This window comes from Quadrisphaera sp. GCM10027208, from assembly GCF_042658805.1.
Taxonomy (GTDB): Bacteria; Actinomycetota; Actinomycetes; order Actinomycetales; family SCSIO-59966; genus SCSIO-59966.
Genome location: NZ_JBHSRC010000001.1, coordinates 462316 through 574032 on the forward strand (window position 1 = coordinate 462316; position 111717 = coordinate 574032).

A 111717-nucleotide genomic window follows, 5' to 3' on the forward strand; every position below is an offset into this window, starting at 1 on the left:
CGATGCGCCGAGCGCCAGTGCGGCGGCAAGGGTCCGTCCGTCGCGTGCTCCACCCGAGAGCAGGACGGGCACCGATACCGCCGCGGTGACGTTCGGCAGGAGGACGAAGGTGTGCACGGGTGACTGGTGCGTGTGACCGCCCATCTCGTACCCCGAGGCGATGATGACGTCGGCGCCGGCCTCTTCGGCCTTGATCGCTTGACGGGTACTACCGACCTTGTGCTGGTGGATCAGGCCGGCGTCCTTGATCCGTGCAGCGAACGACCCGGGGAAACCGGCACTGGTGGTGAGTACCTTGAGCTGCTGCCCGACCTTGTCGTCCGCCTCGCGTGCCTCGATGACGGCGTTGATGTACGCCTCCGTGATCGGAAGCACCTTGCCGGTGTCGTCGGCGCCGACCGGCACGTTGACAGCGAACGGCTTGTCAGTACGGGCGGCGCACTCGGCGATGTGACGGCGCATGATGGCCGCACCTTCGCTCGGCTCCTGCGACATGCCCGGCATGCTGACGGTGCCCATCCCCCCGGCGTTGCTCACGGCCGCTGCCAGGGCCACGGTCTTGAACGGGCCCATGCCCTCCTGGATGATCGGGTGCTCGATGCCGACCAGTTCGGTGTAACGGGTAGCGAGAAACGACATGAACGGCTCCTAGATTTTCGGTCAGAAGGTCTAGCGGTCGGCGGTGAGGATCAAGGCCGAGCCGTCGTTGAGAGCGCCGGAAGTGACCACGGCGACCTCGTGGCGGGGCGCCTGGCGCTCGCCGCACCGACCCTGCACCTGCAGCACGGCTTCGGTGACCGTGTTCATCCCGTGCAGGTACCCTTCGGCAAGCAGGCCACCATGGGTGTTCATGGGGAGTGACCCGTCGACGGCGGTGGCACCGGACCGGATGAACTTGCCAGCCTCACCCCGCTCCACGAGGCCGAGCCCCTCAATGGTCATCAGCACCGTGCTGGTGAAGCAGTCGTAGATCTCCGCGACGTCGACGTCGCCTGGTCCGATGCCGGCGCGCCCGAACAGGTCCTCACGTAGGAGGTAGCCGTAGTTGTAGGTGAAGTCCTCGGTCAACAGCTGGTCGCCGATGTCGAGGCCTGGGCGAGGTCCTGCGGCGTAGGCACCCGATGCGATACGGACCGGGGGTTGCGCGAGGTCGCGAGCGCGGTCAAGCGTGGTTACCAGTAGTGCGCAGGCTCCGTCGACCTCGGTGGTGCAGTCGGCGGCACGGAAGGGTTCCGCGATCCAGGGGCTGTCAAGGTAGCTCTGCATGTCGAGGGGTTTGCGGAGGATCGCACGCTCATTCAGCTCGGCGTAGGCGCGCTGCGCGATGGCCACCGCCGCTAGATCCGCCTCGGTCGCACCTACCTCGTGCATGTAGCGACGCGCCCACATGGCGATGTACATCAGATAGGCGTTGTAACCGATGGGGTAGCGGAACTGCGCGGCTCCACCAGCAAAGCGGCCGCTGCCGACGCGAACGCCAGAGCGTCCGTTGAGGGCGCGGAAAACCAGGACGGCCTCGGCCTGACCGGTCGCCACGGCGGTGGCCGCCTGGTACGTGATGATGCTCGGCGACTGGCCTCCCTGCTGAAAGTCCAGCACGTAGCGGAGACCGGGCAGCGCCAGCGCCGTCGCGACCGCCTCACAGCTCACCGAGTCGTTGAGCACCGAGAAGCTGGCGACCCCGTCCACCTCGTCCTTGGACATGCCGGCGTCAGCCACTGCGTTGCGGGCGGCCTCGGCAGCCAAGGAGAGAACGGTACGGCCGGACTTGCGGGACAGCTCCGTGTACCCGACTCCGGCGATGGCGACCTCGCGCATGTGCGCCTTCCTCTCATCGTTCTCGAACACTTAGTTGAAGTTCGACTTGCGGGAAGGCTACGTCCCTCCGGTCGCGTTGTCTACTACCCGCTATCGACCGTCAGCCGCGTCAGGCACTCGCCACGGCAGCGACCCCAGCGGTACCGGCGCGGCGCCCGGGCGGACGATCACGTTGGTGCCTCCGGCGCCGTCGGAGACCAGTCGCGCACGAGTCGGTTCCCGGACTGCTCCCGTGCGTGCCGCCGTAAGGACCGCAGCCGTGTCGGTCTGCTGGCACAGAGTCAGGTGATACCGGGTCGGCGGCAGCAGGCGCGGCGTCCACTCTTCACTGTGCAGCACGTCAGCGGGCCGAACCCAGACCGAGTCGACCGCCTCGCCGCTGTCGTGCTCCGATACCTGACCCGCCGGTGCGACTGCGTAGTAGAAGAAGGTGTCAAACCGGCGAGGGGCGCCTTCGGGCGTGATCCACCGGTCGTGGTAGGCGAGCGACGCCGCGTCTAGACGCAACGCTCGCTGCTCGAACGCCGCGGCGAGTGAGGCCCCACGCGCAAGCTCGCTACGCACCTCACGGGCGTGCTCGACACTTGCCGGGGCGCCACTCCGGTCAACGGCGAGCAGAATCAGCGCCTCCTCGCAGGTCTCGCGCACCGCGGCGACGGTGACCTCGTCGACGGCACTCGCGACATGCTCGCCGGTCACGAGCGCAGGGATGTGCTGATCGCTGGGATCGATGCTGCCGCCGGGAAAGACATACCGGTCCGGGGCGAACGCCGCCTTGGAGGTCCGGCGCAGCAGCAGCACCTCGACTCCGTCACGGCCGTCACGGACGACGACCACGCTCGCTGCCCGTCGAGGGGGGACCACCATCGTGTCCTCGATCACCGAACGCTCCCATCCCATCAGACGGATATCGACTTGCTGGTCGAATGATTGTAGACTTCCCGCCACCTCTCGCGCGAGGCACCACCACGCGCGTCGATACCGCGAGCCGAAGGAGCAGCGCTGTGAACGAGGTCGTGATCGTCGACGGTGTGCGTAGTCCGATGGGACGGCGGGGAGGAGGGCTGGCCGGGGTGCACCCGGTTGACCTGTTGGCGCATGTGCTGAGCGAGCTCATCGACCGCACCGGGATCGACGCAGCCACCGTCGACGACGTGATCGGCGGCTGCGTGGGACAGGTAGGCGAGCAGTCCTTCAACGTCACCCGCAACGCGTGGTTGGCTGCCGGACTCCCGATCTCGGTACCAGCGGTCACGGTCGACCGGCAGTGCGGCTCAAGCCAGCAGGCACTGCACTTCGCCGCACAAGGGATCGCCTCCGGCAGCTACGACGTCGCCATCGCGTGCGGCGTGGAGTCGATGAGCCGGATTCCTATCGGCTCCGCTGCGACCTTCCAGGGGTCGCCGTACAGCGAACAGCTGCTCGCGGCCCATCCGCTGGTCTCGCAGGGCGAGTCGGCCGAGCGCATCGCGGAGAAGTGGGGGTTCTCCCGATCCGACCTGGACGCGGTGGCAGTGCGTTCTCACCGCCGGGCGATCGCAGCACGGGAGGCGGGCGTGTTCGCCCGAGAAATCGTCCCGGTCAAGGTGGGCGAGACCCTGGTGGAGCACGACGAGGGGATCCGAGAGCCCGACCCAGAGCGGATCGCCTCTCTCAAGCCGGTCTTCCGGGAGGATGGCGTGATCACCGCCGCGAACTCCTCGCAGATCACCGACGGCGCTGCCGCGCTGCTGCTGATGCGTGAGGACCGGGCACAGGAGCTCGGGCTGACACCACGGGCGCGGTTGGTGTCGATGGCGCTGGCCGGTGACGACCCGGTGATGATGCTCACCGCACCGGCCCCCGCCACTCGCAAGGCCCTCGGCCGAGCCGGGCTGGATGTGGACGACCTCGACGCGGTGGAGATCAACGAGGCGTTTGCGAGCGTCGTGCTGGCTTGGCGAGACGAGCTGAACATCTCCGAGGAGTGGTACGACGCGCACGTCAACCTGCACGGCGGCGCCATCGCCATGGGGCACCCCCTCGGTGGATCCGGTGCCCGACTGATGATCAGCCTGATGTCGGTTCTCGAGGAACATGGCGGGCGCTACGGACTCCAGACCATGTGCGAAGGTGGCGGCCAGGCGAACGCCACGATCATCGAACGCTGGGGCGCCAGTCGATGAGCGCCACCTTCGTCGTGGGGACGGGCATCTCCCCCTTCGACCGCGCCCCCAGTACCCGGTCCGCCGACCAGGTCGCGCACGCCGTCCGTGCGGCGCTCGACGATGCCGCCGTCAGTCTGGACCAGATCGACGCCGTCTACGTCGGCAACGCCGCCGGCGGCCTGCTGACGGGGCAGGAGATGATTCGGGGCCAGGTGCTGCTACGCGGACTGGACCTCGGCGGAACCCCTATCGTCAACTGCGAGAACGCCTGCGCCAGCGGCTCAACTGCGCTGTACCTGGCCGACACCGCACTGCGCGCCGGACGAGCCGGCACCGTGCTCGTCGTCGGTGCGGAGAAGATGGCCAGCGAGGACAAGCAGCGCCCGATGACTGCCTTGGCTACGGCCGTGGACCAGGAACGGCTGGAGGAGGAGACCCCCGAGATCCGGGGCGACGGCTCACTGTTCATGGACATCTACGCGCAGCTGGCGCGGGACTACCTGACGGACCACGACGCCCGCCCAGAGGACTTCGCCGCACTGGTGGTGAAGAACCGGCGCCACGCCTCGCACAACCCCGTGGCCCAGTTCACGGCTCCCCTGACCGTCGAGGAGGTCCTCAACGCCCGGCTGATCAACGACCCCCTCACCCTCCCGATGTGCTCACCCATCGGCAACGGCGCCGCCGCGGTCGTCCTCACCACCGAGCCCTCGCCTGCAGCCACCCCCGTGAGGCTGCTGGCCTCCAGCCTGGTCTCTGGCCGAGGACGGCACGCCGAACCGGCTGTCACGCACGCGGCGCGATTGGCGTTCAGCCAGGCCGATGTCTCACCCGACGACGTGGACCTGGCCGAGGTGCACGATGCCACGGCGCCCGCAGAGCTGATCGCGCTGGAGGAGCTGGGCCTGCTCGCACCGGGCGAGGGCGTCTTCGCCGTGCGCAAGGGGCGGTTGAGCGTCGGTGGCGACCTGCCGACGAACCCCAGCGGCGGACTGGTGTGCAAGGGCCACCCGGTGGGCGCCACTGGCGTGGCGCAGGTGGTCGAGGTCGCCGACCAGCTCCGCGGCCGCGCCGGGGGGCGTCAGGTCGAGGGCGCCCGGATCGGGGTCACCGAGAACGCCGGTGGTTGGCTGGGCGGCGATGTCGCGGCGGCCGCGGTACACATCCTGGGCCGATGAGCATGAGCGACAATGATCGGCCTGGCGCCCCGGGGATCGCCTTCGAGCGATCGTTACGCACGACCCGGTACCTCGACCCGTCCCAGAACTGGGCGCCTGCCCAGATCACCAGCGAGATCCGGCGTGACCCGCTGCTGGGAACCACCGGCCGGCTCGCACACTTCGTCGGATTCGCACCTCAGCCGGAGGACTTCGCGGCACTCGCCGCCACCACGCGTGAGATCTGTCCATTCTGTCCGGACCGACTGGAGGTCGTGACCCCGCAGCTGCCTCCCGACGTCTTCGGCGCCGGCCGCCTGCGTCGGGGGCAGGCGACCCTGGTGCCGAACCTCTCTCCCTACGACGCGTTCAGCGCCGTCACGGTGATCTGCGCAGAGCACTTCGTGCCGATCGGTGACTGGTCCCCCGAGCTTCTCGTCGACGCCATCAGTCTGGCGCGGGACTATGCGGCGGCCATTCGCGCAGCCGGGCATGCGCTGCCCTACACGCTGCTGAGCTGGAACTACATGCCGCCCGCGGCGTCGACGCAGATCCATCCGCATCTGCAGGTGATCGTCACCGACGAGCCGGGGACCAACGTCACGGCGAGGATCGGGGCGCAGCGGGAGTACCTCAAGCGTTGGGGCCGTCCCTTCTTCGACGACCTGGTGGAGACCGAGCGCGCCGTGGGCGAACGATGGGTCCACGACAGCGAGCACGTGACGGTTCTCACCGACTTCGTCTCGCTCTCAGCACTGTCGGACGTGCGCATCGTCTTCTCCGACCACCAGGTGCTGGACACCCTCGACGACGCAGCGCTGGGGGACTTCTGCGCCGTCATGTCCCGGCTGCTGCGTGCACTGGGGGAGACCGGTGTCTCCAGCTTCAACATGTCCTTCTTTCCCGCCACGGCCGATGCCGCTGACGGCGGCCGGCTGCACGCCGTCCTCACGCCCCGGCTGTCGTTCTCCCCTGCGCTGCACGCCACCGACATCGGCGCGCTGAACCTCCAGCTCGGCGAGCCCTACATGGCACGTAGCCCGGAAGAACTCGCCACCTCGCTACGACCCGCGTTCCGCCCGCCGTCCGCGGGTGCCGCCTCAGGAGGATCGTGATGGACTTCGCCGAGTCCGAGCTGCACCGCGACATCCGTGCTTCGGTGCACGCGATCGCCGAGAAGTACGGCCACGCCTACTACCAACGCGCGGCCGCGGAGGGCTCCCACAGCGAGGAGCTGTGGAAGGAGGTTGCAGACGCCGGTTTCGTCGGGGTGAGCCTGCCCGAGGAGTACGGCGGCGGAGGGCTCGGGATCAGCGAGCTGGCGGTCGTCGGTGAGGAGCTGGCCGCCCACGGCTGTCCGCTGTTGCTCCTCGTCGTTTCGCCCGCGATATGCGGCACGGTGATCTCTGCCTACGGCACCCCGGAGCAGAAGCAACGATGGCTACCCGACCTGTGCTCGGGATCGGCCAAGATGGCCTTCGCGATCACCGAGCCCGAGGCCGGGAGCAACAGTCACCAGCTCGCGACCCAGGCTCGTCGTGATGGGGAGGAGTGGGTGCTCAACGGCACCAAGCACTACATCTCCGGGGTGGACGAGAGCCGCGAGATCCTGGTCGTGGCCCGAACCGGGCGGTCTGACTCCGGTCGCGGGCGCCTGAGCCTCTTCGTGGTGCCCACCGACGCCACGGGGCTGAGCTGGCATCCGATCTCGATGCAGGTCAACGCCCCGGAGAATCAGTTCACGGTCAGCTTCGAGAACGTGCGGGTACCCGCCGACCGCCTGCTGGGCGAGGAGGGCGAGGGGCTGCGGCTCATCTTCGCCGGCCTCAACCCGGAGCGGATCATGACGGCCGCCCACGCCTGCGGGCTGGGCCGCTACGCGCTGGGCAAGGCGGCGCGCTACGCGCAGGAGCGCGTCGTGTGGGGCGTACCCATCGGTGCCCACCAGGGGCTGGCCCACCCGCTCGCGGAGGCCTGGATCCACCGGGACCTGGCGTGGCTGATGACCCAGAAGGCTGCGTGGCTGGTGGATGCGGGGACGAGTCCTCGTGAGGCGGGGGTCGCCGCCAACAGCGCGAAGCTCGCTGCCGCGGACGCCGCGGTGGAGGCTCTGGACCGGGCGATCCAGGTACACGGCGGCCACGGCCTGTCCACGGAGTTCGGCCTGGCGGACCTCTGGGGGTTCGTGCGCCTGCACAAGACGGCCCCCGTGAGTCGCGAGATGGTGCTCAACCACGTGGCGCAGCAGGTGCTGCAGCTGCCCAGGTCGTACTGATGTGGCAGGCGGCGCGACCGGTACTGACCGGTGTCAAGGTGCTCGACCTCAGCCTGCAGCTGCCCGGCCCGTACGCCACTCGGCTGCTCTGCGACCTCGGAGCCGAGGTTCACCGGATCGAGCCGCCCGGCGGAGACCCCGCCCGCGCCTTTCCCTCCCTCTACGGCGAGGTCAACGCCGGCAAGCGGGTGGAACAGGTAGATCTGAAGTCCGACGCCGGACGAGCCCGCGTGCTAGGGCTGGCGCGCGAGTGTGACGTGCTCGTGGAGGGCTTCCGACCCGGTGTGCTCGAACGCCTGGGGGTGGGCTACGAGGCGGTGGCCAGGATCAATCCAGGGGTGGTCTACTGCTCGATCTCGGGATACGGGCACGACGGCGAGCGAGCCGACAAACCTGGCCACGACCTCACCTATCACGCCGACGCCGGGACCTTGGCGCAGGGCGTACCGTCCTTCGCGGCCGTTCCACCGCTCCCCTATGCGGATCTCGCCTCCGGCCTGATGGCGGCCATGACGATCAGTGCCACGTTGGTCGGTCGCGCCACGACCGGCAAGGGCGCTCATCTTGACGTGAGCATGGCTGACGTGATGGCGTCCTGGACCTTCCCCGTCGCTCTACCGCACGAGGCCGGAGAAGTTGACTTGTTCAATCACACACCGCACTACGGAGTCTTCGACACCGCCAACGGCCAGCGGATCGCGCTTGGCATCGTCCACGAGCAGCACTTCTGGGAACGGTTCTGCGACGAGTTCGACCTCACCGACGAACGCGACTCCACCTTCGCCGCACGCCAAAAGGACTACGACCGTCTGCGGCACCGCTTGGAGAGCCTCTTCGCAAGGCTTCCAGCCGAGGACATCCTGGCTCGCACGGCCCGTGCCGACGTACCGGCAGCCATGGTGCTTCGTCCGGTGGACGTGCTCGACAGTGCGCCCTTCCGGGAACGCGGAGCCATCCGGAGCAGCGAGTCGCGCCCAAGGTACGCTTATCCGGTGAGATTCGCGACAGATTTGACAAATCCATCCCACGAAGGACCGGCCTCCGCGCCTGGGGTGGAATCGTGAGCGGCCCGGCCGGCAACGACGAGCATCAGCCGCTAAGTCGGGTGGGCCGCAAACGAAACCAGCGCATCGACGCCATCTTGCGCGTCGCCGCCAAGGTAGTCGCCGAGCACGGTTACCACCACACCTCGCTGGAGATGGTCGCCGAACAGGTGGATCTGACCAAGGCGTCGCTCTACCACTACTTCGACAGTAAGGACGCTCTGCTCAGTGCCTGCTTCGAGGCGGTTGCACAGCGGACCATCGATCGCCTGTCGGCGGTCGCCGACGCGGCGCCTACGCCCCTCGACGCATTGCGGGACCTGGTGGCAGAGCAGTTGAAGATCCTCGTGCTCGACGACCCCGACATGGCACGACTGTTCCTGCAGCACCAAGATTGGCCGCCATCGATGCGCGAGGAGCAGCGGCACTGGCGCAAGTTGCACGACGACGTCTTCGTCTCTGTTGTCGAGGCCGGCGTGGCCTCGGGGCAGCTGTGGCCCCGCGACCCACGGGTGGCCTTGCACTGCATGCACGGAGCTATCAACTACGTGCCGATCTGGTTCCGGTCGCGGTCAAAGCGCGAGGACGTGCGGCTGCTGAATCTGATCACCGAAAGCATCCTGGACATCTTTCGACCATCCCCTGAGAGGCACTGATCCATGACGCTCGATGAGTTGTTCGGCCTCGCGGGTCGCACGGCCCTGATCACCGGAGCCAGCCGTGGGATCGGTGAAGCGCTGGCTCAGGCTCTCGACGCCGCCGGTGCACGAGTCGTCCTCGCGGGCCGCGACCGTCAACGGCTCGAGCAGGCCGCCGCGTCCCTCCAGAACAACCCCCTCGTGCTCACGGCCGACCTGCAGACTCCTGAGGGCCCCACGACCCTGGCCCGCGAGGCCCGTGCCGCCGCAGGCACCATCGACGTGCTCGTCAACAACGCCGGTGGATCCTGGAACGAAGCCCTCGGCGACGTGGACGACGAGACCTGGGCGCGCACCATCCAGACCAACCTCACCGCTGCCTTCATCCTCACCCGGGAGCTCGTGCCGCCCATGGTGGACCGTGGCTGGGGTCGCGTGATCAACGTGGCGAGCGTCATGGGCCTGGTCGGCGACACCCACTCCAGTGCCTACGCCGCCAGCAAGGGCGGAATGATCGCCATGACTCGCTCGCTCGCGGCCGAGCTCGGCCGTGGCGGGGTCACCGTCAACGCTCTGTGCCCGGGTTGGGTGGAGACTGACCTGGTCAGCGGCCTACGCTCCGACCAGCGGTTCGAGCAGCGCGTCGTCCGGCGCACGCCCGTCCGTCGCTGGGGGACGCCGGCCGACATGGCTGCCGCGGCGGTCTTCCTGTCCGGCCCTGGAGCGGCGTTCATGACTGGACAGACCCTCGTCGTCGATGGGGGCCTGTCGGCCACCTGGTGATGCTGACGGCCATCCATGACGGCGCAACGTCCTCATGCCTTCGGTCCTCCAGCAACGTAGAGGACTTGACCGGAGACGAAGCCGGCACGGTCGCTGACAAAGAACGACACGGCGTTCGCCACGTCCTCCGGTACGCCGACCCGGCCGACCGGGATCTCCTCGGCTGCGGCGGTCTTGAACTCCTCGAACGAGAGGCCGATCCTGGCTGCTGTCGCGGCAGTCATGTCGGTCTCGATGAATCCCGGCGCAATGGCGTTGGCGGTGACGCCGAACTTGCCCAGCTCGAGGGCTAAGGTCTTCGTGAACCCCTGCAGGCCCGCTTTGGCGGCGGAGTAGTTGACCTGCCCGCGATTGCCGAGCGCGGACGTGCTTGAGAGGTTGACGATGCGCCCCCAGCCGGCCTTTGTCATGAATCCTTGGGTGGCGCGAGCCATGAGGAACGAGCCTCGCAGATGCACATCCATCACGGCGTCCCACTCCTCGACCGTCATGCGGAAGAGCAGGTTGTCCCGGATGATGCCAGCGTTGTTCACCAGTACCGTCGGCTCACCGAGTTCTGAGACGATCCGCTCGATGGCGTCGTGCACGGCGTCTTCGTCACGGACGTCGACGCGGACCGCCAGGGCCCGGCCACCTGCCGCCTGGATCTCCTCGACCACGGAGTAGCACGCCGACTCCTCGAGGTCGGCTACGGCGACGGCGAGGCCATCGGCTGCGAGACGCCGGGCGATGCTGGCACCGATACCTCGCGCTGCGCCGGTCACAACTGCTGTCCGGCTCGTGGTGGTGGCTGTGGTCATGCGACACCTTCCGCAGGGTTGTGGTTAAAGGACGGGACGATGCTCGAGCCAGGAGCAGGGCGTCCCACAACGGCATAGTCCATCGTCACGGCCTCGTGAGTGTTCGGTGGGCCAGTTCCAGGTAGGACTGCACCGCGTCCCGCGGCGAGTACTGAGCCTGCCCGAGCTCACCCGCAGCGCGCACGCGGTGATCGATACCCGCGGAGACCACGGCGATCTTGTAGTAGGCCAAAGCCATGTGAAAGTCCCAGTGGGCGAGCGCGACGCCACCCGCGGCCTCGTACTGAGCCGCAAGTGTTGGCACGTCCGGCAGACGGGGGCTCGACCAGGCACCGGGGGCGCCGAGGATGAGATCGAGCGCTGGGTCGCGGTAAGCGCACATCATCGCCACGTCGGCGATCGGGTCTCCGAGGGTGGACAACTCCCAGTCGACGACTGCCGCGATCCGAGTCTGTGACCCAGGCGAGCCGGTGCCGAGGTCCACGATGGTGTTGTCGATGCGGAAGTCGCCGTGCACGATGCTGCTGGTCTTCTGCTCCGGCATCGCAGCGGCGAGCCGCCGGCTCACCTCACGGGCCAAGGGGTCGAGCGCGTCGGCTCCGACGATGTCCCACTGCCCGGACCAGCGCTTGAGCTGACGCTGCGCGTAGGCGTCTGGCCGACCGAATTCCGACAGACCGATGGCGTGGTAGTCCACTTTGTGCAGGGCCGCCAGTGTCTGCACCAGGCGGTCGGCGAGCGTGGAGACGACCTCGTCGTCCAGCTCATCAAGCTCAGCCCGGGTCTGGATGGATCGTCCCGGGACGAACTCGACCAGGGTGAACGGTGCACCGATGAGGGACTCGTCCGTGCACAGCGCCACAGCCCGGGCCACGGGGACGTCGGTCCGCAGCAGACTCGATGTCACGCGAAACTCCCTCGCTACATCGTGAGCCGACGGCGTCCGTCCGGCACGAGGGGGAGTGCGCAGCACCCACCGACGGGTCCCGTCGGTGAGAAGGAACGTGAGGTTGGAGCGACCGCCGGTAATCAGGCGGGCACTGATCGGACCGGCCACGGCTTCGCCGGCCCCTTCGAGAACCTTCGCGACGGCCGCCAGCTCGGCACGGCTCAGGAGCGCCGGAGCCGTACTCACGAGATCTCTCGTCCTGGAGGAGCGGCAACTGGGCCGCCGTCGGCGGACCCTCCATCCGCCTCGCCTGAACCGACCGGCAGATCGACCAGCTCCGCGAGCCGAGACCGGTGCTCCCCGGGCTGGCCAAATGCGAGCTGATCAGTCTTGGCCCGCTTGAGGTAAAGATGCACGGGATGCTCCCAGGTCATGCCGATGCCGCCGTGCAGCTGCAGCGCCTCCTCCGCAGCCGTGACGGCGACACTGCCGCAGTATGAGGCGGCGACGGCGGTCGCGACCTCGGCGTCACTGTCGCCGACGGCCAACGTGGCCGCGGCGTACCGGGCCGCCGCGGTGCCCGACTCCACGCTGACGTACAGATCGGCGAGACGGTGCTTCAGCGCCTGGAAGCTGCCGACCGGCCGTCCGAACTGGCGGCGCTCGCGCAGGTACTCGACGGTGGTCGCCAGACACCACGACGCGATACCGACTTGTTCGGAGGCCAGCATCGCGGCACCGGTCCGGAGCGCGGCGCGCAGGCTGCCTTCGCCATCACCTCGCACACGTGTACCCGGCGCCGCCTCGAGGACGACATCTGCCAACTGACGCGACATGTCCAGGGAGACAACGGGATTGATCCTCGCACCGGCAACAGGTACCGCGTAGATCGCCAAGCCGTCGGACTCGTCGACTGGAACGAGCAGGACGTCGGCCTCCAGCGCTCCGGCGACGTTCGGCACGGCGCCGGTCACAGTGCCCCCGGTGGCTGAGAGGTGGGGCAGCGCGCCGTGGGGAGCAGTGGTGAACGGAACCGCGAGCGCAGCCGTCGTCCCGCCGGTGGCGAGGTCGGCCACCACGGAGTGGCCAGACCCGATGACGGCCACAGTCGCGACGACGGCGCTGGTGAGAAACGGGACCGGCGCAACCACTCGGCCCAGCTCCTCACAGACAGTGGCGACCTCCCGGGCCGACGCACCGAGGCCTCCCTCGGCCTCGGGTACCAGCAGTCCCGCGAGTCCGAGGTCCTGAGCGATCGTCTTCCAGAGCGGTTCCACGACCGTCCGGTCACCGTCGTACATGGCGATCACGGCAGACGGAGTCACACGATCCCGGAGCGCGTCGCGGACCGTGCGGCGCAGGTCGTTCTCGACGTCGGTGTACAGCAGGTCCAGCTCACTCACTTCGCCAGCTCCTTGAACGGGATCTCACGGTCGACTCGAGGCTCCGGCGGGAGGCCGAGCACACGTTCGGCCACGATGTTGCGCAAGATCTCCGACGTGCCGCCCTCGATCGAGTTCCCTTTCGCCCGTAGGTAGCGGTACCCAGGGCCGCGTCCGAGGAAATCGACCTCGACCGGCCGCCGCAAGGTCCAGTCGTCGTAGCGCAGCCCCTCAGCACCGAGCACTTCCAGCTCCAACCCACTGAGCTGCTGGGCGAGCCGCGCGAAGGTCAGCTTCATCGCCGATCCCTCCGGTCCAGGCTGACCTGCCACGAGCTTCTGGCGCAGTCGCTGACCCGTCAGGCGAGCCGCCTCGGACTCCACCCACAGCTGCATCAAGCGGTCGTGCAGATCGGGCCGTCGCCGAGCCGGGTTCGAGCGCCACGCTGCCGCCGCCACTCCGACCATGCCGCTCTCCCGCGGCACCGGACCGCCGCCGATGGCGATCCTCTCGTTGTTCAGCGTGGCGTTGGCGACCTTCCACCCCTCGCCGACGGCGCCGATGCGGTTGGAGTCCGGGATACGGACACCGGTGAGGAACACCTCGTTGAACTCAGCTTCCCCGGTGATCTGACGAAGGGGACGCACCTCGATCCCGGGGTCGGTCATGTCACAGATGAAGTAGGTCAAGCCCGCATGCTTAGGCAGACTGGGGTCGGTGCGTGCCAGGAGGATGGCGAGGTGAGCGTTCTGCGCGGACGAGGTCCAGACCTTTTGCCCGTCGACCACCCAGTCCTCCCCGTCGCGCACGGCTCTCGTGGCCACGGCAGCCAGGTCAGACCCTGCGTTCGGTTCGCTGAACAGCTGGCACCAGATCTGCTCGCCTGTCCACAGCGGGCGCAGGTAGGTGTCGAGCTGCTCCTCAGTGCCGTAGGCGAGAAGCGTGGGCGCCGCCATGCCCAGCCCGATCACGTTGACCCGCGGATGATTGTCGGGCGCACCGGCCTCTTCGAACATGGCGTCCACCATGGGCTGCAGCTCCCGCGGCAGCCCAAGTCCACCGCGGCCCACCGGGAAGTGGACCCACGCGAGCCCCGCGTCGAAGCGAGCTCGCAGGAACTCGATGCGGTCGGTGGTCATGGGGTCGTGGTTGGCCAAGAAGGTGGCGACCTGCTCGGCCAGCCTGGCCACGGCGTCGTCGGTGCTGGGGCTCATCGTGCCTCCGGGTCATCGTGGGTCCATTGCGGCAGCTGGTAGCAGTGGGCACCCGCGTCAGCGCCCTGGTTGAGACGCCGCTGCGCGACCAGGAGCCGCAGGTGCGCATCGGTCTCGAGCACCGCCAGCATGGCGTTGAAGGGGTCTAGGTCGGCAAGCGCGAGGCCACGGCGGGTCCAGGGGATCTCAGTGGCGACGTCTGCGGCGGTGCGACAACCCCCCGCGACGAGCTCCTCGCACCGATGCAGGCGTTCCTCGTGGTGGGCCAACAGCTCATCGACGCGTTGATGCACGCTGGTGGTCACCTGCCCGTGCGCAGGAAGAAGCATCATGTCGGGCAGCGCACGCACCTTGGCCAAGGAGGCGAGGAAGTCACTCAACGGTAGCGGGGAGGGCACTGGCTCGAAACCGATTGACGGAGTGATCGTCGGCAGCACGTGGTCGCCCGCGAACAGCACGCCAGAGGCAACGTCGGCGAAGACGTAGTGGCCGCGGGTGTGCCCCGGCGTGGCGAGGGCAGCCAGCGTGCGGGCGCCGAGACTGATCTCAACGTCTCCCTCCAGCCAGTCGTCAGGCTCTTGCCAGAGCTTGGGGTCGACGCTGTGTCCAGCGGACTCGGTGCGCCATGCTTCAGCCAGGTCTCGCGCGCCGGCCTGGACCAGACGGCGGTACTGGGACTCGACCACGCTCCGCCCCGCGCCGAAGTACTCGATGGCGTCGCGGTCACCGATGCCCAAAGTCACCCGGGCGCCGAACTCCTGGCGCACAGTGACTGCCTGCGTGTAGTGGTCTCGGTGCGCGTGGGTCACTAGAAACCTGGTGACGTCACCGACCTCGTGCCCCAGGCTGCGCAGCGCGGCGTCGAACGCGCTCCGTGACTCCTCAAGCGCCCACCCACCGTCGATGCACACCAGAGCGGCGGGAGTGCGGATGAGATAGACGTTGACGGCGCGCAGGGCGTCGTTGGGCAGCGGCAGCGGGATCCGGAACACTCCCTCAGCGACCGGCTCTGCCGTCGGCTCGGTCCAAGCCGCGCGAGCGCTCACCAACGCGCTTCTTCCGGCGAGGGGACATGCCATGCCAGTGGCCGCCTCATGCCTGCCAGATCTCCCGTGCGTCGACGAGCAGCGGGGACTGGGGGTCGAGCTCCGAGACGATCTCGACGTCGGCGCGCAGCTTGATCTCCTCCCGCAGGACGCGCACCAGCTCCGCCTCCTGCTGCGCACCAAGCGGCTCGGCGATCTGCAACGTCAACGTGTCCTGCCCCGCCGTCCGCCCGATCACGAGTCGTCCTGCATCGAGACCGCAGCGGGACAGGGCGGCCCGTACCTGGTGCTCGTAGACGAACATGCCTCTGACCTTCACCCCCGGCCCTACCCGTCCGAGCACACCGGCGATACGAGGTGAGGTGCGCCCGCACGCGCAAGGCTCGCGGCTGACGATCCGGGTGAGGTCCCCGGTCGCCAACCGCAGGAATGGGTAGGTGGGCGAGAAGGTGGTCACCGTCACCTGGCCCAGCTCGCCGTCCGTCACCGGATCGCCAGTAGTCGGATCGAGGATCTCAACCACCTTGTCCTCGGTCAGATGCATGCCGCTGCGGGCGACACACTCTCCGGCCAAGTACCCAAGATCGGCAGTACCGTACAACTGGGAGACATGCCCCCCGCGCGACTCCAGCACCGCTCGCTCGTCCTCGGTGAGCTTCTCTGCGGCCACGCAGGCGGTTCTGAAGTGCCAGTCGGCTCGCTCCACCAGAGTGGCTAAGAACGACGGAGTTCCCATGTAACCGGTGACCGGTACGTCCTTGAGCAGCCTCGCTTGCTGTTCGGTATTGCCTGTGCCCGCTGGGATGACGACGCAGCCCAGTGACAACGCTCCGGACTCGAAGGCGTGCCCGGCCGGGGTGAGGTGGTAGGCGAAGGTGTTGAGGACGATGTCGCCGCGCGTCAGCCCGCCGGCCCGTAGGCCTCGGGCGAAGCCCCCGATGTCCGTGGTGCCCAGCTGCGCGTCGTAGATCGGACCTGGCGACATGAAGATCCGGGAACTGGCCGTCAGGTCACCGATGAAGAAGCCCCCGAAGGGCGGCTCCTTCGCCTGCAAGGTCACTAGGTCGCTCTTGGCGATCGGTGTCAGACGGCTCAGGGCGTCCACGGTGCCAAGCTCCGACGGCGTCAGGCCAGCCTGCTCCAGCCGGTTTCGCCACGCGGGCGCTGCGTCCCACAACCGGGTGAGCAGTGCACCGATCCTCTGTCGCTGGTCCTCGCGGCGCTGCTCCGGGGTGCGGGTCTCGTCGGGGTCATCGTGGAGGGACGAAGGGGTCATCCGAGCCACCTCTTTCGGCGCCGGTAGGTCTTGACGTCTCGGTAGCTCTTGCGCTCGCCCACACCACTAAGGCCCAGGTAGAACTCCGCGACGTCCTGGTTCTCGCGCAGCTTGTCGGCTGGGCCCTCGAGGACGATGCGCCCGCCTTCGAGCACGTAGCCGTGGTCAGCGATCTTCAAGGCGGCCTCCGCGTTCTGCTCCACCAGCACGATGGTCACGCCTTCCTCGCCGTTCAGCCGTGCGACGATCTGGAAGATCTCCTCCACGAGGACGGGCGCTAGGCCCAGGCTCGGCTCGTCGAGCAGCATCACCCGCGGATGCGCCATCAGGGCCCGCCCGATGGCAAGCATCTGCTGCTCGCCCCCCGACAGGAAGCCGGCCCGCTGGTTGCGACGGTCAGCGAGTCGGGGGAAGTAGCCGTAGACCATGTTCAGGTCGGTGCGACTCTTGTGCATAGAGCCGACGGTGTATCCGCCGGTGAGAAGGTTCTCCTCGACGGTGAGGTGCTCGAAGACACGGCGTCCTTCGAGCACCTGCACAATGCCCTTCCGAACGATGTAGTCGGGCGTACGCCCGTCCAGGGAGTCCTCTTGCCAGGTGATCCGGCCTCGAACCACCTCGCCCCGTTCGTGAGCGAGGAGGCCTGAGACTGCTCGTAGCGTCGTCGTCTTGCCGGCACCGTTGTTCCCGAGCAGAGCAACGATCTGACCCTCTGGGACGCTGAAGGACACTCCCTTCAGCACCAGGGCGACACGGTTGTAGACGACTTCGACGCCATCCAGCTTCAGCATTCTCAGGCCTCCTCGAAGCGCGATCCGTCAGCTAACGTCCGGCTCGTCGGAGACGGGGGGTCCGGTGACGCAGTCGGCTGTCCGTTCCCAGCCGCCGTCGCGGATCTCGTAGATGTTCACCGCACGATTGCCGGAGTGATCCGTCTCGGTGATCGTGATCGGGCACGTCACGCCGTACCCCTCGAATCCTTCGATCGACTCCAACGCCTGCTTCATCACCTCACCGGTCACCTCGCCGTCGTCACCGACGATCCCCAGAGCCTGACGGATCGCTTCCTCGATCACCGTGGCGATGTAGAGGCCGTTGCCGTACAAGGAGTTGCTCTCGAGGACGGGATTGGGCTCGGTGCCACTCTCCTCCCAGTAGTCCCTCAGCATCGTCACGGCCTCGGGTTCGTCGCTCGGCAGCTTGGACATCGATGTACCAAACTTCCCCTCCATGCACTCGGCCCCGGCGCCTTCGATCTCGTTCTGGGTGATGGCCCAGTGCCAGGCGCCGACCGGCAGGTCAGGTGCCTGCTCGCAGAGTCCCTTGAGCAACAGCACCGCCTGCCCGAAGATGGCAGCGTGCAGCAGCACGTCGGCGTCCAGAGCGACGGCGTCACGCACCTGCGCATCGACATTCGCTGCGGCGGCCGGAATGACCACTTCGCCGGCGAACTCAGCACCGAGCTGCTCGGCTGCGTTCTGCACGCCAGTGCAGTACTCCCGGCCCGGCGGCGGCTCCCACGCGACGCAGCCGATGCTGATGTCGCTGCCCAGCTCCTCGACCTGCTGCTGCACCATGGCCGTTGCCTGGTGCGCGTACAACGGACCAGCGGGGAAGGCATAGGGGAACTGCTCACCGTCCACTGTCTGGAGGTTCCCCTGGCCCGGGAAGATGATCGGGATCTTGGACTGCTCTGACACCGGCGTCAAGGCATCGCTGGTCGCGGTGCCCTCCACCGCGACCAGGACGGCGCCGGACTGCTGGAACTGGGCGAAAGCCTCCAGGGCCGGCGGCACCTCGTACCTGGTCTCGATCTCCTCGACCCGCACCGTCCTCCCGTTGATGCCACCGTTGGCGTTCACCATCTCGAACCAGTCGTTGACGGCCTCACCCACGCCCTCGCCAACATTGGCAATGGCCCCCACCCGGGCACCGGCAACACCGATCACGATGTCCTCGCCGGACCCTTCCCCTTCGCTCCCGCCGCCCGAGTCCGCACCGCAGGCGCTGACTAACAGGACCAAGCCGAGGACCCCCGAGACGCTCCTCGCAAGTCTGCGCTTCATAACCTCTCCAATCATCGGTTCATCGGTAGTCCGAGACTTCTGTGAGCCCGCCACGCCGTCAGTAGGAGAAGGGCCACATCCGGAAGTAGTCCTTGATGTTCCGGAACAGGCCGTAGAGCCCTCGCGGCTCCAGAATAAGAAAGAGCAGGATGGCAACTCCGAAAAGCAGCGTGAGCAGATGCACCTCAATGCTTGGCGAAAGGTCAATGCCAACGGCGGGCAGCATGTCGCGCAGCCAGATCGGCAGCAAAGTGATGAAAGCGGCCCCAAGGATGGACCCAGGGATCGAGCCGAGACCACCCACGAGGATCATCGCCAGGTACTGCACTGACAGCGCAAACGTAAACACCTCCGTGGAGATGAGACCGGCGTTGTAGCCGTACAGCACCCCAGACAACCCGGCGATCGCCGAGGAGATGAAGAACGCCAGCAACTTGTACCGCAGCGGCGAGACCGCCGATCCGGCGGCAGCGATGTCCTGGTCTCGAACCGCTATCATCGCGCGACCGGTTCGCGAGCGCACAAGGTTCTCCACGAACATGACGACGAGCGCGAGGGCAGTGAGCACCAGCAGGTACTTGCCCACGGGCGTCAGCGTGTCAAAGGGGCCGATCTGGATGGGGTCGAAGATGACAATGCCCTGATGCCCGCCGGTGATGAAGGTCCAGCTCGTCAGAATCCACTGCACGATGTACTGGGCGGCCAGCGTCGCGATCGCCAGGTAGAGGCCCTTCACTCGAAGTGAGGCGACGCCGAAGATGAGCGAGAAGACGCCTGCCGCCACCATGGCAACGGGGATGGCGACCCAGAACGGCGCCTCAGCCCGCGAGATCAGCAGCCCGCTGGTGTAGGCCCCTACAGCCGCGAACGCCGCGTGTCCGAGCGAGATCTGGCCTGCGTAGCCGACGAGCAGGTTCAGGCCGGTCGCCCCTATCGCTGCTATACCGACCAGCGTCAGCACCGTCAGCCAGTACTGCGACGCGATAAGTGGAACCGCGACGAATGCCGCTGCGATGACAGACAGGATCCACACCTTGCGATAGGAGGTGTCGTAGATCGCAATCTCTTCTGAGTACGTCTCGTGGAACCGCCCGGTCTCCATGGCGATGAGTGCCATCTGTCAAACCCTCTCGATCTGGGGCCGGCCGAACAGGCCGTGGGGACGGACGAACAGCACGAGAAGCAGAAGTATCAGCGGTGCTACGGTGCTGAACCCGGCCCCGAGGTAGACGTTGAGGTAACCCGCGGACAGGCTCTCCACCACGCCCACCACGATCCCCCCCACGACTGCGCCGACGATGGACTCCAGGCCGCCGAGGATGACCACAGGGAAGATGAGTGCGCCAAGGACGACGAGTCGACTCTCCACCCCGAGCAGGGACCCCCACACGAACCCGCCAAGTGCGGCGACCCCGCCGGCCATCGCCCACGAGACAGCATTGACCAGGCGAATGTTGATGCCGAGTGACTGAGCGGCCACGCGATCGTCGGAGATCGCCTGCATGGCAAGTCCGAGGCGGCTTCGGGAGAAGAAGAGGCCAAATGCTCCCAGAAGCAGCAGCACCATGACCGCCGACCAGAAGGTGGTCGTGGGGATGGATATACCCAGCCACTCGTACCGCGCCTGATCGATGAGGGGCGGGATCGAGCGAAGACCATCACCCCAGATCATCGGCACCAGTCCGCGGATGACGGAGCCGAGAGCGATGGTGGCCATGACCAGAGCGAGCATCGACTCGTTCTCCAGTGGTCGCAGGGCCAGCCGCTCGATGAGCATGCCGACGACGACCATGGCCAGGACCGCGACGGGTATCCCGATCCAGAAGGGCATCCCCAGGTCAGTGAGGAGCCATGCGACCATGAAGGCTCCTAGCAGCACCACCTCGCCTTGCGAGAAATTGATGACACCACTGCCCTTGACGACCACGACGAACCCGATCGCCAGCAGCGCGTAGAGCATCCCGACGAAGACGCCGTTGACCGCCAGCTGCATGAACTCGCTCATCCGGCCGGAACCTCCTTGGGCTGCACTGCGCCGATGGGAACGTCGACCAGGTGCAGCTTCGTGTGGATCTGCACTTTTCGGCCGTCTCGGTAGGTCACCTCGGCATCGACCTCGACCTCGTTGCGATCGGAGTAGAGACCGTCAATGATGAAGGCGTAGTTCTGCTCGACCTGAGCACGGCGCACCTTGCGGGTCCGAGTCATCTCCGCGTCGTCAGCATCGAGCTCCTTGTGCAGGATGGCGAGCCGCGGTACGCGCATGAACGGCGGCATCTCGGAGTTGACTCGCTCCGTCTCCGCCCGGATCAGGTCGATCACTTCCGGCCGTTGGGAGAGGTCTGTGTACGTCGTGTACGGGATCCTTCGAGCCTCGGCCCACTTACCGACGACTTCGCCATCGATATTGATCAGTAGCACCGGGTGGTCGCGCCCATCGCCGAAACAGACTGCTTCTCGCACGTATGGGGAGAACTTCACCTTGTTCTCAATGAAGGTGGGACTGAAGCGCTCTCCCGACGTCAACGTCGCAACGTTCTTGGACCGGTCGACCACCACCAGGTGGCCGTCGTCGTCGAGATACCCTTCATCCCCCGAGCGCAGCAGGTCCCCGACGAAGGCCGCGTCGGTGGCCGCCTCGTTCTTGTAGTAGCCCGCGAACACGCTCGCCGAACGGTGCGCGATCTCGCGATCCTCGGTGATCACGATCTCGACACCGGGGACCGGACGGCCCATGGTCTCGGGCTTCATCTTGTCCCAGTGCGTCGTGGTGATGCCGACCTCGGTCTGGCCATACACCTGCTTCAACGGGATACCGAGGGCATGGAAGTACTTCATGACGTCGACTCCCAGGGCGGCTCCCCCCGAGTAGACCCTCTCGGCCCGGAGGAGACCCAGATGGTCTCGCAACGGCCGGAACACCAGAAACTCCGCGATTGCGACCTGGACGCGCGTCCATAACCCCGCTCTCTGCCCACGGTAGAAACGCTCGGCACGCCGCTGCCCGACGTTGATGCCCCAGTGGTAGATGCGCCGCTTCAGCCGAGTCGCCTCGCTGATCCGGACCTCGATCCAGGAGAGGTAGTCCTCCCACATCCGTGGCGATCCGAGAAGCTGGTGCGGGCCGATCTCACGGATGTCGTTCCGCAAGGTCTCGGGCCCTTCGGCGAAATTGAGCCGGTAACCCTCGAGGATATGGCCTGCAGTGGAGAAGTAGCGCTCCCCCGCCCAGGCCAGCGGCAGGAACACGAGGCGCTCGTAGTCGGGCTTCATCGGCTCGGCGAGGAAGAAGTTCTTGACGCCTGCGATGACGTTGAGGTGGGTCATCATCGCGCCCTTGGGCTGCCCGGTCGTCCCCGAGGTGTACATGAGAATCGCGACGTCGGAGTTCTTGCCCCTCGACACGATCTCGCGGTACTCCTGCGGATGCTGCTCCGCCCGGCGAGCACCCATCGCCAGGACCTCGTCGAAGAAGGTCGCCATCTCGGGGTCGTACAGCGACATGCCGCGCGGGTCACAGTAGATGATGCGCCGGAGCCCGGGCAGGTCATGCTGCACCGCGAACAGCTTGTCAGCCTGCTCCTGGTCGCGGACCACGACGACCGGGCACTCGGCATGGCGAACGATGAAGGCGACCTCGTCGGGAGACGACTCCGGGTAGAGGATCACGCCGGCACCCTGCAGGGACTGCACGGCCATGTCCGCGATCAGATGCTGCGGCCAGTTGTCCCCGATGATTGCCACGTTCTCACCCGGGCGGAGACCCAGCTCCAACAAGCCGAGCGCAAGGCGCTCGACACGCTCGCCGTACTCCCGCCACGTCATCGGCTTCCAGATCCCGCGGTCCTTCACGCGCAACGCGACCGTGTCAGGAGTGTCGCCAACACGTTGCAGCAGCAGCTGCGGCATGGTCTCGGTGGGGTAGGTTATCGACTCGGTCATCGGGCGCTGGCCTCGCCGGTCAGGCTTTCGGTAGACGCACCGATGTAGGCGCTGATCACTGCTGGGTCCGTCCGCACCTGGTCTGGTGGGCCGTGAGCGATGAACTGTCCGAAGTCGAGGACCGAGACCCGATCGGAGATGTCCATGACGACACCCATGTCGTGCTCGATGAGGATGACACTGGTCGGTCGCTCCTGGCGGAGCTCGAGGATGTAGCGCGCCATGTCTTCCTTTTCTTCGACGTTCATGCCAGCCATCGGCTCGTCGAGGATCAGCAACCTCGGTTCCTGCGCCAGCGCTCGGCCGAGATCGACACGCTTCTGCAGCCCGTACGGAAGGAGGCCAACCGGTGTGTTGCGAATGTGCGGCATATCGAGAAAGTCGATAAGGTCCTCCACCACCGCACGCTGCTGCAGCTCCTCGCGTCGCGTGCGGCCGTAGAAGATGCCGTTGGACAGCGCGCCAGCCTTGAGATACCGATGCCGTCCCAGCATCAAGTTCTCAATGACGCTCAAGCCCTGGAACAGCTCGATGTGCTGGAAAGTACGCGCGACGCCCAGCTCGGCGACGCGGTGAGCGGGTCGCCCCATGATCTCCTGACCGAAGAGCCTGATCCGTCCCTGCTGGGGGTGGTAGAACCCGGTGACGCAGTTCACCAGGGAGCTCTTGCCGGCACCGTTGGGCCCGATGAGCGCAGTGATCTCGCCAGCGCCTGCGGTCATCGACACGCTCTTGAGCACGGTCAATCCACCGAAGCGCAGACTCACGTCGGCCACCTCGAGTGCGGTGTCGTGACCCGGGTCCACCATCAACTCCTCGGATGATTTTCGACTCTACCGTCTGACGCAGAAGTATGCGGGGGCCACGTCAGGTTGCGCAAGGGTTTCGGGCACGTTGCGCCTCTGCCAGCGGCGCAGAAGGCGCCAGTGGCGGCAGGGGGCCTGCCCAGGTGCGCATGCCGAGTACGGCGTCCAGCCCGTCGTGAGTCGGGAGGAGCACCGCGCCATGCCACCGCCACCGGGCGGGTGGAGCTGGGACGTCTCGACGTTGCACCAGTTCGAGAGCCTGGCTCCCACCCGGGCAAGACCGTGGCGGCACCGGGTTCCCAACGCGCGCGGTCAGGGTATTGCGAAGCGAAACGGGGATCTCGGGTCACTTACGACCAAAAGGGGCACGCGGTCACGTCCGCAACGTCACCACGGAAGAGTGCGTCGTGCCAGCAGACCTCGGCGCGGGTGAGTCCGCCCATGACCAATGCCGTCTGCCGGTGCGTGACGGCGTGGCACCGCGGGAGCTCGCCGCGCAGATGGCACTGTCGGTGGTGCGGTCCACGATGAGGACGACGACCCGGGACCTGCCGGGCAGTGGACGGGGAGGACGACATGTCGAGCACGACTGACCTGACGTGGGAGTGGGCGGCGCTGGAGACCCGAGACTGCGTGACCTGCGGCCGAACGATGCCGTTCGAGCTCGTCGACTGCGTCGACGGTCACGGCGAGGACTGCCCGGACCGGGTTTGCGTCGGCTGCGGGACCGTCCTGGTCGTCGGACCGGCCCCGCTCGGCCAGCGCCGCAGCGCCTGACCGAACGGGGCCAGTCCCGGCCGTCCTGACCGGCGGGCGGGCCGGCCGGCCAGGTGGTCCTCACGCGACGGTGGGCACCACCTCGTGCGCGTCCACAGCGTCCTTGGCTGGATGGGGCTTGCCGGACTTGCCGGCGCTGCGCTTGCCGTTGATCTCCGAGGTGTCCGTCGCGAGCGACATCGTCGCCGCGGCGATCGCCTTGGACATGATCTCCAGTGCGGTCCCGTCGACGTTGTCGAGGTCGTCCTCGGCGGTGTGGTAGTTGGGGTCGTAGGCCAGTCCGGCGGTGCCGCCGAACATCGCGACCTCCTCGTCGGTCTTCACCCCGTCCGCCCCGGTGAACAGCCCGGACGCCGGGACGCCGTGGACGATGAACGGCTGGTAGTCCGACCGTCCGCTGAACTCGGTGTCCACCCACGGCTGACCGATGGAGTCGAAGTAGTCGGTGAAGACCTGCTCGGTCGCCGCCGAGCCCTCCGGGACGTCGACCGGCGCCTCGTACGTCGACTGATCGGCGTCATAGACCCCGATGACGTAGTTGGGCGAGCCGACCATGTCGAAGTTGAGGTACGTGGCGATCTCGTCCAGCCCGGCCGGGTCGTTGGCCGCAAGGTCCTCGACGTAGTGCCAGGAGCCGACGAGGCCGACCTCCTCGGCGCCCCACCAGGCGAAGCGCACCGTGTTGTTGAGCTTCTTGACCTCCGCGAGCTGGACGGCGACCTCGAGAATCGCGGCTGAGCCAGTGCCGTTGTCGTTGATGCCGGGACCCTCCATCGCCCCGTCGAGGTGGGCACCGAGCATGACGACGTTGTCGTCACGACCGGCCTCGGTCTCCGCGAGCACGTTGAACGTCTGCCGCTCCTCGACGAGCACCTCGATCTCCAGCGTCGCCTGCAGTCCTGGGTCCTCCCCGAGCGCCGCGAGCATCGCCTGTCCGTCCACCCCGGAAATGCCGGTTGTCGGGACGTACCCGTCGTCCGGGGAGCCGAGCGTTCCGTTGAGCGGTTCCGGGGCGTTGTTGTAGACGATCACCGCTTCGGCGCCCGCTGCGGCCGCCGCGAGCGACTTCGCCGCGAAGGTGCACGCCCCGCGGCTCACCAGGGCGATCGTGCCGGTCGCGTCCACCTCGCCCCACTCCTCGGCGCTGCACCCGGTCGCGGTCGCCGGCGTGGACAGGCCCGCAGTCAGTGGTCCGTCGGTGTTCGGTGAGTAGGACATGATCCGGCTCTCGTACGTCACGCCGTCGACGACCAGGGAGCTGGCGAGCACCTCCTCGTAGGTGAACGGGAAGTACTGCCGCTCGGTCTCGTAACCGGCGTCCTGCAGGACCTGCTCGACGTACTCGGCCGACGCCTCGTACCCCGACGTCCCGGCTGCTCGGTTGCCGCCGTTGGCGTCGGCGATCTCCTGGAGCGCCTCCAGGTGCTCCCACACAGCGTCGACCTCAACGGCCTGGGCGAGCTTGCGGGGGTTGTTCGCGTTGCCTGCGGCAGCCGCTCCAGCGGGCGCGAGCCCAGCGAGCACAAGTCCACCAGCGGCGGCCGGCGCCGCCCAGGTGTGTCGTCGTGTGCGCAACAGAGCCTCCTCGTCGTTGCCACTCCACCGCGTGGTCGTGGTCTGGGTCACACGGACCATAGGCAAAATGTCCGAATCGCGAAAGAGGTGTGGTTCTGAGGACCGCCGCCGCGAGCGCCCCCCACCTAGACTGGGAGGGGTGATCTTCAAGGCGGTGGGCCACGGGCGGCCCTACCCGGAGCACGGGTTCAGCACGCCCCGCGACTGGGCGGCGGTCCCGCCGCGTCAGGTGCGCCTGGACGAGCTCGTGACGACGAAGAGCGCGCTGGACCTGGACCACCTGCTCGCCGAGGACTCGACGTTCTACGGGGACCTGTTCGCTCACGTCGTCCAGTGGCGCGGGGTGCTGTACCTCGAGGACGGACTGCACCGGGCGGTCCGCGCCGCCCTGCAGCAGCGGCCGGTCCTGCACGCCAGGGTGCTGGTCCTCGATGACTGACCCTGGCTGGGGACCCGACGGTTCGTGGACCGAGGAGGACGAGCGCCGCTACCAGGTGCGCCGCGCTGCCGAGCGCCGAGCGGCACGGGTCCGGCGAGCGCAGACGTCGTTCTTCGCGGCCCTGGTCCTCGTCGTCCTCGGGGCCGGCGTCACCGCCGCCGGTGTCTACCAGGGCTGGTGGGCCTGGCCCCCGTGGGACGGGCAGGACGATCCCGGCACGCCGGTGGCCACCGCGACGTCCGCGGCTGCCTGCCCGACCCCCGAGGTGACCGCTGCACCGGTCGCTGACGTCGTCCTCGTCGTCCTCAACGGCACCCGGCGGCCCGGACTGGCTGCCGCGACGGCGGAGGCCCTCACCGCCCGGGGGTTCACCGTCGGGTCGATCGGCAACGACACCACCCAGGTCGAGCAGGTCGCGCTCGTCCGGCACGGCCCCGAAGGGCTGCTGCACGCCCGGACCGTCGCCGCCCAGATCGACGGGGCCGAGCTCGTGGACGACGGACGGGAGGGGACGGCGGTCGAGCTGTCCCTGGGTGCCGGGTTCACCGGCCTTCGCCCGCCGGAGGAGGCCGCCAACCTGACCCGGCCCACCCCGGTCGAGTCCCGCGCCGGGTGCGTTGTCCCGACGCTGGAGGCCGGCCAGACGAGCTGATCCCACCGGGGGACAGGGTGGCGGGATTGCATGATCACCGAGGGGGTGGCGGGTGACGTGCTGGAGCGCGGTGTGCGTCCAGGTTCTCGGGCAGAGTTTCCGGGCGGATTTCTTGATCCGATCAAGACTACGTGCAAGACTCGGTGACGTGCCGACACGTCCGGACTACGAGCAGATGCTGCGGGCAGCAGCACTGCGCGTCACTCAGCCACGGCTGGCCGTGCTGGCCGCGGTGCACGGACTGCCGCACGCCGACACCGAGTCGGTCATCGGTGCCGTGCGCCGCGAGCTGCCCTCGGTGTCCCACCAGGCCGTCTACGACGTCCTGCGCGCGCTGACCGGCGCAGGACTGGTGCGGCGCATCCAGCCCGCCGGCTCGGTGGCCCGCTACGAGGCCAGGGTGGACGACAACCACCACCACGTCGTCTGCCGGTCGTGCGGCGCCATCGCCGACGTCGACTGCGCCGTCGGCCACGCCCCGTGCCTCACGGCGTCCGACGACCACGGTTTCACGATCGACGAGGCCGAGGTCACGTACTGGGGCACCTGCCCCGCCTGCTCGACGAGTCTTCGACCAGCCCACAGCCAGGTGAGAGAGGTTGCACCATGACTGACACCCAGCAGAACCCGCCCACGCCCACCGAGGGCAGCCCGCAGGGCGTGGACCGCAAGGCCGAGGGAGGGTGCCCGGTCCTCCACGACAGTGCGACGTCGCACGGCAGCGAGAGCGAGAACCCGGTCATCGACTCACCCACCCCCAAGGCGCACCGGCCCCGGACGATCAGGGACTGGTGGCCCAACCAGCTCGACCTCACGGTGCTGCACCAGCACCACCCCGCAGGAAACCCGCTCGGTGCGGACTTCAGCTACCGTGACGAGTTCGCCAAGCTCGACGTCGAGGCGCTGAAGCGCGACGTCATGGAGGTGCTCACCACCCCGCAGGACTGGTGGCCGGCGGACTTCGGCCACTACGGCGGTCTGATGATCCGCATGAGCTGGCACTCGGCCGGCACCTACCGGGTCCACGACGGCCGCGGCGGTGCCGGCGACGGCAGCCAGCGGTTCGCGCCGATCAACAGCTGGCCGGACAACGCCAACCTGGACAAGGCGCGCCGCCTGCTCTGGCCGGTGAAGCAGAAGTACGGCCGGAAGATCTCCTGGGCCGACCTGATCGTCTTTGCCGGCAACGTCGCCCTCGAGTCCATGGGCTTCAAGACCTTTGGCTTCGCCTTCGGGCGCGAGGACATCTGGCAGCCGGAGGAGGTCTTCTGGGGACCGGAGGACACCTGGCTCGGCGACGAACGCTTCAGCGAGGAGCGAGAGCTCGCCGACCCGCTCGCCGCCGTCCAGATGGGCCTCATCTACGTGAACCCGGAGGGCCCGAACGGCAACCCCGACCCGGTGGCGGCCGCCCACGACATCCGTGTGACGTTCCAGCGGATGGCCATGAACGACGAGGAGACCGTCGCCCTCATCGCCGGCGGCCACACGTTCGGCAAGACCCACGGGGCCGGCCCGGCCGAGGGGCACGTGGGCCCGGAGCCGGAGGCGGCGCCACTGGAGGCGCAGGGCCTCGGCTGGCTCAGCACCTACGGCTCCGGCAAGGGTCCTGACACGATCACCTCCGGCCTCGAGGTGACCTGGACCGACCAGCCGACCCGGTGGAACAACCGCTTCTTCGAGATCCTCTTCGGCTACGAGTGGGAGCTGACCAAGAGCCCCGCGGGCGCCTACCAGTGGGTCGCCAAGGACGCCCCGCAGATCGTCCCGGACGCCTACGACCCGCAGAAGAAGCACCGGCCCACCATGCTCACCACGGACCTCGCGCTGCGGTTCGACCCGACCTACGAGAAGATCTCGCGGCGGTACATGGCGAACCCCGACGAGTTCGCGCTGGCGTTCGCCAAGGCCTGGTACAAGCTGCTGCACCGCGACATGGGGCCGGTCGGCCCGCACATGCTCGGGCCGTGGGTCCCCGAACCGCAGCTGTGGCAGGACCCGGTGCCGGCCGTCGACCACGAGCTGATCGACGAGCAGGACGTCGCGTCCCTCAAGGCGAGGCTGCTCGACTCCGGCCTGACGGTCTCCGACCTGGTGTCCACCGCGTGGGCGGCGGCGTCCAGCTTCCGCAAGACCGACCGGCGAGGGGGCGCCAACGGCGCCCGGATCCGGCTGGAGCCACAGCGCAGCTGGGCTGCCAACGAACCGGAGAAGCTGGAGGTGGCCCTGCAGGCGATCGAGCGCGTCCAGCGGGACTTCAACGCCGCTCAGACCGGCGGCAAGAAGGTCTCGATGGCCGACCTCATCGTCCTGGGTGGCTGCGCCGCGGTGGAGAAGGCGGCCCGGGACGCCGGCGTGGAGGTGACCGTACCGTTCCGGCCCGGCCGCACCGACGCGTCGCAGGAGCAGACCGACGTCGAGCAGTTCCAGTACCTCGAGCCGCGTGCGGACGGCTTCCGCAACTACCTGCGGCCCGGTGAGAAGCTCCAGCCGGAGACGCTGCTGGTCGACAAGGCCTACATGCTCGACCTCTCCGCCCCGGAGATGACGGTGCTGGTCGGTGGCATGCGGGCGCTCGGTGCCAACGTCGGCGGCGCCAAGCACGGCGTGCTCACCGACCGCACCGGCGTGCTGACCAACGACTTCTTCGTCAACCTGCTGTCCCCGGGCACGCAGTGGAAGGCGTCGAGCGCCGAGGAGGGCGTCTACGAGATCCGTGACGCCGCTACCGGCGAGCTGCGGTGGACCGCCACGGCCGTCGACCTCGTGTTCGGGTCGAACTCGATCCTGCGCGCCCTGTCGGAGGTCTACGCCGCCGACGACGCGCGGGAGAAGTTCGTCCACGACTTCGTCTCGGCGTGGGCGAAGGTGATGGAGCTGGACCGGTTCGACCTGCACTGAGCCTTCAAGCTGCACTGCGCCGCTGACACGACCAGACCGCTGACATGACCGAGGGACCGGCAGCTGCTGCCGGTCCCTCGGTCATGTCGTGTTGCCTTGGTGTCACCACTCCGGCAAGGATGAAGACCACGTCCCGACCAAGAGCCCTGTACCCCATCACGAGCGCTTGACGAACGGGCGTCAGGCGACCCGGAGCCCCAGGATCTGCGCCGCCCAGCAGTAGTCCGGGTCCCGTGCTTCAAAGGTGGCGGTCCTGGCTGTGATCCGTGTGGAGACCGCCTCAGAGACCGTGGTGCTCGGCGGGAACTTGGCCAGGTCGACCCACAGCGCATAGGCAGTCAGGTCGGTGCCGTGCCGTGATACGTAGCGAATCCCGGCCGGGACGGATCCGTCGGCCAGGGTCTGCCAGGTGAGCCACCGAGCCAGGGCGCAGGTCAGAGTCCGGTCCGAGCCGGTGAGGTCTGAGAGGTCCAACCGTGAGGGGTTCTGCCTGAGGGGCTGATCTGCCTGTCCTCCCGCCACCCCGTTGAGACGGTTCCTGGTGGCATATGCCCGATGCCGACAGCCGCCCACTGCTCCGCCACCGACTGGACACGTTCTGTCGAGTCGAACAGGTCGCCCAGGTCCTCGGTGAGCGCAGGGTCGGGCCTGGCATAGGCGAGCGTCTCCAGAAAGGCGCCCCGCCGCGTGTGCGCACCGTAGACGGTCGCCCGGGCGGGAACGTCGAACCGGCCCCAGGTGGTGTCGGGGACGCCCTCCGGCACGCGCGGATTCAGGGGACCATGGCGCCGGGCGTGCACCCTCCAGAGCATCGCGGGAACCGCGGCGACCGCAAGATTCAAGATCGGCCCTGTTACGCGGTCCAGGTGCCCGTAAGGAAGGCGGTCGCCGCCTGGGCGACCTCTCGCACCAAGCCGTCGCGCAGGGCCATGACCGGCGAGCGCTCATCCAGCAACGGGTTCGTCCCCACGAACCAGTTGCGAGCAGTGTGCTCGCTCTCGGCGTCGGCGAGTGCGGTCCAAACCCGGTGAGCGACTCGCAACCGGTCCTGCGCGTCGTCCCGCGGGACTGGGCCGTCCGGCTTTGCCCAGCGGTACGGCGCCTTGGGGTCACGAGACCCGGCGAGCGCGGCCACCACCGTCGCACCCAGATGGTTGTTCATTCTCCGAACGACTTCGTGGATGTCGAGCCGAGTCGTGTCGGCGTGCGCGCCGAGCATGACGTCAACGCTCATACCGCCCTCCGTCCTGCCTCCCCTTGGACACGCCAATCTACACCCAGAACTACACCGGCAACAACACTACTGTGATCGAGAGGCCCTTCGTTCCTAGACGCCGGACGAGCCCCGGCAGATCGCCGGGAACCGCTCGTCAACGCCCGCAGATGCCAGTGGAGCCGCCGAGCTCTCTCACGGAGAGCGGAAGCGGCTCCAGGTGACCATTGTCGGCACGGCGACGGTTTCGTCGGCCGCCCGTGGCGGTGGCGGTGGGATTTGAACCCACGGAGGAGTTGCCCCCTCACACGCTTTCGAGGCGTGCTCCTTAGGCCGCTCGGACACGCCACCGCCGCACAGGCTACAAGGCGCCCGCCGAGCGCCCCAAACCACCGCGACCGCCGCCGCCCCCGGCGTCCCGGTGGCCGGCGAAGTACTCCTGCAGCACCTGGGCGCACTCCTCCTCGAGGACCCCGCCGACGACCTCGGGACGGTGGTTGAGCCGGCGGTCCCGGACGACGTCCCACAACGACCCGGCCGCCCCCGCCTTGGGGTCCCAGGCGCCGAACAGGACCCGGTCGACCCGGGCCAGCACGGCGGCGCCGGCGCACATCGTGCACGGCTCCAGGGTGACCACGAGCGTGCAGCCCTCGAGGCGCCAGCGCCCCAGCCGTCGTGCGGCGTCCCGCAGGGCGAGCACCTCGGCGTGGGCCGTCGGGTCGACGTCGCGCTCCCGGGCGTTGTGCCCCCGGCCCACGACGTCCCCCTCCGAGGACACGACGAGCGCGCCCACCGGGACGTCGCCCGTGGCGAGCGCCGAGCGGCCCTCGGCGAGCGCACGGCGCACGAGCCGCTCGTCGTCCGCGGGGGACCGCGTCACCGCAGGGCGTCGAGCAGCTCGCCGAACCCGCAGAGCTCTCCGACCTCGGCGAGCGCGGCGGCGGGGTCGTCCCCGTCCTCGGTGACCAGCCGGCGCAGCACACCGCCACCACAGCCCAGGTCCGCGAGCAGGTCGGGCTCGCCGGCCCACGGGTCCACGTCGGAGGCCACCGGGCCGCCGGGGTCGGCATCCTGGACCAGCTCGGCGACGTCCGGCTCGTGGTCGTCGTCCAGGTCGTGCTCCTCCTCCTGCCGATCGGCCTGGTCCTCGTCCGGACCGTCCTCGTCGGGGTCCTGCCGTGTCGCCGTCGGCAGGGCCGCCCGCTCGTCCTCCTCCAGTGCCGGGGCGAAGAGCTCGGCGTAGGGGCTGCGGGCCGCGGCTGCGAGGTCCGACACGAACACCCGAGGATCGCCGTCCGGGTCGACCCGCACGATCGCGAACCACTCGTCCTCGTGCTCGATCACCGCGAGCACCGGCCCGTCCCGGTACGACGCCGCACGGAGCAGGTCCGCGAGGTCGTCCATCCCCCCGGCGTCCTCGATGTCCACGTCCCGGGCACGCCATCCGCGCCCGTCCCCGGCGATCACTGCGGTGAAGTACGACACGCGGACATCGTGCCCTGCCGCCGATAGGTTTCGCAGCATGCGCCTGCACGTAGCCGACCACCCGCTCGTCGACCACAAGCTCACCGCCCTGCGGGACGAGCGAACCGACTCCCCGACCTTCCGGCGGCTCGCCGACGAGCTGGTCACCCTGCTGGCGTACGAGGCCACCCGTGACGTGCGGACCGAGCCGACGAGCATCACCACCCCGGTGTGCCCGACGGTCGGGGTCCGGCTGTCGTCCCCCAAGCCGCTCGTCGTGCCGATCCTGCGTGCCGGGTTGGGGATGCTCGACGGGATGGTCCGGCTGCTGCCCACCGCGGAGGTCGGGTTCCTCGGGATGATCCGCGACGAGGAGACCCTCCAGGCGACGACCTACGCGACCCGGCTGCCCGACGACCTGTCCGGCCGGCAGTGCTACGTGCTCGACCCGATGCTGGCCACCGGCGGCACCCTGGCGGCCGCCGTCCAGTTCCTGTTCGACCGGGGCGCGGACGACGTCACGGCGATCTGCCTGCTGGCGGCCCCGGAGGGGATCGCCAGGATGCGGGAGACGTTCGGGGCGGATGCGCCGGTCACGGTCGTGACCGGCGCTCTCGACGAGCGGCTCGACGAGCGCGGCTACATCGTCCCCGGCCTCGGGGACGCCGGCGACCGCCTGTACGGGGTGGTCTGACCGCCGGTGGGCGCCAGGCGCTGACGGGTCCTGTGCGGTTGAGTGACGGGGCGGCTGAGTGGCGGGCCGGCTGAGTGGCGGCCTGGGCCACGTCGGCCGATGCTGTCAGGGTCCCGATCCCCGACGACTGGAGCACCACCGTGAAGAACAAGCTCGTCTTCGGCCTCGGCGCGGCGGCCGGCTACCTCCTCGGCACCCGCGCCGGGCGTCAGCAGTACGAGAGGCTCCGCGAGCAGGCCCAGGACCTGTGGTCCAGCCCGAAGGTGCAGGAGCAGGTCGAGCACGCCAAGCAGGTCGCCAAGGAGCAGGTCCCGGTGGTCAGGGACAAGGCCACGGAGGCGGCCCGGACGGCGAGCGAGAAGGTCCGCTCCTCGGGATCCGGGGGCGGCCCGGAGAGCAGCGGCAGCTAGCGGTCCACCGACCGCTCAGCGCGTCGCCGGCCGCGCCCGGCGGGCCGCGGCGCGCGCACGGGCCTCGGCGGCGTCCATCTCACGCGCCCGCTCGGGCGTCGGAGCCGTCCCGCCCAGGTGCTGCGGCAGCCACCAGGCGTCCAGCCCCGGGTCGGCGACCGTGTCCGGGTGGGTGCGCTGGACGTCGTCCAGCAGAGCCTGCATCCGCTGGCGCAGCAGGACGGTCACCTCCTCGAGCGTCCCCTCGACGGGGACCGGCTCGCCGACGGCGATCGCCACCGACCGGCCGCGGGAGAAGTCCCGCGGGTGGTCCTTGGTCATCATCCGCTGCCCGCCCCAGACCGCGACCGGCAGCAGCGGGACGCCCGCGTCCTGGGCCAGCCGGACGGCGCCCGACTTGATCTCCTTGACCGTGAACGACCGGCTGATCGTCGCCTCCGGGAAGATGCCCACCACCTCCCCCGCGCGCAGCGAGCGCAGCGCGGCGGCGAACGACGCGGCTCCCGCCGTCCGGTCGACCGGGATGTGGTGCATACCGCGCATGAGCGGACCGGACACCGGGTGGCGGAACACCGAGTCCTTGGCCATGAACCGGACCAGCCGGTGCCGGGAGTCCCAGCCGGCCAGGCCGGCGAAGATGAAGTCCAGGTAGCTGACGTGGTTGCTGGCCAGCACCGCGCCACCGACGGCGGGCACGCGGTCGGTGCCGGTCAGGGTGACCCGGATGTCGAGCAGACGGAAGGCGCCGAGCGCGGCGCGGATGACCGGGGGGTAGACGAGCTCCACCGACGGGAGCGTAACCTACGTGGCCGTAACGTGCCGGCCGGCTGCGTCAGGCGGCCTCGACGGGAGCCTGCTCGCGCAGCCGGCGCAGGGCCTTGGCCAGCAGCCGGGACACCTGCATCTGGGTGACGCCGATGTCCTCGGCGATCTGGCTCTGGGTCCAGCCGCTGAAGAACCGCAGCGCGAGGATGCGGCGGTCCCGCGGCGGCAGACTGGCGAGCATGGGCGTGACCACCAGCGTGTCGAGGACCCGGTCCAGCTCGGCGTCCTCGGCGCCGAGGGTCTCCCCGAGCGGCGTCCCGTCGGGTCCGTCCGCCGGGGCGTCCAGCGACGTCGCCGAGTAGCCCTGCGCCGCGGCGAGCGTCTCCACGACGTCATCCTGCGGGACGTCGAGCTGGGCGGCCAGCTCGGCGACGGTCGGCGCCCGCCCGAGGTCCTGGCTGAGGTCGTGAGCAGCCGCCTCGAGGGCCAGCCGCAGCTCCTGCAGCCGTCGCGGCGGGCGGACCTGCCACCCACGGTCGCGGAAGTGTCGGCGCAGCTCGCCGGTGATCGTCGGCACCGCGTAGGCGACGAAGCCGCGCCCCCGCCCGGGACAGTAGCCGTGGGCCGCCTTGACCAGCGCCAGGCAGGCGACCTGGACGAGGTCGTCGAGCGGCTCACCGCGGTCCCGGTAGCGGGCCGCGAGGCTGCGGGCAAGGGGCATGTTGAGGAGCACGACCTCGTCGAGCAGGCGGCCGCGCTCGGTGGGCGAGGCCGCCTGGGCACGACGGAGCAGCGCCTCGGCGACGCCGTCCCGCCCCGCCGGGGCCACGGCGTCAGCGACCGCAGAGGCGGGCTCGGCGGCACCGGCCGGCTCGGCGGTCGTCAGGTCGGCGGTCATCCGGCAGGTCTCCTCGGTGCACCCGGTGGGCTCTCCGGCAGGGGCGTGGTGGCGACTGCTGCTGGACCACCGCTTCGCCAGTCGACCACCGGCCGACGCCCTCCGCAACCGGTCAGGCCCCGGCGCCGGCAGCCCTCGGACGCCGTCCGACCTTGTGGGTCCCGTCGCAGAAGGGGGCGATGGTGGAGCGCCCGCAGCGGCACAGGGCCATCACCCGGCGTCGCTGCGGGACCGGTTCGCCGTACTCGTCGAGCAGCTCCACCGCGCCGCGGACGATGAGCGGACCGTCGGGGTAGGCGGTGATGGTCGTCTGCTTCGTGTCACCCATGCAGGCCCAGTACCCACGGCGGCGGCTGGCGAACCCGAGCGCACTACAGTCCTCGCCGTGGTGCAGCAGCAGGACGGTCGGCTCGGCCGTGCAGTGGCCGAGCTCGCGGACACTTTGGTTGCGGACTTCGACGTCGTGGAGATCGCGACCCGGGTCGCCCAGCACTGCCTCGAGGTCGTCGACGCGGACAGCGCCGGCGTCCTTCTGCTCGACGCCCACGACCGGCTGCGCCTGCTGGCGGCGACGTCCGAGGAGACCGAGACCGTCGAGACCTTCCAGGTCCGTCAGGGTGACGGTCCGTGCATCGCGGCGGTCCAGGACGAGGCCACGGTGACGGCCGACGGCCCGCAGGAGCTGCTCCGACGCTGGCCCGGGTTCGCCCGGGTGGCCACTGCTCAGGGGATCGAGTCGGTGCTCGCCGTCCCGCTGCGTCTGCGGGGCAGGGTGATCGGGTCGCTCAACGTCTTCCGTCACCGGGTGGGCCCGTTCGAGCCGGACGCCGTTCGCCGGGCGGTCGTGCTCGCCGACATGGCGTCGCTGGCCATCGCCCAGGCCGAGACCGTCCGCAGCCACAGCGAGACGGTGCGCCAGCTGCAGACCGCGCTGGACTCCCGGGTCGTCATCGAGCAGGCCAAGGGGGTGGTCGGCGCCAGCACCGGCGTCGGTGTCGACGCAGCGTTCGCGCTGCTGCGCGGGCACGCCCGGGCCACGGGGCGTCGCCTCGTCGACGTCGCCCGCGACGTCGTCGAGCGGCGGATCACGGTCGGTGAGCTCGGCGACCCCCGCGGACGCCAGACGCCGGTCGGCGGGGTGTGACCGCTCGGGAGGCGAGCGGCCCCGCGGCGGGCGACGATACGGGCATGCGGATCCCCTCTGCCCGCGGACCGTTCACGGCCCCGCTGGTCGACATCCTCGGTGAGCGCCCTCACGAGGCCGCCGCGCTGTCCGAGGCGGCCGACGCCGCCGTCGGCCGCGCCACGGCGAGGGACGGCGTGCTCTCCGACGACGACGTCCAGCTCGGGCTGACGCTGCTGTACGAGCTGTCCTACCGCGGGCTGGCCGGGGTCGACGACGCGTGGGAGTGGTCGCCGTCGCTGATCGCCGCTCGCGGGGTCCTGGAGAGCGCCGTCGAGCGGGAGCTGCTGCAGCGGTTCGGGCAGGTCCGTGACCGGACCGTCGAGCCCGGGGACGTGCCCGCCGAGCTGTTCGCGATGACCTCCTCCGGCGGCGGACCGTCGGTGGCCGGATTCGTCGCCCGCGAGGCGACCGTCGGGCAGGTTCGCGAGATGTGCGTGCTCCGCTCGGCGTACCAGCTCAAGGAGGCCGACCCGCACACCTGGTCCATCCCCCGGCTGCACGGAGCCGCCAAGTCCGCCCTCGTGGAGATCCAGTTCGACGAGTACGGCGAGGGCCGGCCCGGGAGGATGCACTCCGAGCTGTTCGCCGCGACGATGCGGGCCGTCGGGCTGGACGACGCCTACGGGGCGTACGTCGACCTCGTCCCGGCCCGCACGCTCGCGACGGTCAACGCCATGCACCTGTTCGGGCTGCACCGTCGTTGGCGCGGCGCCAACCTCGGTCACCTGGCCGCGTACGAGATGACGTCGTCACTGCCGTGCAAGCGCTACGCGGCCGGGATGGAGCGGCTCGGGCTCCCGCCGAAGGCGGCGGAGTTCTTCACCGAGCACGTCGAGGCGGACGCCGTGCACGAGCAGCTGGCCGCGCACGACCTGTGCGGCTCGCTCGTCGCGGCGGAGCCGGCACTCGCCCGCGACGTCCTATTCGGGGCCGCGGTCTGCCTCGGGCTCGACGAGCTCGCCGGGGCCGCGACCCTGGCCGCGTGGCAGGCCGGTCGCAGCGCGCTGCGCCGTCCTGTGCGCATCGCCGCCACCGCCGCCACCGCCGGCACCACCACCACCGCCGCCTGACCTCGGCCAACGAGTCAAGGTCTTCGTGATCATGCAATCCCGCCACCCTGGTCTCTCCGTGATCATGCAATCCCGCCACCCCGCTCCTGCTGCCCGCCCGCAAAGTGCTGGATTGTGGGCGCGACACGCCGCAGAACTTGTGCCCGAGCCAGCATTCTGTGGGGGCAGCAGGGTGGCGGGATCGCATGATCACCAACGGGGGCGGGCGGCCGGCAGGGGCAGCAGGGTGGCGGGATTGCATGATCACCAACGGGGGCGGGCGGCCGGCAGGGGCAGCAGGGTGGCGGGATTGCATGATCACGAACAGGGGAGGGTCGGCCGATCTGGAAGGGGGTTGGGTTGGAGAGTGGAGGAGAACGCATGAGAGTCCCGCCGTCCGGTGAGCAGATCGAGCTGCGCCACGGTGACCAGCAGGTCACGGTCGTCGAGGTCGGCGGTGGCGTCCGTGCCTACGAGCGTGACGGACGCCGGGTGCTCGACCCGTACGACGTCCACGCGATGGCGGACGGCGCTCACGGGGCGACGCTGGTGCCCTGGCCCAACCGCCTCGGCGACGGCGTCTACACCTTCGACGGCGAGGAGCACCACCTCGCACTGACCGAGCCGGACAAGCGCAACGCGATCCACGGCCTGCTGCGCTGGGTCCCCTTCCGGGTGCGGGAGCGCGCCGACGCCTCGGTGGTCCTGGCCGCCCGCGTCGTCCCCCAGCAGGGGTACCCGTTCTCCCTGGACGTGACCGTCCGCTACGAGCTGGACGACGAGGGGCTGGCCGTGACGACCACGGCGGTGAACACCGGGGACCGGCCCGCCCCCTACGGGACCGGGCACCACCCGTACCTGTCCCCCGGCGACGGGCTCGTCGACGACTGCGACGTGCAGGTCACCGCCACCACCCGGGTGGACACCGACGCCGGTCGGCAGCTGCCGACCGGCGTCGTCCCGGTCGAGGGCACCCCGTACGACTTCCGCAGCCCGCGGCGGCTCGGCGGTCTGGCCGTCGACTACGCCTTCGGTGACCTCGTCCGGGACGACGCGGGGCGGGCGTGGGTGCGGCTGACCGGCCCGGACGGGCGGACGGCGTCGCTGTGGGTGGACGGGTCGTACCGCTACCTGGAGGTGTTCACCGGGGACACCCTCGCCCCTGGCCGGGCCCGGCACGGGCTGGGCGCCGAGCCGATGACGTGTCCGCCCGACGCGTTCCGCAGCGGCCAGGACGTCGTCCGGCTGGAGCCGGGCGCCGCCGCCACGGCCCGCTGGGGCGTCCGACTGGACTGAGCCTGGACTGCCCAGGGTCAGACCGGCCGCAGCATCTCCGCGGTGATCGACTCCTCCGGGATGCCGAAGCCGTCGACGAGCAGCCGCGCGTGCGGCCGAAGCTCGCGGCACAGGTCGTTGACCGCCCGGGTGACCGCCTTGGCGCGCGCCGGCGTGAGCCGGCCGTGAGCGGTGAACCAGTCGAGGTCCTCCTCGACGTTGCTCAGCACGTACAGGTCGCAGACCCGGTCGAGCAGGGCTGCGGTTCGGGGGTCGTCGCAGGCGTCCACGGCGGCGACGAAGGCCTCCAGGACGACCCGCTCGACGTGCGCCCGTGCTGCGCGCAGCACGTGGTCCTGCGCGGCGGTGAACACCTCGAACGCGCTGACCCCGTCCTGTCCAGCGGCCCGCAGTCGCCGGGCCAGGGAGTCCAGGACGTGCTTCTCCCGGTCCTCGAACAGCTGCACGTGCCACGCCCGGTCGCGCAGGTCGGCGTCGGGGCCCCGGCGCGCCCCGGCGAGCCGCTGCAGCAGCGCGCGAGCGGCGGTCCGCTCGATCACCGTGCCGACGAACTGGTCCGCGACGAACCGGGCGGTGCCCAGGACGTCGAGGTCGCCGAAGTGGTCCCGGTAGCTCGTCAGCAGGCCCTTCGCGACGAGCTGCAGCAGAACGGTGTTGTCGCCCTCGAACGTCGTGAAGACGTCCGTGTCGGCCTTGAGAGCGGGCAGCTGGTTCACTGACAGGTACCCGGCTCCGCCGCAGGCCTCGCGGCAGGTCTGGATCGTCCGGGTGGCGTGCCAGGTGGCGGCCGCCTTGAGTCCTGCGGCCCGGGACTCCAGCTCTCGCTGACGCGCGTCGTCCGGGTGCTCGGCGGACTGGACCTCGTGGAGGGTCGCGACGAGCTCGGACTGGGCGAAGTGCAGGGCGTAGGACCGCGCGAGGGCTGGTAGCAGCCGGCGCTGATGGGTCAGGTAGTCGAGCAGCGGCACCTCACCGCCGGTGTCCGGGTCGGCGAACTGGCGGCGCTGCTCGGCGTAGCGGACGGCGATGGTCAGGGCGACCTGGGTGGCGGCGAGCGCACTGCCGGAGACGCTGACCCGGCCGCGGACCAGCGTGCCGAGCATGGTGAAGAACCGGCGTGACTCACTCTCGATGGGGCTGGAGTAGCTGCCGTCCTCAGCGACGGAGGCGAAGCGGTCCAGCAGTGCCTCGCGCGGCACCCGGACCTGGTCGAAGACGATCCGGCCGTTGTCGACACCGTTGAGTCCGGCCTTGTGGCCGCAGTCCGTGATGGTGATGCCCGGCAGCGGCCGGCCCGCGTCGTCGCGCAGCGGGACGAGGAGGGCGTGCACCCCGTACCCACGTCCCTGGGTCACCAGCTGGGCGAACACCACCGCCATCCGCCCGTCCCGGGCGGCGTTGCCGATGTAGTCCTTGCGGGCGGACGGGTCCGGGGTGTGGACGACGAACTCGCGACGGTCCGGGTCGTACGTGGCCGTCGTGCGCAGGTTCTGCACGTCCGACCCGTGACCGGTCTCGGTCATCGCAAAGCAGCCGAGCAGGTCGAGATCCATGATCGCGGGGAGGTACCGCTCATGGTGGGTCTTCGTGCCGAGTGCCTGGACGGCCCCACCGAACAGTCCCCACTGCACACCCGCCTTGACGGACAAGGACAGGTCCCCGTAGCCCAGCATCTCGAAGGAAGTGACGCTACCCCCGATGTCGTCGAGCCCGCCGTAGTCCCTGGAGAACCCGCGACGGTGCAGGCCGCTGTCCCTCAGCGCGTGCAGCTCCCGCAGCACCTGGTCGCGGTGCTCCTGCGTGCCGAGTCCCACGGCCGACGGCCGGGTGGTGCTCCGCATCAGGTCACGGGCCTCGGCGCGCACATCGGCCCACCGTCCGTCCAGCACCCGCCGCAGCGACTCGGGGGAGGGCGGCTCGACGAACGACGGGGCAGCGTTGGTGTCCGTCTGCAGTGAGGTCATGACGGCCATTCTGACGGTGATCCGGCGCGGTGGCACGGGGACCGTGCCTCGGCCTGGAGCACCCCACGTCGGCTCAGCGCGGCAGGAGCACACCAGGGTTCAGCAGACCGGCCGGGTCGAGGGCGCCCTTGACCGCCCGCATCACGGCGATCTCGGCGTCGGAGCGGGTGAGCGACAGCCACTCGACCTTGGCCCGGCCGACCCCGTGCTCGGCGCTGATCGACCCGCCCTCGGCGGCCACCGCGCGCAGGACGGCCTCCTCGACCGCGTGCTCGGCGACCGGGTCACCGGCGACGCCGAGGACGTTGACGTGCAGGTTGCCCTCGCCGAGGTGCCCGAAGACCACGGTGCGCGCGCCGGGAGCGGCAGCGGTGACGACGTCCGGCAGAACCGCGACGACGTCCGCGAGCCGGCCGACCGGGACGGCGACGTCGAGCTTGACCGGCACCCCTTCGGCGCTGACGGCCTCGGTGTGCGCCTCACGGTAGCGCCACAGCCGCTCACGGCCGGGCCCGTCGCTGGCCAGGACGACGTCCCGGACGCCGTCCAGTCCGCTGACCTCCTCGAGCGCGACGAGCAGCTCGCCGGTGGGGTCGGTGCGCCCCGCGACCTCGACGAGCAGGTAGGCGGGGTGCTCGCCCGGGAGCGGGGCCGGCAGGCCGGTGTGCCGGCGGACGACGTCGAGCCCGGTGGCGAGGAACAGCTCGGCGCCCTCGATCGCCGGCAGCTGCTCGCGCAGGACGGCGAGCGCCGCGAGCGCCGTGGCGGTGCCGTCGAGGGCGAGCAGGGCGGCGGTGCGGGCCGCGAGCACCGGGACGAGCCGCACCCGGACGGCGGTGATGACGGCGAGCGTCCCCTCGCTGCCGGCGAGTAACGAGACGAGGTCGTAGCCGGTGTTGTCCTTGGGCAGCCCGGTGAGCCGGGTCAGCACGGTGCCGTCGGCGAGCACCGCCTGCAGACCGACGACCTGGGCGCGCATGCTCCCGTGCCGGATCACCTTCTCCCCGCCGGCGTTGGTGGCGACCAGGCCACCGACGGTGGCCGAGTCGCGGGCGGCGAGGTCGACCCCGAGGTCGAGGCCGTGCGGGCGGACGTGCCGCTGCAGGGCGGCCAGCGTCACCCCGGCCCCCACGGTGACCTGGGCGGCGACCGGGTCGACGTCGCCGAGGGCACGCAGCCGGGTGGTGCTGAGCAGCGCCTCACCGCCGGCCGGGACGCCGCCTCCGACGAGCCCGGTGTTACCGCCCTGGACGACGACCGGCACGCCGGCGGCGCTGCAGGCGCGCAGGACCTCGGCGACCTCCTCGGTGGTGCCGGGCCGCACGACGCAGCGGGCGTGGCCGGAGAACCGGCGGGTCCAGTCGGTCTCGTAGGAGACGGTGACGTCCCGGTCGGTCAGCACGTTGGGTCGGCCGACGACGGCGCGCAGCCGGTTCTCGAGATCCGCTGGGTCGCAGCGACCCCCGGGACCAGAGGTCACCGTCGGCCCGGTCAGGACAGGACCCGCAGCCGGACGGTCTCCTCGAGCGCGGCGAGCTCGGCGACGACGTCCGGGGCGTAGGCGAGGTCGACGTCGGTGAGCACGTACCCGAGGTCACCTCGGGTGGCGAGCAGCTGGCCCTCGACGTTGACGCCGTGGTCGGCCAGCACCCCGTTGACCCGGGCCAGGACGCCGGGGATGTTGTGGTGCAGGTGCGCGAGCCGGTGGTTCTCCGGCCGGTGCGGCAGGTCCAGGGTCGGCAGGTTGACGCTGAGCGTCGTCGTCCCCGTGGCGCAGTAGTCCCGCAGCTTGGACGCGACGAACATGCCGATGTGCTCCTGGGCCTCCTCGGTGGACCCACCGATGTGCGGGGTGAGGATGACGTTGGGCAGGCCCCGCAGGATGGAGTCGAACGGCTCGCCCTGGGCCTTCGGCTCCGTGGGGAAGACGTCGACGGCGACGCCGGAGAGGTGACCGCTCAGGACGTGCTCGCGCAGCGCCTCGTGGTCGACGACGAACCCGCGGGAGAGGTTGATGAGGATGGAGCCCGGCCGCATCCGGCGCAGCTGCGCGTCGCCGAACATCCCCGCGTTCCCAGGACGGCCGTCGACGTGCAGGGTCACGACGTCCGCCTCGGCGAGCAGCTCGTCGAGCGTCGCGCACCGCCGTGCGTTGCCCAGGGCCAGCTTGTCGGCCGTGTCGTAGAACAGCACCCGCATCCCGAGCGCCTCGGCGACGACGGACAGCTGGCTGCCGATGTTGCCGTACCCGACGATCCCCAGGGTCCGGCCACGGACCTCGTGGGCGCCGTTGGCCGACTTGTCCCAGATCCCGTCGTGCAGGGCCCGGTCCTTCTGGGTGAGCCGACGGGTCAACGCGATGATCTCGGCGATCGCCATCTCGACGACGCTGCGGGTGTTGCTGAACGGGGCGTTGAACACCGCGGTGCCGTTCGCGGCCGCAGCGCGCAGGTCGATCTGGTTGGTCCCGATGCAGAAGGCGCCGAGCGCCACGAGCTGGGGCGCCTTCTCGATGACCGTCGCAGGGACCTGGGTCTTGGACCGGATGCCCAGGAGCTCGACGCCGTCCAGGGCGGCGGCGAGCTCGACCTCGTCGAGGGCACGGGGGACGGTGCGCACCTGCCAGCCCGCGGTCGCGAGCACCTGCTCGGCGACAGGGTGGACGTTCTCCAGCAGCAGGGCCGTGGGCATAGGCGCGAGTCTAGGCCCGCTACGACCGGGCCTCGGGCGTCGGGGCCTCGGGCGTCGGGGCGCGTCGCAGACCCGGCGGTACGTTGACCGGATGACGCCGCGGCGGGCACGCACACCGGCCGGTAGCGCGTTGTCGGCGCGGCGCACGGTCGCGGGCTGGGTGCTGGCGCTCGGTGGGCCGGCGCTGCTCGGCGCGGCGCTGGCCACGACCCGTTCGGCCCACAGCACCGCGACCGAGCTCATGCTGTTCCTCACCCTGTCGGTGACCGTCGCCATCGTCGGTGGGCTCCTGCCCGCACTCACCTCGGCGGTCGTCGGCAGCGCCGTCCTCAACTACTGGTTCACCGAACCCCGGTACACGTGGAAGGTGGCCGAGCCCGAGCAGGCCCTGGCGCTCGTGGTGTTCGTCCTGGTCTCCGCCGCCGTGGCGACGGTCGTCGACGTCTCGGAGCGGCACCGGCAGCGCGCCCAGAGCAGTCGCGCCGAGTCCGAGGCGCTCAGTCTCCTGGCAGCCGCCGTCCTGCGCGGGGAGGACTCGGTGGAGGCCCTCGTCGGGCGCCTCCGGGAGACCTTCGGCGTCGTCGGGGCGGCCCTGGAGGAACGGGACGCCGACGGGTCGTGGCACCGGCTGGCTGCCTCCGGGGACCTGTCGGGGCCCGACCGTGAACGCCTCGCGATCGGTCACCGGCTCAGGCTGGTGCTGAGCCCGCCGCCACTGTCGGAGGACGACCGGCGCGTGCTGACCGCCTTCGGGTCCCAGGCGGCCGTCGTCCTGGAGCGGGGGCGGCTGCGGCGTCGGGCGGAGGAGGCCCACCGGCTGGAACAGGGTCTCGCCGTCCGGACGGCGCTGCTGGCCGCGGTGTCTCACGACCTGCGCACTCCGCTGGCCTCCATCCGGGCCGCCGCGTCCGGGTTGCGGCTGCCGGTCGAGTGGTCACCAGCGGACCGCGACGAGCTGTTGAGCACGGTGATCGACGGAGCCGAGCGCCTCCAGCGGCTCATCGACAACCTCCTGGACCTGTCGCGGCTCCAGGTCGGTGTCATCCAGCCTCTCCTGGTGCCGGTGCCGCTGGAGGAGGTGATCGGGCCAGCGGTCGCGGGCAGCCCGCACGACCGGGTCCGGATCGACGTCCCGGACGAGCTGCCCCCCGTGCGGACGGATCCCGGTCTGCTCGAACGCGTCATCGCGAACCTCGTGGAGAACGCCGTCCGGCACAACCCCGACGGCGCCGGCCCGGTTGTCCTCACCGCACGAGCCGGGGCCGGCGACGTCGTCGTCCGCGTCGTCGACCACGGACCGGGCATCCCGGAGGCGGACCGGCGCCGGGTGTTCGAGCCCTTCCAACGGCTCGACGACTCCAGCAGTCACGGCGGTCCCGGTCTCGGGCTGGCCGTGGCCCAGGGACTCGCCGACGCGGTGGATGCGGTGCTGGCCGTGGAGTCCACGCCCGAAGGGGGCTTGACCATGTCCCTACGGGTTCCGGTGGCCTGATGCACGCCCTGCTCGTCGAGGACGACCCGGGACTGGGCCGGGCCCTGACCCTGACCCTGCGCTCGCAGGGCTGGAGCGTGACCTCGACGACGACGGGCCGGGCCGCGCTGGCAGCGGCTGCCGCCGAAGGCCCCGACGTCATCGTCCTGGACCTGGGCCTGCCGGACGTCGACGGCGTCGACCTGCTCCGGACGCTGCGGCGCCGGTCCCGCACCCCGGTCGTCGTCCTGTCGGCCCGCGACCAGTCGGCGGAGAAGGTGCGGGCGCTGGATGCGGGAGCCGACGACTACGTGACCAAGCCGTTCGGCGTCGACGAGCTGCTGGCCCGCCTGCGGGCCGCTGTCCGCCGCGGCGCGGCCGACGACGCTCTGGCGGTCGTCGACGCCGGGGACCTGCGGATCGACCTGCGCGCGGCGCGGGTGCTCAAGGACGGGGCCGCGGTGCGGCTGACGCCGACCGAGTGGCACCTGCTGGAGGTGCTCGTCCGCAGGCGGGGACGGCTCGTGCCGCACCGGGTCCTGCTGCAGGAGGTGTGGGGGCCCGGGTACGGGACCGAGTCGCACTACCTGCGCGTCTACCTCGCCCAGCTGCGCCGCAAGCTCGAACGGGATCCTTCGCGGCCCCGGCACCTGCTCACCGAGCCTGGACTGGGCTACCGCTTCGAGCCGTGACACCGGCCCGTCAGGGACGCGTCAAGATTCGTCGTCCGGGCCCGGTGGGGTGCCGTCGGCGGCTGCCGGGAGGCCCACAGTGGGGCCGTGGCGGTCACCCGTGCGAGCGGCCCGGTCGGTGCCGGTCGGCGGCTGCCGCAGATGCCTGTGACGCTGCACCCCGCGCAGGTCATCGTCGCCGGGTTCGCCGCGGCGGTGCTGCTGGGCACCGCGCTGCTCTCCCTGCCCGTCGCCCGGGCCGGCCGGGGGAGCGCCACGCTGGTCGAGGCGCTGTTCACGGCCACCTCTGCGGTGAGCGTCACCGGGCTCGTCGTCGTCGACACGGGCTCATACTGGTCGCCGTTCGGCCACGCCGTCATCCTCGGCCTGATCCAGCTCGGCGGCTTCGGCATCATGACGTCCGCGTCGTTGGCGGGCCTGCTGATCTCGCGGCGCCTGGGGCTGCGGCAGCGGCTCACCGCGGCCACCGAGATGCACAGCCTGGGTCTGGGCGACGTCCGCCGAGTGGTGGTCGGCGTCGCCCGGGTGTCCGCGGTCGTCGAGGGTGCCGCCACGCTGCTGCTGGCCCTGCGGTTCGTCACCGCCTACGACGAGCCGCCGCTGCGGGCTGCCTGGCTGGGCCTGTTCCACGCCGTCTCGGCCTTCAACAACGCCGGGTTCGCACTGTGGGACGACAGCCTGGTCCGTTTCGTCCATGACCCTGTGGTCCTCGGTTCCGTCCTCGTCGCCGTCGTCCTCGGCGGACTCGGCTTCCCCGTGCTGCTCGAGCTGCGCCGCGAGCTGCGCCGTCCCGACCGGTGGAGCCTGCACACCCGGATCACCGTGCTGGGGACCGCGCTGCTCCTCGCCGCGGGGACGGCGCTGGTCCTGGCGTCGGAGTGGACCAATCCGCGCACCCTGGGACCGCTGGACACCCCCGGGAAGCTGCTCGCCGGAGTGTTCTCCGGTGCGATGCCACGGACGGCCGGCTTCAACAGCCTCGACGTCGCCGCGATGACGGAGGCGACGTGGTTCGGGTCGACCGTGCTCATGTTCATCGGCGGCGGCAGCGCCAGCACCGCCGGCGGCATCAAGGTGTCGACGGCGGTCGTGCTGGCCCTGATCGTCGCGGCGGAGGTGCGGGGCCGCCCCGACGTGCGCGCCTTCCACCGCAGGATCCCGACCAGCACGCAGCGCCAGGCGGTGGCCGTGACCGTGGTGGCCGGGGCCGCCGTGCTCCTCGCCACGCTGTACTTCACCGCCACCGCCGGGTCCACGCTGAGCCGGTCCCTGTTCGAGGTCGTCTCCGCCTTCGGGACGGTGGGACTGTCGACCGGCATCACCGACGCCCTGCCGACCGGCGACCAGGTCGTCCTCGTCCTGTTGATGTTCACCGGTCGCGTCGGCCCGGTGACCCTGGCGACGGCGCTCGCCCTGCGACGGCGCGAGGTGCTCTACCGCTACCCGCAGGAACGCGTCGTGATCGGCTGAGGACCGCTGGCCGCGCCGCCGTTGGTGCCGGTCTCAGGCCGGGGTGATGAGCCCGTAGTGGCCGTCGTAACGGCGGTAGACCACGTGCCCGCGCCGGCTGCTGGTGTCCCGGTAGAAGACGAACCGCTCCCCACCGTCGTCGAGGCGGCGGCGGGCGGCGGCCTCGTCGAGATCCGCAGGTCCCGGCCGCAGGACGACACCCGCCGGCAGGTCGGCGTCCACCGGCAGCCCGATGGCGCCGTAGCCGCCGCCCTCCCGCCGGTACACCACCGCGTCCTGCCCGCTCGCCGCGTCGACGAAGAGGTAGAAGTCGTGGTCGAGCACGTCCATGTCGGCGAGGGCCTCCTCGACGCTCCGCGGGGCGACGGCGAACGTCTTGCGGCGCACCACCTCTCGCTCCTCGACGGGCCGCTCGACGGTCCCGGGGCGGCTCCCCGGCTCTGGTGCCGGCGGGCCGGTCCACCGGGACCGATCCTGCCAGCGGTCGGTCAGCCGTACCAGCCGTCGCTCGATCCGCTCGACGACGGCGTCCACCGCCTCACGCGGCCGCTCGCCCTGCCCGACCGCCCGTACCGAGGTGTGCCCGACGTCCATCGACGCCTCGACGCGGAACGGCTCCGGGATCGACGGGTCGGGCAGGTGCGTCACGACGGCACGGACCCGTCGAACGGGTCGGCCCGCGAGGCGGGTCGTGTGGGCGACCTTCTCGGCGGCGTACTCCTCGACGCCGAGCGGCATGTCGCCGCGCAGCAGCACGTCGACGTCCTCGGGCCGGGTCTCGTGCGCGACGGGCTGGACCGACATGAGTCCTCCTGTTCGGGTCAGGGCGGTCAGGGCAGGTGCTGCCGACGGACGGCCGGGCGCGAAGCGTCCCTACGGGACGATCACCGCTCGGCCCTCGACCTTGCCCTCGGCCAGGTCGTGGTAGGCCTGGACGGCGTCGTCGAGGGAGTACGTCGTCACCTTCGGGGTGAGCAGGCCGCGGGCGGCGAGGTCGAGGACGTCGGCGAGCTCGGGGCTGCTGCCCCAGTACGTCGTCTGGACGCTGGCCTCGTAGGGAACCGAGAAGAAGCCGACCGGCAGGGTGCCGCCGCCGATCCCGACGATGGTGAGGTCACCGAGCACGGTGACCGTCTGCGCGCCCAGGGCCAGGGTGGAGTCGTTGCCGACGCAGTCGATGACGACGTCCGCGCCACGACCCCCGGTGAGCTCGCGGATCCGGTCGGCCGCGGCGGCGTCGGCGGTGACCAGGTGGTCTGCTCCCATCGACCGGGCGACCTCGAGCGCCTCGTCCCGGACGTCGACCGCGATGACGCGGGCGCCGGTGGTCTGCTTGGCGATCTGGACGGCGAGGTGCCCCAGGCCGCCGGTGCCGATGACGACGCAGGTGGCTCGCGGGCCGAGCTTGCCCCACGACCGGGCGACAGCGTGGAACGGCGTCAGACCGGCGTCGGTGAGCGGCGCGGCGTACGCGGGCTCCAGGCCCTCGGGCAGCGGCAGCAGGTGCCGCTCGGCGGCCGGGACGAGCATGTAGTCGGCCATCCCGCCGTCCGCACCCAGACCGCCGCCACCGCCGGGGGCGGGTGCCTCGGCGGGGTTCTCGCAGTACGTCTCCACGCCGGCGAGGCAGCGCCGGCAGCGGCCGCAGCCCCACGGTCCGTAGACGGCGACGGCCTGGCCGATCTCGAAGCCCGCGACACCCTCGCCGAGGGCGTGCACCCAGCCGGCGTTCTCGTGCCCCAGGGTGAACGGGGGCTGCCACGGCACCGCCCCGGCGTCGAAGTCGTGCATGAGGTGCAGGTCCGAGTGGCAGGCGCCGGCGCCGCCGACCCGGATCACGGCCTCCCCGGGGCCGGGTGTCGGGTCCGGGACCTCGACGAGCTTGGGCTCGGACTTCCAGCTCTCCAGGCGCAAGGCCCTCATCGTGTCCTCCTCAGGATCGGTGACTGCTGAGGAGAAGCCAACGCCTCCCGTGCGCCGACGGGCAGGGCCGAAGGTCCGCTCGGCGGCTACACCGCACCGAGCAGCACGGTGGGGGACTCGATGCAGTCGGCGACGTAGCGCAGGAAGCCGCCGGCCACGCCGCCGTCGCAGACCCGGTGGTCGAACGTCAGGCTCACCTGGGTCACCGCGCGGACCTCGAGCCGGCCGTCGACGGCCCAGGGCTTGTCGACGATCCGTCCGAGGCCGACGAGCGCGGCCTCGGGGTGGTTGAGGATCGGCGTGGACCCGTCGACGCCGAACACGCCGTAGTTGTTGAGCGTGAACGTGCCGCCGGCGAGCCGCTCCGCAGGCAGCGTGCCGGCCCGGGCCTGCGCGGTCGTCTCGGCGAGCGCGTCGGCCAGCTCGACGGTCGTCAGGGCGTGCGCGTCGCGGACGACGGGCACGAGCAGGCCGCGGTCGGTCTGCGCGGCGAAGCCGAGGTGCACCGCGCGGGAGCGGACGATGTCGTCGCCGTCGACGCGCGCGTTGAGCTCCGGGTACCGGCGCAGCCCCGCCAGGCAGAACCGGGCCACGAGGGCCAGCACGCTGATCCGGTGGTCGGGGTAGGCCGCCTGCAGCGCCCGGCGCGCCTCGAGCAGCCCGGTGGCGTCGACGTCCACCCAGATGGTGACGTCGGGGATCTCCCGGCGGGAGCGGGTGACCTTCTCCGCGACCGCCCGGCGCAGCCCGCGCAGCGGGATGCGCTCCTCACCGGGGCCGGCCCCGTCGCGGCCAGCCCCGTCGTGGCCGGCCCCGTCGGGGCCGACCCCGTGCGGCGCCACGGCGGCCGCGGCCTCGACGTCCCGGCGGCGGATCACCCCGCCCGGGCCGGTCGGGGTGAGCGTGTGCAGGTCGACCCCGCGTTCGAGGGCGAGCCGGCGCACGACCGGGGAGATCACCCGGACCGCCTGCCGCGCAGCGACGGGCCCGGACTCGCGCGGGGCGACCGATGCTCCGTTCTGGGACACCTGCGGACGACCGAGGCGACGTCGCCGCCGGTTCCCGCCGCCAGCTCCGGTGCCGTAGCCGATGAGGACGTTGCCGGACCCGGCCCGCTCCTCCTCCCGGTAGGTGGCGTGCGCGGCCGGCTCGGCCGGCTCCTGTCCGCGGCCGGTGGCACCGGCGACCGGCTCGATGGTGATCAGCGGCCGGCCGACGGGGAGCACCTCACCCGGCTCGGCGTGCAGGGCCACGACGCGGCCCGCGTGCGGGCAGGGCACCTCGACGGCCGCCTTGGCGGTCTCCACCTCGACGACGACCTGGTCGGTCTCCACCTCGTCCCCGACGGCGACCCGCCAGGCGACGATCTCGGCCTCGGTCAGCCCCTCACCGAGGTCGGGCAGCGTGAACACGGCGCTCACGCGACACCACCGAGTCCGGCGGCGGTGAGCCCGTGGGCGTCGGGGCCACCGGTCCAGCGGGTGTCGGGCTGGTCGTCCCACTGCAGCCGGGCGACGGCGTCCAGGACGCGGTCGACGTCCGGCAGGTGGACGTGCTCGAGCTTCGGCGCCGGGTAGGGGATGTCGAAACCGCTGACCCGCAGCACCGGGGCGTGCAGCGAGTGGAACGCCCGCTCCTGCACCCGGGCCGCGATCTCCGCGCCGACCCCGGCGAAGCCCTGCGCCTCCTGCAGCACGACACACCGGCCGGTGCGGCGCACGGACGCGAGCACGGTCTCGTCGTCGAACGGGACGACGGTGCGCAGGTCGACGACCTCGACGTCCCAGCCCTCGTCCCGAGCGGCCTCAGCGGCCTCCATCGCGACCGGCACCGTGGGACCGTAGGCGACCAGGGTGACGTCGTCCCCCCGCCGGCGGACGACGGCCCGCCCGAACGGCGGCGCGGCCGCGGGCAGCTCGACGTCCGCACTGGACCAGTAGAGCTTCTTGGGCTCCATGAACACGACCGGGTCGGGGTCGGCGATGGCCTCACGCAGCAGCGAGTAGGCGTCGTCGACGGTGGCGGGGGTGACGACCTTGAGTCCGGGGGTGTGGGCGTAGTACGCCTCGCTGGAGTCGCAGTGGTGCTCGACCCCGCCGATGCCGCCGGCGAAGGGCACCCGGATGACGATCGGCATCCCGACGGCGCCCCGAGTGCGGTTGCGCAGCTTGGCGACGTGGGAGGTGATCTGCTCGAAGGCCGGGTACGCGAAGGCGTCGAACTGCATCTCGACCACCGGGCGCATGCCGGACATCGCGAGCCCGACGGCGAAGCCGACGATGCCGGCCTCGGCGAGCGGGGTGTCGAAGCAGCGCTTCTCCCCGAACTGGTCCATCAGGCCGTCGGTCACCCGGAACACGCCGCCGAGCCGACCGACGTCCTCACCGAGGACCAGCACGCGCTCGTCCTCGCTCATCGCGTCGCGCAGTGCGGTGTTGAGCGCCGTGGCGAAGGTCGTGCTCACCGGGGGTCCTCCTGCTCGTCCGCCGGCTCGCCCATCAGCTCGGCGTCCGGCTCGGCCTCCATCTCGGCCCGGAGCTGCTCGCGCTGCTCGAGCAGCTGGGTGGTCGGGGTCGCGTACACGTGCTCGAAGAGCTCCAGCGGGTCGAGGTCGGGGTCGGCGTTCATCCGCGTCCGCAGGTCCGCGGCGAAGGACTCGGCCTGGGCCCGGACCTCCTCGGCGCCGGCGTCGTCGAGGACACCGGCGGAGCGCAGGTACGCCTCCAGCCGGGTCAGCGGGTCGCGTCCCGCCCACGCCTCGACCTCGGCGGCGTCGCGGTAACGGCTCGGGTCGTCGGCGTTGGTGTGCGCGTCCATCCGGTAGGTGTGCGCCTCGACGAGGAACGGCCCGTGGCCGGCGCGGGCGTGCTCGACGGCCCGGCGCATGACGGCGAGCATGGCCACCGGGTCGTTGCCGTCGACCTGCTCGGACTCCACGCCGTAGCCGACGCCCTTGTAGGCCAGGGAGGGAGCAGCGGTCTGCTTGGCCAGCGGCACGCTGATCGCGTAACGGTTGTTCTGGACCAGGAAGACGACGGGGGCCTTGAAGACGGCGGCGAAGTTCACCGCCTCGTGGAAGTCGCCCTCGCTCGTCGCGCCGTCGCCGATGAACGCCACCGCGACCGTGTCCCGCCCCTGCAGCGACTCGCCGTAGGCCAGGCCGGCCGCGTGGACGGTCTGGGTGGCCAGCGGCGTGCACTGCGGCGCCGTGCGGGTGGCGACCGGGTCGTAGCCGCAGTGCCAGTCACCGCGCAGCAGGGTGAGCACCTGCACCGGGTCGATGCCCCGAGCGACGAGGGCCATCGACTCGCGGTAGGTCGGGAACACCCAGTCGTCGTCGCGGACCGCCATCACGGCGGACACCTGGCAAGCCTCCTGGCCGCGAGCGGAGGGGTAGACGGCCAGCCGGCCCTGCTTGGTCAGGGCGGTGGCCTGGACGTCGAACCGCCGGCCGACGACCATCCGCCGGTACATCTCAAGGAGGTCCGTGTCGGAGGGCGCGGGATAGCGCTCGTCGCCACCGGTGCGTCGGCCCTGCTCGTCCAGCAGCCGGACCGGGTCCGGGCTCGGCAGGAGCCGGGTGGCCCCGTGGGTGGACAGGTCGGACTCGGACGTCGTCGTCATGCGGGCCTCCTGCTGGGACCTCTGGACGCTTTGGCAGACCATCGTGCGGCGCCAGCGAGGCTGGCTCAACATCCGCCGAGATTGCGGGACACTTGGCTCGTGAACGACGGAACCGGAGCACACGTGTCCCAGGTCACGCCCACTGCCGGGCCCACAGCGGGACGTTCGGCCCGCCCTCTCGACGAGGTGGACCGGCGGATCGTGGACCTGCTCGTCGAGGACGCCCGGACCTCGGTACGCCGAGTGGCCGAACAGGTGCACGTCTCGCGCACGAACGCCTACGCCCGGATCGAGCGGCTCGTGGCCGACGGCGTCATCACCGCGTTCCGGGCGCAGCTGAACCCGGAACGGGCGGGGTTCGGCACGTCGGCATACATCTCGATCGGCATCACCCAGAACACCTGGCGGGAGGTCTCGGCCGCCCTGCGGGAGATCCCGTTCGTCGTGCACGCCGCGCTGGTGGCCGGCGACCACGACGTTTTGGCCCTCGTGCGGGCGCCGGACAACGCCGCCCTGCGCGAGGTCGTCCTGGACCGGGTGCAGTCGGTTCCCGGCGTCCTGTCGACGCGCACCTGGCTGGTGTTCGAGGAGTTCGACATCCCCCGTCCCACGTGGACCCGCCCGCAGGCAGACTCGCGGGCATGACGACCTCGTCCAGGGACCAGCCCCGGTTGCCCCCGCTCACTCCGGACGTGCTCGACGACGAGCAGCGTGCCCTGTACGACCGGATCACCGGCGGTCCTCGCGGGGTGGCGCCGCAGGGCGGGGTGCCACTCGTGGGTCCCGACGGGCAGCTGTCCGGCCCGTTCGGGCCGATGCTGCTCAACCCCCCGATCGGGGACGCGCTGCAGGAGCTCGGTGCGACGCTGCGTTACCGGGGGCGGCTCCCCGACTCGGCGCGTGAGCTGGTCATCCTCTGCGTCGCGGCCCACCACGGCAGCGACGTCGAGTGGCGGGTGCACGAGCCGCTGGCCCTGGCCGCGGGCGTCGACCCAGCGGACGTCGAGACGGTCCGTGCCGGCGGCACCCCGACCCGGGGGGCGCCCGCGGACGTCGCCGCGGCGCGGACGGCGCTGGCCCTGATGACCCACGGCGACCTCGAGGACGACGAGTTCACGGCGGTGCGCGAGGTCATCGGCCCCGGCGGCGTGTTCGAGGTGACCGCGCTCGTCGGCTACTACACGCTGCTGTCGCTGCAGCTCCGGTTGTTCCGCCGGGACACCCGCGACCTCGGCTGAGTCAGCGAGCGTGACCGAGGTCTTCCCCCAGCGGGAGACGTCCGGTCCGAGCCACCTCGGCGTACGCCCGGGCACTGTCCTTCGGCGTCCGGGCCTGTGTGTCGTAGTCGACCCGCACGATCCCGAACCGCTTGGCGTACCCCTCGGCCCACTCGAAGTTGTCCAGCAGCGACCACGCGAAGTAGCCGCGCAGCGGGACCCCTTCGTCGAGTGCGTCAAGACAGGCGGCGAGGTGGTCGCGCAGGTAGGCGGCCCGCTGCGGGTCGTGCACCTGGCCGTCCGGGGAGACCTCGTCGTCCCAGGCGGACCCGTTCTCGGTGATGACGACCGGGGTGCCGGGGTACTCCCGGTGCAGCCGGCGCAGCAGCTCGGTCAGTCCCTCGGCCCGCACCTCCCAGCCCATCGCGGTCCGGGGCAGGCCGCGGTCGACGAGGACGGCGTCGGGGGCCGTCGGGTAGGCGGCGCCGGCAGGGACGCCGGGTCGGCCGCTGCCGGCCCCGGCGACCTGGAAACCGAAGTAGTAGTTCACGCCGAGGAAGTCCGTCGGCGCGCCGATCACGGCAAGATCGCCGTCCCGCACGACGTCCAGCGGCCCGAGCTTGGCGAGGTCGTCGAGCACGTCGGTCGGGTAGCGCCCGTGCAGCACCGGGTCGAGGAACAGTCGGTTCTGGGTGCCGTCGACGCGGCGGGCGGCCTCGACGTCGGCCGCGTCATCGCTGGCCGCGGTGACGTCGGAGAGGTTCAGGGTGATGCCGACCTGGGCGTCCGGCACGGCCGCGTGGACGACGGGGACGGCCAGGCCGTGGGCGAGCAGCAGGTGGTGAGCGGTCGGCAGCGCCAGCGCAGGGTCGGTGCTGCCGGGGGCGTGGACGCCGGCGACGTGCCCGAGCACGGAGGACACCCACGGCTCGTTGAGGGTGATCCAGTGGCGGACCCGGTCGCCGAGCGCGGCGGTGACGAGGTCGACGTACTCGGCGAACCGCTCGGCGGTCTGCCGGACCCGCCACCCGCCGGCGTCCTCGAGCGCCTGCGGCAGGTCCCAGTGGTACAGCGTCGTCCACGGCTCGACCCCGGCGGCCAGCAGCTCGTCGACGAGCCGGTCGTAGAACGCCAGACCTGCCGGGTTGGCCGGGCCCGACCCGTCGGGCTGCACCCGGGGCCACGCCACGGAGAACCGGTAGGCGCCCAGTCCCAGGTCACGTAGCAGGGCGACGTCCTCGCGGTAGCGGTGGTAGTGATCGCAGGCGACGTCGCCGGTGTCGCCGTTCGCCACCCGGCCCGGAGTGTGGCAGAACGTGTCCCAGATCGACGGGCCGCGGCCGTCCTCCTCGACGGCGCCCTCGACCTGGTAGGACGCCGTCGCGGCACCCCAGGTGAAGTCGGTGGGGAAGGTCCTCGCTGTCGGCTCGCTCACGCCCGGCACTCTAGGGCGGAGAGCCGACACGGCTCACCGGGTCAGGAGGCCGCGGAGTCGTCCGTGCGCAGCTGCAGTAGGTACAGGTCCGCCGTCTCGCCCTGGGCCGTGACCGCCTGCCCGGTCGGGACCGCCACGTACTCACCGAGCCGCAGTCCGTCGTCCCCGGCGTCGAGGCTCAGCAGCTCGGGGACCACCGGCGTGCCGAGCAGGACGCGCAGGTGCGGGGGCGGCGGCGGCGTCCGGCTGTCCAGACGCAGGACGATCTTCTCTGGCACGGCGGGGAGCGTAGTCCCGGTCTGCTGCCTGCGGTGACCGGCCGCCAGCACGCCTTGAAGGTAAGGCTATCCTTACTTTAGAGTGCTCCGGGTGTCGACGCCCCCCCGTGCCGCCGCGCCGGCCCTCCTGCTCCACCGCGTGCCGTTCGCAAGCGGCCTGGCACGCTTCGGCGACCGCCCGGCGCTGCTCACCCCGGACCGCGCCGTCGGCTACGCCGAGCTGGCGGACCTCGTCGGCACCACCCTGGCCGCCCTCGGGACCACCCGCCGCCTCGTCCTCGTCCCGGCCCGCAACGACGTGCCGACGGTCGTGGCCTACCTCGCCGCCCTCACCGGGGGCCACCCCGTCGTCCTCGTCCCGCACGACAAACCGGACGCCGTCACCTCACTGGCCGCGGCCTACGACCCGGACGTCGTCGTCGTCCCGGGCGAGGACGACCTGCCTCGTCTCGACGTCCGGCGCGAGGGCACGGCGCACCGGTTGCACCCGGACCTCGCCCTGCTGCTCAGCACGTCCGGGACCACCGGCTCCCCCAAGCTCGTCCGGCTCTCCGCCACCAACCTGCAGGCGAACGCCGAGTCGATCGTCGAGGCCCTCGGGATCCGCAGCACCGACGTCGCAGTCACGACACTGCCGCTGTCGTACTCCTACGGGCTGTCGGTGCTCAACAGCCACCTGGCCGTCGGCGCCAGCCTGCTGCTCACGGACCTGTCCGTGGTCGACCCGTGCTTCTGGCAGGCGTTCACCGCCCGGCGCGTGACGACCCTGCCCGGGGTCCCGCACACCTTCGAGCTGCTCGACCGTGCCGGCTTCGCCGACCGGGACCTGCCGTCGCTGCGGCTCGTCACCCAGGCCGGGGGACGGCTCGCCCCCGAGCGGGTGCGGCAGTTCGCCGAGCTCGGACGACGCCGCGGCTGGGACCTCGTCGTCATGTACGGGCAGACCGAGGCGACCGCGCGGATGGCGTGCCTGCCGGCGGACCTGGCAGCGCAGCGGCCGCAGACCATCGGCGTCCCGATTCCCGGCGGGACGTTCCACCTGCGTCCGCTGGCCCCGGACGCCGGGTCCGGCGCCGAACCCGGCCCTCGAGACCAGCAGGACCCCGCCGTCGGCGAGCTGGTCTACACCGGCCCCAACGTCATGCTCGGGTACGCCCACGGCCCGCACGACCTGGCGCTGGGCGCCACGGTGACCGAGCTGCGCACCGGGGACGTGGCCCGCCGGCACCCGGACGGGCTGTACGAGATCGTCGGCCGGCTGAGCCGGTTCGCCAAGCTCTTCGGGCTGCGGATCGACCTCGACCGGGTGGAGGACCTGTTCGCCGGCCTCGGGGTGCGCGCGGCCTGCGCGTCGACCGACGAGCGGATCGTCGCGGCCGTCGAGGGTGACCACCCGGACGTCGACCTGCTCGCCCGGACCGTCGCCGCGGAGCTGGGTCTGCCGGCCCGCTCGGTGGTGGCCCGCGCCGTCCGGGACCTGCCCCGGCTCGGGAACGGCAAGACGGACTACCGGGCGGTCGCGGCGCTGGCCGAGGCCTGCGAGGCGCCGGCCACGGACGCCACGTCTGCCCTCACGGACGCGCCGGAGACGGTCCGGAGCACCGAGGACCTGCGGCGGCTGTTCGGCGTCCTGCTGGACCGGGAGGACGTCGGGGACGACGACACGTTCGTCGGTCTCGGCGGGGACTCCCTGTCCTACGTCGAGACCTCCATCCGCCTCGAGCAGGTTCTCGGGCACCTTCCCGAGGGGTGGCACGTCACCCCGGTCCGGGACCTGGTGCCCCGGTCGGCGCGGACCACCGCAGCCCGCCGGCGCCGGCGGATCGCGACGGTGGAGACCAGTGTCGTCCTGCGCGCGGTGGCGATCGTGCTCATCGTGGCGACCCATGCGAAGCTGCTGGCCCTACCGGGTGGCGCGCACGTGCTGATGGCGGTGGCGGGGTTCAACTTCGCCCGGTTCCAGCTCGGCGGGGGCGACGTGCTGGCCCGGCTGCGCCGGCACCTGGGCAGCATCGCCCGCGTCGTCGTGCCGTCGGTCGCCTTCATCGCCGTCGCCGCCCTCGTCACCGACCGGTACACGCTCGCGAACGTGCTGCTGCTCAACGCCATCGTGGGTCCGCCGACGTGGACGGAGCAGTGGCACTTCTGGTTCATCGAGGTCCTCGTCTACGTCCTCGTCGCCGTCGCCGCGCTGCTCGCCCTGCCTCCGGTGGCGAGGCTGGAACGACGGCACCCGCTCGTCGTCCCGGCGCTCCTGTTCGGCGTCGGGTTGCTGGTCCGCTACGACGTCGTCGACCCGGGTGTGCCGCACACCATGCCGGTGCTGTGGCTGTTCGCCCTGGGCTGGTTCGTCGCCCGCTCCCGGACGACGTGGCACCGACTGGCCTCCTCCGCTGCGGCGGTCGTGACCGTCCCCGGGTTCTTCGGCGACCCGCAGCGCGAGCTGCTCGTCCTCGGCGGGGTGCTCCTGCTGGCCTGGGTCCCGGCACTTCCGGTGCTGCCGGGGCTCAACCGGGTCGCGGGCCTGCTCGCCGCGGCGTCCTTGTACATCTACCTGACCCACTGGCTGGTCTACCCGGCGCTGGACCACCTGCACCCGGCCGTCGGGGTCGTCGCGTCGCTGCTGGCCGGGATCGCGTACTGGGCGGTCGCGGACCGTCCGGTGCACCGCTGGCGGGCGATCCGGGCCCGGCTCCGGCTCCGGCGGGGCGGCGCCGGCCCCACGTCAAGCCCGCACGACGTGGGGTGACGCAGTCTCGGCCCCACGTCAAGCCCGCACGACGTGGGGTGCAGGTAGGCGTGGGTCACCGCGCGCCGTGCCGGGGCGCGGGCGAGGATCGTCCGCGTGTCGATCACCGCCTCCCTCGTCGGCGCCCTCGTCGCGACGGCCGTGCTCGCCGCACTGCACCTGTCAGCCCCGCACCTGAGGCGCCTGCCGCTGGTGCCGGAGCGCCGGACGGCGTCCTTCGCCGGCGGGATCGCAGTGTCCTACGTCTTCCTGCACCTGCTCCCGGAGATCGCGGCGGGCAACGAGGCCATCGGGGAGGCGCTCCACGACGTCATCGAACCGACCCCGCTGCTGGAGCTCGCGGTGTTCGGCGTCGCGCTGACCGGGTTCACCGTGTTCTACGGGCTGGAGCGACTCGCCGCCCGGACGGCGCACGAACCCGGCGCCGGGGTGTACTGGGTGCACCTCGGGGCGTTCATGGTCTACAACGGGCTCATCACCTACACGATGGCCCTGAGAATCCGCACCGGGCTCGGCTTCGCCGTCCTGTTCACCGTCGCGATGGGTCTGCACTTCGTGCTCACCGACCGGGGCCTGTCGGAGGACTACCCGCGGCGGTTCCGGCACAGCGGCCGGCTACTGCTCACCGGCGCGCTGGTCGCCGGCTGGGTGGCGTCGGTGCTGCTGGCGCCGACGAGCACGCTCGTGGTGTCCCTGCTCACCGCTCTCCTCGGGGGCGCGGTGCTGCTCAACGTGGTCAAGGAGGAGGTCCCCTCGGAGCGCCGCGGCAGCTTCGGCTGGTTCGCGGCCGGACTGGTCATCTACGGCGTCCTGCTCGTGGCCGTCACCGTTCTCGGCGGCGAGTGAGACGGCGAGTGAGACGCTGTGTCACGCCGCCTGGAAGGACCGGCGGGACAGGCCGAGGCCGTAGCCGTCGAGGGTCGTCGTGACCGGTGCCGACGGGTCGGTGGCCGCGCCCAGCGCCACGAACAGCGGGATGAAGTGCTCGACCGTCGGGTGGGCGTAGGGCATCCCCGGCGCCGCGGTCCGGTAGCGGGCCAGCTCGTCAACAGCGCCGCGAGCCAGGGCGTCGGCCGCCCACGCGTCGAAGTCGGCGGACCACCCCGGGACGACCTTCCCGGTGAACACCTCCCTGGTCAGGAACGGCAGCCCGTGGGTCATGTGGCCAGACCCGACCACGAGGACGCCCTGCTCGCGCAGCGGGCGCAGTCGCCGACCGAGCGCCAGCAGCTCGTCCGGGTCGTCGGTGGGCAGGCTGAGCTGCAGGACCGGGACGTCGGCCTCCGGGTACATGATCTTCAACGGCACCCAGGCGCCGTGGTCGAGACCGCGGCTGGTGTGCTCGTGGACGTCGTGACCGTCCGGCAGCAGGGCCCGCACCTGGCGGCTCAGCCCGGCGGCGTCCGGGGTGTCGTACCGGAACGCGTAGTACATCGGCTCGAACCCGCCGAAGTCGTAGACGAGCCCCGCCGGCCGGGGCGCGCTGAGCGCCAGGGGAGCTGACTCCCAGTGCGCCGACACGATGAGGACGGCGCGGGGCCGGGGCAGCGAGCGCGCCCAGGCCAGCAGCGGGTCGAGCCAGGCCGGGTCGGCGAACGGCATCGGCCCGCCGCCGTGGGAGAGGAAGAGGCTGGGCAGCGGCCCGTCCTCGGGCGTCCACCGGCGGTGCGGCCGCTGCGCGTCGAGCTCGGCGACCCGCCGCAGGTGCTGGGCGAACGGGTGCGAGGCGGGGATGCGGGCGTCGGCGAGTGCGGTACGGCTGGACGCGTTACCACTAGACGCGTTCTCACTGGACATGGCGGTCCTCCGGCTCGGTGGTCCCCCAACCTGGATGCTCATGATAGTTGACGGCTCAACAATCGTGAAGGGTCCATGACGAGACCGACTGACGCCAGCACACCAGGTCGCGACGGGGTCAGGAGGCCTTTGACTCGCTCTGATACCCGAACCGCTCGCCGCCAGGTTCGAGGAGGGACCCGTCCGCGAGAGAGCCGATGACCGTCGGGGCCAGGCCGATCGTCCTCAGGAAGCTCGCGACGGTGCGGGCCGCGTCGGCGGAGTCCGTGGCGACGTCCATGTCCTGAGGCCGCTCTGGGCTCTCGTCGAGGTCGTGGTAGCCGATCTGGTTGAGGGTCTTCACCCAGACGAGCGCGGGGTGGTTCGCGGCGATGGCCTCACTGGTGCTGAGCCCGTCCAGGTCCGGGCGCGGCCCGTCGACGGGCTCCCAGTGGTTGGTCGGGTCGATGACGATGGTGCCTGGCCGCAGGGGCAGGTCGAGGGTGAGGGCAGTCGAGAACGGAACGGCGAGGATCGCCAGGTCGACGGCGTCCCACTCGGTGACAGGGGCGGCAGTGGCACCGGGAACCATGACCTCGATGACGAGATCTGTCCCGACGGCTCCTGGCCGCCCCGCGATCAGCACTTCATGCCCGGCGGCGACGGCTCGGCGGGCGACGGCTGTGCCGAGCTTGCCGGCCCCGATGATCCCAATCCTCATGAAGCGGGCACCTCCTCGTCGGCAGCGGCGTCGGCGGCAGTCTCCCGCCGGATCACCGGAAGCACCTCGGTGAGGTACAGCTCGAGACTTTGCTCAGTCAGAGCCTCGGTCATGCCGGGATCGAACTGTCCGACGAACCGGTCGGCGCCGAGCACCTCACGGTGGGACAAGATGCCCTCGATGACCTGCTGCGGGCTGCCGACCAGCAAACCGGAGGTGATCCACTGGTCGTAGACGGTCCGGGGCATCCCACCGCGGAAGCTGGGATGCACGGACAGGTACTGGGAGTAGTGCGGGAAGAACTCGTCGCGTGCTCCCTGGGAGGTGCGGCCGACGAAGACGTGGCCGCCGGTCGCCAGTCGCAGCGTCGCCGGGTCATGGCCGGCCTGCTCACCCGCCCGGCGGTACAGCTCGACCAGGCGAATGCCACTGTGCGGGCCGGCGAACAAGGACAGGAACATGGGCTGACCGAGGAGGCCGGCGCGGACGGCGCTCTGCGGAGTCCCGCCCACGCCGATCCAGATCGGCAGTCGCTCCTGCACTGGGCGGGGCCCGATGTGCACGTCGCGCAGGGGCGCCCGGTGCTGGCCGTGCCACGGCCGGGTGGGGTCGTCCCGGAGCTGGATGAGCAGGCGCACCTTCTCGTCGAAGAGAGATTCGTAGTCCCGCATGTCGTACCCGAACAGCGGGTAGGACTCGGGGAACGCGCCCCTACCGACGGTGATCTCGGCGCGGCCGTGCGAGAGGTTGTCGAGGGTGCCGAACTGCTCCATGAGGCGAACCGGGTCGGCCGTCGACACCACGACGACGGACGTCGTCAGTCGGATCCGGGTCGTCGTGGCCGCAACCGCCGCGAGCACCACTTCCGGGGCGGAGACGACGTAGTCGGGCCGGTGGTGCTCTCCGACCGCAAAGACGTCCAGTCCGGCTGCGTCAGCGAGTCGAGCGTGGCGGACGAGCGCGTCGAGTCGCCTCTGTGGTGCATGAGGGTCGTCCGGGTCGAGGATGTCGCCGAAGGAGTAGATGCCGAGCTCCATGTGCGCCACGTTAGTATGCTCGGGATACTGGTTACCAAGGAGATACCCATGGCGGCCATGGTGGAAGACCCGTGCCCGTTCGCGCCGATGGCGGAGATCGTGTTCGGCAAGTGGACGGCGCACGTCCTGTGGGTGCTGGGCGAGCACGGCCGGCTGCGCTTCAGTGAGTTGCGCGCTCTGCTGCCCGGCGTGACACCCAAGGTCCTCACCGAGCGGCTGCGCCGTCTGGAACGCGATGGGCTGGTGACGCGCACGTACCATGCGGAGGTGCCGCCGAGGGTGGAGTACGAGGCGACCGAGCTGGCCGACACGCTGGTGCCCATCTTCCGCCAGCTCACCGACTGGAACAGCAAGCACCTCCACGAAGTGCATGCGGCTCAGCTGCGTTACGACCGGGCGTGACCTGCGTCCCAACCTCGTCCCGGCCCACGTTGGAGGCGCCCACGGTCGGCTCGGCGGTGAGCGTCGGGTGCCGGCACAGCACCCCGACGAGTGGCTCCGGCCCGGTGAGTCCGCCAGGCACTGGACCGCTGCGGGGATGGACGACGACCGGGACGCCGGGCTCGCGGAAGAAGGTCACGGACGGCGCACACTCCGGCGTCCTGAGGCCCGTCCGGCGGCGACCTTCGGGCACGCTGCAACGACACGGCTGCCCGACGACCGGCTACCCGATGAGGGTTCGCGCGCCGTCGACCACTGCCAGCAGACCGCCGGCACCGGCGAGCAGCACCACCACGTTGCGGGCGAGCGCTGGGGACGGTACGACCCGTTCACCGAGGACGAGGCCCACCACCATGGCTGTCGCCAGACAGGCCCACACCGGGAGGCTGAGTCCTGGCCAGGTGCGGGGATCGGCGAGGAGTCGCCCGGTGATGGTGATGACGCCCAGGAGAGCGAAGTACGGCTGCATCGTCGCGGCGAAGTCCTTCGCCTCCCAGCGTGTGAGGATGGCGAGCACGGCCATGGCGGACCCTCCCACGCCTGCGAGCGCACCCATCAGACCCGACGCGGTCCCCGCCACCGCCGTGACCGTGGTAGTCCGGGCGACCGACGTCGTGCGGACGACGAGGACGGACGTGCCGACAGCGAGCATGATCACTGCTCCGGCGGCGATCTGGGCTGCCGCCACGGAAAGGGCTCGAGTGATGACCACACCGAGCAGAACGCCGACCGCGGCGGACGGCAGCAGCCCACCGACTGCCGGCCAGTGAATGTCCTGCCGGACCCGCACCATCACGAGGACGGCCGAGACGATACCCAGAGCGTTCACCAGGACCACTCCGGGGCCGGGGCCAAGGGCTAGGACGGCGAAGGGGGCCACGAGCATGGCGAACCCGATCCCAGTGAGTCGCTGGACGGCGGAGGCGACGAGCACAGCGATGACGAGGAGCGCTGTCACGAGGTGGGTCTCGCGTCAACCAGCTCAGCGCCGCGTCGGTGGGTCAGGACCATGTCGGGCGTGTGCGGTCGCTCAGCTGCTCCGCCGGGTCTGCGTCCCGGTTGATTGCCTCGGCGGGAGGCAGCTCGGCCAACTCCGCAGCGATCGTGCGCAGGACGTCCCACGGCAGCACTCCGATCAGGCTGGTGGCCGCCCGGTACAGCGAGATCTCGCCGCAGACCCGACCGAAGGGGCCGACCGCGACCGGTTTGCAGTGACGACGCAGGACGTCAGCGGACGGCGGGTGGGCGAGCAGGTCCTTGACCCGAGTGCGGACCCCGAAGGGAGAGTCCGGGAACTCGTCGACCGGCGGCGCTCCTCTCCGCGACGCCTGCACCTGGTCATGCTGGTCGGCGCACAGGAGGTGGTCGTCAGCAACCGGGCCGACCTTGGGCAGGCCGAGACGTTCGTACTGACTTTCCGGCGCCTCGCTCTCGCGGAGCAACTGCACCAGCGCCGTAGCCATCCGGCGTTCGATCTCGTCGTCGACGAGCGGATGCTGTTGCCGGGGATCATCGTCCAGGTCGAAGAGCAGTGTCCCGAAGGCGTAGGGGTCGTTGAAGACGTGGCCCTCGGTGCGCAGTACAGGCACGTTCTTGGTGAAGGAGAACCCCTGGTGGAGGCTCGCGCTGGCCAGCTCGTCGTGGCTGAAGAAGCCGCGCATGTGGGTGGGCATGAGCGTGTGCTCGTACAGGGGGCGGTTTCCCGGTTCCCGGCAGGCGCGCATGTACACGTACCGGCCGTCGGTGACGGAGACATGGCCGCCGAAGGCTCCGAAGAGGGCGTACTCGCGCACGGGTCGGCCGGCTTCGATCACTTCGCGCAGGGGGACGCCCTGCATCGCGGGCGTCCGGTCGACGCCGAAGAACTCCAGCAACGTGGGACCGAGGTCGATCGTCTGGACCAGCTCGTCACGACGCTCACCGCGCACGCCGGTACGGGGGTCCCACACGAACAACGGCGTGTGGATCGTCTCGTCGTACCAGGGCTGCACGCTCTTGCCCCACCAGCCCTGCTCACCCAGCAGGAACCCGTGATCGGTACAGACGACGAGCAGCGTGTCGTCCCACAGCTCGAGCTCGTCCATCGCGTCCAGCACTCGCCCCAGGGAGGCGTCGCACATGGAGACGAGCGCCGCGTAGTGTCGCCGGACGTTTGCCTGCACGTCCTCACTCTCGGTGACCTGCGCGTAGTCGGGCCAGTCGTACTCGGGCACGGATGTGTCGTTTCCGCCGTACATCGCCAGGAAGGAGGGATCGCTGAAGAACGGCTCGTGCGGGTCGAACGTCTCGATCTGCACGAACCAGTCCTGCTCGCTGGCGTTGTCGCGGACGAACTCCAGGCCGGCGTCGAAGGTGCGGGTCTGGGGATGGTCCGGCACCCCGTTCAGGTACAGGCGGTTGACCCGGTCCTGTCGCCAGGTGCCGCTTCGGTTGACCCGCAGGCTGTCGGGGACGGGAGGGTCCGCGACGCGCCCCTTCCACGGGTCGCCCTGCTGGCCACGGATCAGCGAGCACGTGCCGTACCGCGTGTGGTACGTGGCGCCGCCGTCCTCCCAGTAGTGCATGTGGTCGGTCGCCAGGTGAGTCGTGACGCCCGCGTCGCCCAGCAGTGCAGGGACGGAGTCGTCGAACGGCTCCAGCGGGCCCCAGCCACGATGAAGAAAGTTGTACCTGCCGGTGTGCAGCTCTCTGCGAGCCGGCATGCACGGCATGCTCCCGGCGTAGGCGTTCTCGAAGCGAACGCTGCTGCGAGCCAGCCGCTCGAAGTTCGGAGCGGCGATCCCGCAGTCGGGGTGGTACGGCGGCAGGTACCGGCGGTTGAGGCTGTCGAACATGACGACGATGGCGCGCACAGGGACGTCACCTTCCTGCAGCAGTTGCGGCTTACGCGTTGGGCGCGGCTCGGGGATTCAGTGGGGGTTCCGGCGGCGGAACGGCACCGGACAGCACGGGGTCGTCGCTTCGCTGGAGGTGCTCCACGAGCCGAGCTGCCATCTCCTGGCGAAGGGTCGCGCACTGTGGGTCCTCGGCGCGGTTGTCCAGCTCCCACGGGTCGCTCTCCAGAAGGTAGAGCTCCTCCTCCGGTCGTGGGGCCAGGTGCGCGTCCCCCATGCCCTTTCTCGTCTCGCTCTCCTCGAGATCCTGCGCCAGCGGCAGGCGCGGGCCGGCCACGAAGTTGCGGATGTACTTGGTCGACTCGGTTCGGACAGCCCGAATGGGGTCGTAGCGGTCGTGGTAGGTCTTCTCGAGGAAGAGCTCCCGGCTGCGTTCACCCTCAGAGCCGCCCCTGATCCGGTCGAGGATGCTGACACCTTCGAGGTCGTCCGGCGCTTCCACCCCCGCCAGCTCGATCAGTGTCGGGGTGATGTCGAGGTGGCTCACGAGACCCGCGTGACGCCCTGGAGGGATGCCCCAGGCCGGAGGTGGACTCACGATCAGCGCGACCTTGACGCCGGCGTCGTACAACGTGCTCTTGGCCCGCGGGAACGGCACCCCGTGATCCGTCGTGAAGATGATCAGGGTGTTGTCCCCGTCAGGCCCGGACCGCAGAGTGCGCACGATCCTGCCGACGGCCTCGTCCATCTGCCGGATGGCCCCGTAGAACGCGCTGATGTCGCGCCGGCTGTGCTCGTTGTCCGGCAGGTAGGGAGGCACGGTCACTGACGCCGGATCGACCGGCTCGTAGTCCTCGGCCGGCCACGGTCGGTGAACCTCCCACAGGCCGATCACGGCGAAGTAGGGCTGGTCGGCACCCGGCTTGCTGCCGTCCATCCACCGCTGGGTGAGCCGTGCGACCTCCAGGGCGCGGGGCAGGAAGCCCAGCCCGTGGACCTCGTCATAGCCGAGCACGCGAGCGTCCAGGTCCTCGTGCTGCAGGCCCAGCAGGGTCGTGCGGTAGCCGGCCTTCGACAGGAGCTCCGGCAGGGTGACGACGCCGCTGCGGTACCGCCAGCCCTGATGGGCGAGCCCCATGAGCCCGTTGGAGTGCGGCAAGCGGCCGGTGAACAGCGAGGCGCGCGCCGGCGTGCACAGCGGGGCCGTGGCGAAGGCCTTGTCGAACACGATCGCGTTGTCGGCGAACTCCTGAAGGTGAGGACTGGGCACCCCGTCCCACCCGTAGCAGCTGAGCCAGTCGCCAAGGTCGTGGCAGTGGATCAGGGCGACGTTCGGCAGCGGGTTCGTCATGAACTCTCCTGGCTAGTGGTGGTCAGCCCTTGACCGCGCCGCGTGTCAGCCCGGCGACGATCTGGCGGTTCGCGATGACTGCGAGAAGGATGATGGGGATGGCGGTGACGGCACCGACCGCAGCCATGGGCCCGAACTTGATCTCCTGCGGCTGAATCAGTGTGGCGATGCCCACGGTGATCGGGGCCTCCCGCCCGCCTGCGGTGAACACAAGACCGAAGAGGAACTCGTTCCAGACCTGAATGGCGGTGAACACCGCCACGGACGCAACTCCGGGCGCCGCCAGAGGGAGCATGATCTTGCGAAAGGTCATGAACTCGCTGGCACCGTCGATCGCGGCCGACTCCCGCAGCTCGCCGGGCAACGTGTCGAAGTAGAACTTGATCAGGATGACGGCGAACGGCAGGTTGAACACGATGTTCAGCAGGATCAGGCCGGTGAGCGTGCCGTTCAGGTTGATGGTCTGCAGGGTCGCGAACAACCCCGGGACCAGTGTCATCGGCGGGATCACCTGGAGCAGACCGGCGCCCGCGAGAACGAGCGCGACTGTCCGCCGAGACCAGTGCAGCTGGCTGAGGCTGTAGGCGGCGAAGGCCGCGATGACCAGCGTGACTGAGGTTGAGACCACCACCAGGATGACGCTGTTGAGGACCTGCGCGCCGTACACCTCGCGCGGGCCGAACACCTCCTCGAAGTTGGCCAGCGAGAAGTCGAAGGTCCAGCCCGGCGAGACGATCGCCCGAGGGCGCTGAAAGGCGATGAGCAGCAGCCACAGGATCGGGACAACGGTCCAGACGAGCGCAGCCCCGAGGAGAATGCGCACGAGCCACGAGCCATGACGGTTGTGCACGGTCTGATCAGGCATGACGGACACCTCGAACCACGCGGCGGACCAGGAGCACGGCGAGCAGCGTCACGAGGACGAGGACGACCACGGTGACACTGAGCGCGGAGCCGAACCCGTACTGGAAGGACTCGAAGAACACCGACCTGAGGTAGATGCTGATCACGGTCGTCGCGGTGCCCGGACCCCCGAAGGTCAGCAGGTACATCTCGTCGAACACCTTCACTCCCATCAGCACGCGAATGGCCACCGCGCCGAGGATCGCCGGCGTGAGCAGCGGCAGGACGATGTAGCGAACGGTGGCGAGGTAGCTCGCCCCGTCGATGCTCGCCGCCTCGAGCACGGAGGAGTCCAGAGAACGCAGCGCGGTGTAGATGAGCAGGAAGACGATGGGCGTCCAGTGCCAGACGTCGACGACGATGACGCTGGCCATCGCACCGACAGGCTCGCCCAGCCAGGTCTGCGGGGACGCGCCGACCGACGTCAGGATCTTGTTCAGCAGGCCGACCTGCGGGCTGAGAATCAGCAGCCACGCGACACTGATCACGACCGGCGCGACGATGGCGGGCCACAGGAGCACGTTCTGGATCAGCCTCTGACCGCGGACCAGACGGTCCGCGGCAAGGGCCAGCGCCACGCCCAGCACGACCGTGATCAGGACTGTGAAGAAGATGAAGACGAGCGAGTTCCACAGCGAGACCCGGAAGGTCTCGTCCTCGAGCATCCGCTGGTAGTTGGCCAGGCCCGTGAAGTCCCACACGAGGTCCCCTGCGGAGAGCCGCACGTCACCGAAGGACATCCAGACCATCTGCCCGATGGGGAAACCCACGAGCAGAACCAGGACGAGGATCAGCGGGAGCAGCGACAGGACCTTGAAGGCCGAGAGGCGTCGGCGGTCCCGACCGCCGCCGGCGCGCCCGGCACCGCGCGAGCCGACGGCCGTCGGGACCACACTGGTCGGCGTCGCCGTCATGAACCGAAGCCGGCTTCCTCCACCACCCGGGTCAAACCGTCTTGGATCCGGGTGACGGCTTCGTCCAACGACACTGTGCCCGCGAGGTACTCACCGATGGTCGGGTCCGTGACCTCGAGCATGAGCGGTGTGAACGTGTATCGCAGTCCGCCGCGAATCATGTCGGCGGAGTCGATGATGACCTGCAGCTCGGGGCGGTCGCTGTCGACGTCCGTCCGCGTCGTGATGCCTCCCGCGTCCGCCCACGCCTGCATCGTCTCCTGGCTGGTGAGCCAGGTGATGAAGTCGTAGGCAGCCTGGGTGCGCTCCTCAGGTAGTCCGGTGGGGATGCCGACCGTCCACGTGCCACTGACCGGCGTCTGACCGGGGAGGACGGCGTAACCGATCTGCCCTGCCACGGTGGAGGCGCCTTCGTCCTCCAGGGGCGCCGCAACCGCTGACACGAGCGTTGCCTGGAGGACGGACCCGCCCTGCATGAGCGAGGTCGCCTCCGCCTGGGCGACGGTCTGCGGTGCGTCCGGCCCGATCTCGGCCAGCGCCTTGAACTGCTCCAGCGCCGCCCGAAACTCGGGCGTGTCCGCCTGAGGCGTCCAGTCACCGTCCTGCTCGCCAGCGAACCAACGCCCACCGTGGGAGAAGAGCACTGCGCTGAAGTCGTAGGTCGGCGTCTTGCCACGCAGCACGTACCCGTGCTCGACACCGCCGGCCAGGCCTGCCTCTCCGTTGGCGATGACCTCGTCCCAAGTCGTCGGTACCTCGAGGCCGAGCTCGTCGTACAGGTCCGCCCGGTACATGAACTCATGAATGTTGCCGTTGATCGGCAACGCGTACGGCACGCCGTCCACCGACGTGGTCCGGTTCTCGGCGTCCCACCGACCGACGCCGTCGAACTCGATGAGATTGGGGTCCCACGCGAAGTCCGGGTCGACCTCTGGCAGCGGCTGGACCCACTGGTTGTCGTAGAACTGACCGACCCACTGCTCGTTGAGCTGGAACACGTCGAAGGCGTTCGACCCGTTCTGGGCCGCGTTTGCCTGCTGCGTGAGGAGACCGTCGAAGGGGAAGGTCCGCATAGTGACCCTCACCCCCGTCTCCTCCTCGTAGAGGTCCGCCATCTCCTCATAGCTAGCCAGCCACGGGGTCTCGGCGGTAGCGATCACGATCTCGTCGACGGCGACGCCGTCACCGTCGCCGTCAGACTCGGCTGCGCCGTCCGAGCCGCAAGCCGACAGGGCTACGAGGGCACCCAGCCCGACCGCAGCGGCTGGTGCAACCCGCGCGAAAGGTCGACGTGTCATGTGACTCTCCTTGGATCGATCTAACCGTCAGTGGATACAGCCGGTGTCAGTGACTCGCTCAGCGGCTTCCCGGACGTCGCGGCGGGCCCTGAGGTGATGCTCATCACCTTGGATCGATCCGAACGCTAGGTGGCGACCATGGAGCCTGTCAACGACTTCGGCCGAGTCTCGTCCAGCGAGCGCTCGCTGGCCCAGGTCCTCTCCGCGGGGGCTACGCGTGGGCGCCGCAGGACTCCCGGAGCTGCAGTGTGGGCGTGAAGACGGCGGTTCGTGCGCTCGCCGAGCGACCGGGACGCTCAATCCGTTCAAGGAGCAGCGCGGCGGCCGTACGACCCATCTCGTCACTGGAGACGGAGATCGAGGTGACGGACGGCGACCACGACCGAGCGTGCTCGACGTCGTCGTAGCCGATGACTCGGACCTGTTCTCCCACTGACCAGCCGGCATCCCGTAGGGCGCGCATGGCTCCGAAGGCGATGGCGTCGCTGTGGCACGCGAGTCCCTCCGGTGGCGGGCCGGACTGCAGCAGCGCTCGTGCCGCCTCATAACCGGCCGAGCTGGAGGTCTCGGTGCCTTGCGACCACTCCTCGGCGAACGTCACGCCGGCCGTGAGAACTGTGTCGGCGAAGGCGTCGTGCCGAGTGGCGCGTGCGTACGTGTCCAGCGGGCCGCCGAAGTAGGCCAGTGACTGGCAGCCGTGGTCGAGCAGGTGCTCGGCCGCCAGCTGTCCCCCTCGACGGTCGTCCGAACCGACCCAGTCACCCTCAGCTGCCCCGGCAATTCTTCGGGTGAGCAGGACGTGAGGCACGCCGTAGTGATCCAGCGGTTGAAGGACGTCAGGACCCGAGCCGATTGCTGGAACGATGAGCAGACCGTCGACCCGGTACTCCAGGAGAGTCTCCAGCACAGCGATCTGCCGCTCAGGGCTCTCGAGTGTGTTGGCGAGCAGGACGGTGAAACCTGACGGGCTCAGCTGCTCCTCGACCGCCTGAACGAGTGCGGCGAAGAACGGGTTCGCAAGACCCGGGATCAGCAAGCCGATCGTGTGACTCTTCCGGGTCCGCAGGGCGGCGGCACGCCGGTCGTACACGTACCCGAGCTCCTTCGCGGCGGTGAGGACCGCCGCCTTCGTCGCGGCCGCCACGAGTGGGCTGTCCTGGAAGACGAGTGACGCCGTGGACCGCGAGAAGCCTGCGTGGCGCGCTACGTCCGCGAGGGTCACCCGTCGCGGCGTCCGTGTCGTGTCCAAGGCCGTGTCGCCTCTCCGAGGCCGGGCGCTTCTTGACGAGCCTGCCCGCTTGGACCGATCCTACGACGGCACGCAGGCGGAGCTCGTAGTGCTCGAGCGCCTCAGAGAGGTTGGTTCCCTGCCCGACAGGTCCGCCCATCACCGCGAGTGCGGCCAGGAGCTGGCCGGTGGACACACGCAGAGGGGACGTGAGCCTTGACCCATGGAGAGGGTCGTGCGCCCGCCGCCTGCTGCGCCCCGTCACGGTCGCACGAGACGCTCACGGCACCGCGTCGGAGCGGCCAGCGGCCGACCGGCGACGGTGTGATCCATGCGATCGAGCAGGTGACGGTCCCTGGCGGCGCATTCTTGATGGGCGACCACCACGGTGACGGGATCGCGTCCGACGGAGAGCGACCGGTTCACCGCGTCGAGCTCGAGGCGTTCTCCATCGACGCCACCAGCGTGACGAACGAGGCGTTCTCTTATTTCGTCGAGGACACCGGCTACGTCACCGAGGCCGAGCAGTTCGGGTACTCAGCGGTGTTCCATCTGGCGCTGGCAGCTGACCCTGACGACATCGTCGGACGCCCACCAGCTACTCCGTGGTGGTTGGGCGTCCGGGGTGCAAGCTGGCGGCACCCCGAGGGGCGCCGGTCCGGCACCGAGGGGCGCGAGGACCACCCTGTCGTCCACGTCAGCTGGAACGATGCACAGGCATACTGCGCGTGGGCCAACCGGCGACTCCCGACCGAGGCCGAGTGGGAGTACGCGTCCCGGGGAGGGCTCGAAGGAGCCCGCTACCCGTGGGGAAACGACCTGGCACCGCCACACGGAAATGAATGGCGATGCAATATCTGGCAGGGGCGGTTCCCGGTGCTGAACACCCAGGAAGACGGTTTCCTCACCACTGCACCGGTTCGCACCTACGCGCCGAACGGGTTCGGCTTGTGGCAGACGGTCGGCAACGTGTGGGAGTGGTGCAGCGACTGGTTCTCTCCGAGGTACTTCGAGAACTCGCCCACCGTAGCGCCTCAGGGCCCTGACAGGGGAACCGCGCGGGTCATGCGCGGCGGCTCGTTCCTCTGTCACGACTCGTACTGCAACCGGTACCGGAACGCCGCGCGTTCCTCCAACACTCCGGACTCCTCCATGGCCAACGGGGGCTTCCGTACCGTCGGGGCGTAGGCAGGGCCTGGCGCGGTGGAGACCAGCCGGCCATGTCGGTGCTGCGTCGAAAAATCGTCCGCCAGCTGCGGCCTCGTCACGGTCCGCGCCGTTCCCGCACTGAACGACCGTCACCGTCGTGCGCGTAGCTGATGTCAATGTCAGGAAGCTGGTTCTGCAACTCGTAGGCCAGGTTCAGGCCCTCACGAATCCAGGCGTCCTCCACCTCGGGACTCTCCCACTCAAAGTCCGTCGCGGCGAGGTTATCAAACTGCTCATTCCACCCTCGGAGACGACTGACGAGTTGCGGTGTGACACCGAGGTCGGTGAGTCGTACAGGCCCGCCGTGACCCGTCGGCCTCGCCCACACCGGATCCTCCACGCCGTACTCGGCCATGACCAGGAGAGCACTCGGGCGAGCGTCAGCCTCGCCGGCGAGGCGGTTCGGAGGAGCGCCACACGGACGGTCAGCGCTCCCCTCAACCTCGCTGGGCCGATCAGCCACCGCCAACCTTCCTCCTCCGGTCCAGTATCGCCCTGCCTCGGTTCGTCCCCATCGCCGGCACCAGAGCCCGCAGGGCCCCCACCCGTCGTCCGAGTACGACGACTGCGGGACCGGGACGTCGAAAAGGGTCTCGCCCCCGGACCCATCGGCGCAGGCCGACCCAGCGCCCCAGGCGAGGCGGGGCTCGGCCGGTGGGTCGACGCGACTGCCGGATCAGCGTCGGTGATGGTGGCGTCGCTTGTCGAGTGCGTCCGCGGCGAGGACAGCACCAACCGACAGGACGGCGATCACCCAGCCGGCGAGCGGTGGTACCGCGTGCCCGAGCTCGTTGGCAACGGGCTCGACGAACAGCACGAGCAGCGAGAAGGCGAGCCCAAGGCAGATGGCGGGGAGCAGGAGCCGGTTGGTCGTCCACCCGAGGGCGCCGGGCCAGTGGATGAAGCTCCGGCAGGCGAACGCATTGGCCGTCTGGGCCAGCACGACGGTCATGAACGCGGCCCCTGAGGCCGCAGCAGCCGTCGCGCCGCCGGGGAACGGCTCGCCGGGCCGCCATCCGGCGGCGGCGAAGGACACCACGAACGCCGTCATCGACATCGCCGCTTCGGTGGGGCCGAGGACACCGAAGGCGCGGCGGGCGACGGCCCGGTTGAGCAGCGGGCCCGACACCGGTGGCTGCTCGAGCACCCCTCTGGCGGGGGGTTCGGCGCCGAGCGCGACTGCTGAGAGGGTGTCGGTGCCGAGGTCGAGGGCGAGGATCTGCAGGACGCCGAGGGCGAGGGGGAAGTGTCCGCCCGACAGAGCCCAGACGAGGAAGGGGACGAGCTCAGCGACGTTGTCGGTGAGGTGATAGGTGAGAAACCGGCGCACGTTGACGAACGTCGTCCGCCCCTGCTCGATGCCGGCAACGATGGTGGCGAAGTGGTCGTCGAGGAGCACCAGGTCGGCGGCCTCGCGGGCCACGTCCGTGCCCGAGGCGCCCATCGCGATCCCGATGTCGGCCTCGTGCAAGGCGGGGCCGTCGTTGACCCCGTCGCCTGTCATGGCCACCACGTGGCCGCGGGCCCGCAGAGCTCGAGCGATGCGGAGCTTGTCCTCGGGCGACACCCTGGCCACGACGAGGCCGTCCCGGTCGAGGAGTGCGCCGAGCACCTGATCGTCGGCGGGCAGGTCATCGCCGGACAGAACCGGGTCGTCAGGCCGGCGCAGGCCCACTTGGGTGGCGATAGCGGCAGCAGTCGCCGGGTGGTCGCCAGTGATCATGGCCACCTTGATCCGGGCACGGCGGCAGGTCTCGATCGCCTCGGCGACATCGGGGCGGGGCGGGTCCTCCATCGCCACCAGGCCCATCAGCGAGAGACCGGCTTCGGCGTCCTCCGCGGAGCTCGGCGCCGAACCGGCCGTCGCCTTGCCGGCAACCGCGAGAACCCGCAGCCCCTTGTCGGTGAGCGCAGTCAGCGCCTGCGCCGCGCCCTCGACGTCCGAGCAGAGGGGCAGGACCGTGTCGGGCGCGCCCTTGACGAGCACCTCGTCGTCGATGACGATCGACATGCGCCGGCGGCGAGGGTCGAACGGGAACCGGACACTCGGCCGGTGGCTGGTCCGGTCGTCGTCCGTGTCGAGGCCCAGGCGACGGGCGAAGGCGTCGAGTGCTGCCTCCATGGGATCGCCGTGGGGGGCCCAACCGCCGTCGACCGGGTGCACGTACCCAGCCGAACAGCGCGCCGCGGACAGGGCCAGCACCTCGAGACCGTGGCGGGCACCGGGGTTGGAGAGCACCACTGTCGCAGTGGGCTCGTAGCCCGGCGTGTCGATCACAGCCGTGCCCCCCGGCGTCCACGCCTCGACCACCGTCATCTGGTTGCGGGTGAGTGTGCCGGTCTTGTCCGTGCAGATGAATGTGGTCGAACCCAGCGTCTCCACTGCCTCCAGCTCGCGCACGAGCACCTGGCGCTTGGCCATCTGCTCGGCGCCCCACGCCAGCGACAACGTGACGGTCGGCAGCAGGGCCTCGGGGACCAGGGCCACGGTCACCCCGATGGCCAAGACGAGTCCGTCCGAAGCCGAGTCGCCCAGGACGAGCGCGAGCACGAAGAAGCCGCCACCGACGGCCACGGCGATTGACGCTATCGCCCGCACCACCCGGTGCAGCTCCCGGGCCAGGGGGCTCGGCGGACTCGGCGTCTGCACGGTGAGACGAGCGATGCCCGCCAGGCGCGTCGATACCCCGGTGGCGGTCACTACCGCGTCGGACTCGCCCTCCACCACGAAGCAGCCGGCGTACAGCGTCCCTTCGTCAACCGGTGACGGCTCGCTCTCGCCGGTGAGGGAGGAGGTGTCGACGAGCAGGTTGCGGGCCACCACCACGGTGGCATCAGCGGGCACCCGGTCCCCGGGCCCCAGGGCCAGCACGTCGCCGACCACGACCTCTCCCGCGTCAATCTCCTGCAGGCGGCCGTCCCGCCTGACCGTCACCCGACGAGGCAGCAGTTCCCGCAACCGCTCCGCGGCCCGGTCAGCCCGGCTCTCCTGGACGAACGCGAAGACCGCGTTCACCACGATGACCAGGAAGATCGCCACCCCGAGCTGCGGCAGACCAGCGGCGAACGCCAGCGCCCCAGCCGCCCACAGCATCACCGCGAAGAAGTGGACGAGCTGGCCGGCAAAGCGGCGCACCGTGCTCGTCCGGCGGGGCGCAGGCATCCGGTTCGGGCCGTCACGAGCAAGCCGAGCCGCCGCCTCAGTCGAGGAGAGGCCGGACTGGAGGTCGATGCCGTCGCCCATCCGCGCCATCGTGCGGTGTGGTCACGGGCGCAGACCAGAGGCCGAAGGCACGGATCCCTGTGGTCGACGACGAGCCGCCGACTGCCCTGCCCTGGGACTTGAGCGTACGCCCGGTCCCACTACCTCACGGCTGACGCCCCTATCAGTCTGAATCCGTTGTGCCAGAGCACGTCTCGCAGCCAGTCGTCTCCCATCTCGAGGCGCTCGAGCGCCTCCAGCTGGTGTACGTACGGGTAGGGGAGGTTCGGGAAGTCCGACCCGAGCACGACCCGGTCCTGCAGGTCGGCGAGCCGGGGCAGCAGCGCGCGCGGGAACGGCGCCGTCTCCTCGAAGAAGTCGGTGAACACCATCGTGGTGTCCAGGTGGACGCGCGGGTACCGCTCGGCAAGCTCGATGAAGCCCTCGTACTCCGGCGCCCCCATGTGGGCGACGACGGCGGTCAGCGTCGGGTGCCGGCGCAGCACCCCGGCGAGTGGCTCCGGTCCGGTGAGTCCCGCGCGAGGCACTGGACCGCTGCCGGCATGGATGACGACCGGGACGCCGACCTCCGCGAGGACGCCCCACACGGCGTCCAGCACCTCGTCGCGCAGGTCGAACCCCCCGACCTGGACGTGCACCTTGAAGACGGCGGCCCTGCGGTCGAGCGCCGAGCGCACGTAGTCCAGCACGCCGGGCTCGGGGAAGAAGGTCGCGGACGGCGCGCACTCCGGCGTCCGATCGGCGAACTCCAGCGCCCACTCGGTGAGGTCGACCGCCATCCCGGGCCGGTGAGCGTACGGCAGCGCGGTGAAGTGCCGGACTCCCAGCGCGCGCAGGTGCGCCACCCGGTCTGCCTCGCTCCAGCGGTAGGTGATCGGCCACGCCCGGCCGATAAGCGGTCCCGTCTCGTCGAAGTGCGCCCACACGCGGCGCAGCATCCGCGGCGGCAGGAAGTGGGTGTGGACGTCGGCCAGCCCCGGGATGCCGAGACGCTGCCAGCGGGCAGTGACCTCGGCGTCCTCGGCTGGCGGGACGGCGGCCTCGACCTGAAGCTCGCTCACGTCGGGAGAGCCTAGCCGCGGGACCGAGGTATACCACCGAGCCGGAATGGCCCGGTGCGGCCGGCGGTTGCGCAGGACATGAAGATCGATATCTGGTCCGACGTCGTCTGCCCGTTCTGCTACATCGGCAAGCGTCGCCTCGAACAGGCACTGGAGTCGTTCCCGCACAGGGACGAGGTCGAAATCGTGTGGCACAGCTTCCAGCTCGACCCGACCGCCCCCGCCACGAGCACCGAGACCACCACCGAGCACCTGTCGCGCAAGTACGGCACGGACCTGGAGCAGGCCCGCCAGATGAACGCGCGTATCGAGCGGATGGCCGCAGAGGTGGGTCTGGAGTACCACCTGGAGGAGGCCCGGCTGGGCAACACCTTCGACGCCCACCGGCTGATCCACCTGGCCGCCACGCAGGGGCTGGCCGGTGCGGCGCACGAGCGGTTCATGCGCGGGTACTTCACCGAGCGCGAGCAGATCGGTGACCACGACACGCTCGTCCGGCTGGCCACCGACGTGGGCCTGGAGGAGGCCCGGGTGCGCGAGGTGCTCGCCGGGGACGAGTTCGCCGACGCGGTGCACCAGGACGTCGCCCGGGCCCAGGCGTACGGCGCCACGGGCGTCCCGTTCTTCGTCCTCGCCGAGGCGGTGGGCGTCTCCGGGGCCCAGCCCGTCGAGGTATTCAGCCAGGCGCTGGACCAGGCGTGGGCCAAGGCCAACCCCTTGCAGATGGTCAGCGCCGGAGCGACCACCGGCACCGGACGGCAGGACGGGGACGGCTGCCAGGACGGCTCCTGCTCGGTCTGACCCGCACACCCACTCACCACGTCTGCGCACTGGGGAGGGTTTGCGCCGCCGTGGGGCCACTACCGTCCCCCGGCCGCCTCGATGACTACCAAGGCATCCCACGGGAGCTCTCGCCGCACTCGTCGGGACGTGGCACGCTGCAGGGATGGAGATCCTCTACACCGCTGAGGCCCTCTCCACCGGCGCCGGTCGCAACGGTCACGTGCGCACCAGCGACGGGCAGGTGGAGTTCGATCTTGCCGTCCCCAAGGAGATGGGCGGACCCGGTGGCGGCGTCAACCCCGAGCAGCTGTTCGCCGCGGGCTACGCCGCCTGCTTCCACTCGGCGCTCCAGGGCGCCGCCAGGCAGGCGAAGACGTCGGTCGAGGGATCGACCGTCGGTGCCAGGGTGGCCATCGGGCCACGCGAGGAGGGAGGCTTCGGCCTGGCTGTCACGCTTGAGGTGACGATCCCCAACCTGCGTCACCAGGAGGCGGTGGCCCTCGCCGAGCAGGCGCACCGGATGTGCCCCTACTCCAACGCCACGCGCGGCAACATCGACGTCGACGTGCGGGTCGCCGAGGACTGACACTCCGCCAACCGCCGCCTCACCATGAGGGGGTCGCTGGCCGCGCGCTGGCGGCGCCATCCACAGCGAAACGAGCAAGGCCTCCGCCCGACGTTTCCGCTGGTAAGAGGCCTTGTGTCGCTGTCTCAACGCGACGCGCGCCCGGAGGGACTCGAACCCCCAACCTTCTGATCCGTAGTCAGATGCTCTATCCGTTGAGCTACGGGCGCATGGAGCGCGCCGAGTCTAGCCCGACTCCCGCGCGCCCCCGAAATCCAGGCCGACACCCGCCCGCCCCCGCGAATCGGCGTCCGGCCGCCGAACGGACAAACGAAGACCACCGACCTACCCTGCCCGGGTGACCTCCCGTCGCCGCCTGCCCGCCACGATCGCCGCCGGTCTCGCCGCCGGCGCCGTGGCGCTGGCGGGGTGCACGGACGGCGGCGGCTCGGCCTCTCGAACCGCAGCCAACGACGGAACCGACACTCCGGCGACCTCGGGCCTGCACGTCGAGCCGGCGCGGTTCGACACGAGTGCGCCCGCCGAGCCGACGACGGTCCTCCCGGACCAGGACGCCGCCAGAGCGGCGCTCACCACGGTCCGCGACCTCTTCGAGACGGCCCCCGTCGTGGCCGTCGCGGCGCCGTCCGACGCCGCAGCTGTCAAGGCGGCCGTGGACCGCGGCGCGCCGGTGCTGCACCCGGCCACCGACCCGGCCGAGCTGACCGCCGAGCTCCAGCGCCTCGGCACCGAGAGCGTCCTCCTCGCCGAGCCGGGACCTCCGGAAGCCACGCCAACCTCCACGCCGTCCTCGGCTCCCACGTCCACCCAGAGCTCTGGCCGAACGACCGCCCCGAGCCCCACGTCGTCCGGAGCCTTGGACCACGAGACGCTCGCCGCCGCCGTCCGGGCCGCGGACGCCGAGGTCGTCACCGACCCGGCGGACCTGCCGGCCACGACGGCCGCCGAGCCGCTGGGCGACGTCGTCGTCCTCACCGACGGCGCGGACTGGTCGTCCACCGCCGTCGCCAGCGCCACGGCGGCCGGGGCACGCGTGCTCGAGCTCCCGGACGGCGACCCGCGGACCCAGCCCGATGTCATTGCCCAGCTCGCCGAGCACCCGCCGTCGCACGTGCTGGCGCTCGGGGACGCGTTCGGCGACGTCGAGACGGTCGACACGCGGGTTGCCACTGCGGCGACTGGCGTCCAACTGCCCGGGGGCGGCCAGGTCGTCTTCCCGCACCGGCGGGTGGTCGCTCTCTACGGGCACCCCGGCACGAGCGCACTCGGGGTGATGGGTGAGCAGCCGCTGGACGAGGCCGTGGACCGTGCCCACCGGACGGCGGCCGAGTACGCCGAGCTGTCCGACGTCCCGGTGGTCCCGGCCTTCGAGATCATCACCACCGTCGCCTCGAGCGAGCCCGGCCGCGACGGCGACTGGTCCAGCGAGTCCACAGTCGAGGAGCTCCGCCCGTGGGTGGACGCCGCTCGTAAGGCGGGCATGCTCGTCGTCCTCGACCTGCAGCCCGGAACGACCGACTTCCTCACCCAGGCCAAGCGGTACGAGGAGCTGCTCGTCGAGCCGCACGTCGGACTCGCCCTGGACCCGGAGTGGCGGCTCCAGCCGGGGCAGCGGCACATGCGGCAGATCGGGTCGGTGAGCGTCGAGGAAGTCAACAGCGTCATCACCTGGCTTGCGGACCTGACCGGTGAGCACGCCCTGCCGCAGAAGGTCCTCGTGCTCCACCAGTTCCGGCTCTCGATGATCAGAGACCGTGAGCTGCTGGACACCTCACGGGACGAGCTGGCGATCACGATCCACGCCGACGGCAACGGCACCCCGGAGCAGAAGTTCGCCACCTGGGACGCCCTGCGCACCGGGGCTCCGGACAACGTCCACTGGGCCTGGAAGAACTTCTACGACGAGGACCGCCCGACGTTCACGCCGGCGCAGACCATGGACGTCGAACCCGCCCCCGTCTTTGTCTCGTACCAGTAGCAAGCCCGCAAGAACTCAACGCCTTTCGCAAGGATGCGACAGGGAGTTGTCGCTTGTGAGCCAGTTCACGAGCGGCTGCCTCGTTCGCGGTGTCGCTATGCGAGACAGCGGGATACGGTGAAAAGCGACACCCGGGCGTCCCGCGGTCACCAGCCGACCGCGGGTCACCCCTACCCGGGTCCGCGACCGGTCAACGACGACCACGGAAGGACTCAGGAGGAGACATGAGTACCGACACCTCTCCCGACATCATGGTCACCGGCCGGCCGACGACCCACGCCCGGCTCGCCGAGTGGGTCGCCGAGGTCGCCGCCCTCACGACCCCCGACGCCATCCACTGGGTCGACGGCTCTCAGGAGGAGTGGACGCGGCTCACCGACCTCCTCGTCGAGACCGGAACGTTCACCCGCCTGACGAAGAAGCCCAACTCGTTCCTCGCCCAGTCGGACCCGACCGACGTCGCCCGGGTCGAGGACCGCACGTTCATCTGCTCCCGCGAGGAGAAGGACGCCGGTCCGACGAACAACTGGATGGACCCGGACGAGATGAAGGAGCGCATGACCGCGCTCTACCGGGGGTGCATGCGCGGTCGGACGATGTACGTCATCCCGTTCGTCATGGGCCACCTCGACGCACCCGAGCCCATGTTCGGCGTCGAGATCACCGACTCCGCCTACGTCGTCACGTCGATGCGGATCATGGCCCGGATGGGCGACACCGTGCTGCGCCGGATGGAAGAGCTCGACGCCGACTTCGTGCCGGCGCTGCACTCGGTCGGCTACCCCCTCGAGCCAGGCCAGCAGGACGTGCCGTGGCCGTGCAACGACACGAAGTACATCACCCAGTTTCCCGAGGAGCGGGCGATCTGGAGCTACGGCTCTGGGTACGGCGGCAACGCCCTGCTCGGCAAGAAGTGCTACGCCCTGCGCATCGCGTCGGTGATGGCCCGCGACGAGGGCTGGATGGCCGAGCACATGCTCATCCTCAAGCTCACCTCCCCCGAGCAGCAGACGTACTACGTCGCCGCCGCCTTCCCGTCCGCGTGCGGCAAGACGAACCTCGCGATGCTCAAACCCACCATCCCGGGGTGGAAGGTGGAGACGCTGGGCGACGACATCGCCTGGATGCGCTTCGGCGAGGACGGCCGGCTCTACGCGGTCAACCCCGAGTTCGGGTTCTTCGGCGTCGCCCCCGGCACCAACCAGAAGACGAACCCGTACGCGATCGAGACCATCAACCGCGGCAACAGCATCTTCACCAACGTCGCACTGACCGACGACGGCGACATCTGGTGGGAGGGCATGGAGAACCCGCCCGCCCACGCCCGGTCCTGGAAGGGCGAGGACTGGACGCCGGACTCCGGCGAGCCGAGCTCGCACCCGAACAGCCGGTACTGCACCCCGATCAAGCAGTGCCCGATCCTCGCCCCCGAGTACGACGACCCCCGCGGCGTCCCGATCTCGGCGATCCTCTTCGGCGGACGACGCGCGACGACGGTCCCGCTCGTCACCGAGGCCCGGGACTGGGTGCACGGCGTCTTCATGGGGGCGACCCTGTCCTCGGAGACCACCGCCGCCGCGACCGGCCAGGTGGGCGTCGTCCGTCGTGACCCGATGGCGATGCTCCCCTTCATCGGCTACAACGGCGGCGACTACTTCCAGCACTGGATCTCGATGGGCAAGGACGCGGACGTCGCGAAACTCCCCAGGATCTTCTACGTCAACTGGTTCCGGCGGAACGAGGACGGCGACTTCGTCTGGCCCGGCTTCGGCGAGAACTCGCGTGTGCTCAAGTGGATCATCGAGCGCATCGAGGGGCGTGCAGCGGCCACCGAGACGCCGATCGGCCACGTGCCGACGCCGGAGTCCCTCGACACCGACGGGCTCGACCTGACCGAGGAGGAGCTGCGGGTCTGCCTGACGGTCGACCCCGAGGAGTGGCGCCAGGAGGTCCCGCAGATCCAGGAGTGGTTCGAGAAGTTCGGTGAGCACCTGCCTGCGATGCTGTGGACCGAGCTCGACTTCCTCAAGCACCGCCTCGGCATGGACTGACGTCCCACCCCCCGCACGACCCACCCGTGATCATGCAATCCCGCCACCCGCACGAGCTGGGCCAGGGTGGCGGGATTGCATGATCACGAAGGGTGGGGGTGAGGGGTCGCGCCAGGGTGGCGGGATTGCATGATCACGGAGAGGGGTTCGGTTGGTCAGCGACGGGGCGGGCCCGGCTCTGAGGTCAGAGCCGGGCCCGTCGTCGTACCGCGGAGGCGGCGGGATTTGAACCCGCGATGGGGTTGTAGCCCCAAACCCGCTTAGCAGGCGGGCGCCATAGACCGGACTAGGCGACGCCTCCAGGACGCCGGGCCAGCGTAGCCGGACCACCGGACGCGGACCAAAGGCGGCCGACTCGCCCAGGCATGGTGGAATGGGACCGGACATCAGCCGGTGCGCCGTGGCGTCGTGCACCCGCCGGCCTGCTGGGAGGGGAGCTTCGTTGGTCAGCGAACCCGTCGCCTACCCCTCCCGGCGCGCGATCCGGGCCCAGGCCGCACGGGCCAGCGCACGACACGCCCGGCATCCCGAGCGCGCCGTCCGGGTCACCGGTGGCCAGGCCCGGCACGCCACCGACGCCGGGCAGGGGTTCACCTGGCTGACCGTGCTCACCGCCCTCGGCGCCCTGCTGCCCGGTGCGGGTCTCATCGCGGCCGGCCGGCGACGCAGCGGTGCGGTGGTCCTCGGACTCTTCCTCCTGGCCGTCGGGGCTCTCGGCGCCGTCGTCGCCGCCGGCGGCGTCACCGAGCTCGGGCTGCAGGTCGCCACCCGGCCCGACGCGCTGCTCGTGGCGGCCGTGGTCGCGGTCGCCGGCGCCGCATCCTGGTCCCTCGTCATCGTCGTCGGGCACCTGCTGCTGCGCCGCACCCGGCTCACCGTGCTCCAGCGGGTGGTCAGCGGCCTGCTCGTCACCGCCCTGGTGGGCCTGGTCGCCGCCCCCGGGGTCACGGCCGCTCGGTACGCGCTGACCCAGCGCTCGCTCATTCTCACCGTCTTCGACGAGGAGGACGGCGACGGACGGGAGGGCGGCCTGGCCTCCCCCGACGTCGGCGCGCAGGACCCGTGGGCGGACGAGCCACGGGTGAACGTCCTGCTGCTCGGCTCGGACGCCGGCCCGGGGCGGGTCGGGACCCGCACGGACACGATGATCGTGGCCAGTATCGACACCGACTCCGGCGAGACGGTGCTGTTCAGCGTGCCGCGCAACCTCGAGGGCCCGGTCTTCGCCGAGGGCAGCGTGGGGGCCGAGCTGTTCCCCGACGGCTTCCACCCGTCCGGTCCGGGCACGTGCGTGCAGAACGACTGCCACCTCAACGCGGTCTGGAGCTGGGCGCAGGACAACCCGCAGCACTTCCCCGGCGTCGCCAACCCCGGGCTGCGCGCGACCCGCGACGCCATCAGCGGCGTCCTGGGGATCCCGCTGGACTACTACGCGATCGTCAACCTCCAGGGCTTCGAGGACGTCATCGACGCGATCGGGGGTATCCGGATGACCGTCGACCGCCGGATCCCGATCGGTGGCGGGACCAACCTGGTCACCGGCGAGCGGTACCCGATCACCGGGTACATCGAACCCGGCGAGCAGGTCCTCGACGGGTACCACGCGCTGTGGTACGCGCGCTCCCGGGAGGGCTCGGACGACTACGACCGGATGGCTCGCCAGCAGTGCGTCATCGCTGCGGTCGCCGAGCAGGCTGACCCGGTCCGGCTCGCCCGGGCGTTCCCCCGGCTGGCGTCCTCGGCGGAGCGCAACGTCTTCACCGACGTCCGCGGCTCCGAGCTCGAGGCGTTCGTCGAGCTGGCGCTGCGGGTGCAGGACGCCCACATCCGCAGCGTCTCCTTCGACCGGGACGTGATCACCCCGGAGGACCCGGACTTCGAGGCCATCCACGAGATCGTGGCCGACGCGCTCGAGCCCCGGCCGGAGCCGACGGCCGGCCCGACACCAGCTGACAGCCCCACGCCGTCCGGCCCGGACGACGACGGCCCGGACGACGACGGCCCGGCCGCGGGGGACCCCACCCCGACGCCGACCGTCACCAGCGACCCGGCCGAGCCGGTCGACGTCGAGGACGTCTGCGGGTGAACGCGCGGTCAGCGGCGGGCGTCGACCCGGTCCGGCGTGTCGTCCGCCGGGTGCCGGCGCCGTAGCCGGCGGACCAGGACGACGGCGGCGGCCACCGTGACGAGGACGAGGACGACGACGTCGATCCGGGCGTCGACCACCGAGCTGATCCAGGACTGGGCCGCGAACTCGAGCTCCACGGTGTCCCCGAGGCCGAACGCCCCGGTGATCCCCGCGGTGCCGTCGAAGGCGAGGAAGAGCACGCCGATGACGACGAACAGGAGGCCGGACAGCAGCTGGGTGGTGTGCAGGCGGACCCGGCCGACCCGGACCTCCCGGCCGCGCAGCCAGCCGCGCTGCCCGAGGGAGAACCGGTCCCACAGCAGGGCGAGCACGAACAGGGGTGCTGCCATGCCGAGCGCGTACACGGCCAGCAGCAGCCCGCCGGTGACCGGTGACCCAGAGGTGGCGGACACGGTGAGGACGGCGCCGAGGATGGGCCCGGAGCAGAATCCGGCGAGGCCGTACACCGCGCCGAGCGCGACGGTGGGCAGCACCCCGCGCCGTCCGGCGGACCATGCGGTCACCCGGGCGCTGAGCCGCTCCACGCCCGGCACGGTGAACCCGCGGCCGAGCACGAGCAGCACGCCCATCGCGATGATCGTCCAGCCGGCGACGTCGATGAGGGTGTCCCGGTGGCCGTAGAACAGCCGGGAGGCCAGGCTCGAGCCGACCCCGAGCGGCACGAGCGTGACGAGCAGCCCGAGGTAGAACAGCCCGGTCCGGACGGCGAGCTCGGTGGGCCGGGCGAACGCGTAGGCGAAGAACGAGGGCAGCAGCAGGGCGCTGCACGGGCTGAGCAGCGAGAGCAGCCCGCCGGCGAAGGCGGCGACGAACCCGACGTCCACGCCGGTCACTCGCCGGCGTCGGCGGCCTCGGCGGCCGCGGCCTCGATCGCCTGCTGGAAGACCTCCAGCGGCTGGGCGCCGACGACGGGCTGCGTGCCGACGAGGAACGTCGGCGTGCCGGTGATGCCGAGCATCTGTCCCTCGGTGAAGTCGGCGTCGACGGCCTCGGCGTTGGCCGGGTCGTCCATGGCCGCGGCGAACGCCTCGACGTCCAGCCCGAGCTCCTCGGCCAGCCCGACGAGCCGGTCGGCGTCGAGCTGCCCGGAGTTGGGGCTCGCCTGCTCGGCGAACAGCGCGTCGTGGAACTCCCAGAACGCGTCCTGCTCGGCGGCCGCCCGGCCGGCGAGTGCCGCCGTCCGCGACTCCTCACCGAGGTAGGGGAAGTCCCGCCACTCGATCCGGAGCACGCCGTCCTCGACGTACTGCTCGACGAGCTCGGGCTTCGTCTCCCGGGCGAACCGGCCGCAGAACGGGCACTGGAAGTCCGACCACTCGATCATGACGACGGGGGCGTCGACGTCCCCGAGGGCGTACGGGTCGCCCTCGTCGCGGTGGGCCAGGGCGGCGATGGCCTCGTCGACGGACTGCTCGTCGGTCCCGTCGCCCGGGGCGGCGTCCGCGTCGCCGGCCGCCCCGGCGCCGGCGTCCTCGGACGGCGAGGCCGCGGGTGCCGCGGTGTCACCGGCGGAGCCGCCGGTGCCGACCAGGGCCGCGACGACGAGGGCCCCGGCCGCGAGCAGGACGACGAGCGGGGCGAGCCAGCCGCGTCCGGAGGAGCGCGCGGTCTCGCGGGAGGTGGACGTGGGCGGCGCGGGGCTGTCCGACATCGGGAGCGGCTCCTGTGGTTGTCCGGTCAAATCGGTCTCCCCGGCCGCAACGACGGCGTCGCCTCAGGAGTTCCCGGCGGCCACCGGGACGCCGGCGAAGCCGGCCTGGTCGTACTCCGCGTCGACCTGGACGACGTCCCGACCGAGCCGGCGCAGCAGGCTGGCCGCGACCCCGCTGCGGTACCCGCTCGCGCAGTGCACCCACAGCCGTCCCTCGGGCAGCTCGCGGTGGCGGGTGAGCAGGTCGTGCAGCGGCAGGTTGACCGCGCCCTCGACGTGCGAGGTGGCGTACTCGTCCTCGCGCCGGACGTCGAGCACGGTCTCGCCGCCGGCCTTGAGGGCCTCGGCGACCTCCGCCCAGCCGACCCGGGGGATGGTGTCGGTGGGCGCGCCGGGGGCGAGGTCGGCCGGCCGCTCACCGAGGGCGGCGTCCGGGCCGTCGATGCCGATCCGGGACAGGTCGCGGACGGCCTTCTCGACGTCCTCGCGGCTGCCGACGAGCGTGATCCGGTCGCCGTACGGCAGCGTCCAGCCGAGGAAGGTGGTGAAGCTCGACCCGTCCCCGTACTCGAAGCTCACCGACCCCTTGAGGTGCTCGCTGGCGAACGCCACCCGGTTGCGCAGGTCGACCACCCACTCACCGGCCTCCAGCCGGCGGGCCAGCTCCGCGCCGTCCAGGGGCTCGGGGACGGACAGGTCCGGCGAGCCGGGACCGCGGCGGTTCTGCGGGCCCATGTGCGCGTAGTACGACGGGTAGGCGGTCAGCCCGGCGATGAGCTCACGGACGAAGTGGTCCTCGTCGTCGTCGGTGAGAGCGTGGTTGGTCCGGCGCTGCTCGCCGAGGGTCGAGGACTGCGCGCCGGACGCCGGGCCGCTGGAGCAGAACGACCCGAACCCGTGCGTGGGGTACAGCTGCGCGCCCTCACCGGCGACCTCGGTGAGGCGGCGCGCGGAGCGGTACTGGTGGCGGGTCAGCGGCTCGGTGTCCGCCGGCGCGATGAGGTCGGTGCGGCCGACCGAGCCGTACAGCAGCGACCCCCCGGAGAACACCGCCTCCCGGCCGTCGTGGCGGACGACGTAGGAGAGGTGGTTGTGGGTGTGCCCGGGGGTGGCGACGACGAGGACCTCGAGGTCGCCGACGGCGAGGACGTCGCCGTCCCGGACGCCGGTGCGCTCGTACTCGACCTCGTCGTCGGCGCTGACGAGGTACTCGGCGCCGACGGCCCGGGCCAGGGCCAGGCCGCCGGTCAGGTAGTCGTTGTGCAGGTGCGTCTCGGCGACGTGGGTGATCCGGACGCCGGCGTCGCGAGCGGCGGCCTCCATCCGGTCGTGGTCACGCTGGGGGTCGACGACGAAGGCGACGCTCCCGTCGTGGACGAGGTAGCTGCGGTCCCCCAGCGGAGGGGTCTCCAGGACGACGACGTCCATCTGTGCGCTCCCGGTTCTTGTAATGTACGGACAACCGGACTTTGACGTACAGTGTCCCACAGCATCCCCGTCGTCGGCACCCCCGACGACAGACTTTCCGCACGAGAGGCCCTGCCCGTGATCGCGCTGACCGTCGTCCTCGCCGTCCTCATCGGCCTGTCCCTCGGACTGCTCGGCGGGGGCGGGTCGATCCTCACCGTCCCGCTGCTCGTCTACGTCACCGGCCTGCCCGCCAAGGAGGCCATCGCACTGTCGCTGCTCGTCGTCGGGGTGACGAGTGCCGCGGCTGCGGTGTCGCACGCCCGGGCCGGTCGGGTGCAGTGGCGCACCGGCATCCTGTTCGGGCTGGCCGGGATGGTCGGCGCCTACGCCGGCGGGCGGCTCGCCGAGCTCATCCCGGGACGCATCCTGCTGCTGGCCTTCGCGGTGATGATGGTCGCCACCGCCATCGCCATGCTCCGCGGCCGCAAGGACGTCGACCCGGACGCCGCCCCCCGTCGCCTCCCGCTCGGGCGGATCCTGCTCGACGGCACGGTGGTCGGGCTCGTCACCGGCCTGGTCGGGGCCGGTGGCGGCTTCCTCGTCGTGCCGGCCCTCGCCCTGCTCGGCGGGCTGCCGATGCCAGTGGCCGTGGGGACCTCGCTGGTCGTCATCGCGATGAAGTCCGCGGCCGGGTTCGCCGGCTACCTGGCCAGCGTGCAGATCGACTGGACGCTGGCGGCCATGGTCACCGCAGCGGCGGTCGTCGGCAGCGTCCTCGGTGGCCGGCTGGTGAGCCGGGTCCACCCGGAGCACCTGCGCAAGGGCTTCGGCTGGTTCGTGCTCGTCATGGCCACGGTCATCCTCGGCCAGGAGCTGGGCTGGCTGGTCGGTGGCGTCGCCGCGGCTCTCGTCGCCGGTGCCGCGGTGGTGGTCGTGCTGCGCGGCCGTCGTCGCCGCCCGGCGCCAGCGGCGGCACCGGCCGAGCCGGTGGCCTCCGAGCGGTGAGCCGCTCGCGGCTCGACCGCACCTCCCCGCTGCCGCTGTGGGCGCAGCTGCACCGCGACCTGCTGCGCCGGGTCGGCGCGGGAGAGTTCGACGACGCCTTCCCCGGCGAGCACGAGCTGACGGCTGCCTACGACGTGTCGCGGCACACCGTCCGGGAGGCGCTGCGCCGGCTGCGCGACGACGGCGTCATCGACTCCGCCCGGGGCCGCGGCACGAGCGTGCGGCGCACGGTGGTCGAGCAGCCGCTCGGCGCCCTCTACTCGCTGGTCCGGGCGGTCGAGGACGCCGGGCTCGAGCAGCGCAGCGACACCCTGCACCAGGGACTCGTCCGGTCCACCGAGGTCGCCGGCCTGCTGGGGCTGCCCGCCGACGCGGAGCTGTTCCACCTCGAGCGGCTGCGCTACGCCGACGACGTCCCGCTGGCCCACGACGCGGTCTGGCTGCCCGGGAACCTCGCCCGCCCGCTGCTCGACGCCGACTTCACCCGGGCCGCCCTGTACGACGAGCTCGCGACGCGCTGCGGCGTCCGGGTCACCGGTGGCGCCGAGCGGATCGGCGCCGTCTGCCCGTCCGGCGCCCAGCGGGAGCTGCTCGCCGTCCCCGCCGACGTGCCGGTGTTCGTCGTCGAGCGCAGGACCGTCGAGCGGGCCACCGGCGCCGGCGAGCGCCCGGTCGAGCTGCGCCGGACGGCGATCCGGGCCGACCGGTGGTCGGTGACTGCCGCGTGGACCTCGGCCGGCTACACCCTCGGCGCGGTCGCGGCCGGCACCTGACAGCTGGTCGCGGACTGCAGCCGGCGGCGCAGCGCCCAGCCGAGCAGGCCGATCGCGAGCACCGAGAGCACCGGCTGGATCGGCTCGAACCACTGCATCGCCCCGGTCGTGCCGAGAGCGAGCAGGACGATCTTGTTGCACACCGGACAGCCGACGGCGAAGAAGGTCAGCAGGCCCCCGGCGCCGCCGGCCCGGCTCGCGGCGACGTCCTCGACGTCCGCGTCGGTGGGCTCACGCACGTAGGTCGCCAGCAGCAGGCCCGACAGCACCGCTGCCACGAGCAGCACCGGCCAGGACCACCACGTCGGCGGGACCTCCCGGCCGAAGACCGGCGTGTCGATGAGGTCGGTCGGGACGGCGACGACGAGCACGGTCGCCACCGCACCGACGGCGGCGGCCACCCACCGCCGGGTGCTCCAGGTGCGCACGAGACCTCCTCCACGAGTTGTCCGGACACCGAGCGTACGCTCGGTCTCCACCTCTCCGCCAGAGCCGCGACCGGTGACGCCGTGTCCCATCGCGGGTACTCTCCGGCACAGAGACGATCCCCGGGGGTACCGATGGAGAGCGTGACGGGTGGGTTCGCCGTCGCCATGGCCGAGCTGGCCTCACTCGCCTTGGGATGGCAGGAGACCGCGATCGTCATCCGGGACTGCGCGGACGACGTCCGCGCACCGGGCGCCTGGCCGCTGCGGGTGGCCGCGCCACTCACCGCGTTCACCTCCACGTGGCGACAGGACCTCGCAGCCTTGGCTGGGACGGCCGACGACGTCGCCGAACGGCTCACCGACACCGCCGAGACGTATCTCGGCGTCGACACGACCGCGCGCCGCTACCTCGAGGCCGTCGGCGGCTGACCCCGATGACCGGCACCGTCGTCCTGCCGCCACAGCCGGCGTCGCCGTTCAGGCCGCCCGGTGACCCCGTCGCCGCGCGGGAGCTGGCCGGCTCGCTGCTCGGCGCCGGTGCCCTCCTCGACGACCGCCACGGGTGGGTCGCCATGGACGCCGTCGGCCCCGTCGGCCGGGAGCCCGGGTGGTCCGGGCCGGCGAGCGAGGCATACGCGGCGCACGTCCGGCCGACCGGCGCCGCCCTCGCCGCCGGTGCGGTGGCGCTGCGCTCCGCGGCTAGCGCGGCTGACGCCTACGCCGACGCCCTGGAGTCGCTGCGGCGGCGCGGTGAGGAGCTGGCCGACCGGCACGTCACGCTGCGCTTCGCGGTCACGTCTTTCGCCGACGAGGCCCGGTGCACCCTCGCGGGAGAGGTCACGGCGGACGTCGTCGCGCTCCTGCAGGACGAGGCACGACGGCTGCGCGGCGAGGTCGAGGTGCTCGCCACCGACAGCGCGCTGCTGCGGGCGGACACCCTCGCGGCCGAAGACGCGTTCACCGCTGTGTTGCGCCGCTACGCCGGCGCCGAGGCGACGGCCCGCGCGCTGGCTACCACGGGCGGTCAGGACCCGGCCCTGCACATCGCCCTCGCGCGGGCGGGGACAGGCGCCGACGGCCTGGCTCAGCTGGCCCCTAACGCGGCCGCCAGCTGGTGGGCCTCGCTCACCGCCGCCGAGCGGGATGCCGCCCTCACCACCCTGCCTGAGGTGGTCGGCGCCCTCGACGGCGTCCCGGCCGGAGCCCGCGACGAGGCCAACCGGCTGCTGCTGGACCGGGACATCACGCTGCTGCAGGCCCGCGGTGAGACCGGGTGGCTGACCGGCCCCCAGCAGGACGCACTGGCGAACGCGCTGGCGGTCCGCGACGAGATCGCGGCGATCGAGGAAACCGAGGACCCGGTGACGCTCGAGCCGCTCACCGCCCGGTTGTACGGCTACGACCCGCACGCCTTCGGAGGCGACGGTCGCGTACTGCTGTCGGTCGGCGACCTGGCCGAGGCGGACACTGTGGCCTTCACCGTTCCTGGGCTGACGACCACCGTGCACGGCAGTCTGGCCGGCAACGTGGACAACGCCGTCAATCTCTACCGGGAGGCCCGGTTCGCCGACCCTCGCACGGCGACGGCCGGCCTGGTCTGGATCGGCTACGACGCGCCGTCCGACTGGGACAGCGTCACGGTCGCCGGGGAGAGCCGGGCGCGCGACGGCGGCGCCCTGCTGGCCCGCGACGTCACCGGGTACCTCGCCAGCCGCGGTGAGGACCGGCCTCACCTCACCGTCATCGGCCACAGCTACGGCAGCACCACGGCCGCGCGCGGCGCCACCGACGTCGGCTACGACGCGGACGACATCGTCCTCATCGGATCGCCGGGCGCGGGGGCGAACGCCGACCACGCCGAGGACCTCGGGGTCGGCGCCGACCGGGTCTGGGTGGGCAGCGCCAGCACCGATTACGTCACCTACCTCGGCGGCAACGGGTGGGCGAACCTCGGCAGCCTCGGGGGGCTCGGTCTCGGCGACGACCCAGCCGAGGACGACTTCGGTGCCCGCCGGATCCAGGCCGAGCTCACCGACCGCAGCCAGGCTCCGACGGTGCACGACCACACCCAGTACTTCCGCCCCGGGTCGGAGTCGCTGCACAACCTCGCCAGCATCGTCACCGGCCGCGACGACGACGTCGTCCCCGCCGAGCACCGCACGGACCCGTGGTGGCGCACCTCCGACGAGCCGGAGGAGGATCGGACCCCCACCGAACGGAGCCACGCCCCGTGACCGCCGACCCCTTCTTCGACGAGTTCCGACGACTCCGGCCGGACGTGCCGGTCGTCCTGCTGCCCGCGGACGCGGCGAGAGCCGGGGACGCCGACGTGCCGCCGGTCGGAGCCGACGCCGCCGCCGAGCGTGCGGCGGCCGCGCGGGAGGAGGCGCTCGCCGTGCTCGAGGAGCTCTGGCCGGTCGTCGGAGACGGACGGCCCGTCCCGGGCGAGGTCCGCCACTCCTGGGACGGCGAGGGCCCCGGCCGGGTGCGGGCCCGGGTCCGCGCCCGCTCGGGACCCGAAGCCAGCCACGCCGACGTCGTGGCGTCGGGCCCAGACGATGCAGCGGGCGCCGTCGCCCGCGTCGCCGTCCGGCTGCAGGCCCGCGGGTGGGAAGTCGCCACCCGGCCGGTCGGCGGGAGCGGGACCCGGCTGACCGGCGTCCGCGGCGGCGAGGGACGCCCCGCAACGGTCGAGGTCGTCGGGTGGGGACCCGCGCAGCCCTGGGACGTCACGGTCGCGTCGGCGCCCGTCGAGGTCGGGGCGGCGGTCACGGCCCTGCGCCGGACGTCGGTCGTGCTGGGGTGGGGCGCACGGCCGGGGGACCCGAGGTGAGAAGGTTCCGCGGGCCCGCCCTGCTGGCGGGTGCCGTGCTGCTCGGTGCGTGCGCCGGACCGGGCGAGCCTGCCGCAGAGCCGGACGGACAGGAGCAGTCCGTGGGTGCCGAGGACACGGTCGACCTCGATCAGGTACGGGCGACCGGGGACGTCGTCCGGGACCGCACCCGGGACGTGGTGGCGGCGGCCGCCGGTCGCGGGTTCACCCCCGCCGGAGCGTCGGGCTCGTGGACGACGTGCACGGACGACGCGTCCGCCTGGCAGTACGCCGCACAGGCCCGACTCGACGCGCCGTCCGGGTCGTCGTCCGGAGAGCTGCTCGACGACGTTGCCGCCGCAGTGGCCGAGGAAACCGGCTGGACGCCCGGCGACATCGAGGACCTGACCGGCCGCCGGCGGGTGGGTGGCCCGCTCGCGGACGTCGACGTCAGCCTCAGCGCCTACCCGGACCTGCCGCTGCTGCTCGTCTCGGTGCTCGGCCCGTGCCTGCCGGTCGCAGAGGCGGACCGGGACGGCCTTCCCGCCGGGTCGCAGGACATCGACGTCGGCGGGGCCGGTGGCTGACGCCGCGCGGAGGGCAAGGGATTCGAACCCTTGAGGACGGGTTGGGTACCGCCCTAGCGGTTTTCAAGACCGCCTCCATCGGCCACTCGGACAGCCCTCCCGGAGTGGGGCCAGTGTGCCGTATCCGCTGGCCGAGCACGCCTGCACGCCGCACCGGCACTGACGGCGGGTGCTGGCGTGCCGACGTCACCGACTGGTACACCAGCGTCTCGACGGGATGCTAGGCAGGGGGCTGACACGACATGCGGCTTTGGCGTACACCGCGCACCACGGTCGCCGTGGCGCTGGCGACCGGGCTGAGCCTGGTGGCTGGTTGTGCCGCCGACCCGGACGGCCCGGACGGCCCGGACCGCAGCGCACCGCCCACGTCGCAGGCCACCGCGACGACGTACGAGCAGTACGACGGCTTGTTCGCCGAGTGGCAGGACGCGTTCATCGAGTGCGCCCGGTCCGAGGGCCTGCCGGCGTCGGCACCGGTCGACGGCCGAGGGATCGACAACGGCTCCAGCCCGGACCGTCCGGTGGCCGAGGGCGTCGGACTCGACCGTGAGTGCATCGAACGGGTCGGCCTCCCGCCGCGGGCGCCGTCGCTGACACCGGAGACGCTCAGCGGTCTGTACGACCTGAGCCTGGAGCAGGCCGAGTGCCTGCGCCGCGCCGGCTACCCGGTGACGCCCGCGCCTTCCCGCGAGGTGTGGATCGAGACCTACACCTCCGACGAACCGGCCTGGCTGCCGATGCAGGCCGTGTACGACTCCGGCGGCGACGCCGCCGCAGCGGTGGCGGCGTGCCCGGACCCGGACCCCCGGGACGTCGCCCCGTGACGGCGCCGGACCCGGATGACGCGGCGACGTCGACCCTGCAGACCTCGGTCTCCCGCCCCCTCCGGCTGCGGACGGCGGCGCTGGTCTGGGCCGTGTCGGGGGCGCTGCTGTTCGGCGCGGGCTGGTGGGCGGCCGGTGTCACGACCGATCCGCCCTCGGTGCCCGAGGAGGACCTGCCGACCATCGACGTCGAGGTCGAGCTGGGCACGGTGGAGCAGGCCGTCACGTACGCGGCCTCGGCGTCCTGGCCCTTTCGACCGGCCGGCGTCAACGGCCACACCGGCACCCTGACCTCGGTGGACGTCTCCCCCGGCAGCACCGTGGACGCCGGGACGGTGCTGTACACGGTGGACCTGCGACCAGCGGTGGCCGCAGCAGGAGCGGTCCCGGCCTTCCGGGACATCGGCATCGGAGCGACCGGCGCCGACGTGGAGCAGCTCGAGGGCTTCCTGCGCGGCCAGGGACTGTTCACCGGCACCCCCGACGCCGCCTTCACCGAGACGACGGACCAGGCCGTCCGGCGCTGGCAACGACAGGTCGGCACCACCCCGGACGGCGTCGTCCGGCGCGGCGACCTGGTGTTCCTGCCCGAGCTGCCGACCGCCGTGTTCGTCGACCCGGACCTGGAGGTCGGCGCCGCCGTCGAGACCGGCCGGTCGGCGGCGCTGGCCGTGACCGGGCCTCCGGAGTTCACCGTCACCCTGGTGCGGGACCAGGCCGACCTGGTCCCGCTGTCCGCCCCAGTGCGGGTCAGCTACGGCCCGGAGGAGGAGCAGGTCTGGGACGGCGTGGTGGCCTCCACGACCGCCGTCCCACCGGGGGAGGTCTCCTTGACGCTCACGGCACCCGACGGCACGGCGCTGTGCGGCGAGACCTGCGCCGACGTCGTGCCCGTCGCGGAGGAGTCGATGTACACGGCGGACCTGTACGTCGTCCCACCCACCGAGGGACCCACCGTCCCGACCGCGGCGATCACCACCGGGCCCGACGGCGGCACCGGCGTCCAGCTCACCGACGGCACCCGGGTGCCGGTCGACGTCCTGGCCTCTGCCTTCGGCCGCAGCGTCGTGTCGGGGGTCGACGTCGGCGACCGGGTCCGGCTGCTGCAGGACCGGCCGTGACGACCCCCACGGCACCCCCGGCCCGGCTCGCCGTCCACGAGCTGTCGTTCGGCTACCGGCAGTCGGCTGCCCCGGTGCTGGCCGGGATCTCGAAGGAGTTCCGCGCCGGAGCGCTGACAGCCGTCACCGGCCCCTCCGGGTCCGGCAAGTCCACCCTGCTCTACGTCCTCGGTCTGATGCTCACCCCCACCGCCGGGACGGTGCGCTGGGACGGGCTGCCCGTGACGCGGTGGCGGGACGCCGAGCGGTCCGCGCTGCGGGCCAGCCAGATCGGGTTCGTCTTCCAGGACGCCGTCCTGGACCCCTCCCGCACGGCCCTCGCCAACGTCACCGAGGCAGGCACCATCGCCGGGATGCCGGAGCGTGAGGCGGCCACGCGAGGCATGCGGCTGATGGAGCGCTTCGGCGTCGCGGACCGGGCCCGGCACCGACCGGGGGAGGTCTCCGGTGGCCAGGCGCAGCGGATCGCGCTGTGCCGGGCACTGGTCAAGAACCCCGCCGTGATCCTCGCCGACGAACCCACCGGCAACCTGGACGCCGAGTCCGCCGACGTCGTCTGGGACGCCCTGCACGCCGCCGCCCGCGACGGCGCCACCGTCGTGGTGGCCACCCACGACCGGGCCCGGGCGGCCGGCGCCGACGACCAGGTGCTGATCGGGGGATGAAGCCCTCCCCCCTTGGCGCAGCCGTCACGGCGGCCCGGGACGCCGTGCTCGCCGTCCGGGGACAGCGCGTCGCGAGTGCGGTGTCCGCGCTCGTCGTCGCCGGCGTCACGGCGGCCATCCTGGCCACGACGGGGCAGACCGTCGCCTCCGAACGCCGGGTGCTGTCCGAGATCGACTCCCCGGCGGGACGGCTGATCACCCTCACGGACGACCAGGACCGGGCCCGGGTCAGCGCGGTGAGCGTGCCTGCCGTCGCCGCTCTCGACGGCGTCGAGTGGGCCATCGGGCTCGGGCAGGCGTTCGACGTCACCAACCCCGCCGTCCCGGGCGGGGCCGCCGTGCCGGCCCGCCGGGTCTACGGCTCCTGGCCGCCGGGTCTGCAGACCGCGGTCTACCGCGCCCCCCGTGCCGGCGACGCGCTCGTCGACGCCGGCGCGATGACGCGACTGGGCCTGCTCGAACCGGTCGGCGGCGTCGCCTCCCCCACCACGCACGCCCCGGTCGTCGGCACGTTCACCGCCACCGGCCCGCTCGCCGGCCTCGGCGACAGCGTCCTCGTCCACGACGAGCCCGCCCGCGGGGACACCGTCCGAACGATCATGATCAGCGTCGCCACCGTCCGGGACGTCGAGGACCTCGCCCGCGCCGCGACCGCGGTGCTCGTCGCCCAGGACCCCAACCAGCTCACCGTCACCACGCAGGGCAGCCTCGCCCGGCTGCAGGACGTCATCGGGTCGCAGCTGGCGCAGACCAGCCGGCGGCTGGTGTGGGTGGTGCTCGCCGCCGGGATGGTGCTCATCACCGTCACCCAGTTCGGCGCCGTCGCCCAGCGGGCCCGCGACCACGGCCGGCGGCGGGCGCTCGGTGCGACCCGGACCGGGATCCTCGTGCACGTGCTGCTCCAGGTGGGCCTCTGCTCGGTGACCGGCGCGCTGCTCGGCGTCCTCGTCGGGCTGCTCCTCGACTGGCGCCTCGCCGGTGCCCTGCCGGGCGTCGCGTTCACGGTCGCGGTCGCCACGCTGTCAGTGATCGCAGCGTTGGTCGCGGCCGTGCCCCCGGCGCTGCGGGCGGCCTACCGCGACCCGGTGCGGATCCTGCGGGTGCCCTGACCTGGCCGCCCGGGAGCCGGGTGCTGGGCGGCCTGCTCGCAGTCAGTCCGCCAGCAGGCGCTGGACGACGAGGTCGGCGATCGGCAGCGCCGACGTCGCGGCCGGCGACGGAGCGTTGCAGACGTGCAGGGACCGGCCGGTGCGCCGGAGCAGGAAGTCGTCGACCAGGGTGCCGTCGCGCCGCACCGCCTGGGCCCGGATGCCCGCCTCGTGCGGCAGCAGGTCCTCCACGGTGAGGTCGGGCCAGTAGCGGCGGACGGCGGCCAGGTAGCCGGCGCGGGACAGCGAGTTGCGGGCCTCCGCCAGCCCGGAGCGCCAGTGCCGCCGGGCCAGCCGCCAGGTGCCCGGGTAGCCGAGGGCGTCGACGGCGTCCCGCCACACCACCTGCCCCTTGCGGTAGCCCTCACGGGCCAGGCCGGGGACGGCGTTGGGTCCCACCGTCACCGAGCCGTCCACGCCGGGGGTGACGTGGACGCCGAGGAAGGGCAGCCGCGGGTCCGGCACCGGGTAGACCAGGTGACGGACCTGCCCGGCCCGCTGCGGGGCGAGCCGGTGGTACTCCCCCCGGAACGGCACCACCCGGAAGTCCGGCTCCACCCCGGCGAGCCGCAGGAGCCGGTCCGCCTGCAGGCCGCCGCAGACGACGAGCCGGCGGGCGCGGTGCACCTGCCCGCCGGCGACCACGGTGACGGCGTCCCGGGTCTCGTGCACCGACGTCACCGCGGCGCCGGTCAGCACCCGGCCGCCGGCGTCGGCGACGAGCCGGGCCAGCGTCCGGGTCACCGCCCGGTAGTCGGTGACCCCGGTCTCGGCGACGAGGATCGCGGCCCGCCCGGTGATCGCCGGCTCGCGCCGGCGCAGCTCGCGAGCGTCCAGCCACTCGGTGGTCAGGCCGTTCGTCGTCGCCCGCTCGCGCAGCGCCCGCAGCCGGACCACCTCGTCGTCGGAGGTAGCGACGACGAGCTTGCCCGGGGTGGCGAGCGGGACGCCGTGGTCGCGGCAGAAGTCCTTCGTCGCCTGCAGCCCCGCACGGCACAGGCGGGCCTTGAGACTGCCGGGCTGGTAGTAGACGCCGGAGTGGATCACCCCGCTGTTGTGCCCGCTCTGGTGCCAGCCGACCTCGGTCTCCTTCTCCAGGACGACGACGGAGTCGGCGGGGCGGGCCTGCAGCAGCCGCCACGCGGTCGCCAGCCCGACGATGCCGCCGCCGACGACGATCACGTCCTCCACGGGCGACGACGGTAACGCGCCGGGAGATCACCCCGGACGTCGAGCCGACGTGGTCACAGCTGCGACGTGGTCACAGCTGCAGGTGGAGACGCAGTGCGTCGTCCAGCTGCACCATGACGTCAGCGGGTGCACGGCCGACGACCGCGCCGACCCGCTCGACTGCGATCGAGCGGACCTGCTCGGCCTGAGCCTTGGAGTCGTGCCGCAGGCCGGTCGCAGCTGCCGGCAGCAGTGCCTGGAACGGGAAGATCCGGTCGGTGTTACCGGTAACCGGTACGACAGTGACCACTCCGCGTCCGAGGCGCACCGCTGTCGAGTTCGCTCGGTCGTTGCTGACGATCACCGCCGGGCGTCGCGTGTCGGCCTCACTCCCGCGTACAGGATCTAGGTCGACGAGCCGGATCTCACCGCGGAGCATCGGCGATTCCGTCTGCCACGGTCACGCTCCACGCCTCGTGGTCCCCTGATACGTCCCACTCGCGCCACGCCGCTTCGTAGTCCTGCTCCAGGTCGGTCAGGCGGAGCATGCGGACAGCGTGGTGCACCGCGGCCGACCTCGAGGGGAGGCCGGCGGCGCGAGCGAACTCGTCGAGGATGGCCACATCCTCCTCGGGCAGACTGACGCTGAGTTTCATACCGCAATGCTACCGCGGTACTACTGCAGGCCTCCGCCACAGAATGCTGCGCTCAGCACGGCTCGTCCGGCGTGTCGCGCCACCAACCCAGCATTCTGGGCCGTCCGGACGGATGGCCAAGGGCGGTCAACGCAGCGGGGCGACGTCAGACCCGTCCCCGCGGTGGGAGAATGGTGACGTGCTGCCACCTGAGGATCTCTTCGAGCTCGTTGCCGACGTGTCGCAGCGGACACCGGACCAGGTGCCCGCGGCGCCGGTGCTCGTGCACGTCCTCGACGGGTTCGTCGACGCGGGCTCGGCGGCCTCCCTGGCCGCGACTCACCTGCTCGACCAGCTGCCGCACCGGCTCGTCGTCCGGTTCGACGTCGACCAGGTGCTCGACTACCGCTCCCGCCGGCCGCGGATGGCGTTCTCGGCCGACCGGTTCACGTCCGTCGACGTGCCCGAGCTCGTCCTGCACGAGCTGCGGCTGCCCGACAGCTCGCTGCTGTACCTGCTCACCGGTCCGGAGCCGGACACCCAGTGGGAGCGGTTCGCGGTGTCCGTCCGGATGCTCGTCGAGCAGCTCGGCGTCCGGCTCACCGTGGGGTTGTACGGGGTTCCGTGGGCCGCACCGCACACCCGGCCGGTCGGGCTGACCGCGCACGCCAGCGACCGGGAGCTCATCGCCGGGCGCCCCCGCTGGATCGGCGACGTCCAGGTCCCCGGGCACGTCGGGGCCATGCTGGAGCTGCGGCTCGGGCAGTGGGGCCACCCCACCGTGGGGTTCACCGCGCACGTCCCGCACTACCTCGCGGCCACGGCGTTTCCGCCGGCGGCGGTCGCGCTCCTGGAGGCGCTGTCGGACCTCGTCGAGGTCGAGCTGCCGGCGGACGGGTTGCGGGCTGCCGGCGCGGAGGTCCTCGCGCAGGTCGACGCGCAGGTGGCCGACTCGGCCGAGACGCTCGAGGCGGTCCGCGGCCTGGAGCGCCAGTACGACGCGATCGTCTCCGGCCGCACGCTGGGCGGGCCCGGGCTGATGGGCCCGTCGCTGCCGGAGGACGAGATGCCGGACGCCGACGCCCTCGCCGCCGACGTGGAGAAGTTCCTCCGCGAGCTCGGCGACTGAGGGGTCGGCGTCCGGGGTGCTGTCCCGGTCGGGGACGCCGCCGTCAGCGGCGGCGGCCCGACCGTCCGTCAGCCGGCGGTCACCTCACCCTGGAGCGGGGCTCCGCCGACCGCTTCAGAGGCGCCGTCCTTCTTGACGTCCACAGCGATCCGGCGCGGCTTGGCCTGCTCGGCGACCGGGATCGTCAGCGACAGGACGCCGTGCTCGTAGCTGGCGTGGATGTTGTCGATGTCGAGGCCGTCACCGAGGTTGAGCTGGCGCATGAACGTGCCGGCCGGCCGCTCCTGGGCGAGCCACTGCGCGTCCTCGGGGTGCAAGGTGCGCTCGGCGCGGACGGTCAGCGTGTTGCCGTCGACCTGCAGGTCGATCGAACCGGGGTCCACCCCGGGCAGGTCGACGTTCATGACGAAGTGGTCCCCGGAGCGGTACAGGTCCATCGGCATCCAGCGCGGCGCACGGGTCGACGTCGTGGTGGCGCCGATGAGCTGGCTCGCCAACCGGTCCATCTCACGGAAGGGGTCAAAGGTCAGGGCCACAACAACCACCTCCTCGTCCACGAGGCCGCCGCGGGCGCGACGGCCCGAACAGTTGTGGCAGAAGTTTGCGAGTGCAAACCTAGCACTCGTACCTCTAGAGTGCCAGACGGTCCGGATTTATTCCCGCCCCGCGGCTCAGATGAGCAGGGCCGGGTCGACGAGGTCCTCGCCGCCGCCGGTGCCGCGGACCCGGCCGGGGATGCCGACGACGACGGCGCCGGGGGGCACGTCCTTGACGACGACCGCGTTCGCGCCCACCTGGGCGCCGGCCCCGATGGTGATGTTCCCGAGGATCCGGGCCCCGGCGCCGACGGTCACGCCGTCCTCCAGGGTCGGGTGCCGCTTGCCGCGGCTCGAGCTGCGGCCGCCGAGGGTGACCCCGTGGTAGAGCATGACGTCGTCGCCGACGACGGCGGTCTCGCCGATGACGACACCCATCCCGTGGTCGATGAAGAACCGGCGGCCGATGACCGCGCCGGGGTGGATCTCGATGCCGGTGAGCGCCCGGTTGACGTGCGAGAGCAGCCGGGCGGCGAGCCGCAGGCCGGGCCGCGCCCACATCCGGTGCGCCAGCCGGTGCAGCCACAGGGCGTGCAGCCCGGGGTAGGCCAGGACGAGCTCGAGGCGCGAACGGGCCGCGGGGTCCCGGCTGGCGGCGGTGCGCAGGTCCTCGGCCAGACGGCGACGCCAGCCCAGCCGGACCGGCGCGACGGCCGGAGGGCGGTTCATGTGCACCGGGTCAGTCCATGAGGTCGCTGTACAGGACCGTGGACAGGTAGCGCTCGCCGAAGGAGGGGATGACGACGACGACGAGCTTGCCGGTGTTCTCCTCCCGGCGGGCGACCTGGACGGCGGCCGCCAGCGCGGCGCCGGAGGACAGTCCGACGAGCAGGCCCTCCTCCCGGGCGGACCGGCGGGCCCACTCGACCGCGGTGTCGGCGTCGACGTCCACGACCTCGTCGTAGATCCCGGTGTCGAGGATCTCGGGCACGAAGTTCGCCCCGATCCCCTGGATCTTGTGCGGGCCGGGCTGCCCACCGGTGAGGATCGGGGACTCGGCCGGCTCGACGGCGACCATCCGCACCGACGGCTTGCGCTCCTTGAGCACCTGCCCCACGCCGGTGATCGTCCCGCCGGTGCCGATACCGGCCACCACGACGTCCACCTGGCCGTCGGTGTCGGCCCAGATCTCCTCGGCGGTGGTCCGCCGGTGCACCTCGGGGTTGGCCTCGTTGGCGAACTGGCGGACCAGCACGGCGTTGTCCCGGGCGCCGATCTCCTCGGCCCTGGCGACCGCCCCCTTCATCCCCTCGCTGCCGGGGGTGAGGACGAGCTCGGCCCCGAAGGCGCGCAGCAGGGCCCGGCGCTCCTTGGACATCGTCTCGGGCATCGTCAGCACGACCCGGTAGCCCTTGGCGGCGCCCACCATGGCCAGGGCGATACCGGTGTTGCCGCTCGTCGCCTCGACGACGGTGCCGCCCGGGCGCAGCTGGCCCGAGCGTTCGGCGGCCTCGATCATGGACACGCCGATCCGGTCCTTGACGCTACCTCCGGGGTTGCTGAACTCGAGCTTGGCGGCCACGGTGGCGCCGCATCCCTCGGTGAGACGGTTGAGCCGCACGAGCGGGGTCCTGCCGACCACCTGGGTCACGTCGTCATAGATGCGCACGATCACCCCTAACAGCCCGTCGCCGCGGCAGGCTTCCCCGCAGGGGCGCTGTCTCACATTCCGGACGTCCGGTCCGGACACTCCACCGGGTCAGGGCTCAGGTCGTGAGTCGCTGCATCGCCAGCTGGACGAGGGTGACGAGGACCTGCTTGGTCGCCCCACGGGAGCGAGCGTCGGTGTAGACCATCGGCACGTGGGCGGGGACGGCGAGCGCCTCGCGGACGTCGTCCAGGGAGTGCCGGGCGATGCCGTCGAAGCAGTTCACCGCGACGACGAACGGGATCGCGCGGGCCTCGAAGTAGTCCACCGCGGGGAAGCACTGCTCGAGCCGCTCGGTGTCGACGAGCACGACCGCGCCGATGGCGCCGCGCACCAGGTCGTCCCACATGAACAGGAACCGGTCCTGGCCGGGCGTGCCGAACAGGTAGAGCCACAGGTTGCCCGGCAGCGCGATCCGGCCGAAGTCCATCGCGACGGTCGTCGTCGTCTTGCGGTCGGTGACCCCGCCGGCGTCGTCGACGCCGAGGGAGTGCTCGGTCATCGGCGCCTCGGTGGTCAGCGGCTCGATGTCGGAGATGGAGCCGATGAACGTCGTCTTGCCGACGGCGAACCCGCCGGCGACCACGATCTTGACCACGGTGGGCGCGGCGTCCGGACCGTCCGGGGTCCCGGCGCCACCCGGCTGAGCGGCCTGCGTCGGCACGGCGGAGGCGACGTCAGAGCGAGGAAATGCCATTGAGAACACTCTCCAGGACGCTGAGGGTGGCTGCGGGGGTGTAGCCGTCGGACCGGGACGTCCCGTGGACCCGCACCGACCCGGACGACGTGAGGTCGCCCAGGACGATCCGGACCACCGGTACCGGCAATCGCAGGTGCGCCGAGAGCTCGGCGACGGACAGGTACTGGTGCTGCGTGAGCTCGACGATGCGCCGCTTCTCCGGCGTCATCGTGACGTCGGGCTCGGCGAGCGCCTGGACGAGCGCCTCGACCGGGATCTGGGTGGAGGCGGACGCCGTCCGGCCGCCGGTGACGGCGTAGGGCCGCACCGCGTAGGTCTCCTCCTCGACGGAAGGGTCCTCGCCGGGCCCCAGGTGCCCGGGCGGGTCGTCGACGTGTCTCACGCCGTCCTCACCCCATCACCGGCGCGCGGGTGCTGCCGTGGACCGGCAGGCGGGAGCGCATCTCCGAGACCAGCTGTGGGGTCAGGGTCGCCTCGGTGCGGCTGACGAGCATGGCCATCTCGTAGCCGATGAGCCCGACGTCGCAGCTGGAGTCGGCCATCGTGGCGAGCACGGAACCGTCGGAGATGGCCATGAGGAACATGAAGTACTCGTCCATCTCGACGATCGCCTGGCGCACCTCGCCGGCGTCGAGCTGACGGGCCGCACCGCGGGTGAGGCTCGACATCCCCGACACGATCGCGGACAGCTGGTCGCCGCGGGTCCGGTCGAGGTCGTCGGACATGGCCATGAGCAGGCCGTCGGCCGACACCACGAGGGTGTGGCGGACGCCGGGCACGCTCTTGACGAAGTTGTCGAGAAGCCAGCTGAAGTTGGCTGCCTCGGTGCTCATCGTGGTCACGCTTGTCCTCCGGTCGTGCTGGCGGTGTCGGTCGTCGGGGCGGTCGGGGACGGGTCGGTGCCCGGCTGGTCGGTAGCCGGCTGGTCGCCGTTCGGCGAAGGCGGACCCGCCGGGTCGGTGCGCCCGCGGTTCACCCCGGCCTGGAAGCCGGCGAGCATCGAGCGGACGTCGGCGGCGTCACGGCCCGGACGGCGTGCGGCGGCCGGTCGCGGCACGGCCACCTGAGCGGCCGGACTGGCGGCCGGGGTGCGCCGGGTGAGGGTCGCCGGCGGCTTGCTGTCGACGGCGGCGGGGGTGTAGGCGGACAGTCGGCTCAGCTCGGTCAGCGCCTCGGAGGCCAGCGCCGACCGCTCCCGCAGGACGTCGGACCCACCGTCGGTGGACGTCGCGGGGCCGGGTGCCGGCCGCGTCGGCAACGGGATCGGGCCGTCGCCGGGTACGGGGAGGGCCACCCGACCGGCCGCGCGAACGCCGGAGCCGACCGGCTCGGGCACCGGAGCCGGGGACTCGGCGCGATCCGCCGCCTGCGGCGGGACGCCGAACAGGCTGCTCGGCGCAGGGACGGGCTCGGGTCGCTGGGCGGCCGGGGCGCCGTCCGGCGTCGGCGCCTCCCGGTCGCGCGCCGCGACGTCGTCCTGCGGGCGCGCTGGGGGCTGGTGCCGAGGGACGTACGCGCCGACCGGCTCACCGGGGGTGTCCGCGGTGCTCAGCGCCTGCTCGAGGTTCCGCATCTCCCGGCGGGTGACCGGGACGACGGTGGACGGCTGGGCGACCCCGCGACGTCCGAGGAAGCCCCGCGACTGCCGGCGGCGCAGCGTGGCCCGCTTGGGCAGGATGTCCAGGGCGGGTGCCGCGAGGTGAGGCTGGGGCTCGGGCCCGGGCTCGGGCTCGGGCTGGGGCGCGGGCTGGGGCTCGGGCGTCTGCGCGGCCTCGGGCTGGGGCGCGACCGGCTCCTGCTCGACCGGCTCCTGCTCGACCGGCTCCTGCTCGACGGGCTGCTGGGCGTCCGGCTGCTGGGCGTCCGGCTCCGCGGGGTGCTGCCGGTGGGCCGGCGCGCGGGTGTGGCCGTTCGTCGGCACCTCCTCCGCGCCGGTCTCGGGCGCCTCACCGGGGCGACGCGGACGGAAGGAGCTGAACAACCCGCCACGGGAGACCGGCGAGGGATCCGGCACGGCCTCGGGTACGTCGTCCGGTGCCGTCACGTCGTCCGGTGCCGTCACTGCCAGCGAGGACCGCTCGATCGACGGCTGCCGCAGGGGCAGGCCGCTGCCGCGACGGGGCAGGCCTGCGTCGGTGCGAGGCCTGTCCGGGGCCGGCTCGGCGTCCGGAGCGGGGGACCCCAGCGGCGCCGGCTCGACCCGGGCAGGCAGTCCCGCCGGGGTCAGCTCGTGAGCCGGTGGCGCCTCGTCGCCGTCCGGCTCCGGGACCTCGGCGACCGACCCGGGCACGAACAGCGCCGTGGGCAGGTCGACCCGCACGACGGTGCCCCGCTCGGTCCCAGGCTCCAGCGAGACGGTCGCGTCGAGGCGGCGGGCGAGGCGTCCGACGACGAAGAACCCGAGGCGCTGGGCGCCGACGACCTCGGCGACCGGCGGCTCGGCGATCCGGGCGTTCGCCTCGGCGATCTCCTCCGCGGACATCCCCAGGCCCTCGTCGGCGATGCTGACCACGACGCCGCGCGGGCCGGCCGCCGTGCTCACCACGACCCGGGTGCCGGGGTCGGAGAAGTTCGTCGCGTTCTCCAGCAGCTCAGCGAGCAGGTGGGCGGCGGTGAGGGCGACGTGCCCGACCATCGGCGGGTCGGCCTGCAGCACGAGGTCGACCCGCTCGTAGTGCTCGATCTCGGACGTCGCGGTGCGGACGACGTCCGACAGCGGCATCGGACGGCGCAGGCGACGGCCCGTGTCGATACCCGCGAGCACGAGCAGCGACTCGGCGTTGCGACGCATCCGGGTCGCGAGGTGGTCGAGCCGGAACAGGTTCTCCAGCGTGCGCGGGTCGTCCTCGGTGCGCTCGAGCTGGTCGATGAACGCGAGCTGGCGGGAGAGCAGGACCTGGTCGCGGCGGGCGACGTTGACGAACATCGCCGCGATCGACCCACGGAGCGCGGCCTGCTCCTGGGCGACCTGCACGGTCGTGCTGTTGACGTCGTTGAACGCGGCGGCGAGCCGGCCCACCTCGTCCCGGGAGGTCACCGGGATCTCCGGCAGCGTCAGACCCGGGCCCTCGCCCGGGGTCTGCATCCGCTCGACCATCGTCGGCAGCTCACGCCGGATCTCGCCGGCGGCGTCGGTGAGCCGCCGCAGCGGACCGGTGATGCTGCGGGAGAGCAGCAGCGCCAGCAGCACCGGGACGACGACGAGCAGCGCCGTGCCGGCCCCCACCTGGATCGCCCAGGTCCGTGCGTCGTCGGCGAGGGTCGCGCTGCGCGCGGCGGCGAGCTCAGCGAGCTCGGCCTCGACCGCGCCGAGCGAGGCGACCTCGGTCTCGGCGGCCCGCTGCCACGTGGCCGGGTCGATGTTCTCCAGCACGCCGTCGGCGTCCTCGACGGTCTTCTGCCGGGCCATCTGCAGGGCGTACCCGGTGGTCGGGACCCGGACGCCGACGCTCTCGGCGAGCTCGGTCGCCTGGTCACGGACGACGTCCTGGCGGGCGATCAGGTCAGCGACCCGGGACTGCAGCTCCGGTGACATCACCCCCGCGGCGACGGCGGGGGCGACCAGGTCGCGCTCCACGGTGACGAGCTCGGCCAGCTGCTCGGTCGCGGTGTAGGTGGTGAGCATGTCGGCGAGCGCCCGGTCGTCGACGGCGTCGCCGATCCGGCCGGGGAGCGCGACGTCCGCCGCGATCGCGTCGGTGTAGCGGTCGTAGGCGAGCGTCGGGGACAGTGCGGAGCCGTCGATCTGCCGGCGCAGGACGTCGACGTCGTCATGGGCGGCGGCGGACGCGGCGACGCCGCTGGCGGCGGCCTCGTCGAGCAGGTCGAGCTCGACCGTGCCCACGCCGGCGCGGACCATCGCGATGCCCTCGCTGACCTGGGCGCGGACCTCCTGGAGCGCGGGCTCGGCGCTCGTGTCGCCGGCCATCACCTGCATGCTCAGCGCCCGCTCGGCCTGCAGACCGCGGACGAGGGTGGTCAGCCCCGGCGCCTGGCCGGCGAGCGACTCGACCTGCACGGCCCGGCGCGCGTCGGTGAGGGCACCGACGGAGATGACGGTGGCCGCGAGCAGCAGGACGAGCACGGGCAGCGCAAGGACCGCCAGGATCTTCGACCTGATGCCGATGTTGCGCAGCATGGGCGACCTTCCGCTCGAGAAACCGCCCGCGACGCAGTGCCGCGGTTCCTCTCTGCTTCGGGCCGGCTCCGGGCTCTATTGACGGTGACGGCCGGCCGCACCGGTGCGGTTCACCCGATCGGAGCAGTCCAGCTGGGCGTGTCGCCCTTGCCCCTCACCCCCCCCCCCCCCCCTACCCCGCCGTGATCATGCAATCCCGCCACCCTGCACACCCCCGCCCACCCCTACCCCGCCGTGATCATGCAGTCCCGCCACCCACTGAGCACCGACCAGCCCGCAGAATGCTGGGTTGGAGGCGCAACACGCCGGCTAGGCCGCGCCGCACGCAGCATTCTGTGGCCACAGTTCCGCCCACCCGCCGGACCTCAGGCGCGCACGCTCTCCCCTCTCAGCCGAGCGCGCGCCGCTCGCCGGGCCGCCTCCAGGTCCGCCGGGGTGTCGACGTCCAGGGTCGCCTCCTGGGCGACCGGGACGACGACGACCGCGAGGTGGTCCATCAGCGCCCGGGCAGGTCGGTGGAGGAGCTGGCCGGTCGTCGTCCGGGCCAGCGCCTCGCGCCGGTAGACGGCGAGCAGCGGCTGCGGCGGACCGTCCGGCGGGGCTGCGACCGCCACGTCCGCATGCGGGTCACGGCGCAGTGCTGCGATCAGCGCGGGGACCGCAGCCGGTCCGAACGGGGCGTCGCCGGCGAGCACGACGACGTGCTCGGGGGTTCCGGTGAGGGCACGCACCCCGGCGCCCACCCCGGCGGCCGGACCACTGCCCGGCGGATCTTCACGGGTCGTGCGGACCGGGCGGGCCGTGGACCGGGACGGTCCGACGACGACGACCTCGACGTCGTCCGGGACGCCGGCGAGGACGGCGTCGAGCACGGTGAACGGGCCGGTGGTGCCGGCGGCGGGGGCGAGAGTGTCCGCGAGCTTGTCGTGCCCCATGCGGCGTGACCGGCCGCCCGCGAGGACGACGACCGCGCACCCCTCCCACGAAGTGACCCGTCTCGGCATGCCACCAGTGTCGCCCACGCACGGCCTCGGCAGGTGCACGCCAGGGTGGCGGGATTGCATGATCACGGGTGGGTCGCGGGGGGTGGCGGGATTGCATGATCACGGGGGGGTCGGGGGGTGGGGGCTAGGGTCCGGGTGTGCGCGCAGTGGTGATCCGGGAGCCCGGTGACCCCGACGTCCTGGAGCTGCAGGAGGTCGAGGCCCCGGCGTGCGGGCCTGGTGAGGTCCGCATCGCCGTGGCCGCGACCGCGGTGAACCGGGCCGACGTCATGCAGCGACGAGGGCACTACCCCCCACCGCCGGGCGCGTCGCCGTACCCCGGTCTGGAGTGCTCCGGGCGCGTCACCGAGGTCGGCGAGGGCGTCGACGGGTTCAGCGTCGGCGACGAGGTGTGCGCCCTGCTGTCCGGCGGCGGCTACGCCGAGCAGGTCGTCGTCCCCGCCGGCCAGGTGCTGCCGGTACCGGCGGGCGTCGACCTCGTCGACGCGGCGGCCCTGCCCGAGGTCGTCTGCACGGTCTGGTCCAACGTGTTCATGACCGCGGGCCTGCAGCCGGGCGAGACGCTGCTCGTGCACGGCGGGTCCTCCGGCATCGGCACGATGGCCGTGCAGCTGGGCCGCGCCGTGGGCGCGCGGGTCGCCGTCACCGCGGGCACACCGGAGAAGCTCGACCGCTGCCGCGAGCTCGGTGCGCAGGTCCTCGTCAACTACCGGCAGGAGGACTTCGTCGAGCGGGTGAGGGAGGCCACCGGCGGGCACGGGGCGGACGTCGTCCTGGACAACATGGGCGCGGCCTACCTGGCCCGCAACGTCGAGGTCCTGGCGACCAACGGCCGCCTCGTCGTCATCGGCCTGCAGGGCGGACGCCGGGCCGAGCTCGACCTGGGCACCCTCCTCGCCAAGCGCGCCGCGGTCATCGCCACGTCGCTGCGCGCCCGGCCGGCCGCGGAGAAGGCCACCATCGTCGCGGCGGTACGCGAGCACGTGTGGCCGCTGCTGGAGTCCGGGGACGTCCGCCCCGTCGTCCACACCCGGATGCCGCTGGCGGACGCGGCGGACGCCCACCGGCTGCTGGAGTCCAGCAGCCACGTCGGCAAGATCGTGCTGACCGTCTGAGCTAGCCGAGGTCCCCGAGCGCGGCCAGCAGGCGGTCGACGTCCGACCGGTCGTTGTAGTGCACGAGACCGGCCCGGACGGCGGACCCGGAGTCCCGGATCCCCAGCAGGCCGGTGAGCTCCCACGCGTACATGTGCCCGGCCCACACGTTGACCTGAGCGGCGGCGCAGTGCTCGGCGACCTGCTGCGGCGTCCACCCGTCGACGGTGAGGTACACGGTCGCGGTGCGCCGAGCCGGGGAGCCGATGAGGTGGACGTGCGGCATCGCGGCGAGGCCGTCGAGCAGGACGCCGAGCAGGTCCGTCTCGAACGCCTCGACGGCGGCCATCGTCGCGAGCAGCCGCTGCCGGCGGGTCCCGCTCGGTGCGGGGCTGACCGGCAGCTCCGCCAGGTGGTCGACGGCCGCGGCGAGACCGGCGTGCTGGGCGAACGGTGCCGTGCCGGTCTCGAACCGGTAGGGGACCTCGTCCGGGGACGACGCGAGCTTGTCCGGGTGCAGCTCCTCCCACAGGGCCGGGTCGGCGACCAGGGCGCCGAGGTGCGGCCCGGACCACTTGTAGGAGCTCGTCGCGTAGACGTCGGCGCCCAGGGCGGCCATGTCGACCGGCCCGTGGGGGGTGGCGTGCACGCCGTCGACGTACACGAGCGCCCCGTGCTCGTGGGCCAGGTCGGCGATCGCCCGCACGTCCGGGCGGGTGCCGACGACGTTGCTCGCGGCGGTGACCGCGACCAACCGGGTCCGTGGGCCGACGAGGTCCGCGAAGGCCTCGACCGGCAGGTCCAGGGACGGCAGCACCGGGTCGGCGAACCGGACGCTCACCCCGGCCCGCGCCGCCGCCTGGACCCAGGGGCGCACGTTGGCGTCGTGGTCCAGCCGGGTGAGGACGACCTCGTCACCGGGGCCCCAGGTCGCCGCGAGCGCGTTCGCGACCCGGTAGGTCATCGTCGTCATGTTCGGCCCCAGCAGGACGCCGTCCGGGGACGGCCCGCCGACGAGGTCGGTGACGGCCAGGCGCGCTGCGGCGGTCAGCTCGTCCGAGCGCCGGGACGCCGCGAAGGCGCCGCCGTGGTTGCCGATCCCGGCCCGCCAGGCGCCGGCGACGGCGTCGATGACCGAGGTCGGCACCTGGGTCCCCGCCGCGCCGTCCAGGTAGGCCGAGCCGTCCGCCAGCGCCGGGTAGCGGGCGCGGACGGCGGCGACGTCGAGGGTCCCGGTCATGCGGCGGCCCCCCCGGCGACCCGGGCGTGCTCGAGCAGGAGCCGCAGCGCGTGCTCGGTGGTCGCCTCCACCACCTGCGGCGGGTCACCGTCGAACCGCTGCCTCTCGGCGTGCACCCGCCCGTGGGCCAGGACGGCGAACCACACCGTGCCCGGCGGCTCCCCCTCCTCCTCGTCCGGGCCCCCGGCCCCGGTCAGGGCGACGGCCAGGTCGGCGCCGAGGAGGCGGGCGACGGACTCGACCATGGTTCGCGCGCACTCCTCGGTGATCACGGGACCCTCGGGCACGCCGAGGACGGAGAACTTCACCTCCGGTGCGTAGGCCACCACGGCCCCGCGGAACCAGGTGGACGCCGACGGTGCGGCGCCGAGGCGGGCCGCCACCTGGCCGCTGGTCAGGGACTCCGCGGTGGCCACCGTGAGCCCCTGCTCCATCGCCTGCTCGGCGACCTGCTGCGCCAGCTCCTCGCTCGTCACCCGGTGGCTCCCTTTCGGTGGTCCTTGGCTGTCTGGTGGGCTGTCTGGTGGTACCGGCCGTCAGCGGACGACGAGGTCACGGTGCCACGACTCGGTGACGTAGCGCGTGCGGAAGCCCATGGACTGGTACAGACCGACCGCGCCCGTCGGTGAGTCGGCGTCGACCTCGAGACCGACCCGGTCCCGGCCGCGGGCCGCGGCGTCGCTGATGAGGGCGTGCAGCAGGGACCGCGCCACCCCCCGTCCGCGCGCGGCACTGGTCACCCCGAGGTACGCGACGTAGCTGCCGTCGGGCTGCCCGTCCGCGCCGGCCGAGACCTCCCCGACGAGCGCACCGACGGGCTCGCCGTCCTCGAGCTCAGCCAGCCACCAGTGGTCCCAGGCGTGGCCCACCTCCTGCTGCTGACGGGTGACGAACTCGTCGAACGTCTCCTCGTGGTAGTTGAAGTGGTCGGTGAACGCGGCCTCCAGGACGTCGTGCACGGCCCGCAGGTCGCGCTCGTCCGGCGTGCCGTCGTCCCGGACCACCTGACGCACGGTGATCCCCTCGCCAGGCGGGGGGAAGGCGTCGGCCGCGGCCTCGGCGGCCTCCACCGGACGGGACATCTGCCACCACGTCCGCACGTGCACGTAGCCGGCGGCGGTCAGCCACCGGTGCTGGCGGTCGTCGCCGGCGAACGCGCCGGCGTCGAGCTGCGTCGCCTCCAGACCCCGTTGGAGCGCCAGGCGACGACCCTGCTGCTCGGCCCAGTCGAACAGGAAGGCGGCGACCCGGTCGGCGGTCCCGTCGTCCGGCTCGGCACCGGCCGGGCCGGGGTCCACGAGCCCCGGGTCCACGAGGACGGCGACGACGGTGCGGCCGGCGGCCCGGTCGTGCACCTCCCCCCAGGCCCGGACGACGCCCGCAGGGTCCCGGACGACGCAGTGCTCCCGGGTCTGCGCCCCGGGGCCGACGACACGGGCGGCGACCGACTCCGGTGTCGTCGTCGGCCTGCCCAGCCCGGACCGGTCGTGGGCGGCGGCGACCCGGAACAGGGCGTCGACGTCCTGCGGGACGGGGTGGCCGGCCGTCCACCCGGGAGGCAGGTCTGCCCCCGTGCCGGAACGGCTCGGCCCGGTCGGCGTCCGGTCGTGCTCTGCGGAGTCCACGGTCGGTCAGTCTTTCGCACCCCGGACCGGCGCCCCCACCCGGACGGCGCGGCGGCGGACCAGGGGGCAGGATGGAGGGCATGACCGAGCAGCCGAAGCAGTCCCAGCCGCAGGTCCCTCCCGGTACGCCGGCGGACGACGACCAGCAGCGGGTCGTGGTCGTCACCCCGCAGGGCATGGGCGTCGTCGACGGTGACGACGAGGCCGGCGACATCGCCGGGATGGTCGAGCAGCCGGCCAAGGTGATGCGGATCGGCAGCATGATCAAGCAGCTGCTCGAGGAGATCCGCAACGCCCCTCTCGACGAGGCCGGGCGCGCCCGGCTCGCGGAGGTGCACGAGCGCTCGATCGCCGAGCTCGAGCAGGCGCTGTCGGGCGAGCTGGTCGAGGAGCTGCGCCGGATCACCCTGCCGTTCGCCGAGGAGAGCACTCCGACGGACGCCGAGCTCCGGATCGCGCACGCCCAGCTCGTCGGCTGGCTGGAGGGCCTCTTCCACGGCATCCAGACCGCCGTGTTCGCCCAGCAGATGGCGGCGCGAGCCCAGCTCGAGCAGCTGCGCCGCGCCCTGCCGGGTCACCCGCAGACCCCGGGGATGCCTGGTCAGCCCCAGCCCGACCAGCGGCCCGGTCAGCAGCACGGCACCGGTCAGTACCTC

The 111717-nt window shown here is 71.5% G+C and carries 108 protein-coding genes, 4 tRNA genes and 1 pseudogene (2 of these 113 cut by a window edge); 44 read left to right on the forward strand and 69 right to left on the reverse strand.

Annotation, left to right across the window (positions count from 1 at the left end):
• From ACFP6A_RS02345 to ACFP6A_RS02355, 3 genes are all read right to left on the reverse strand, one after another.
• Window positions 1-639, reverse strand: partial view of an NAD(P)H-dependent flavin oxidoreductase gene (locus ACFP6A_RS02345; protein WP_379601238.1) — the 5' portion only. 408 nt of this gene lie to the left of the window's left edge; the window shows 639 of its 1047 coding nt (coding positions 1-639); it begins with the start codon at window positions 637-639; its stop codon lies beyond the left edge, outside the window.
• 30 nt (window positions 640-669) lie between these two features.
• Window positions 670-1818, reverse strand: coding sequence for a hypothetical protein (locus tag ACFP6A_RS02350; protein WP_379601239.1), 1149 nt, complete (start codon window positions 1816-1818; stop codon window positions 670-672).
• 90 nt (window positions 1819-1908) lie between these two features.
• Entirely contained in the window at window positions 1909-2700 is a 792-nt protein-coding gene (locus tag ACFP6A_RS02355; RefSeq protein WP_379601240.1) for an NUDIX domain-containing protein, read from the reverse strand.
• Window positions 2701-2822: 122 nt separating this feature from the next.
• Between ACFP6A_RS02355 and ACFP6A_RS02360 the strand changes: the two genes are divergently transcribed.
• Genes ACFP6A_RS02360 through ACFP6A_RS02390 form a run of 7 tightly spaced genes read left to right on the forward strand, consistent with a single transcriptional unit; the run spans window position 2823 to window position 9861 of the window.
• Window positions 2823-3983, forward strand: coding sequence for a thiolase family protein (locus ACFP6A_RS02360; protein WP_379601241.1), 1161 nt, complete (start codon window positions 2823-2825; stop codon window positions 3981-3983).
• The gene (locus ACFP6A_RS02365; RefSeq protein WP_379601242.1) at window positions 3980-5143 is read left to right on the forward strand and encodes a thiolase family protein; all 1164 of its coding nucleotides are present in this window, start codon (window positions 3980-3982) and stop codon (window positions 5141-5143) included. Before ACFP6A_RS02360 ends, ACFP6A_RS02365 begins: the two co-directional genes overlap by 4 nt.
• Window positions 5140-6237 (forward strand): hypothetical protein, encoded by a 1098-nt coding sequence (locus tag ACFP6A_RS02370; RefSeq protein WP_379601243.1) that lies wholly within the window; start codon window positions 5140-5142, stop codon window positions 6235-6237. Before ACFP6A_RS02365 ends, ACFP6A_RS02370 begins: the two co-directional genes overlap by 4 nt.
• Window positions 6237-7397, forward strand: coding sequence for an acyl-CoA dehydrogenase family protein (locus ACFP6A_RS02375; RefSeq protein WP_379601244.1), 1161 nt, complete (start codon window positions 6237-6239; stop codon window positions 7395-7397). Before ACFP6A_RS02370 ends, ACFP6A_RS02375 begins: the two co-directional genes overlap by 1 nt.
• Window positions 7397-8461: a CaiB/BaiF CoA transferase family protein gene (locus ACFP6A_RS02380; protein WP_379601246.1), complete on the forward strand. Its 1065-nt coding sequence runs from the start codon at window positions 7397-7399 to the stop codon at window positions 8459-8461. The genes ACFP6A_RS02375 and ACFP6A_RS02380 overlap by 1 nt, the downstream gene beginning before the upstream one ends.
• Window positions 8458-9096: a TetR/AcrR family transcriptional regulator gene (locus ACFP6A_RS02385; protein WP_379601248.1), complete on the forward strand. Its 639-nt coding sequence runs from the start codon at window positions 8458-8460 to the stop codon at window positions 9094-9096. Before ACFP6A_RS02380 ends, ACFP6A_RS02385 begins: the two co-directional genes overlap by 4 nt.
• 3 nt (window positions 9097-9099) lie before the next feature.
• Window positions 9100-9861 (forward strand): SDR family NAD(P)-dependent oxidoreductase, encoded by a 762-nt coding sequence (locus tag ACFP6A_RS02390; RefSeq protein ID WP_379601250.1) that lies wholly within the window; start codon window positions 9100-9102, stop codon window positions 9859-9861.
• Between the two features lie 32 nt (window positions 9862-9893).
• Here ACFP6A_RS02390 and fabG read toward each other — a convergent pair whose 3' ends face one another.
• The 13 genes and pseudogenes from fabG to ACFP6A_RS02455 form a co-directional block, all read right to left on the reverse strand.
• A complete protein-coding gene (gene fabG, locus ACFP6A_RS02395; protein ID WP_379601251.1) occupies window positions 9894-10661 on the reverse strand; it encodes a 3-oxoacyl-ACP reductase FabG in 768 nt (255 codons plus the stop codon).
• 85 nt (window positions 10662-10746) lie between these two features.
• Window positions 10747-11718 carry a phosphotransferase family protein gene (locus tag ACFP6A_RS02400; RefSeq protein ID WP_379601253.1) on the reverse strand — a complete coding sequence of 324 codons (972 nt, stop codon included), beginning with the start codon at window positions 11716-11718 and terminating at the stop codon, window positions 10747-10749.
• Between the two features lie 74 nt (window positions 11719-11792).
• Window positions 11793-12626 (reverse strand): acyl-CoA dehydrogenase family protein, encoded by an 834-nt coding sequence (locus ACFP6A_RS02405; RefSeq protein ID WP_379601451.1) that lies wholly within the window; start codon window positions 12624-12626, stop codon window positions 11793-11795.
• Between the two features lie 45 nt (window positions 12627-12671).
• Window positions 12672-12953, reverse strand: a pseudogene (locus tag ACFP6A_RS02410) (acyl-CoA dehydrogenase family protein); the annotation flags it as partial.
• Window positions 12950-14146 (reverse strand): acyl-CoA dehydrogenase family protein, encoded by a 1197-nt coding sequence (locus ACFP6A_RS02415; RefSeq protein ID WP_379601255.1) that lies wholly within the window; start codon window positions 14144-14146, stop codon window positions 12950-12952. The gene ACFP6A_RS02415 and the pseudogene ACFP6A_RS02410, both read right to left, overlap by 4 nt.
• Window positions 14143-15192 carry an MBL fold metallo-hydrolase gene (locus ACFP6A_RS02420; protein WP_379601256.1) on the reverse strand — a complete coding sequence of 350 codons (1050 nt, stop codon included), beginning with the start codon at window positions 15190-15192 and terminating at the stop codon, window positions 14143-14145. Before ACFP6A_RS02420 ends, ACFP6A_RS02415 begins: the two co-directional genes overlap by 4 nt.
• Window positions 15193-15238: 46 nt before the next feature.
• Window positions 15239-16468, reverse strand: coding sequence for a phenylacetate--CoA ligase family protein (locus tag ACFP6A_RS02425; protein ID WP_379601258.1), 1230 nt, complete (start codon window positions 16466-16468; stop codon window positions 15239-15241).
• Window positions 16465-17259: an ABC transporter ATP-binding protein gene (locus ACFP6A_RS02430; protein ID WP_379601260.1), complete on the reverse strand. Its 795-nt coding sequence runs from the start codon at window positions 17257-17259 to the stop codon at window positions 16465-16467. Before ACFP6A_RS02430 ends, ACFP6A_RS02425 begins: the two co-directional genes overlap by 4 nt.
• 27 nt (window positions 17260-17286) lie before the next feature.
• Entirely contained in the window at window positions 17287-18492 is a 1206-nt protein-coding gene (locus ACFP6A_RS02435) for an ABC transporter substrate-binding protein (RefSeq protein ID WP_379601262.1), read from the reverse strand.
• Window positions 18493-18592: 100 nt separating this feature from the next.
• Window positions 18593-19651: a branched-chain amino acid ABC transporter permease gene (locus tag ACFP6A_RS02440; RefSeq protein WP_379601264.1), complete on the reverse strand. Its 1059-nt coding sequence runs from the start codon at window positions 19649-19651 to the stop codon at window positions 18593-18595.
• 3 nt (window positions 19652-19654) lie between these two features.
• Window positions 19655-20539 carry a branched-chain amino acid ABC transporter permease gene (locus tag ACFP6A_RS02445; RefSeq protein ID WP_379601265.1) on the reverse strand — a complete coding sequence of 295 codons (885 nt, stop codon included), beginning with the start codon at window positions 20537-20539 and terminating at the stop codon, window positions 19655-19657.
• A complete protein-coding gene (locus ACFP6A_RS02450) occupies window positions 20536-22443 on the reverse strand; it encodes an AMP-dependent synthetase/ligase (protein ID WP_379601266.1) in 1908 nt (635 codons plus the stop codon). Before ACFP6A_RS02450 ends, ACFP6A_RS02445 begins: the two co-directional genes overlap by 4 nt.
• 29 nt (window positions 22444-22472) lie before the next feature.
• Complete coding sequence (locus ACFP6A_RS02455) at window positions 22473-23285, reverse strand: ABC transporter ATP-binding protein (RefSeq protein ID WP_379601268.1); 813 nt, start codon at window positions 23283-23285, stop codon at window positions 22473-22475.
• Between the two features lie 573 nt (window positions 23286-23858).
• Here ACFP6A_RS02455 and ACFP6A_RS02460 point away from each other — a divergent pair.
• Window positions 23859-24059 carry a hypothetical protein gene (locus ACFP6A_RS02460; RefSeq protein ID WP_379601270.1) on the forward strand — a complete coding sequence of 67 codons (201 nt, stop codon included), beginning with the start codon at window positions 23859-23861 and terminating at the stop codon, window positions 24057-24059.
• A 60-nt stretch (window positions 24060-24119) separates the two neighbouring features.
• Here ACFP6A_RS02460 and ACFP6A_RS02465 read toward each other — a convergent pair whose 3' ends face one another.
• Entirely contained in the window at window positions 24120-25634 is a 1515-nt protein-coding gene (locus ACFP6A_RS02465; protein ID WP_379601272.1) for a M20/M25/M40 family metallo-hydrolase, read from the reverse strand.
• Between the two features lie 139 nt (window positions 25635-25773).
• On the opposite strand from ACFP6A_RS02465, the gene ACFP6A_RS02470 reads away from it, so the two are divergent.
• The 4 genes from ACFP6A_RS02470 to katG all read left to right on the forward strand — a co-directional run bounded on the left by ACFP6A_RS02470 (window position 25774) and on the right by katG (window position 29626).
• A complete protein-coding gene (locus tag ACFP6A_RS02470) occupies window positions 25774-26073 on the forward strand; it encodes a type II toxin-antitoxin system VapB family antitoxin (protein WP_379601273.1) in 300 nt (99 codons plus the stop codon).
• Window positions 26066-26725, forward strand: coding sequence for a LytR C-terminal domain-containing protein (locus tag ACFP6A_RS02475; protein WP_379601274.1), 660 nt, complete (start codon window positions 26066-26068; stop codon window positions 26723-26725). The genes ACFP6A_RS02470 and ACFP6A_RS02475 overlap by 8 nt, the downstream gene beginning before the upstream one ends.
• A gap of 175 nt (window positions 26726-26900) precedes the next feature.
• Window positions 26901-27335 carry a Fur family transcriptional regulator gene (locus ACFP6A_RS02480; RefSeq protein WP_379601452.1) on the forward strand — a complete coding sequence of 145 codons (435 nt, stop codon included), beginning with the start codon at window positions 26901-26903 and terminating at the stop codon, window positions 27333-27335.
• Complete coding sequence (katG, locus tag ACFP6A_RS02485) at window positions 27332-29626, forward strand: catalase/peroxidase HPI (RefSeq protein WP_379601276.1); 2295 nt, start codon at window positions 27332-27334, stop codon at window positions 29624-29626. The genes ACFP6A_RS02480 and katG overlap by 4 nt, the downstream gene beginning before the upstream one ends.
• A gap of 434 nt (window positions 29627-30060) precedes the next feature.
• Here katG and ACFP6A_RS02490 read toward each other — a convergent pair whose 3' ends face one another.
• From ACFP6A_RS02490 to ACFP6A_RS02510, 5 genes are all read right to left on the reverse strand, one after another.
• Window positions 30061-30438 (reverse strand): RES domain-containing protein, encoded by a 378-nt coding sequence (locus tag ACFP6A_RS02490; protein ID WP_379601277.1) that lies wholly within the window; start codon window positions 30436-30438, stop codon window positions 30061-30063.
• A 41-nt stretch (window positions 30439-30479) separates the two neighbouring features.
• On the reverse strand, window positions 30480-30860 hold the full coding sequence (locus ACFP6A_RS02495) for a hypothetical protein (RefSeq protein ID WP_379601279.1): 381 nt from the start codon (window positions 30858-30860) through the stop codon (window positions 30480-30482).
• A 240-nt stretch (window positions 30861-31100) separates the two neighbouring features.
• A tRNA-Ser gene (locus ACFP6A_RS02500) sits at window positions 31101-31190 on the reverse strand.
• Window positions 31191-31200: 10 nt separating this feature from the next.
• Window positions 31201-31719 carry a tRNA adenosine(34) deaminase TadA gene (gene tadA / locus ACFP6A_RS02505; protein WP_379601281.1) on the reverse strand — a complete coding sequence of 173 codons (519 nt, stop codon included), beginning with the start codon at window positions 31717-31719 and terminating at the stop codon, window positions 31201-31203.
• Window positions 31716-32324, reverse strand: a complete 609-nt coding sequence (locus tag ACFP6A_RS02510) for a tRNA adenosine deaminase-associated protein (RefSeq protein WP_379601283.1) — start codon at window positions 32322-32324, stop codon at window positions 31716-31718. Before ACFP6A_RS02510 ends, tadA begins: the two co-directional genes overlap by 4 nt.
• Window positions 32325-32361: 37 nt before the next feature.
• Between ACFP6A_RS02510 and upp the strand changes: the two genes are divergently transcribed.
• Together upp and ACFP6A_RS02520 are read left to right on the forward strand one after the other, a co-directional pair.
• A complete protein-coding gene (gene upp, locus ACFP6A_RS02515) occupies window positions 32362-32997 on the forward strand; it encodes a uracil phosphoribosyltransferase (protein WP_379601285.1) in 636 nt (211 codons plus the stop codon).
• A gap of 140 nt (window positions 32998-33137) precedes the next feature.
• Window positions 33138-33407, forward strand: a complete 270-nt coding sequence (locus ACFP6A_RS02520; protein ID WP_379601287.1) for a YtxH domain-containing protein — start codon at window positions 33138-33140, stop codon at window positions 33405-33407.
• Window positions 33408-33422: 15 nt separating this feature from the next.
• Here the strand turns inward: ACFP6A_RS02520 and ACFP6A_RS02525 are convergent, their stop codons facing one another.
• From ACFP6A_RS02525 to ACFP6A_RS02535, 3 genes are all read right to left on the reverse strand, one after another.
• On the reverse strand, window positions 33423-34193 hold the full coding sequence (locus ACFP6A_RS02525; protein WP_379601288.1) for a lysophospholipid acyltransferase family protein: 771 nt from the start codon (window positions 34191-34193) through the stop codon (window positions 33423-33425).
• 46 nt (window positions 34194-34239) lie between these two features.
• A complete protein-coding gene (locus ACFP6A_RS02530; RefSeq protein WP_379601290.1) occupies window positions 34240-35070 on the reverse strand; it encodes a SigB/SigF/SigG family RNA polymerase sigma factor in 831 nt (276 codons plus the stop codon).
• Window positions 35071-35182: 112 nt separating this feature from the next.
• Window positions 35183-35398, reverse strand: coding sequence for a CDGSH iron-sulfur domain-containing protein (locus ACFP6A_RS02535; RefSeq protein WP_379601291.1), 216 nt, complete (start codon window positions 35396-35398; stop codon window positions 35183-35185).
• Between the two features lie 57 nt (window positions 35399-35455).
• Between ACFP6A_RS02535 and ACFP6A_RS02540 the strand changes: the two genes are divergently transcribed.
• The 3 genes from ACFP6A_RS02540 to ACFP6A_RS02550 all read left to right on the forward strand — a co-directional run bounded on the left by ACFP6A_RS02540 (window position 35456) and on the right by ACFP6A_RS02550 (window position 38601).
• Complete coding sequence (locus ACFP6A_RS02540; protein WP_379601293.1) at window positions 35456-36214, forward strand: ANTAR domain-containing protein; 759 nt, start codon at window positions 35456-35458, stop codon at window positions 36212-36214.
• A gap of 44 nt (window positions 36215-36258) precedes the next feature.
• Window positions 36259-37326: an iron-containing redox enzyme family protein gene (locus ACFP6A_RS02545; protein ID WP_379601295.1), complete on the forward strand. Its 1068-nt coding sequence runs from the start codon at window positions 36259-36261 to the stop codon at window positions 37324-37326.
• A gap of 360 nt (window positions 37327-37686) precedes the next feature.
• Window positions 37687-38601, forward strand: coding sequence for an aldose 1-epimerase family protein (locus tag ACFP6A_RS02550; RefSeq protein ID WP_379601296.1), 915 nt, complete (start codon window positions 37687-37689; stop codon window positions 38599-38601).
• A 17-nt stretch (window positions 38602-38618) separates the two neighbouring features.
• Here ACFP6A_RS02550 and ACFP6A_RS02555 read toward each other — a convergent pair whose 3' ends face one another.
• The 3 genes from ACFP6A_RS02555 to serA all read right to left on the reverse strand — a co-directional run bounded on the left by ACFP6A_RS02555 (window position 38619) and on the right by serA (window position 43256).
• Window positions 38619-40565, reverse strand: a complete 1947-nt coding sequence (locus ACFP6A_RS02555; protein ID WP_379601297.1) for an acyl-CoA dehydrogenase — start codon at window positions 40563-40565, stop codon at window positions 38619-38621.
• Between the two features lie 73 nt (window positions 40566-40638).
• The gene (locus tag ACFP6A_RS02560) at window positions 40639-42045 is read right to left on the reverse strand and encodes an FAD-binding oxidoreductase (protein WP_379601298.1); all 1407 of its coding nucleotides are present in this window, start codon (window positions 42043-42045) and stop codon (window positions 40639-40641) included.
• An 11-nt stretch (window positions 42046-42056) separates the two neighbouring features.
• Window positions 42057-43256: a phosphoglycerate dehydrogenase gene (serA, locus tag ACFP6A_RS02565; RefSeq protein ID WP_379601299.1), complete on the reverse strand. Its 1200-nt coding sequence runs from the start codon at window positions 43254-43256 to the stop codon at window positions 42057-42059.
• Between the two features lie 91 nt (window positions 43257-43347).
• On the opposite strand from serA, the gene ACFP6A_RS02570 reads away from it, so the two are divergent.
• The 3 genes from ACFP6A_RS02570 to ACFP6A_RS02580 all read left to right on the forward strand — a co-directional run bounded on the left by ACFP6A_RS02570 (window position 43348) and on the right by ACFP6A_RS02580 (window position 46889).
• Entirely contained in the window at window positions 43348-44748 is a 1401-nt protein-coding gene (locus ACFP6A_RS02570; protein WP_379601300.1) for an ATP-binding protein, read from the forward strand.
• Window positions 44745-45419 (forward strand): response regulator, encoded by a 675-nt coding sequence (locus ACFP6A_RS02575; protein ID WP_379601454.1) that lies wholly within the window; start codon window positions 44745-44747, stop codon window positions 45417-45419. Before ACFP6A_RS02570 ends, ACFP6A_RS02575 begins: the two co-directional genes overlap by 4 nt.
• Window positions 45420-45506: 87 nt before the next feature.
• The gene (locus ACFP6A_RS02580; RefSeq protein ID WP_379601301.1) at window positions 45507-46889 is read left to right on the forward strand and encodes a TrkH family potassium uptake protein; all 1383 of its coding nucleotides are present in this window, start codon (window positions 45507-45509) and stop codon (window positions 46887-46889) included.
• Window positions 46890-46922: 33 nt separating this feature from the next.
• Here ACFP6A_RS02580 and ACFP6A_RS02585 read toward each other — a convergent pair whose 3' ends face one another.
• The 5 genes from ACFP6A_RS02585 to pdhA form a co-directional block, all read right to left on the reverse strand.
• Complete coding sequence (locus ACFP6A_RS02585; RefSeq protein WP_379601302.1) at window positions 46923-47693, reverse strand: HPF/RaiA family ribosome-associated protein; 771 nt, start codon at window positions 47691-47693, stop codon at window positions 46923-46925.
• Between the two features lie 69 nt (window positions 47694-47762).
• Window positions 47763-48812, reverse strand: coding sequence for an NAD(P)-dependent alcohol dehydrogenase (locus ACFP6A_RS02590; RefSeq protein WP_379601303.1), 1050 nt, complete (start codon window positions 48810-48812; stop codon window positions 47763-47765).
• Between the two features lie 86 nt (window positions 48813-48898).
• Window positions 48899-50233 (reverse strand): dihydrolipoamide acetyltransferase family protein, encoded by a 1335-nt coding sequence (locus ACFP6A_RS02595; RefSeq protein ID WP_379601305.1) that lies wholly within the window; start codon window positions 50231-50233, stop codon window positions 48899-48901.
• A complete protein-coding gene (locus tag ACFP6A_RS02600; protein ID WP_379601307.1) occupies window positions 50230-51276 on the reverse strand; it encodes an alpha-ketoacid dehydrogenase subunit beta in 1047 nt (348 codons plus the stop codon). The genes ACFP6A_RS02595 and ACFP6A_RS02600 overlap by 4 nt, the downstream gene beginning before the upstream one ends.
• Window positions 51273-52436, reverse strand: a complete 1164-nt coding sequence (gene pdhA, locus ACFP6A_RS02605; RefSeq protein ID WP_379601309.1) for a pyruvate dehydrogenase (acetyl-transferring) E1 component subunit alpha — start codon at window positions 52434-52436, stop codon at window positions 51273-51275. The genes ACFP6A_RS02600 and pdhA overlap by 4 nt, the downstream gene beginning before the upstream one ends.
• 186 nt (window positions 52437-52622) lie before the next feature.
• Here pdhA and ACFP6A_RS02610 point away from each other — a divergent pair, with 186 nt between their 5' ends.
• The gene (locus tag ACFP6A_RS02610) at window positions 52623-53081 is read left to right on the forward strand and encodes an Lrp/AsnC family transcriptional regulator (protein WP_379601455.1); all 459 of its coding nucleotides are present in this window, start codon (window positions 52623-52625) and stop codon (window positions 53079-53081) included.
• Entirely contained in the window at window positions 53078-53674 is a 597-nt protein-coding gene (locus ACFP6A_RS02615; RefSeq protein ID WP_379601310.1) for a carboxymuconolactone decarboxylase family protein, read from the forward strand. Before ACFP6A_RS02610 ends, ACFP6A_RS02615 begins: the two co-directional genes overlap by 4 nt.
• Before the next feature lies 1 nt (window position 53675).
• Here ACFP6A_RS02615 and ACFP6A_RS02620 read toward each other — a convergent pair whose 3' ends face one another.
• Window positions 53676-55088: a GH1 family beta-glucosidase gene (locus ACFP6A_RS02620; protein ID WP_379601312.1), complete on the reverse strand. Its 1413-nt coding sequence runs from the start codon at window positions 55086-55088 to the stop codon at window positions 53676-53678.
• A 41-nt stretch (window positions 55089-55129) separates the two neighbouring features.
• On the reverse strand, window positions 55130-55366 hold the full coding sequence (locus ACFP6A_RS02625) for a hypothetical protein (protein WP_379601314.1): 237 nt from the start codon (window positions 55364-55366) through the stop codon (window positions 55130-55132).
• A 91-nt stretch (window positions 55367-55457) separates the two neighbouring features.
• Here ACFP6A_RS02625 and ACFP6A_RS02630 point away from each other — a divergent pair, with 91 nt between their 5' ends.
• Together ACFP6A_RS02630 and ACFP6A_RS02635 are read left to right on the forward strand one after the other, a co-directional pair.
• Window positions 55458-58115: an AMP-binding protein gene (locus tag ACFP6A_RS02630; RefSeq protein WP_379601316.1), complete on the forward strand. Its 2658-nt coding sequence runs from the start codon at window positions 55458-55460 to the stop codon at window positions 58113-58115.
• A 96-nt stretch (window positions 58116-58211) separates the two neighbouring features.
• Window positions 58212-58961, forward strand: a complete 750-nt coding sequence (locus ACFP6A_RS02635; RefSeq protein ID WP_379601317.1) for a hypothetical protein — start codon at window positions 58212-58214, stop codon at window positions 58959-58961.
• Between the two features lie 21 nt (window positions 58962-58982).
• Here the strand turns inward: ACFP6A_RS02635 and ACFP6A_RS02640 are convergent, their stop codons facing one another.
• From ACFP6A_RS02640 to ACFP6A_RS02650, 3 genes are all read right to left on the reverse strand, one after another.
• The gene (locus ACFP6A_RS02640) at window positions 58983-59912 is read right to left on the reverse strand and encodes a dioxygenase (RefSeq protein WP_379601318.1); all 930 of its coding nucleotides are present in this window, start codon (window positions 59910-59912) and stop codon (window positions 58983-58985) included.
• A 118-nt stretch (window positions 59913-60030) separates the two neighbouring features.
• Complete coding sequence (locus ACFP6A_RS02645; RefSeq protein ID WP_379601319.1) at window positions 60031-60612, reverse strand: NADPH-dependent F420 reductase; 582 nt, start codon at window positions 60610-60612, stop codon at window positions 60031-60033.
• On the reverse strand, window positions 60609-61649 hold the full coding sequence (locus ACFP6A_RS02650) for an LLM class flavin-dependent oxidoreductase (protein ID WP_379601456.1): 1041 nt from the start codon (window positions 61647-61649) through the stop codon (window positions 60609-60611). Before ACFP6A_RS02650 ends, ACFP6A_RS02645 begins: the two co-directional genes overlap by 4 nt.
• A gap of 48 nt (window positions 61650-61697) precedes the next feature.
• On the opposite strand from ACFP6A_RS02650, the gene ACFP6A_RS02655 reads away from it, so the two are divergent.
• Window positions 61698-62051 (forward strand): winged helix-turn-helix transcriptional regulator, encoded by a 354-nt coding sequence (locus ACFP6A_RS02655; RefSeq protein WP_379601321.1) that lies wholly within the window; start codon window positions 61698-61700, stop codon window positions 62049-62051.
• A gap of 262 nt (window positions 62052-62313) precedes the next feature.
• Here the strand turns inward: ACFP6A_RS02655 and ACFP6A_RS02660 are convergent, their stop codons facing one another.
• From ACFP6A_RS02660 to ACFP6A_RS02690, 7 genes are all read right to left on the reverse strand, one after another.
• Window positions 62314-63048, reverse strand: coding sequence for a TSUP family transporter (locus tag ACFP6A_RS02660; RefSeq protein WP_379601322.1), 735 nt, complete (start codon window positions 63046-63048; stop codon window positions 62314-62316).
• 43 nt (window positions 63049-63091) lie between these two features.
• Window positions 63092-64942, reverse strand: coding sequence for a sulfatase (locus ACFP6A_RS02665; RefSeq protein ID WP_379601324.1), 1851 nt, complete (start codon window positions 64940-64942; stop codon window positions 63092-63094).
• A gap of 31 nt (window positions 64943-64973) precedes the next feature.
• Window positions 64974-66275 (reverse strand): sulfatase, encoded by a 1302-nt coding sequence (locus ACFP6A_RS02670; protein ID WP_379601325.1) that lies wholly within the window; start codon window positions 66273-66275, stop codon window positions 64974-64976.
• A gap of 22 nt (window positions 66276-66297) precedes the next feature.
• Window positions 66298-67140 carry a carbohydrate ABC transporter permease gene (locus tag ACFP6A_RS02675; RefSeq protein WP_379601327.1) on the reverse strand — a complete coding sequence of 281 codons (843 nt, stop codon included), beginning with the start codon at window positions 67138-67140 and terminating at the stop codon, window positions 66298-66300.
• Complete coding sequence (locus ACFP6A_RS02680; protein WP_379601328.1) at window positions 67133-68092, reverse strand: carbohydrate ABC transporter permease; 960 nt, start codon at window positions 68090-68092, stop codon at window positions 67133-67135. The genes ACFP6A_RS02675 and ACFP6A_RS02680 overlap by 8 nt, the downstream gene beginning before the upstream one ends.
• Window positions 68089-69390, reverse strand: a complete 1302-nt coding sequence (locus tag ACFP6A_RS02685) for an ABC transporter substrate-binding protein (RefSeq protein WP_379601329.1) — start codon at window positions 69388-69390, stop codon at window positions 68089-68091. Before ACFP6A_RS02685 ends, ACFP6A_RS02680 begins: the two co-directional genes overlap by 4 nt.
• Before the next feature lie 211 nt (window positions 69391-69601).
• Window positions 69602-70612 carry a LacI family DNA-binding transcriptional regulator gene (locus ACFP6A_RS02690; RefSeq protein WP_379601331.1) on the reverse strand — a complete coding sequence of 337 codons (1011 nt, stop codon included), beginning with the start codon at window positions 70610-70612 and terminating at the stop codon, window positions 69602-69604.
• A gap of 222 nt (window positions 70613-70834) precedes the next feature.
• Here ACFP6A_RS02690 and ACFP6A_RS02695 point away from each other — a divergent pair, with 222 nt between their 5' ends.
• Complete coding sequence (locus tag ACFP6A_RS02695; protein ID WP_379601332.1) at window positions 70835-71806, forward strand: formylglycine-generating enzyme family protein; 972 nt, start codon at window positions 70835-70837, stop codon at window positions 71804-71806.
• A gap of 76 nt (window positions 71807-71882) precedes the next feature.
• Here the strand turns inward: ACFP6A_RS02695 and ACFP6A_RS02700 are convergent, their stop codons facing one another.
• The 3 genes from ACFP6A_RS02700 to ACFP6A_RS02710 form a co-directional block, all read right to left on the reverse strand.
• A complete protein-coding gene (locus ACFP6A_RS02700) occupies window positions 71883-72182 on the reverse strand; it encodes a hypothetical protein (RefSeq protein WP_379601334.1) in 300 nt (99 codons plus the stop codon).
• Window positions 72183-72503: 321 nt separating this feature from the next.
• Complete coding sequence (locus ACFP6A_RS02705; protein ID WP_379601335.1) at window positions 72504-75071, reverse strand: cation-translocating P-type ATPase; 2568 nt, start codon at window positions 75069-75071, stop codon at window positions 72504-72506.
• A 119-nt stretch (window positions 75072-75190) separates the two neighbouring features.
• Window positions 75191-76111: an amidohydrolase family protein gene (locus tag ACFP6A_RS02710; protein WP_379601337.1), complete on the reverse strand. Its 921-nt coding sequence runs from the start codon at window positions 76109-76111 to the stop codon at window positions 75191-75193.
• Between the two features lie 78 nt (window positions 76112-76189).
• Here ACFP6A_RS02710 and ACFP6A_RS02715 point away from each other — a divergent pair, with 78 nt between their 5' ends.
• Entirely contained in the window at window positions 76190-76912 is a 723-nt protein-coding gene (locus tag ACFP6A_RS02715) for a DsbA family oxidoreductase (protein ID WP_379601338.1), read from the forward strand.
• A gap of 145 nt (window positions 76913-77057) precedes the next feature.
• Entirely contained in the window at window positions 77058-77480 is a 423-nt protein-coding gene (locus ACFP6A_RS02720) for an organic hydroperoxide resistance protein (RefSeq protein WP_379601339.1), read from the forward strand.
• Between the two features lie 136 nt (window positions 77481-77616).
• On the opposite strand, the gene ACFP6A_RS02725 is transcribed toward ACFP6A_RS02720, so the two are convergent.
• A tRNA-Arg gene (locus ACFP6A_RS02725) sits at window positions 77617-77689 on the reverse strand.
• 128 nt (window positions 77690-77817) lie between these two features.
• On the opposite strand from ACFP6A_RS02725, the gene ACFP6A_RS02730 reads away from it, so the two are divergent.
• Together ACFP6A_RS02730 and ACFP6A_RS02735 are read left to right on the forward strand one after the other, a co-directional pair.
• The gene (locus tag ACFP6A_RS02730; RefSeq protein WP_379601340.1) at window positions 77818-79458 is read left to right on the forward strand and encodes a hypothetical protein; all 1641 of its coding nucleotides are present in this window, start codon (window positions 77818-77820) and stop codon (window positions 79456-79458) included.
• Between the two features lie 224 nt (window positions 79459-79682).
• Window positions 79683-81509: a phosphoenolpyruvate carboxykinase (GTP) gene (locus tag ACFP6A_RS02735; protein WP_379601342.1), complete on the forward strand. Its 1827-nt coding sequence runs from the start codon at window positions 79683-79685 to the stop codon at window positions 81507-81509.
• A 210-nt stretch (window positions 81510-81719) separates the two neighbouring features.
• Here ACFP6A_RS02735 and ACFP6A_RS02740 read toward each other — a convergent pair.
• Window positions 81720-81810 (reverse strand) — tRNA-Ser (locus ACFP6A_RS02740).
• A gap of 141 nt (window positions 81811-81951) precedes the next feature.
• On the opposite strand from ACFP6A_RS02740, the gene ACFP6A_RS02745 reads away from it, so the two are divergent.
• Entirely contained in the window at window positions 81952-83595 is a 1644-nt protein-coding gene (locus tag ACFP6A_RS02745) for an LCP family protein (RefSeq protein ID WP_379601344.1), read from the forward strand.
• A gap of 8 nt (window positions 83596-83603) precedes the next feature.
• Here the strand turns inward: ACFP6A_RS02745 and ACFP6A_RS02750 are convergent, their stop codons facing one another.
• The 3 genes from ACFP6A_RS02750 to ACFP6A_RS02760 all read right to left on the reverse strand — a co-directional run bounded on the left by ACFP6A_RS02750 (window position 83604) and on the right by ACFP6A_RS02760 (window position 86737).
• Window positions 83604-84482 (reverse strand): cytochrome c biogenesis CcdA family protein, encoded by an 879-nt coding sequence (locus tag ACFP6A_RS02750; protein WP_379601346.1) that lies wholly within the window; start codon window positions 84480-84482, stop codon window positions 83604-83606.
• Between the two features lie 5 nt (window positions 84483-84487).
• Window positions 84488-85309, reverse strand: a complete 822-nt coding sequence (locus tag ACFP6A_RS02755) for a DsbA family protein (RefSeq protein ID WP_379601348.1) — start codon at window positions 85307-85309, stop codon at window positions 84488-84490.
• 63 nt (window positions 85310-85372) lie between these two features.
• Entirely contained in the window at window positions 85373-86737 is a 1365-nt protein-coding gene (locus ACFP6A_RS02760) for a rhodanese-like domain-containing protein (protein ID WP_379601350.1), read from the reverse strand.
• 117 nt (window positions 86738-86854) lie between these two features.
• Between ACFP6A_RS02760 and ACFP6A_RS02765 the strand changes: the two genes are divergently transcribed.
• A complete protein-coding gene (locus ACFP6A_RS02765; RefSeq protein WP_379601458.1) occupies window positions 86855-87724 on the forward strand; it encodes a sulfite exporter TauE/SafE family protein in 870 nt (289 codons plus the stop codon).
• Window positions 87721-88497: a GntR family transcriptional regulator gene (locus tag ACFP6A_RS02770; RefSeq protein ID WP_379601352.1), complete on the forward strand. Its 777-nt coding sequence runs from the start codon at window positions 87721-87723 to the stop codon at window positions 88495-88497. Before ACFP6A_RS02765 ends, ACFP6A_RS02770 begins: the two co-directional genes overlap by 4 nt.
• Here ACFP6A_RS02770 and ACFP6A_RS02775 read toward each other — a convergent pair.
• On the reverse strand, window positions 88464-88925 hold the full coding sequence (locus tag ACFP6A_RS02775) for a hypothetical protein (protein ID WP_379601354.1): 462 nt from the start codon (window positions 88923-88925) through the stop codon (window positions 88464-88466). The two genes, ACFP6A_RS02770 and ACFP6A_RS02775, sit on opposite strands and share 34 nt — an antisense overlap.
• A 132-nt stretch (window positions 88926-89057) precedes the next feature.
• Here ACFP6A_RS02775 and ACFP6A_RS02780 point away from each other — a divergent pair, with 132 nt between their 5' ends.
• Genes ACFP6A_RS02780 through ACFP6A_RS02795 form a run of 4 tightly spaced genes read left to right on the forward strand, consistent with a single transcriptional unit; the run spans window position 89058 to window position 92324 of the window.
• On the forward strand, window positions 89058-89354 hold the full coding sequence (locus ACFP6A_RS02780; protein ID WP_379601356.1) for a hypothetical protein: 297 nt from the start codon (window positions 89058-89060) through the stop codon (window positions 89352-89354).
• A 5-nt stretch (window positions 89355-89359) separates the two neighbouring features.
• On the forward strand, window positions 89360-91159 hold the full coding sequence (locus ACFP6A_RS02785; RefSeq protein WP_379601358.1) for an alpha/beta hydrolase: 1800 nt from the start codon (window positions 89360-89362) through the stop codon (window positions 91157-91159).
• Window positions 91156-91758, forward strand: a complete 603-nt coding sequence (locus ACFP6A_RS02790) for a hypothetical protein (RefSeq protein ID WP_379601359.1) — start codon at window positions 91156-91158, stop codon at window positions 91756-91758. The genes ACFP6A_RS02785 and ACFP6A_RS02790 overlap by 4 nt, the downstream gene beginning before the upstream one ends.
• Window positions 91755-92324: a hypothetical protein gene (locus tag ACFP6A_RS02795; RefSeq protein ID WP_379601361.1), complete on the forward strand. Its 570-nt coding sequence runs from the start codon at window positions 91755-91757 to the stop codon at window positions 92322-92324. Before ACFP6A_RS02790 ends, ACFP6A_RS02795 begins: the two co-directional genes overlap by 4 nt.
• A 7-nt stretch (window positions 92325-92331) precedes the next feature.
• Here ACFP6A_RS02795 and ACFP6A_RS02800 read toward each other — a convergent pair.
• Window positions 92332-92424: transfer RNA gene (locus ACFP6A_RS02800), tRNA-Ser, on the reverse strand.
• A 142-nt stretch (window positions 92425-92566) separates the two neighbouring features.
• Here ACFP6A_RS02800 and ACFP6A_RS02805 point away from each other — a divergent pair.
• From ACFP6A_RS02805 to ACFP6A_RS02820, 4 genes are read left to right on the forward strand one after another with little or no spacing between them, the layout of a single operon-like run.
• Window positions 92567-93148 (forward strand): hypothetical protein, encoded by a 582-nt coding sequence (locus ACFP6A_RS02805; protein WP_379601362.1) that lies wholly within the window; start codon window positions 92567-92569, stop codon window positions 93146-93148.
• Entirely contained in the window at window positions 93145-94269 is a 1125-nt protein-coding gene (locus ACFP6A_RS02810; RefSeq protein WP_379601363.1) for a peptidoglycan-binding protein, read from the forward strand. Before ACFP6A_RS02805 ends, ACFP6A_RS02810 begins: the two co-directional genes overlap by 4 nt.
• Window positions 94266-94934, forward strand: coding sequence for an ABC transporter ATP-binding protein (locus ACFP6A_RS02815; RefSeq protein WP_379601364.1), 669 nt, complete (start codon window positions 94266-94268; stop codon window positions 94932-94934). The genes ACFP6A_RS02810 and ACFP6A_RS02815 overlap by 4 nt, the downstream gene beginning before the upstream one ends.
• Window positions 94931-96043, forward strand: a complete 1113-nt coding sequence (locus ACFP6A_RS02820; RefSeq protein WP_379601365.1) for an FtsX-like permease family protein — start codon at window positions 94931-94933, stop codon at window positions 96041-96043. The genes ACFP6A_RS02815 and ACFP6A_RS02820 overlap by 4 nt, the downstream gene beginning before the upstream one ends.
• Before the next feature lie 42 nt (window positions 96044-96085).
• On the opposite strand, the gene lhgO is transcribed toward ACFP6A_RS02820, so the two are convergent.
• The 3 genes from lhgO to ACFP6A_RS02835 form a co-directional block, all read right to left on the reverse strand.
• Window positions 96086-97273 (reverse strand): L-2-hydroxyglutarate oxidase, encoded by a 1188-nt coding sequence (lhgO, locus tag ACFP6A_RS02825; RefSeq protein WP_379601367.1) that lies wholly within the window; start codon window positions 97271-97273, stop codon window positions 96086-96088.
• Window positions 97274-97343: 70 nt separating this feature from the next.
• On the reverse strand, window positions 97344-97691 hold the full coding sequence (locus tag ACFP6A_RS02830; protein WP_379601368.1) for a type II toxin-antitoxin system PemK/MazF family toxin: 348 nt from the start codon (window positions 97689-97691) through the stop codon (window positions 97344-97346).
• Window positions 97678-97908: a ribbon-helix-helix domain-containing protein gene (locus ACFP6A_RS02835; RefSeq protein WP_379601370.1), complete on the reverse strand. Its 231-nt coding sequence runs from the start codon at window positions 97906-97908 to the stop codon at window positions 97678-97680. The genes ACFP6A_RS02830 and ACFP6A_RS02835 overlap by 14 nt, the downstream gene beginning before the upstream one ends.
• Before the next feature lie 178 nt (window positions 97909-98086).
• On the opposite strand from ACFP6A_RS02835, the gene ACFP6A_RS02840 reads away from it, so the two are divergent.
• Window positions 98087-99016 (forward strand): PAC2 family protein, encoded by a 930-nt coding sequence (locus ACFP6A_RS02840; protein ID WP_379601372.1) that lies wholly within the window; start codon window positions 98087-98089, stop codon window positions 99014-99016.
• A gap of 68 nt (window positions 99017-99084) precedes the next feature.
• Here the strand turns inward: ACFP6A_RS02840 and ACFP6A_RS02845 are convergent, their stop codons facing one another.
• The 8 genes from ACFP6A_RS02845 to ACFP6A_RS02880 form a co-directional block, all read right to left on the reverse strand.
• Window positions 99085-99552, reverse strand: a complete 468-nt coding sequence (locus ACFP6A_RS02845; RefSeq protein ID WP_379601374.1) for an Hsp20/alpha crystallin family protein — start codon at window positions 99550-99552, stop codon at window positions 99085-99087.
• Between the two features lie 135 nt (window positions 99553-99687).
• Window positions 99688-100281, reverse strand: a complete 594-nt coding sequence (gene cysE / locus ACFP6A_RS02850; protein WP_379601376.1) for a serine O-acetyltransferase — start codon at window positions 100279-100281, stop codon at window positions 99688-99690.
• A gap of 10 nt (window positions 100282-100291) precedes the next feature.
• Entirely contained in the window at window positions 100292-101224 is a 933-nt protein-coding gene (cysK, locus tag ACFP6A_RS02855) for a cysteine synthase A (protein WP_379601460.1), read from the reverse strand.
• A gap of 94 nt (window positions 101225-101318) precedes the next feature.
• Window positions 101319-101957 carry an ATP/GTP-binding protein gene (locus tag ACFP6A_RS02860; protein WP_379601378.1) on the reverse strand — a complete coding sequence of 213 codons (639 nt, stop codon included), beginning with the start codon at window positions 101955-101957 and terminating at the stop codon, window positions 101319-101321.
• On the reverse strand, window positions 101938-102342 hold the full coding sequence (locus tag ACFP6A_RS02865; RefSeq protein WP_379601379.1) for a DUF742 domain-containing protein: 405 nt from the start codon (window positions 102340-102342) through the stop codon (window positions 101938-101940). Before ACFP6A_RS02865 ends, ACFP6A_RS02860 begins: the two co-directional genes overlap by 20 nt.
• Window positions 102343-102349: 7 nt before the next feature.
• Window positions 102350-102802, reverse strand: coding sequence for a roadblock/LC7 domain-containing protein (locus tag ACFP6A_RS02870; RefSeq protein ID WP_379601381.1), 453 nt, complete (start codon window positions 102800-102802; stop codon window positions 102350-102352).
• Window positions 102799-106098 (reverse strand): nitrate- and nitrite sensing domain-containing protein, encoded by a 3300-nt coding sequence (locus ACFP6A_RS02875; RefSeq protein ID WP_379601383.1) that lies wholly within the window; start codon window positions 106096-106098, stop codon window positions 102799-102801. The genes ACFP6A_RS02870 and ACFP6A_RS02875 overlap by 4 nt, the downstream gene beginning before the upstream one ends.
• Before the next feature lie 365 nt (window positions 106099-106463).
• Complete coding sequence (locus tag ACFP6A_RS02880) at window positions 106464-107102, reverse strand: molybdenum cofactor guanylyltransferase (protein WP_379601385.1); 639 nt, start codon at window positions 107100-107102, stop codon at window positions 106464-106466.
• A gap of 137 nt (window positions 107103-107239) precedes the next feature.
• Here ACFP6A_RS02880 and ACFP6A_RS02885 point away from each other — a divergent pair, with 137 nt between their 5' ends.
• The gene (locus tag ACFP6A_RS02885) at window positions 107240-108217 is read left to right on the forward strand and encodes an NAD(P)H-quinone oxidoreductase (RefSeq protein WP_379601387.1); all 978 of its coding nucleotides are present in this window, start codon (window positions 107240-107242) and stop codon (window positions 108215-108217) included.
• A 1-nt stretch (window position 108218) separates the two neighbouring features.
• On the opposite strand, the gene ACFP6A_RS02890 is transcribed toward ACFP6A_RS02885, so the two are convergent.
• Genes ACFP6A_RS02890 through ACFP6A_RS02900 form a run of 3 tightly spaced genes read right to left on the reverse strand, consistent with a single transcriptional unit; the run spans window position 108219 to window position 111061 of the window.
• A complete protein-coding gene (locus ACFP6A_RS02890; RefSeq protein WP_379601388.1) occupies window positions 108219-109436 on the reverse strand; it encodes a cysteine desulfurase-like protein in 1218 nt (405 codons plus the stop codon).
• Window positions 109433-109912, reverse strand: a complete 480-nt coding sequence (locus tag ACFP6A_RS02895) for a CinA family protein (protein ID WP_379601390.1) — start codon at window positions 109910-109912, stop codon at window positions 109433-109435. The genes ACFP6A_RS02890 and ACFP6A_RS02895 overlap by 4 nt, the downstream gene beginning before the upstream one ends.
• A 60-nt stretch (window positions 109913-109972) precedes the next feature.
• Entirely contained in the window at window positions 109973-111061 is a 1089-nt protein-coding gene (locus ACFP6A_RS02900) for a GNAT family N-acetyltransferase (RefSeq protein WP_379601392.1), read from the reverse strand.
• A gap of 80 nt (window positions 111062-111141) precedes the next feature.
• On the opposite strand from ACFP6A_RS02900, the gene ACFP6A_RS02905 reads away from it, so the two are divergent.
• A protein-coding gene (locus ACFP6A_RS02905) for a bacterial proteasome activator family protein (RefSeq protein ID WP_379601394.1) crosses the window boundary here: on the forward strand, window positions 111142-111717 show its 5' portion. It continues 3 nt past the right edge of the window; the window shows 576 of its 579 coding nt (coding positions 1-576); it begins with the start codon at window positions 111142-111144; its stop codon lies beyond the right edge, outside the window.

Bases quoted from the DNA above. Each gene is read 5' to 3' on its own strand.
- ACFP6A_RS02680 (WP_379601328.1), bottom strand. From the start codon at position 68,092: ATGACGGCGACGCCGACCAGTGTGGTCCCGACGGCCGTCGGCTCGCGC.
- ACFP6A_RS02880 (WP_379601385.1), bottom strand. From the start codon at position 107,102: ATGCCGAGACGGGTCACTTCGTGGGAGGGGTGCGCGGTCGTCGTCCTC.
- ACFP6A_RS02545 (WP_379601295.1), top strand. From the start codon at position 36,259: ATGCGGATCCCCTCTGCCCGCGGACCGTTCACGGCCCCGCTGGTCGAC.
- ACFP6A_RS02425 (WP_379601258.1), bottom strand. From the start codon at position 16,468: ATGACCCCTTCGTCCCTCCACGATGACCCCGACGAGACCCGCACCCCG.
- ACFP6A_RS02490 (WP_379601277.1), bottom strand. From the start codon at position 30,438: ATGCTCTGGAGGGTGCACGCCCGGCGCCATGGTCCCCTGAATCCGCGC.
- ACFP6A_RS02475 (WP_379601274.1), top strand. From the start codon at position 26,066: ATGACTGACCCTGGCTGGGGACCCGACGGTTCGTGGACCGAGGAGGAC.
- ACFP6A_RS02380 (WP_379601246.1), top strand. From the start codon at position 7,397: ATGTGGCAGGCGGCGCGACCGGTACTGACCGGTGTCAAGGTGCTCGAC.
- ACFP6A_RS02460 (WP_379601270.1), top strand. From the start codon at position 23,859: ATGTCGAGCACGACTGACCTGACGTGGGAGTGGGCGGCGCTGGAGACC.
- ACFP6A_RS02760 (WP_379601350.1), bottom strand. From the start codon at position 86,737: ATGGACGTCGTCGTCCTGGAGACCCCTCCGCTGGGGGACCGCAGCTAC.
- ACFP6A_RS02550 (WP_379601296.1), top strand. From the start codon at position 37,687: ATGAGAGTCCCGCCGTCCGGTGAGCAGATCGAGCTGCGCCACGGTGAC.
- ACFP6A_RS02495 (WP_379601279.1), bottom strand. From the start codon at position 30,860: ATGAGCGTTGACGTCATGCTCGGCGCGCACGCCGACACGACTCGGCTC.
- ACFP6A_RS02640 (WP_379601318.1), bottom strand. From the start codon at position 59,912: ATGTCCAGTGAGAACGCGTCTAGTGGTAACGCGTCCAGCCGTACCGCA.
- ACFP6A_RS02430 (WP_379601260.1), bottom strand. From the start codon at position 17,259: ATGCTGAAGCTGGATGGCGTCGAAGTCGTCTACAACCGTGTCGCCCTG.
- ACFP6A_RS02445 (WP_379601265.1), bottom strand. From the start codon at position 20,539: ATGAGCGAGTTCATGCAGCTGGCGGTCAACGGCGTCTTCGTCGGGATG.
- ACFP6A_RS02365 (WP_379601242.1), top strand. From the start codon at position 3,980: ATGAGCGCCACCTTCGTCGTGGGGACGGGCATCTCCCCCTTCGACCGC.
- ACFP6A_RS02785 (WP_379601358.1), top strand. From the start codon at position 89,360: ATGACCGGCACCGTCGTCCTGCCGCCACAGCCGGCGTCGCCGTTCAGG.
- ACFP6A_RS02480 (WP_379601452.1), top strand. From the start codon at position 26,901: ATGCTGCGGGCAGCAGCACTGCGCGTCACTCAGCCACGGCTGGCCGTG.
- ACFP6A_RS02450 (WP_379601266.1), bottom strand. From the start codon at position 22,443: ATGCCGCAGCTGCTGCTGCAACGTGTTGGCGACACTCCTGACACGGTC.
- ACFP6A_RS02715 (WP_379601338.1), top strand. From the start codon at position 76,190: ATGAAGATCGATATCTGGTCCGACGTCGTCTGCCCGTTCTGCTACATC.
- ACFP6A_RS02735 (WP_379601342.1), top strand. From the start codon at position 79,683: ATGAGTACCGACACCTCTCCCGACATCATGGTCACCGGCCGGCCGACG.
- upp (WP_379601285.1), top strand. From the start codon at position 32,362: ATGCGCCTGCACGTAGCCGACCACCCGCTCGTCGACCACAAGCTCACC.
- katG (WP_379601276.1), top strand. From the start codon at position 27,332: ATGACTGACACCCAGCAGAACCCGCCCACGCCCACCGAGGGCAGCCCG.
- ACFP6A_RS02390 (WP_379601250.1), top strand. From the start codon at position 9,100: ATGACGCTCGATGAGTTGTTCGGCCTCGCGGGTCGCACGGCCCTGATC.
- ACFP6A_RS02835 (WP_379601370.1), bottom strand. From the start codon at position 97,908: ATGAAACTCAGCGTCAGTCTGCCCGAGGAGGATGTGGCCATCCTCGAC.
- ACFP6A_RS02890 (WP_379601388.1), bottom strand. From the start codon at position 109,436: ATGACCGGGACCCTCGACGTCGCCGCCGTCCGCGCCCGCTACCCGGCG.
- ACFP6A_RS02535 (WP_379601291.1), bottom strand. From the start codon at position 35,398: ATGGGTGACACGAAGCAGACGACCATCACCGCCTACCCCGACGGTCCG.
- ACFP6A_RS02570 (WP_379601300.1), top strand. From the start codon at position 43,348: ATGACGCCGCGGCGGGCACGCACACCGGCCGGTAGCGCGTTGTCGGCG.
- ACFP6A_RS02805 (WP_379601362.1), top strand. From the start codon at position 92,567: ATGCGGCTTTGGCGTACACCGCGCACCACGGTCGCCGTGGCGCTGGCG.
- ACFP6A_RS02415 (WP_379601255.1), bottom strand. From the start codon at position 14,146: ATGAGCCCCAGCACCGACGACGCCGTGGCCAGGCTGGCCGAGCAGGTC.
- ACFP6A_RS02700 (WP_379601334.1), bottom strand. From the start codon at position 72,182: ATGGCCGAGTACGGCGTGGAGGATCCGGTGTGGGCGAGGCCGACGGGT.
- ACFP6A_RS02860 (WP_379601378.1), bottom strand. From the start codon at position 101,957: ATGGCATTTCCTCGCTCTGACGTCGCCTCCGCCGTGCCGACGCAGGCC.
- ACFP6A_RS02875 (WP_379601383.1), bottom strand. From the start codon at position 106,098: ATGCTGCGCAACATCGGCATCAGGTCGAAGATCCTGGCGGTCCTTGCG.
- ACFP6A_RS02645 (WP_379601319.1), bottom strand. From the start codon at position 60,612: ATGAGGATTGGGATCATCGGGGCCGGCAAGCTCGGCACAGCCGTCGCC.
- ACFP6A_RS02375 (WP_379601244.1), top strand. From the start codon at position 6,237: ATGGACTTCGCCGAGTCCGAGCTGCACCGCGACATCCGTGCTTCGGTG.
- ACFP6A_RS02755 (WP_379601348.1), bottom strand. From the start codon at position 85,309: ATGTCGGACAGCCCCGCGCCGCCCACGTCCACCTCCCGCGAGACCGCG.
- ACFP6A_RS02720 (WP_379601339.1), top strand. From the start codon at position 77,058: ATGGAGATCCTCTACACCGCTGAGGCCCTCTCCACCGGCGCCGGTCGC.
- ACFP6A_RS02670 (WP_379601325.1), bottom strand. From the start codon at position 66,275: ATGACGAACCCGCTGCCGAACGTCGCCCTGATCCACTGCCACGACCTT.
- ACFP6A_RS02650 (WP_379601456.1), bottom strand. From the start codon at position 61,649: ATGGAGCTCGGCATCTACTCCTTCGGCGACATCCTCGACCCGGACGAC.
- ACFP6A_RS02685 (WP_379601329.1), bottom strand. From the start codon at position 69,390: ATGACACGTCGACCTTTCGCGCGGGTTGCACCAGCCGCTGCGGTCGGG.
- ACFP6A_RS02530 (WP_379601290.1), bottom strand. From the start codon at position 35,070: ATGACCGCCGACCTGACGACCGCCGAGCCGGCCGGTGCCGCCGAGCCC.
- serA (WP_379601299.1), bottom strand. From the start codon at position 43,256: ATGCCCACGGCCCTGCTGCTGGAGAACGTCCACCCTGTCGCCGAGCAG.
- ACFP6A_RS02440 (WP_379601264.1), bottom strand. From the start codon at position 19,651: ATGGCACTCATCGCCATGGAGACCGGGCGGTTCCACGAGACGTACTCA.
- ACFP6A_RS02615 (WP_379601310.1), top strand. From the start codon at position 53,078: ATGACGACCTCGTCCAGGGACCAGCCCCGGTTGCCCCCGCTCACTCCG.
- fabG (WP_379601251.1), bottom strand. From the start codon at position 10,661: ATGACCACAGCCACCACCACGAGCCGGACAGCAGTTGTGACCGGCGCA.
- ACFP6A_RS02830 (WP_379601368.1), bottom strand. From the start codon at position 97,691: ATGCTCCGCGGTGAGATCCGGCTCGTCGACCTAGATCCTGTACGCGGG.
- pdhA (WP_379601309.1), bottom strand. From the start codon at position 52,436: ATGACGACGACGTCCGAGTCCGACCTGTCCACCCACGGGGCCACCCGG.
- ACFP6A_RS02655 (WP_379601321.1), top strand. From the start codon at position 61,698: ATGGCGGCCATGGTGGAAGACCCGTGCCCGTTCGCGCCGATGGCGGAG.
- ACFP6A_RS02705 (WP_379601335.1), bottom strand. From the start codon at position 75,071: ATGGGCGACGGCATCGACCTCCAGTCCGGCCTCTCCTCGACTGAGGCG.
- ACFP6A_RS02675 (WP_379601327.1), bottom strand. From the start codon at position 67,140: ATGCCTGATCAGACCGTGCACAACCGTCATGGCTCGTGGCTCGTGCGC.
- ACFP6A_RS02780 (WP_379601356.1), top strand. From the start codon at position 89,058: ATGGAGAGCGTGACGGGTGGGTTCGCCGTCGCCATGGCCGAGCTGGCC.
- cysE (WP_379601376.1), bottom strand. From the start codon at position 100,281: ATGAACCGCCCTCCGGCCGTCGCGCCGGTCCGGCTGGGCTGGCGTCGC.
- ACFP6A_RS02585 (WP_379601302.1), bottom strand. From the start codon at position 47,693: ATGTCGGTCCAGCCCGTCGCGCACGAGACCCGGCCCGAGGACGTCGAC.
- ACFP6A_RS02590 (WP_379601303.1), bottom strand. From the start codon at position 48,812: ATGAGGGCCTTGCGCCTGGAGAGCTGGAAGTCCGAGCCCAAGCTCGTC.
- ACFP6A_RS02820 (WP_379601365.1), top strand. From the start codon at position 94,931: ATGAAGCCCTCCCCCCTTGGCGCAGCCGTCACGGCGGCCCGGGACGCC.
- ACFP6A_RS02555 (WP_379601297.1), bottom strand. From the start codon at position 40,565: ATGACCTCACTGCAGACGGACACCAACGCTGCCCCGTCGTTCGTCGAG.
- ACFP6A_RS02350 (WP_379601239.1), bottom strand. From the start codon at position 1,818: ATGCGCGAGGTCGCCATCGCCGGAGTCGGGTACACGGAGCTGTCCCGC.
- ACFP6A_RS02455 (WP_379601268.1), bottom strand. From the start codon at position 23,285: ATGGTGGACCCGGGTCACGACACCGCACTCGAGGTGGCCGACGTGAGT.
- ACFP6A_RS02370 (WP_379601243.1), top strand. From the start codon at position 5,140: ATGAGCATGAGCGACAATGATCGGCCTGGCGCCCCGGGGATCGCCTTC.